Origin of the sequence: Bartonella doshiae NCTC 12862 = ATCC 700133 (assembly GCF_000278155.1) — a bacterium.
In the GTDB taxonomy this organism is placed as follows: domain Bacteria; phylum Pseudomonadota; class Alphaproteobacteria; order Rhizobiales; family Rhizobiaceae; genus Bartonella; species Bartonella doshiae.
Map to the genome: position 1 here is coordinate 230,687 of NZ_JH725095.1, position 115,343 is coordinate 346,029.

At 37.2% G+C, this 115,343-nt stretch carries 90 protein-coding genes, 4 tRNA genes and 8 pseudogenes (1 of these 102 cut by a window edge); 51 read left to right on the top strand and 51 right to left on the bottom strand.

Features of this window, described 5'->3' with window-relative positions:
• Both MCS_RS03945 and MCS_RS03950 read left to right on the top strand, forming a co-directional pair.
• A protein-coding gene (locus MCS_RS03945) for a helix-turn-helix domain-containing protein (protein WP_004855883.1) crosses the window boundary here: on the top strand, positions 1-216 show its final stretch. Its footprint begins 324 nt before the window's first position; 216 of the gene's 540 nt are visible here — the last part of the coding sequence; the start codon falls outside the window, past its left edge; the stop codon is at positions 214-216.
• Positions 217-635: 419 nt separating this feature from the next.
• Positions 636-815 (top strand): YegP family protein, encoded by a 180-nt coding sequence (locus MCS_RS03950; RefSeq protein WP_004855884.1) that lies wholly within the window; start codon positions 636-638, stop codon positions 813-815.
• Positions 816-2,236: 1,421 nt separating this feature from the next.
• On the opposite strand, the gene MCS_RS03955 is transcribed toward MCS_RS03950, so the two are convergent.
• Positions 2,237-2,557 carry a hypothetical protein gene (locus tag MCS_RS03955; RefSeq protein ID WP_004855886.1) on the bottom strand — a complete coding sequence of 107 codons (321 nt, stop codon included), beginning with the start codon at positions 2,555-2,557 and terminating at the stop codon, positions 2,237-2,239.
• Between the two features lie 61 nt (positions 2,558-2,618).
• Positions 2,619-2,852, bottom strand: a pseudogene (locus MCS_RS08940) (hypothetical protein); the annotation flags it as partial.
• 951 nt (positions 2,853-3,803) lie between these two features.
• Between MCS_RS08940 and MCS_RS03965 the strand changes: the two are divergent.
• On the top strand, positions 3,804-4,118 hold the full coding sequence (locus MCS_RS03965; protein WP_004855888.1) for a helix-turn-helix domain-containing protein: 315 nt from the start codon (positions 3,804-3,806) through the stop codon (positions 4,116-4,118).
• Here MCS_RS03965 and MCS_RS08660 read toward each other — a convergent pair.
• Positions 4,042-4,224, bottom strand: coding sequence for a hypothetical protein (locus MCS_RS08660; RefSeq protein ID WP_004855890.1), 183 nt, complete (start codon positions 4,222-4,224; stop codon positions 4,042-4,044). The two genes, MCS_RS03965 and MCS_RS08660, sit on opposite strands and share 77 nt — an antisense overlap.
• Before the next feature lie 1,154 nt (positions 4,225-5,378).
• Positions 5,379-5,455: transfer RNA gene (locus MCS_RS03970), tRNA-Ile, on the bottom strand.
• Between the two features lie 167 nt (positions 5,456-5,622).
• Here MCS_RS03970 and MCS_RS03975 point away from each other — a divergent pair.
• Positions 5,623-6,363: an SIMPL domain-containing protein gene (locus tag MCS_RS03975; protein ID WP_004855892.1), complete on the top strand. Its 741-nt coding sequence runs from the start codon at positions 5,623-5,625 to the stop codon at positions 6,361-6,363.
• A 39-nt stretch (positions 6,364-6,402) separates the two neighbouring features.
• Here MCS_RS03975 and MCS_RS03980 read toward each other — a convergent pair whose 3' ends face one another.
• From MCS_RS03980 to dnaG, 3 genes are all read right to left on the bottom strand, one after another.
• Positions 6,403-6,864 (bottom strand): YcgN family cysteine cluster protein, encoded by a 462-nt coding sequence (locus MCS_RS03980; protein ID WP_004855894.1) that lies wholly within the window; start codon positions 6,862-6,864, stop codon positions 6,403-6,405.
• 606 nt (positions 6,865-7,470) lie between these two features.
• On the bottom strand, positions 7,471-9,480 hold the full coding sequence (gene rpoD / locus MCS_RS03985) for an RNA polymerase sigma factor RpoD (protein ID WP_004855896.1): 2,010 nt from the start codon (positions 9,478-9,480) through the stop codon (positions 7,471-7,473).
• Between the two features lie 380 nt (positions 9,481-9,860).
• Complete coding sequence (gene dnaG, locus MCS_RS03990) at positions 9,861-11,765, bottom strand: DNA primase (protein WP_004855898.1); 1,905 nt, start codon at positions 11,763-11,765, stop codon at positions 9,861-9,863.
• A 134-nt stretch (positions 11,766-11,899) separates the two neighbouring features.
• Here dnaG and MCS_RS03995 point away from each other — a divergent pair, with 134 nt between their 5' ends.
• The 4 genes from MCS_RS03995 (at position 11,900) to ubiC (ending at position 16,897) form a co-directional block, all read left to right on the top strand.
• Positions 11,900-13,111: a mechanosensitive ion channel family protein gene (locus MCS_RS03995; RefSeq protein WP_004855900.1), complete on the top strand. Its 1,212-nt coding sequence runs from the start codon at positions 11,900-11,902 to the stop codon at positions 13,109-13,111.
• 70 nt (positions 13,112-13,181) lie between these two features.
• Positions 13,182-14,855, top strand: a complete 1,674-nt coding sequence (locus MCS_RS04000) for a Na/Pi cotransporter family protein (RefSeq protein WP_004855901.1) — start codon at positions 13,182-13,184, stop codon at positions 14,853-14,855.
• A gap of 614 nt (positions 14,856-15,469) precedes the next feature.
• Positions 15,470-15,721 (top strand): GlsB/YeaQ/YmgE family stress response membrane protein, encoded by a 252-nt coding sequence (locus MCS_RS04005; RefSeq protein WP_004855903.1) that lies wholly within the window; start codon positions 15,470-15,472, stop codon positions 15,719-15,721.
• 660 nt (positions 15,722-16,381) lie between these two features.
• Positions 16,382-16,897 carry a chorismate lyase gene (ubiC, locus tag MCS_RS04010; protein ID WP_004855905.1) on the top strand — a complete coding sequence of 172 codons (516 nt, stop codon included), beginning with the start codon at positions 16,382-16,384 and terminating at the stop codon, positions 16,895-16,897.
• A gap of 212 nt (positions 16,898-17,109) precedes the next feature.
• Here ubiC and MCS_RS04015 read toward each other — a convergent pair whose 3' ends face one another.
• A complete protein-coding gene (locus tag MCS_RS04015; protein WP_004855907.1) occupies positions 17,110-17,415 on the bottom strand; it encodes a GatB/YqeY domain-containing protein in 306 nt (101 codons plus the stop codon).
• 417 nt (positions 17,416-17,832) lie between these two features.
• Between MCS_RS04015 and carA the strand changes: the two genes are divergently transcribed.
• Positions 17,833-19,029 (top strand): glutamine-hydrolyzing carbamoyl-phosphate synthase small subunit, encoded by a 1,197-nt coding sequence (gene carA / locus MCS_RS04020; protein ID WP_004855909.1) that lies wholly within the window; start codon positions 17,833-17,835, stop codon positions 19,027-19,029.
• A gap of 183 nt (positions 19,030-19,212) precedes the next feature.
• Here the strand turns inward: carA and MCS_RS04025 are convergent, their stop codons facing one another.
• Positions 19,213-20,433 (bottom strand): tetracycline resistance MFS efflux pump, encoded by a 1,221-nt coding sequence (locus MCS_RS04025; RefSeq protein WP_035451988.1) that lies wholly within the window; start codon positions 20,431-20,433, stop codon positions 19,213-19,215.
• Between the two features lie 819 nt (positions 20,434-21,252).
• On the opposite strand from MCS_RS04025, the gene carB reads away from it, so the two are divergent.
• The 3 genes from carB (at position 21,253) to MCS_RS04040 (ending at position 26,706) form a co-directional block, all read left to right on the top strand.
• A complete protein-coding gene (carB, locus tag MCS_RS04030; protein WP_004855913.1) occupies positions 21,253-24,738 on the top strand; it encodes a carbamoyl-phosphate synthase large subunit in 3,486 nt (1,161 codons plus the stop codon).
• A gap of 252 nt (positions 24,739-24,990) precedes the next feature.
• A complete protein-coding gene (locus MCS_RS04035; RefSeq protein WP_004855916.1) occupies positions 24,991-25,200 on the top strand; it encodes a cold-shock protein in 210 nt (69 codons plus the stop codon).
• Positions 25,201-25,503: 303 nt separating this feature from the next.
• Complete coding sequence (locus MCS_RS04040) at positions 25,504-26,706, top strand: pyridoxal phosphate-dependent aminotransferase (protein ID WP_004855918.1); 1,203 nt, start codon at positions 25,504-25,506, stop codon at positions 26,704-26,706.
• 746 nt (positions 26,707-27,452) lie between these two features.
• On the opposite strand, the gene MCS_RS04045 is transcribed toward MCS_RS04040, so the two are convergent.
• Together MCS_RS04045 and trxB are read right to left on the bottom strand one after the other, a co-directional pair.
• Positions 27,453-28,358 (bottom strand): LysR family transcriptional regulator, encoded by a 906-nt coding sequence (locus tag MCS_RS04045; protein ID WP_004855919.1) that lies wholly within the window; start codon positions 28,356-28,358, stop codon positions 27,453-27,455.
• Between the two features lie 57 nt (positions 28,359-28,415).
• Positions 28,416-29,369 carry a thioredoxin-disulfide reductase gene (trxB, locus tag MCS_RS04050; RefSeq protein ID WP_004855921.1) on the bottom strand — a complete coding sequence of 318 codons (954 nt, stop codon included), beginning with the start codon at positions 29,367-29,369 and terminating at the stop codon, positions 28,416-28,418.
• Between the two features lie 304 nt (positions 29,370-29,673).
• Between trxB and MCS_RS04055 the strand changes: the two genes are divergently transcribed.
• Entirely contained in the window at positions 29,674-31,068 is a 1,395-nt protein-coding gene (locus MCS_RS04055) for a TrkH family potassium uptake protein (RefSeq protein ID WP_004855923.1), read from the top strand.
• Positions 31,069-31,615: 547 nt separating this feature from the next.
• On the opposite strand, the gene greA is transcribed toward MCS_RS04055, so the two are convergent.
• On the bottom strand, positions 31,616-32,089 hold the full coding sequence (gene greA, locus MCS_RS04060; RefSeq protein ID WP_004855925.1) for a transcription elongation factor GreA: 474 nt from the start codon (positions 32,087-32,089) through the stop codon (positions 31,616-31,618).
• Positions 32,090-32,496: 407 nt separating this feature from the next.
• On the opposite strand from greA, the gene MCS_RS04065 reads away from it, so the two are divergent.
• From MCS_RS04065 to MCS_RS04075, 3 genes are all read left to right on the top strand, one after another.
• Positions 32,497-32,811: an SH3 domain-containing protein gene (locus tag MCS_RS04065; protein WP_004855927.1), complete on the top strand. Its 315-nt coding sequence runs from the start codon at positions 32,497-32,499 to the stop codon at positions 32,809-32,811.
• A 253-nt stretch (positions 32,812-33,064) separates the two neighbouring features.
• A complete protein-coding gene (uvrB, locus tag MCS_RS04070) occupies positions 33,065-35,224 on the top strand; it encodes an excinuclease ABC subunit UvrB (RefSeq protein WP_004855929.1) in 2,160 nt (719 codons plus the stop codon).
• Positions 35,225-35,742: 518 nt separating this feature from the next.
• Positions 35,743-36,324, top strand: coding sequence for a BA14K family protein (locus MCS_RS04075; RefSeq protein WP_004855931.1), 582 nt, complete (start codon positions 35,743-35,745; stop codon positions 36,322-36,324).
• A 94-nt stretch (positions 36,325-36,418) separates the two neighbouring features.
• On the opposite strand, the pseudogene MCS_RS08665 reads toward MCS_RS04075, so the two are convergent.
• Positions 36,419-36,541: pseudogene (locus MCS_RS08665) on the bottom strand (MBL fold metallo-hydrolase); the annotation flags it as partial.
• Between MCS_RS08665 and MCS_RS08095 the strand changes: the two are divergent.
• Positions 36,536-36,834: pseudogene (locus MCS_RS08095) on the top strand (excinuclease ABC subunit UvrB); the annotation flags it as partial. The pseudogenes MCS_RS08665 and MCS_RS08095 sit on opposite strands and share 6 nt — an antisense overlap.
• A 428-nt stretch (positions 36,835-37,262) precedes the next feature.
• On the top strand, positions 37,263-37,997 hold the full coding sequence (locus tag MCS_RS04085; RefSeq protein WP_004855936.1) for a BA14K family protein: 735 nt from the start codon (positions 37,263-37,265) through the stop codon (positions 37,995-37,997).
• A 65-nt stretch (positions 37,998-38,062) separates the two neighbouring features.
• Here MCS_RS04085 and MCS_RS04090 read toward each other — a convergent pair whose 3' ends face one another.
• Entirely contained in the window at positions 38,063-38,713 is a 651-nt protein-coding gene (locus MCS_RS04090) for an MBL fold metallo-hydrolase (protein ID WP_004855937.1), read from the bottom strand.
• A 142-nt stretch (positions 38,714-38,855) separates the two neighbouring features.
• Here MCS_RS04090 and MCS_RS04095 point away from each other — a divergent pair, with 142 nt between their 5' ends.
• Together MCS_RS04095 and MCS_RS08320 are read left to right on the top strand one after the other, a co-directional pair.
• Positions 38,856-39,515 carry a response regulator gene (locus MCS_RS04095; RefSeq protein ID WP_004855939.1) on the top strand — a complete coding sequence of 220 codons (660 nt, stop codon included), beginning with the start codon at positions 38,856-38,858 and terminating at the stop codon, positions 39,513-39,515.
• A 98-nt stretch (positions 39,516-39,613) separates the two neighbouring features.
• Positions 39,614-40,913: pseudogene (locus MCS_RS08320) on the top strand (ATP-binding protein).
• 51 nt (positions 40,914-40,964) lie between these two features.
• Here MCS_RS08320 and MCS_RS04105 read toward each other — a convergent pair.
• Together MCS_RS04105 and MCS_RS04110 are read right to left on the bottom strand one after the other, a co-directional pair.
• Positions 40,965-41,465: a type III secretion system chaperone family protein gene (locus tag MCS_RS04105; protein WP_004855944.1), complete on the bottom strand. Its 501-nt coding sequence runs from the start codon at positions 41,463-41,465 to the stop codon at positions 40,965-40,967.
• A 370-nt stretch (positions 41,466-41,835) separates the two neighbouring features.
• Positions 41,836-42,093 (bottom strand): accessory factor UbiK family protein, encoded by a 258-nt coding sequence (locus MCS_RS04110; protein WP_004855945.1) that lies wholly within the window; start codon positions 42,091-42,093, stop codon positions 41,836-41,838.
• Between the two features lie 260 nt (positions 42,094-42,353).
• Between MCS_RS04110 and lgt the strand changes: the two are divergent.
• The 4 genes and pseudogenes from lgt to MCS_RS04135 all read left to right on the top strand — a co-directional run bounded on the left by lgt (position 42,354) and on the right by MCS_RS04135 (position 46,810).
• A pseudogene (gene lgt, locus MCS_RS04115) lies at positions 42,354-43,230 on the top strand (prolipoprotein diacylglyceryl transferase).
• Positions 43,205-44,284 carry a class I SAM-dependent methyltransferase gene (locus MCS_RS04120; RefSeq protein WP_004855949.1) on the top strand — a complete coding sequence of 360 codons (1,080 nt, stop codon included), beginning with the start codon at positions 43,205-43,207 and terminating at the stop codon, positions 44,282-44,284. The pseudogene lgt and the gene MCS_RS04120 overlap by 26 nt, the downstream one beginning before the upstream one ends.
• Positions 44,285-44,385: 101 nt before the next feature.
• Positions 44,386-45,171, top strand: coding sequence for a peptidoglycan editing factor PgeF (gene pgeF / locus MCS_RS04125; RefSeq protein WP_004855950.1), 786 nt, complete (start codon positions 44,386-44,388; stop codon positions 45,169-45,171).
• 706 nt (positions 45,172-45,877) lie between these two features.
• Positions 45,878-46,810, top strand: a complete 933-nt coding sequence (locus MCS_RS04135) for a ribose-phosphate pyrophosphokinase (RefSeq protein ID WP_004855952.1) — start codon at positions 45,878-45,880, stop codon at positions 46,808-46,810.
• Here the strand turns inward: MCS_RS04135 and MCS_RS04140 are convergent.
• Complete coding sequence (locus MCS_RS04140; protein WP_004855954.1) at positions 46,807-48,306, bottom strand: ATP-binding protein; 1,500 nt, start codon at positions 48,304-48,306, stop codon at positions 46,807-46,809. The genes MCS_RS04135 and MCS_RS04140 overlap by 4 nt on opposite strands.
• A gap of 283 nt (positions 48,307-48,589) precedes the next feature.
• On the opposite strand from MCS_RS04140, the gene MCS_RS04145 reads away from it, so the two are divergent.
• Entirely contained in the window at positions 48,590-49,210 is a 621-nt protein-coding gene (locus MCS_RS04145; RefSeq protein WP_004855955.1) for a 50S ribosomal protein L25/general stress protein Ctc, read from the top strand.
• Between the two features lie 83 nt (positions 49,211-49,293).
• Positions 49,294-49,863: an aminoacyl-tRNA hydrolase gene (gene pth / locus MCS_RS04150; RefSeq protein ID WP_024864184.1), complete on the top strand. Its 570-nt coding sequence runs from the start codon at positions 49,294-49,296 to the stop codon at positions 49,861-49,863.
• Between the two features lie 593 nt (positions 49,864-50,456).
• Here pth and MCS_RS04155 read toward each other — a convergent pair.
• On the bottom strand, positions 50,457-51,200 hold the full coding sequence (locus tag MCS_RS04155; protein WP_004855959.1) for a L,D-transpeptidase: 744 nt from the start codon (positions 51,198-51,200) through the stop codon (positions 50,457-50,459).
• Positions 51,201-51,446: 246 nt separating this feature from the next.
• Here MCS_RS04155 and ychF point away from each other — a divergent pair, with 246 nt between their 5' ends.
• Complete coding sequence (ychF, locus tag MCS_RS04160) at positions 51,447-52,550, top strand: redox-regulated ATPase YchF (RefSeq protein ID WP_004855961.1); 1,104 nt, start codon at positions 51,447-51,449, stop codon at positions 52,548-52,550.
• Between the two features lie 145 nt (positions 52,551-52,695).
• Here the strand turns inward: ychF and MCS_RS04165 are convergent, their stop codons facing one another.
• The 4 genes from MCS_RS04165 to petA all read right to left on the bottom strand — a co-directional run bounded on the left by MCS_RS04165 (position 52,696) and on the right by petA (position 55,917).
• A complete protein-coding gene (locus MCS_RS04165) occupies positions 52,696-53,136 on the bottom strand; it encodes a PRC-barrel domain-containing protein (protein ID WP_004855963.1) in 441 nt (146 codons plus the stop codon).
• A gap of 99 nt (positions 53,137-53,235) precedes the next feature.
• The gene (locus tag MCS_RS04170) at positions 53,236-54,114 is read right to left on the bottom strand and encodes a cytochrome c1 (protein WP_004855965.1); all 879 of its coding nucleotides are present in this window, start codon (positions 54,112-54,114) and stop codon (positions 53,236-53,238) included.
• A complete protein-coding gene (locus tag MCS_RS04175; protein ID WP_004855967.1) occupies positions 54,108-55,364 on the bottom strand; it encodes a cytochrome b in 1,257 nt (418 codons plus the stop codon). The genes MCS_RS04170 and MCS_RS04175 overlap by 7 nt, the downstream gene beginning before the upstream one ends.
• A gap of 4 nt (positions 55,365-55,368) precedes the next feature.
• Positions 55,369-55,917, bottom strand: coding sequence for a ubiquinol-cytochrome c reductase iron-sulfur subunit (gene petA / locus MCS_RS04180; RefSeq protein ID WP_004855969.1), 549 nt, complete (start codon positions 55,915-55,917; stop codon positions 55,369-55,371).
• Between the two features lie 898 nt (positions 55,918-56,815).
• Here petA and MCS_RS04185 point away from each other — a divergent pair.
• A complete protein-coding gene (locus tag MCS_RS04185; protein WP_004855971.1) occupies positions 56,816-57,280 on the top strand; it encodes a tRNA (cytidine(34)-2'-O)-methyltransferase in 465 nt (154 codons plus the stop codon).
• Positions 57,281-57,613: 333 nt separating this feature from the next.
• Here the strand turns inward: MCS_RS04185 and MCS_RS04190 are convergent, their stop codons facing one another.
• Entirely contained in the window at positions 57,614-58,867 is a 1,254-nt protein-coding gene (locus MCS_RS04190; protein ID WP_004855973.1) for a CCA tRNA nucleotidyltransferase, read from the bottom strand.
• Positions 58,868-59,104: 237 nt separating this feature from the next.
• Between MCS_RS04190 and MCS_RS04195 the strand changes: the two genes are divergently transcribed.
• The 5 genes from MCS_RS04195 (at position 59,105) to MCS_RS04215 (ending at position 67,077) form a co-directional block, all read left to right on the top strand.
• Positions 59,105-60,136, top strand: a complete 1,032-nt coding sequence (locus MCS_RS04195; RefSeq protein WP_004855975.1) for an AAA family ATPase — start codon at positions 59,105-59,107, stop codon at positions 60,134-60,136.
• Positions 60,136-61,047, top strand: coding sequence for a DUF58 domain-containing protein (locus tag MCS_RS04200; protein WP_004855976.1), 912 nt, complete (start codon positions 60,136-60,138; stop codon positions 61,045-61,047). The genes MCS_RS04195 and MCS_RS04200 overlap by 1 nt, the downstream gene beginning before the upstream one ends.
• Positions 61,044-63,845, top strand: coding sequence for a DUF4159 domain-containing protein (locus tag MCS_RS04205; protein WP_004855978.1), 2,802 nt, complete (start codon positions 61,044-61,046; stop codon positions 63,843-63,845). Before MCS_RS04200 ends, MCS_RS04205 begins: the two co-directional genes overlap by 4 nt.
• Positions 63,842-65,938: a glutamine amidotransferase gene (locus MCS_RS04210; protein WP_004855980.1), complete on the top strand. Its 2,097-nt coding sequence runs from the start codon at positions 63,842-63,844 to the stop codon at positions 65,936-65,938. The genes MCS_RS04205 and MCS_RS04210 overlap by 4 nt, the downstream gene beginning before the upstream one ends.
• Before the next feature lie 236 nt (positions 65,939-66,174).
• Positions 66,175-67,077 carry a metallophosphoesterase family protein gene (locus tag MCS_RS04215; RefSeq protein WP_004855982.1) on the top strand — a complete coding sequence of 301 codons (903 nt, stop codon included), beginning with the start codon at positions 66,175-66,177 and terminating at the stop codon, positions 67,075-67,077.
• A 153-nt stretch (positions 67,078-67,230) separates the two neighbouring features.
• Here the strand turns inward: MCS_RS04215 and MCS_RS04220 are convergent, their stop codons facing one another.
• Entirely contained in the window at positions 67,231-68,139 is a 909-nt protein-coding gene (locus MCS_RS04220; RefSeq protein ID WP_024864182.1) for a cation diffusion facilitator family transporter, read from the bottom strand.
• Between the two features lie 1,296 nt (positions 68,140-69,435).
• Positions 69,436-70,668 (bottom strand): tRNA 2-thiouridine(34) synthase MnmA, encoded by a 1,233-nt coding sequence (gene mnmA / locus MCS_RS04225; protein WP_004855986.1) that lies wholly within the window; start codon positions 70,666-70,668, stop codon positions 69,436-69,438.
• A 345-nt stretch (positions 70,669-71,013) separates the two neighbouring features.
• Between mnmA and sciP the strand changes: the two genes are divergently transcribed.
• On the top strand, positions 71,014-71,289 hold the full coding sequence (gene sciP / locus MCS_RS04230) for a CtrA inhibitor SciP (protein WP_004855987.1): 276 nt from the start codon (positions 71,014-71,016) through the stop codon (positions 71,287-71,289).
• Between the two features lie 115 nt (positions 71,290-71,404).
• Here the strand turns inward: sciP and MCS_RS04235 are convergent, their stop codons facing one another.
• Positions 71,405-71,791, bottom strand: a complete 387-nt coding sequence (locus MCS_RS04235) for a hypothetical protein (protein WP_004855990.1) — start codon at positions 71,789-71,791, stop codon at positions 71,405-71,407.
• A 553-nt stretch (positions 71,792-72,344) separates the two neighbouring features.
• Between MCS_RS04235 and ctrA the strand changes: the two genes are divergently transcribed.
• Positions 72,345-73,046 carry a response regulator transcription factor CtrA gene (gene ctrA, locus MCS_RS04245; protein WP_024864181.1) on the top strand — a complete coding sequence of 234 codons (702 nt, stop codon included), beginning with the start codon at positions 72,345-72,347 and terminating at the stop codon, positions 73,044-73,046.
• A gap of 241 nt (positions 73,047-73,287) precedes the next feature.
• Here the strand turns inward: ctrA and chpT are convergent, their stop codons facing one another.
• Positions 73,288-73,929: a histidine phosphotransferase ChpT gene (gene chpT / locus MCS_RS04250; RefSeq protein WP_004855995.1), complete on the bottom strand. Its 642-nt coding sequence runs from the start codon at positions 73,927-73,929 to the stop codon at positions 73,288-73,290.
• A 212-nt stretch (positions 73,930-74,141) separates the two neighbouring features.
• Here chpT and MCS_RS04255 point away from each other — a divergent pair, with 212 nt between their 5' ends.
• Entirely contained in the window at positions 74,142-74,738 is a 597-nt protein-coding gene (locus MCS_RS04255) for a DUF1134 domain-containing protein (RefSeq protein WP_004855996.1), read from the top strand.
• Positions 74,739-74,760: 22 nt separating this feature from the next.
• Positions 74,761-75,417: a hypothetical protein gene (locus MCS_RS04260; RefSeq protein WP_004855997.1), complete on the top strand. Its 657-nt coding sequence runs from the start codon at positions 74,761-74,763 to the stop codon at positions 75,415-75,417.
• 262 nt (positions 75,418-75,679) lie between these two features.
• Here the strand turns inward: MCS_RS04260 and MCS_RS04265 are convergent, their stop codons facing one another.
• Positions 75,680-76,798: a DegT/DnrJ/EryC1/StrS family aminotransferase gene (locus MCS_RS04265; RefSeq protein WP_004855998.1), complete on the bottom strand. Its 1,119-nt coding sequence runs from the start codon at positions 76,796-76,798 to the stop codon at positions 75,680-75,682.
• 51 nt (positions 76,799-76,849) lie between these two features.
• A complete protein-coding gene (locus MCS_RS04270; RefSeq protein WP_004856000.1) occupies positions 76,850-77,806 on the bottom strand; it encodes a Gfo/Idh/MocA family protein in 957 nt (318 codons plus the stop codon).
• Between the two features lie 174 nt (positions 77,807-77,980).
• Here MCS_RS04270 and MCS_RS04275 point away from each other — a divergent pair.
• Positions 77,981-78,057: transfer RNA gene (locus MCS_RS04275), tRNA-Met, on the top strand.
• 187 nt (positions 78,058-78,244) lie between these two features.
• Here MCS_RS04275 and MCS_RS04280 read toward each other — a convergent pair.
• The 11 genes and pseudogenes from MCS_RS04280 to MCS_RS04325 form a co-directional block, all read right to left on the bottom strand.
• Complete coding sequence (locus MCS_RS04280; protein WP_004856001.1) at positions 78,245-79,063, bottom strand: DNA adenine methylase; 819 nt, start codon at positions 79,061-79,063, stop codon at positions 78,245-78,247.
• Positions 79,064-79,204: 141 nt separating this feature from the next.
• Complete coding sequence (locus tag MCS_RS04285; protein ID WP_024864180.1) at positions 79,205-80,194, bottom strand: phage late control D family protein; 990 nt, start codon at positions 80,192-80,194, stop codon at positions 79,205-79,207.
• Positions 80,194-80,448, bottom strand: coding sequence for a tail protein X (locus MCS_RS04290; protein ID WP_004856004.1), 255 nt, complete (start codon positions 80,446-80,448; stop codon positions 80,194-80,196). The genes MCS_RS04285 and MCS_RS04290 overlap by 1 nt, the downstream gene beginning before the upstream one ends.
• Positions 80,445-80,645, bottom strand: a pseudogene (locus MCS_RS08670) (phage tail protein); the annotation flags it as partial. The gene MCS_RS04290 and the pseudogene MCS_RS08670, both read right to left, overlap by 4 nt.
• Before the next feature lies 1 nt (position 80,646).
• Positions 80,647-80,790, bottom strand: a pseudogene (locus tag MCS_RS08325) (phage tail tape measure protein); the annotation flags it as partial.
• 271 nt (positions 80,791-81,061) lie between these two features.
• Positions 81,062-81,835: an ABC transporter ATP-binding protein gene (locus MCS_RS04300; protein WP_004856008.1), complete on the bottom strand. Its 774-nt coding sequence runs from the start codon at positions 81,833-81,835 to the stop codon at positions 81,062-81,064.
• Positions 81,822-82,706, bottom strand: a complete 885-nt coding sequence (locus MCS_RS04305) for an ABC transporter ATP-binding protein (protein ID WP_004856009.1) — start codon at positions 82,704-82,706, stop codon at positions 81,822-81,824. Before MCS_RS04305 ends, MCS_RS04300 begins: the two co-directional genes overlap by 14 nt.
• Complete coding sequence (locus MCS_RS04310; RefSeq protein ID WP_004856010.1) at positions 82,699-83,628, bottom strand: ABC transporter permease; 930 nt, start codon at positions 83,626-83,628, stop codon at positions 82,699-82,701. The genes MCS_RS04305 and MCS_RS04310 overlap by 8 nt, the downstream gene beginning before the upstream one ends.
• 2 nt (positions 83,629-83,630) lie before the next feature.
• Positions 83,631-84,701 carry an ABC transporter permease gene (locus tag MCS_RS04315; RefSeq protein WP_004856012.1) on the bottom strand — a complete coding sequence of 357 codons (1,071 nt, stop codon included), beginning with the start codon at positions 84,699-84,701 and terminating at the stop codon, positions 83,631-83,633.
• A 108-nt stretch (positions 84,702-84,809) separates the two neighbouring features.
• Positions 84,810-86,420, bottom strand: coding sequence for an ABC transporter substrate-binding protein (locus tag MCS_RS04320; RefSeq protein WP_004856014.1), 1,611 nt, complete (start codon positions 86,418-86,420; stop codon positions 84,810-84,812).
• A 304-nt stretch (positions 86,421-86,724) separates the two neighbouring features.
• Positions 86,725-87,720: pseudogene (locus MCS_RS04325) on the bottom strand (ABC transporter substrate-binding protein); the annotation flags it as partial.
• Between the two features lie 1,047 nt (positions 87,721-88,767).
• Between MCS_RS04325 and MCS_RS04330 the strand changes: the two are divergent.
• Entirely contained in the window at positions 88,768-89,049 is a 282-nt protein-coding gene (locus tag MCS_RS04330) for a DUF6460 domain-containing protein (RefSeq protein WP_004856018.1), read from the top strand.
• 28 nt (positions 89,050-89,077) lie between these two features.
• Here the strand turns inward: MCS_RS04330 and MCS_RS04335 are convergent, their stop codons facing one another.
• From MCS_RS04335 to MCS_RS04345, 3 genes are all read right to left on the bottom strand, one after another.
• Positions 89,078-89,884 carry a TIGR02186 family protein gene (locus MCS_RS04335; protein WP_004856020.1) on the bottom strand — a complete coding sequence of 269 codons (807 nt, stop codon included), beginning with the start codon at positions 89,882-89,884 and terminating at the stop codon, positions 89,078-89,080.
• 2 nt (positions 89,885-89,886) lie between these two features.
• On the bottom strand, positions 89,887-90,807 hold the full coding sequence (locus tag MCS_RS04340) for a sulfite exporter TauE/SafE family protein (RefSeq protein ID WP_004856022.1): 921 nt from the start codon (positions 90,805-90,807) through the stop codon (positions 89,887-89,889).
• Between the two features lie 160 nt (positions 90,808-90,967).
• Positions 90,968-91,780: a hypothetical protein gene (locus MCS_RS04345; RefSeq protein ID WP_004856024.1), complete on the bottom strand. Its 813-nt coding sequence runs from the start codon at positions 91,778-91,780 to the stop codon at positions 90,968-90,970.
• A gap of 555 nt (positions 91,781-92,335) precedes the next feature.
• Here MCS_RS04345 and MCS_RS04350 point away from each other — a divergent pair.
• From MCS_RS04350 to MCS_RS04360, 3 genes are read left to right on the top strand one after another with little or no spacing between them, the layout of a single operon-like run.
• On the top strand, positions 92,336-93,082 hold the full coding sequence (locus tag MCS_RS04350; protein ID WP_004856025.1) for an electron transfer flavoprotein subunit beta/FixA family protein: 747 nt from the start codon (positions 92,336-92,338) through the stop codon (positions 93,080-93,082).
• Between the two features lie 52 nt (positions 93,083-93,134).
• On the top strand, positions 93,135-94,055 hold the full coding sequence (locus tag MCS_RS04355; RefSeq protein WP_004856027.1) for an electron transfer flavoprotein subunit alpha/FixB family protein: 921 nt from the start codon (positions 93,135-93,137) through the stop codon (positions 94,053-94,055).
• A gap of 3 nt (positions 94,056-94,058) precedes the next feature.
• Positions 94,059-95,720: an electron transfer flavoprotein-ubiquinone oxidoreductase gene (locus MCS_RS04360; RefSeq protein ID WP_004856029.1), complete on the top strand. Its 1,662-nt coding sequence runs from the start codon at positions 94,059-94,061 to the stop codon at positions 95,718-95,720.
• Between the two features lie 228 nt (positions 95,721-95,948).
• Here MCS_RS04360 and MCS_RS04365 read toward each other — a convergent pair whose 3' ends face one another.
• The 4 genes from MCS_RS04365 to MCS_RS04380 all read right to left on the bottom strand — a co-directional run bounded on the left by MCS_RS04365 (position 95,949) and on the right by MCS_RS04380 (position 100,484).
• Positions 95,949-96,740, bottom strand: a complete 792-nt coding sequence (locus MCS_RS04365; protein ID WP_004856031.1) for a pyrroline-5-carboxylate reductase — start codon at positions 96,738-96,740, stop codon at positions 95,949-95,951.
• A gap of 269 nt (positions 96,741-97,009) precedes the next feature.
• Positions 97,010-97,378 carry a YraN family protein gene (locus MCS_RS04370; protein ID WP_004856032.1) on the bottom strand — a complete coding sequence of 123 codons (369 nt, stop codon included), beginning with the start codon at positions 97,376-97,378 and terminating at the stop codon, positions 97,010-97,012.
• 4 nt (positions 97,379-97,382) lie between these two features.
• Positions 97,383-98,270 carry a 16S rRNA (cytidine(1402)-2'-O)-methyltransferase gene (gene rsmI, locus MCS_RS04375; RefSeq protein ID WP_004856033.1) on the bottom strand — a complete coding sequence of 296 codons (888 nt, stop codon included), beginning with the start codon at positions 98,268-98,270 and terminating at the stop codon, positions 97,383-97,385.
• 1,119 nt (positions 98,271-99,389) lie between these two features.
• Positions 99,390-100,484, bottom strand: a complete 1,095-nt coding sequence (locus MCS_RS04380) for an Mrp/NBP35 family ATP-binding protein (protein ID WP_004856035.1) — start codon at positions 100,482-100,484, stop codon at positions 99,390-99,392.
• A gap of 659 nt (positions 100,485-101,143) precedes the next feature.
• Between MCS_RS04380 and rpmH the strand changes: the two genes are divergently transcribed.
• The 8 genes from rpmH to MCS_RS04420 all read left to right on the top strand — a co-directional run bounded on the left by rpmH (position 101,144) and on the right by MCS_RS04420 (position 107,144).
• On the top strand, positions 101,144-101,278 hold the full coding sequence (rpmH, locus tag MCS_RS04385) for a 50S ribosomal protein L34 (RefSeq protein ID WP_024864273.1): 135 nt from the start codon (positions 101,144-101,146) through the stop codon (positions 101,276-101,278).
• Between the two features lie 118 nt (positions 101,279-101,396).
• A complete protein-coding gene (gene rnpA / locus MCS_RS04390) occupies positions 101,397-101,789 on the top strand; it encodes a ribonuclease P protein component (RefSeq protein ID WP_004856037.1) in 393 nt (130 codons plus the stop codon).
• Entirely contained in the window at positions 101,779-103,620 is a 1,842-nt protein-coding gene (gene yidC, locus MCS_RS04395) for a membrane protein insertase YidC (RefSeq protein ID WP_004856039.1), read from the top strand. The genes rnpA and yidC overlap by 11 nt, the downstream gene beginning before the upstream one ends.
• Positions 103,617-104,264: a ribosome biogenesis GTP-binding protein YihA/YsxC gene (gene yihA / locus MCS_RS04400; RefSeq protein WP_004856041.1), complete on the top strand. Its 648-nt coding sequence runs from the start codon at positions 103,617-103,619 to the stop codon at positions 104,262-104,264. Before yidC ends, yihA begins: the two co-directional genes overlap by 4 nt.
• 127 nt (positions 104,265-104,391) lie before the next feature.
• The gene (locus tag MCS_RS04405) at positions 104,392-105,084 is read left to right on the top strand and encodes a glutathione S-transferase family protein (protein ID WP_004856042.1); all 693 of its coding nucleotides are present in this window, start codon (positions 104,392-104,394) and stop codon (positions 105,082-105,084) included.
• Between the two features lie 182 nt (positions 105,085-105,266).
• Positions 105,267-106,079 carry a 4-hydroxy-tetrahydrodipicolinate reductase gene (gene dapB / locus MCS_RS04410; RefSeq protein WP_004856043.1) on the top strand — a complete coding sequence of 271 codons (813 nt, stop codon included), beginning with the start codon at positions 105,267-105,269 and terminating at the stop codon, positions 106,077-106,079.
• Positions 106,080-106,109: 30 nt separating this feature from the next.
• Positions 106,110-106,730 carry a 2,3-bisphosphoglycerate-dependent phosphoglycerate mutase gene (locus tag MCS_RS04415; RefSeq protein ID WP_004856044.1) on the top strand — a complete coding sequence of 207 codons (621 nt, stop codon included), beginning with the start codon at positions 106,110-106,112 and terminating at the stop codon, positions 106,728-106,730.
• A 329-nt stretch (positions 106,731-107,059) separates the two neighbouring features.
• Positions 107,060-107,144 (top strand) — tRNA-Leu (locus MCS_RS04420).
• A 925-nt stretch (positions 107,145-108,069) separates the two neighbouring features.
• Here the strand turns inward: MCS_RS04420 and MCS_RS04425 are convergent.
• Positions 108,070-108,160 (bottom strand) — tRNA-Ser (locus tag MCS_RS04425).
• Positions 108,161-108,469: 309 nt separating this feature from the next.
• Between MCS_RS04425 and MCS_RS04430 the strand changes: the two genes are divergently transcribed.
• Complete coding sequence (locus MCS_RS04430) at positions 108,470-109,672, top strand: porin (protein ID WP_004856045.1); 1,203 nt, start codon at positions 108,470-108,472, stop codon at positions 109,670-109,672.
• 793 nt (positions 109,673-110,465) lie between these two features.
• Here the strand turns inward: MCS_RS04430 and MCS_RS04435 are convergent.
• The 3 genes from MCS_RS04435 to MCS_RS04445 all read right to left on the bottom strand — a co-directional run bounded on the left by MCS_RS04435 (position 110,466) and on the right by MCS_RS04445 (position 115,095).
• On the bottom strand, positions 110,466-111,425 hold the full coding sequence (locus MCS_RS04435) for an N-acetylmuramoyl-L-alanine amidase (protein WP_004856048.1): 960 nt from the start codon (positions 111,423-111,425) through the stop codon (positions 110,466-110,468).
• Between the two features lie 767 nt (positions 111,426-112,192).
• The gene (locus tag MCS_RS04440; protein WP_004856050.1) at positions 112,193-114,367 is read right to left on the bottom strand and encodes an isocitrate/isopropylmalate dehydrogenase family protein; all 2,175 of its coding nucleotides are present in this window, start codon (positions 114,365-114,367) and stop codon (positions 112,193-112,195) included.
• Entirely contained in the window at positions 114,364-115,095 is a 732-nt protein-coding gene (locus tag MCS_RS04445; RefSeq protein ID WP_004856051.1) for an alpha/beta fold hydrolase, read from the bottom strand. Before MCS_RS04445 ends, MCS_RS04440 begins: the two co-directional genes overlap by 4 nt.
• Positions 115,096-115,343 lie beyond the last annotated feature (248 nt).

The window sequence follows — 115,343 nt, forward strand, 5'->3', positions numbered from 1 at the left end:
CGCGGTGAAAGACTCAATCAAGAAAAAATTGAAAGCTCTTACGAAAAGTTGCAACAATACTTATTAAAACAGGGATCATCCAGTACACTCAGTCCAAAAGCAGCAACGTCTCTAATTGATATGAAGGCGAAAATGGCTAATTCCTACGCTCTTAGCCTGTTTATTGATTTGCTTATTCGTAGCATATCGCAAAAAGAGGTTATTACCAATCAATAAACGTCTACGTAAATCCATAAAAAAAACGAAAAACAAACTGAAACTTTACCAGCATAGAAAGAAATACCAGTATTTTTCTATGCTGATGGATTTTGCACTTTCGCGTAGATTTTATTATTTATATAAAAATAATGGAACGTATTTTAAAAAATAATGAAAAAAAATTCCATTCTAAATAATAACACAGTATCTTAAAATTCAAAAAATCCATTTCATAGTATAAAATACCTATTTTCACTTTATTGACAAAAAATATTTTCTTGTTCAAAATGTGGCTTTCATAAAAGCTATCATTTAGGAGCAAAAAATTTAAAGACGGTATATTGACTGCTTATGAAAGAGACATACCTAATGACTCATAGTCAAATAGGCTAAATACTTATCCTGTAAATTATTGACTATTTTATGAGGTGGAAAACGTGTATTTTGAGGTGTTTCAAGGGGTTCACAATCAATGGTACTGGCGTCTAATCTCGGGAGACGAACAAAAAATTGCTTTTTCTAGTAAGGGTTATCCAACAAAGCAAGATATTCTTACAAATATTGAGCAGATAAAAGAGATTACGCATAAAGCCCTTATTAGAGAATTGCAACCCTAACATTTGTATTCTTAGAGTAAAGTGTTCTGTTTTGTATATTTTTAGGTCTTGTATAGAATCCTGATGATAAATAGAGAGATAATGGTTTTTTTCGTGCGAAAGCATGTTTAATGACAAACATACAAAACAAATGGCCCTCCAAAGCTTTTTTGGGATTCTGTATCTGTTCTTTAAACCGATAGTTTTACTGCGATTAAAGCGATTGGCAAGAAGCAGCTCGCTGCACTTTTAACTAAGTGTTATTGGTGGGACTAAATTTATAAGACTCTGATAAACGTTTACAGAATATATTGCAGCGTTTTAAATTGCAAACACAAAGTTCTAATAATCATTATAATGCAAATGTGCAAAACTATACGTATAAATAAAAATATCAGGCATGGTTAGCAGCTTATCCTTGCTTGCTACTGATATACCCACAGTAAATAGAATCTATCGTCAGTGTATATGTAAAATAGATCTCAAAAGGTTTAAAAAATTCAAACATTAGAAAAGTAAATTTAAACAGCAAAACAGCATACTTATATCTTATAGAAAAAAACAAAAACGATATCTAAGAGAAAGTTTGCAAATTATTATTCACAATAAAGATAGCTATATTCATTAATTACACTCTATCTGTAATAGCCCCTTCTTCCGAAACTGCTAGTTTAATTTTGTTGAATTATGAAAACGTTATTCATAAATCTCCACACCCAAGCCATAAAGCCACATGGACTTAGTATGTCATACCTTACCATACAACGCAGCGTATTAAATCTTCCAAATGAAATAATGGCATACGTATTCCTGTCACTTCTCTCATCCTGAAGAAAAGGTGCTCACAGCAAACCTACACTCTTATTGCCCATCTTTCAAAATTTGTATTTTTCGTAAAAATAACAAGCATTCTGAGAGCTAAATAAATGATAAATCATGAACAGAATTAGTTTTGCACATATCCGGTATCTTTGATTCCTCTTTTCTCTCTATTCCTTTTACATGGCCATCACAAATGATTTATTTTTTCCATTCCATCAGGATAAAAACCATTTTTTCTTACTACTATACAATATTATATATATCAGTTAAGGCTATTTTATCATCAGACACCCCATTCTTCCGAACTAAAGCCTTACCTCGAATACTATTTTTGCGACATATATCACTCCAAACAATCATATATTGATCATAAGCGTTGGTGATACTATATATTATAATAACACAGCAGCATATTCATAATCCTACATATCATCGTCATAACTTTTATATTGCTACCAATAATTCTCTTTTCATAAGCTTAAGCATATTTATCACCCATAATCTTATACCCTCCAAAGATACCTTCATAGAAAAAGTCTACCTCTCTTCGTCACCCCCTTGAATCACCCGTCTCACCATCGGTTTTATATTTCTCAAATTCACCAGTAAATTAATATTTCTTAATTGGATTTATCCTCAGGTTTTATTGCCTCCTGACATTGCTTAACAACGTCCTCACACTGCTTAACTTTTTTCCTCAGTTTTTCAATTGTTTGATCACGCTTTTGTATCACCATATTGTATTCTCTAACCATTCTATTTCGCTCTTCAGTCATCTTCATCGAATCCCTTAAAATATCGTGCCTCATCTTTCTCGCTTCTTCTTGAAGAATCTTAATCTGATTGCGGTAAAACAAAACAAACCGAAATATAATACCGCTGAAAAGCATAACCACCCCCACCATACTCACCGCTATCAATAAAATTTCGTTTACACTCATTTTTATCTCCTTAATTGCCGTTAGGTTAGCCATTTCAACCAATTTATTTTGTTTCCACCCTTCATAAAAAAGAATACAACGCTATATACCAAGTGTAATAAATTACTCTTGGCATTTTCTTTCTATTAAACCACGTTAATAAATGATAAAAAACAATGTCGCGATAGCAGTTCCAATCCATACCATTACGCCAACTTCTTGCACCATATTTGTTGACGTAAAATACAAAAATACAACCAATTTCAAACAATATTAACGATAAGATAAATACAATACGTGCCATACCTGTATCGTTTTTCCTACTTTTTGTGCGTTATGTGAAATATAATCACATATATAAACCTCTCCGTCATCGCAAAAGCTTTCACAAACATAAGTCACGGCATTATCAATCAATTTTGCTTTTTCATAAAACCTTGCAGAATATAAACTAAAGCATTGTCATCAACTTTAAAATTTCTTAAAATATCAGTATAATCATAAATTGCTTCTTGATTGGAAACACAGAAACCCTCATAGATTCAAATATTTTCTAAAGAGTAAGTGATCCTAGAACAGGTGATATAGCATGTATTTGCGCATGAATATAAAATTGGCATCACCACAAATATGGGCACATTTATAAACCATAGCATCAGTAAACATACTTTCTTTTCAAGAAAAAAGTACTTACAACTTATATCACGTTCTGTCCCCCCAATTACGTTCTTGCTTTATAAAACCATCCAAGACACCTTTTCAGTACTTTCAAAATCTCTTAACATATCAATCTTACATACTGTCTAGCCATGTGCTAATTTCAAAACAAGAGAAAAACCAGAGTTTTTTTCTGTGGATTCGTACTTTTTTCCACAGCTGTGATTTTTTCTCTTAAAGCCATAAAACTTCGCTATACTTGTAAACTGCATCATTAATGCAGAAACTTTTACAAATGCCGATGTCGGGGGTATATCTTGATTTATAATGCCGCTGCGTATACTATCGAGATAGTATTTCATGAACACAAAAATGCGTATTTCCGTTGTCGGTAATACGTATCTACCCTGTTACAATCGTGAAACTAGGCAACCATTTTTGTTGATTTGAATCCGAAGCTGTACGGGGACGTTTTGTTACTAATTAAAAACAACTTTGTATCCTTCATAAGCGAAGAGCTACGCATGGATATTTCACACTCCTTTATCATGTATTCTTGGTTTTGTAACGCGATATTAACGCTATAGCGTAAATGTGTAAAGGTCTAAAAATGACAAAGACTAAAAAAGATTGGTTCCAACGCTTAATTGAATTGATAAAAAGTGATGGACGAACAATGATTGAAATAAGCAGAGCCGCAGGCTGTGGACAAAATTATGTACAACAAATGATAAACGGAGGGAAAAGACCTTCTGTGGATAAGCTTATGGCTATTCTTAATACGCTCGGAAATGCTAGCGCCATATATGTTATCACTGGCTTTAACATCTCCGAGGAAGATTTAAAACTCATAGCTTTGATTTCGTCTGGAGATAAAAAGAAGATTGAAGCTTTAAGCATCCTTTTGACTGAGCAAAATTTGTAGAATTCTCTACTCTTTTCAAGATCTCCTGCTTTTGAGCTGTAGATAAAGCCTCCCATTTCACTATAACATCAGGCAAAATTGTCTCAAAGTTTTTGTCATTTTTCATAATTATACTCCATAATAATGACACTCTGTAGTCAAATATTTTAACGCTAAAGCGTTGATATGTCCCCATACCTTAGAAAAAATTATTTGCAATAGGCAGCATGGAAACAGTTATTGCACAAATCAGTTTTTATAAAATCAGATGAAACTCTATTGATTATGTACCATGGTGAGACAAAAAAATATCGTATGGTCTTAGATCTTTTTATAAAAATTAACATTATCATTTTTATCAACAATACTGATAATGCTATTCAGCATCTTGTAAATCGAATCAACAACTAACCAATGTGAAGATATTTCTGCAAATGATGCTACATTTTTTATATGAAAGAACAGAAACAAGGTGATTTTATAGGAAAAATAATAACGATGCGGTATGTACAAGCTATAAACAGGAAAGACTGCCTAAACCTCTGTGATATGCCTTAAAAAAGACCTGTAACCGTTGAATTTTAATGATATCCGCATATAAAATCACAAGCGAGAAAGCCTATAAGAAACGAATCAGAAGAGAATCAAAAAATCTTATAGATTGCTCTGCTACGACAATTCAAATCACAGAAGAATCAGAAACAGCTATTCCTTCCGCAAATATCACAACAAGAATCATCAGCGTATTTTCCTAATAACTCCAAAGAAAAAACACATTTAAAAGGCTTATAATGAAAAAAATTACAAATCTATAAGATAAACAATCAATTCATTATTATGAATAATAATGCCATACCCATACACTGAAAAACTTTGGGAAAGATTTTGGAAAAATAAATTTCAAACAAATGTTCTTATTCACATCTTCCCGCAATGAATAGCCATACTCAAAGTTTAGTCCTAGCAGAGCTAGTACATTTATATACAATACAGAAAACACTCCCGAAAAAAACCTTTAGTAATTTATGAGAAGTTTATCATGTCGCAGACATCAAGAAATGAGCACCAATACATTCCCCTATCTGATTCAAATGGCAACACTCTCACAACACGAAGGGCTTTTTAGCTGAACAAATAACGCTATAATATTAGTGTAAAAGGGTAATGATTACAATAGAATCACTGTATAGGCAATAAAAACACTAAAAAATGAGCATAAAACAATCCGCTGCAAATTTTCATTATATTTATTTTATAAAACGATTGCTTTTAGAAAAGCAGTGGTGGGCCCGGAGGGACTCGAACCCCCAACCAAGCGGTTATGAGCCGCTGGCTCTAACCAATTGAGCTACAGGCCCCACAGGTTGCTTTTCTCTAAACTAAAATGCCCTCTGATACAAGGGCTTGCTTAAATTATAATACATCTTTTTCTCTTTTCTATCGGTTTTTTTTTCTAGTGCCCTAATTTCTTTACAAGAACTTTAAAAAATGAGAAAATATTATACCAACAGACAAAGGAAGAGATATGACGAAAGCAATTTTCCAACCATTTAATCATTATAAAATGAAAGTGGCTATAGCAGCACTATCACTGTTTATCAATTCATTTATGGTACACGCTGAAGAAAGCAAAATAAAAAATGCAACTATTACGGTTACAGCAACCGGTGAAAGTCAAGCTATACCAGATATGGCGATTATTAATCTTGCCATCATTACACAAGATAAAACTGCCCAACAAGCATTAACAGCCAATAATAAATCTATGAATAATGTTGTAAATGCTTTTAAAAACAATGGCATTCAAGAAAATGATTTACAAACATCAGGCTTATCTATTTATCAATCTGACTCTGATAAAAATCACGAAAAAAAGAACAATGAAAAACTTTATCATGTTACGAATCGTTTAACAGTACGCATTCGTGATCTTGCCAATGCTGGTAAAATATTTGATCAAGCAATGGCACTGGGTGTTAATTCAGTTGATGGTATTACCTTTACAAACGCCGATGCAAAGCCCTTTTATCAAGAAGCGCGAAAAAAAGCGATTGCTGAAGCCATTGAGAAAGCAGAAACAATAGCACACGCAGCAAATTTAAAATTAGGAAAGATTATTGAAATCAATGAAAACGATGGCGGCTATCATCCAATCCCACGCCTCATGAGCAGAGCTGCAAATGCAAGCTATGCAGATACAAATTTTTCAGGAGGTGAATTAGACTATCACGTCAACATCACCGTAGTATTTGCTATCGACGACTAAACCACAAGACTACATACATCAGTGTGTGAGACAATTTTATCACCGGCCTTCACAAAGAATACCGGTGATATGCTGTAGGTAATCTTCTTCAGATGACAATTCATCTTCGTAAATTTCTATCTGTCCACGTGCAGAAAAATGTGCTTGATGCACCGTCTGACAATTTCTTGAAACTAGTGGATGCCACCACGCAAGATCTTTTCCTTCATTAACCAGCCTATAAGCACAGCTTTCCGGAAGCCACCGAGCTGTTTTAACAGTTGCAATATCTAACAATATACAATCCGGAACAATTGATTTACGATGGGCGTAATCCTGACATCGGCAAGTTTCCCCATCTAAAAGACGACAAGCAATACTCGTTGCATAGATATCACCAGTATCATCATCTTCTAATTTGTTTAAACAACAACGCCCACAGCCATCGCAAAGGCTCTCCCACTCAAAAACTGAAAATTCTTCTAATTTCTTAGCTTTCCAAAAGGGAATCTTTTTACGCATAAAATTGGCCATACCTTTTTAAAACAAGATAATCTATCAAAAAAAGAAATAAATAAATTGTATTATAATAATTTCTTATCTTTTTATCCCTAAAAAACAACTCTATTTACTATATTACTCCAAAACAATCTCTTCCTTTCATTGCCCCTTAATAGGAAAATGGAAAATATCTTAAAAAAATATTTCATACGAAGAAAATAACACACCAAAATATCCAATATGCACTAACGCAAACATAAACTAACATACTGAATCATAAAATATTTTGTGATTCAAAAAAAGAAGATTAGCCTTACTATAAAAATTGGTAAGCTTGAAAAATACTTCACTCTTGCTCTTTATCTATGTTAAAGAACCATTGTATATGCAGAATAACACCTTAGGATACTGTCTATTATTTTTAGAAACTATGCCATAATTATGTGAATCTATCACCCTCTATGATTTCTAGAACAAATATCGCAACCAAAGAAATTTTTTGATATTAAAAAATTTTGCATCAAACATTGACGCCCCTCCCCTACAACTTTTTCAAAAACCACACAATATGCTCTTCATCGGTTGCATCAGCACATAATGAGTCTTTGAAAATATGCAAAGACTGTATCAAGAATCGAGAAAACTACGCAATTTACGTGAACGGCTAGGATGCTTCAATTTACGAAGCGCCTTTGCTTCAATCTGCCGAATACGTTCCCGTGTAACTGAAAATTGTTGACCAACTTCTTCCAACGTGTGATCAGTATTCATCCCTATACCAAAACGCATTCGCAAAACGCGTTCTTCACGTGGTGTCAGAGAAGCAAGTACACGAGTTGTTGTATCCCGCAGATTTGCTTGAATAGCAGCATCAATTGGCAACAATGCATTCCTATCCTCGATAAAATCACCCAAATGGGAATCATCTTCATCACCAACGGGCGTTTCAAGTGAAATAGGCTCCTTTGCAATTTTAAGCACTTTTCGCACTTTTTCTAACGGCATAGAAAGCTTGCTAGACAACTCTTCTGGAGTAGGCTCACGTCCAATCTCATGCAAAATCTGGCGCGATGTACGAACAATTTTATTAATTGTTTCAATCATATGAACAGGGATACGAATAGTGCGTGCTTGATCAGCAATTGAGCGGGTAATCGCCTGACGAATCCACCATGTGGCATAAGTTGAAAACTTGTATCCGCGCCGATATTCAAACTTATCTACAGCCTTCATCAAACCGATATTGCCTTCTTGGATAAGATCAAGAAATTGCAAACCACGATTAGTATATTTTTTAGCAATTGAAATCACAAGACGCAAATTAGCTTCTACCATCTCTTTTTTAGCAATCGTTGATTCACGCTCACCTTTCTGCACCTGTGTAACAATCCGACGAAATTCCCCTATCGAAATAGCAGTTTCTTGCGCAAGATTCTGTATCTCACTCCGCAAATTTTGAATTTCTTTAGCCTCACGTACTGAAAATTCTTTCCAACCAGGTCCTGGTAAAGTTGCAATATAATGAACCCAATCCGCATCCAATTCACGACCTTGGTATTCTTTTAAAAAATCCTCATGACCAACGCCATAACTGTTAGCAATCCGCTTCAACTTGCCCTCATTATGGATCAATCTCTTATTGATATCATAAAGTTGCTCAACCAAAGACTCAATACGATTTTGATTCAAAGAAAGAGATTTTACGGCTTGCACCAATTCACTCTTTAATTGAATATATTTTTTCTTTTGAGAAGGTGAAAGAGCGCCCTCTTTACGCTCTGCCAAACTGCTCTCAACATGCTGATCTTGTAATTTTCGCAGTTTCACATAGGTCTGAGCAATGAAGTCCAATGTTTCCATGACCTGAGGACAAAGTTCATTTTCCATTGCGGCCAGAGACAAGTTAACCTCATCTTCATCTTCATCTTCATCTTCAATGCTACTATCTCCCGCAATATTCTCCATATTACGTACACTAGAAGACAGTTTTTCTTCTTTTGTTTGCTCAATTTCACTTTTCTCAACAACAGGAGCCTGTTTAGCTTCTGGACCAGCATAAGTCATTTCAAGATCAATAATTTCACGAAGAAGAATGCGCTGCTCTCTTAATTCTTCACGCCAAATAATGAGAGCTTGGAAAGTTAAAGGGCTTTCACAAAGTCCAGCAATCATTGTTTCACGTCCAGCTTCAATTCGCTTAGCAATAGCAATTTCACCTTCACGAGAAAGCAGCTCAACCGCTCCCATCTCACGCAAATACATGCGCACTGGATCATCGGTACGATCTGTTACTTCACGCTTAGTTGTTGTTACAATTGCGTGACTCGTAGCTTCTACTAAATCACCACCCTCTACAGCAACTTCCTCATCATAATGTCCAGGATCAATGTCATCTTCATCGTCCACGACATTAACCCCCATTTCGGAAAACATAGCCAAGATATCTTCAATTTGTTCAGAAGTTACCTCATCAGATGGAAGAACTGCATTCAGTTCATCCATCGTCACATAACCATTTTTTTTGGCAAGTTTAACCATTTTCTTGATGGCGTCATCAGAAAAATCAAGAAGAGGACTGTCCAAACTTGCTTGGCTTGTTACTTCTATATTGTCTTTCTGTTTAACCTTTGTTGCCATACCATAAACTCCACTTGATCACCTCTACAGATTCTACGTGATCAGTTTTTTGCTTCCTTAACTTAGTATATTAACAATTTCTCATATATACTTTTATACTTTCTCTGAGAAGAGAGCTATTGGAAAGATACATTTTGTACACGCCCTTCATTCACACAAAAACGCGGGAAAACTACAGAAGTTTCCCCGACAGCTCTCAGTCTTTCTGAGACAATCTCTGCACCATATAGTAAGAACCAATTTCCCGCTTTTTCTGAAATTCATCCGTCATTCTGTATAAAAATGTCGCTCTACATAAACTTCCTCATACTAAGCTTTAGGTGACTGATTCGCTCCAAAAAAGCGAATCATTTTATCTTATCTTGCTTATTCCCATTCATTTATTCATCCAACCAACTTCCAAATCCTTCAATTAAAGCTTCTGTCGCTTGCATCTGCTCCAATTCTATTTTTATCTCACGAAGCAGATCAAAAACCTCACTCGTAGGATTTTGCACAAGTTTTTCTTCAATATCTTGTAGTCTCTTATGTAGGTGGTATTCTTGAAGATGCAAGTAGAGAGCTTGTTTTAATACAGCACGCGCATCTTCTACAGGGGCTCCAGCAAAGATGCTACGCATACCAATATTTTCCACAAGATGTTTCATACGCTCTAACAGAGCTTTTTGCCCTCTTTCTTCTATAAGAGCAACCATTGTCTTTTTATCATGAAGCTGCTGGCTCCCAAGAATTTCCAACATAGATTGATGGAGCTGCATCAATTGTGTGTTTTGTAACTCCAGCTCAGCAAGAACTTCAAAGTTTTCATACCACAACTCAGGATAATAAGCTAAAATCAGTAAAATAACGGCCTCACGCAAAGGAACAGATTGCGATGAATTACGCACAATGTTAGAATTTACCAACGCAGAAAAAGAATGATCTTTAAAAGACGTGTTTTTGGAGTATTGGTTATACTGCCCTGTTGTTTTTCGCTTCACAAAAGAGGGACGAAAAAAATCAAAGAGCCGTTTCTTTATATCTTGAAAATAATAACGACGTATAGCTTCATCTTTGATAGTACAAATTTGCTGTTTCAGTTGTTTTTCCAATATTGCCCGTGTTTCTGGAGTTTCAAAATTCTTTCCATGGGTAGCGCGCCACCACAAAAGCTCAATCAATGGAATTGATTTCTGCAAAAAAGAAGCAAAAAGTTGTGCACCACCAGCGCAAATAATTTCGTCTGGATCTTTTCCTTGTGGCAATAAAACAAAACGCACAGAAACCCCTGCCTTTAAAAGAGGAAGAACACGATCAGCAACACGAAAAGCGGCTTTTAAACCAGCGTTATCTCCATCAAAACACAAAATAGGGTTATTTTCCATCTGCCATAAAAGCTCAATCTGCGCCTCCGTTAACGCTGTACCCAAAGGTGCTACTACCCGCTCAAAACCAGCTTTAGTTAATGTAATCACATCCATATAGCCTTCAACAACAAGGAGCGAGCGAACTTTTTCATCACCAACGAAGCGGCTATTTTTGCGAGCTGCTGCAGCATTATAAAGTATATTTCCTTTATGGAACAATACTGTTTCAGGGCTATTGAGATATTTAGCTCGCACATCTTTTTCTAACGCACGCCCTCCAAAGGCCACAACACGTCCACGTAAATCTTCAATAGGAAACATAAGACGATTTCTAAATCGATCATAAGAAGTCGTACCATCCTCACTGAATGCAAGAAGCCCACACTCTTCCATTTGTTTCATTGAAATCCCGCGTGCATACAAAACTTCCTTCAAAGCCGTACGCCTTGCTGGAGCAAAACCAATGCGAAAACGCTCTGCAAGCTTTGGGGTCACACCACGCTCATCAAGATAACGACGCGCCTGTACTCCTCCTTTTTCATTTAAGCTGTATTGAAAAAAATCCGTGGCTATTTTCATAACATCATATAAATTAGCCTTTTCCATTTGGCGTTCATAGCTTTTTGGATCTAAGAGAGGGACTTTTATTCCTGCAAAATCAGCCAAACGCTCTACACTTTCTGAAAAGTGCAATCCATCAAGCTCACAAAGAAAAGTAAAAATATCACCGTGCACACCACAGCCAAAACAATAGTAACGGCCTTTACGGTCATCGCAATGAAAACTTGGCGTTTTCTCACCATGAAATGGGCAACAACACCAAAAATCTCCTCGCGAAGGCTTGCTTTTTTGAGGATCAAAGATCACCCTTTGTCCAATAACTGTTGAAATTGGTAACCTAGTGCGAATCTCATCAAGGAAATCAGGCGGAAAACGCATTATCTCTCACAGAGTTTTAAATTTCTTTTTTGCATGTTTAACGACTTTAGAGCATAATTCCAATACTTCATCTTAAAAGATTGAAAGATTTTAAGAGATCTAGCATATTCGATTCAGAAATGGAGAAAGAAAAAGTGATCAAATTTTTTGTTCAATATCCGTTGTTAGAAACTATTTCTTGGCTCATTATTCTTATTATCCTTGCATTTTTAGTCAATTTTTTAGCACGAAGCCTGTTCGTTCATGGAATAAAAAGGCTTTCTTCCTTTCTCCCCAAAGACACAATGGCTGATATTAGAAATGCCATTCAGTATATGGCAAATATTGTTTCAGCTTTTATTCTCTCAACTGGTGTAAATTTTATACCAACATTGCCTAACACATTTAGCACGATTATCCGCAATGTTTCTAATGCTTTTATTATTTTTGTTGTTGTCCTGATAATTTCTTCTCTCCTTAACATTATTAATACACTTTATGAACAACAGCCAACAGCACGGCTCAAACCCATAAAAGGTTATATTCAAATCGCCAAAATTGCACTTTTTACTGTCGCTGCAGTTTTAATGGTAGCTACATTAATTGACCGCTCGCCACTTATTCTCCTATCGAGCCTTGGTGCAATGGCAGCTGTCCTCATGTTGATTTTTCAAGATACATTACTTTCCCTCGTTGCAGGTATTCAAATTTCATCCACCGATATGGTCCGTGTTGGCGATTGGATTGAAATCCCCAATCTTGGTGCAGATGGCGATGTCATTGAAATTGCTCTCCATACTGTCAAAGTCCAAAACTTCGATAAAACGATTACCACAGTCCCCATACGGAAACTAGTAACTGACCCTTTTAAGAATTGGCGTGGAATGGAAGAAGCAGGTGGACGACGTATCAAACGCTCCCTCTTCATTGACCAATCCAGTATCCATTTTCACACGGAAGAAGAACAAAAACTTCTTTCCAGATTTAATTTGTTAGAAAATTATTTCACAAAAAAAATACTCGAAATTAACGAATGGAATGCTCAATTAGATAAAAATCACGATGTGCTAGCCAATAAACGCCGTTTAACCAATATTGGAACATTCCGTGCTTATGTATTAGCTTATTTAAAAAATCATATCAACATTGAACAAAGCATGACAATTATGGCGCGGCAACTCCCTCCTACACCAAATGGTTTACCTTTGGAAGTCTATTGCTTTACCAACACAACCGTCTGGTCAGAATATGAAGAAATTCAAGCTGACATTTTTGACCACCTTTATTCCATTTTACCTAGTTTTGGTCTAAAGATTTTTCAAAATCCAAGTGGTTATGATTTTATTCATGTATTAAAAGCAAAGTAAAATAATAAACTTCTATTTTATTAATTTTTAGATTAACCATATTCATAATAACAGAGAAAGAACAAGTATCATGAATGGTTCATTGGTACTCCTTCATCTTGCAGGTGCTATTTCTTTACTTCTTTGGGCCACACGCATGGTGCGCACAGGAGTTGAACGTGCCTATGGTGACAGGCTTAAATACAAAATGCGCCATGTTATGTCTCATCCATTTTTTGCTGTAAATTTTGGACTTTTTACAGCAATGATTTTACAAAGTTCTACAGCAGTCACACTTCTTGTTGGTTCTTTTGTTGAATCTGGTTTTGTTTCTGGTTTAGCAGGACTAATGGCCGTACGTGGAGGAGAATTAGGATCGGCATTTGTTGTTAAAATTCTCTCCTATGATCTTACAATTTTTGTGCCCTTATGTCTTTTAGTAGGCACTTTTATCTTCATGGCGACTGAAAAACGCAACTGGCGTCAAATAGGGCGGATTATCATTGGTATTGGCCTTTTAGTTTTATCTTTACAAATGATAAGTACAGCCACAGAACCTTTACGTGACAGCGTCATTTTGCCTAGCATCATTAGTTATCTTTCAACGGATCCCGTTTCTACTTTTTTGTTGGCAGCTCTATTGACCTATCTCTTGCATTCATCCATCGCAGGGATCATTTTACTGGTTAATTTTGCTAATTATGATCTTATCCATGCACAATTATGTATTGTGATGGTCCTTGGCGTTAACTTTGGTTCTTCTCTCATAGCGCCACTTTTAACACGCAATTCTTCTCCTAATACACGACTCGTTCCATTAGGAAATCTACTCATGCGTGGAGCCGGATCAATTCTTATCCTTATCTTATTTCTCTCCTTTCAACCATCAATTACATGGCTTGGCAATGACGCTTCTACTCAAGTTATTAACGCCCATATTATTTTTAATGTCTTCATTCTCTTGGCTGGAATACCACTCTCGAAATGGATTCTAAAACTGACCACTAAAATTGTCTACGAAAGTACAAAAAAAACATCAACCGATAAAACTCTTAATTTATCTGATCAAACAGCTCTTGATGACAGCGTTCTTGAACGCCCAACCTTAGCACTTTCTAATGTCATGCGTGAGGTTATCCATATTTGTGATCTCGTAGATATTATGCTCGAAAAAATCATGGGGCTTTATGAGAAACCTGATTCTGATATTATCCATGAACTCAACCAACTCAATGTCATATTGGATAAAAAACATATTGCCATCAAACTTTATCTTGCACGATTAGCTGGGCAAAAACTATCTGATGAAGAAGCCCTTCAAACACAAGAGCTTTTGGGAACTTGTATAAAATTAGATCAAGCAGGTGATATCATTATCCATAATATGCTTATGCAAGTTAAAAAGAAACAACAAAAAAATTTACAATTCAGCAATGACGGATGGAACGATCTTCTTCGCTTCCACGCCATTGTCTTAGCCAATGCCCATATTGCATTTAATGTTCTTGTCTCGCGCGACACACACACCGCACATTTATTGGTGCAGAAAAAAGACCAACTTCGGAATTTAGAAAAAGAGATGAGTCTAAAACATTTTAAACGTCTTCGTGAAGGAGATCTCAAAAACATAGAGTCTTCTAGTCTTCATCTTGATACTGTACGCGATCTCAAACAAATCAACTCCCTTTTAACTTCAATGATCTATCCAATTTTAGAAGCACAGGGACTTCTTCAAAGTTCGCGCTTGCGCAATCCTGTTGAATAATAAACAGTAAAATCTTAACTTTGAAAAGAAAAGTGTTGAACGAAAAAACGGAAATTTTTATTCAAAGAAAAAAACTATCATAAAGATACACATACTGACTAGATTGCGATTATTCTCTCAATATTTTTATAGATCCACTCAACATAATATTTTGCAAAGCATTAAACAAAAACACGTTTAAAAAACATCTCGAGCATTCTTAATATCGTACTAGAAAACCTCTTTTCATACTTTTTGAGCATTAATCTTATTCGATGTCCTCATCGTGCTATTTTAGATCTTATCAAAAATTGTTTAAATAATTGGACAAAATCTGCTTATAAATATACTTACTCATTATTTCAAAATACTTTTGCAGATATTTCTTTTTATGTAAAACTATTGCTAATCTCAATATTTTTTGATATAATAAACGCGCTTGTATGTATTTATATTGGATATGATGCTGAATGCATTTGTGCAAAGTGAAATGTAAATTATAATAAATTTCTCAGCAGCACTATCCTTCCTCCCCCTACGGGCAAAAAGAAACAAGCCTTGACCTTTACAAAGCTTACCCTACTTAAAGTTAACAGTTTAGATTTAGGCAGAATTTAGGCAAAGGAGAGAGTATAATGGAAGACGCAAACATTGGCTGGATTGCAGCTATTATTATTGGTGGCCTAGCAGGTTGGGCTGCGCAGTACCTTATGAAAAGTCAGACAGGGGTATTTTTAAACATTATTTTGGGAATTATTGGAGCCACTTTAGCTAGCTTTCTTTTTGGTCTTTTGGGCGTGAATTTTGCTGGTTGGCTCGGTTATCTTGTTTCAGGTTTTATTGGAGCCTGTATTCTTATATGGATAGGACGAAAAATCCGATCATAAACCGTTTATTCATTTTTAAAAAATGCTTTTTGCAATTGGTGGGGTGTTTATAGCTTATGCTGTGGTAAATGGAAAAATGGTGGTTGGATGCTCAAGATATGATCTTTTGCATCACCATCATCATGTAATTAAGAAAACAGTACCAAAAGCTTTTGACACCGTTGCCGTTGTGTATGCTCTATTAAACAACAAAATATTTCTATATACAAAATTTCTACACTATATTTTAGAGTTCAGTTTTTTTTCATCAAGTTTAAATAACATCGTTTCAAAAACTTGATATCTACAGCACAATAAAGGTAAAAAATAGAATATACCAACGATGATCAAATCTTGCTTATCTCACAGTAATACCAACACAGACAATGAATAAGTATAATAAGAACTAATAACGATGAATAAAAGCTCTCTCGCAAATCTTAAGCCAATATAAACTTCACTAACTCTACGGTCTCACTGAAATTCTCAAATAACCTTTTAAAAGCGGTAGCCGGAAAGTACCTCTCTTAGTATAAAGAGAAGAAGCACGCTAAAAAATCATATCTCCCTTTTTACATATTCCTATTTAAAACCTTGCTGTCTTTACATTTCTACCTTACAATGAGAGATGTCTATTTTATCATCCAGTATGGAATATGATTTTAGATATGGAGTAAAAGGGTGTCTGATTCCAGAGATTCTATCTTACCACCCATAAAGTGGTTATCCGATCAAAATCCTTCAATACCAGAAAGTTTTCGCAATTGGCTAATGGAATCGGGATCAATGACTCTGCGATTGAAAAACTACTGCACTTGCATCCATGTTGAACCACAACGTGAATGCTTTATTACACGTGATCAATTGCAAGAAGAAGCAGAACATCTTCCCAATAGTGCGCGTTACTGGTTACGCGAAGTTATACTGAGAGGAGATGATCAACCTTGGCTCTTTGGACGTACTGTAATCCCACAAGAAACTCTCTTTGAACACAATCAAGAAATCATGAGTTTGGGGACCATACCACTGGGAAACTATTTATTTAACAGCGGTACATTAACCCGCGATTATATTCATATCGGCCAACAAGATGCATTATGGGCACGCCGTTCTCGTCTACGACTATCAGGGAAACCATTATTGTTAACTGAGCTTTTTTTAACAGCTTCACCACTGTACACAACAAACCCCACATAAATGGAAAAAGCAGATACTTAGAAACAGGTAGAATGTAAATAAACTATCTTATTTCCTTATGAGCGAATAGAAGCCTAACTCATTAAATTAAAAGTATTCTTTGCTATACTTTTAGACGATGACTATCAGCTTATAAACAAAATTCTCATTCTATCTCTACATTTTGATATAGCTGTTGATAATAAAAAATACTTCCAGATACCCTTTATTACTTAAAAAGATTTATTTAATTTTTCACACAGATTATTACACACCTCAGAAAAATTCATTTGCCCCGCATAACGTTCCTTGAGCCAAACCATAACCTTCCCCATATCGCGTAACCTTGCTGCCTTAGTTTGTACTAAAGCTTCATAAAGAACATGTTCAATTTCCATTTCATCAAGCTGACTGGAAAAAAACTCACGAATGATTGACATTTCCGTATATGTTTTCTCTGCTAATTTCGAACGACCAGTTTCTTTATAAATCTGTACTAATGCCTCACGCTGTTGAAACATTTTAACTAAAAGAGACATCTAAATCTGGTAATCATCTATCTCTAACTTTCCTTCTCCACGACAAAGTATAATGATCTCTAACCGCAACACCCATTAAACGAAGTGTAGCAAGACGTGTCTTATCCTGGATCTTCAAAGCAACTTTGAGCGCCACATCAATTTGGTCACACAACGTTGATTTACTCAATTCTGTTCAAGAAGAAAAACAGCTTCTAACCAATCTTTCTACATCTTGCAATGCATAATAAAATAATTAGTATTCTCAACTCTTAGAAAATCTAAAAAAGAGGACTTTACCTCTTCATGGAATAGACCTATACTCCCGGTCTCAAGCGAAACATTGCAAAAACACTATACACAACATCTGTTATAGTTGTGCTTTTTGTGTAACGTGGATTATTATACCTTTCAGAGAATGAATTGTGGGCGCACACTATGACACAAACTATACCTTCCTCTAATCCTTGGAGTGTAAAAAAACCGACAGCTCTCTTGGTGCTCGCAGATGGAACAGTTATTGAAGGAAAAGGAGCGGGTGCGACAGGTATTGCTGAAGCTGAAATTTGTTTCAATACTGCTATGACAGGTTATGAAGAAATCCTCACAGATCCTTCATATACACAGCAAATCATTAATTTTACTTTTCCTCATATAGGTAATGTTGGTGCAAATAGTGAAGATCTTGAAGATCTCACTCCCATAAACTGCCATGGTGCAGTCGGTGCGGTTTTCAAAGCGGACATTACGAATCCCTCTAATTACCGCGCAAATGAAAATCTTCATCAGTGGCTCAAAGCACGTAAAATTATTGCACTTTGCGGTATTGATACACGTGCATTAACTATTCTTATCCGTGAAAGAGGTGCACAAAATGCCATCATTGCACATAATCCCAATGGAAATTTTGATATCCCTTCTTTACAAGAGCGTGCACGAAAATGGTCTGGTCTCGTTAATCTAGATCTTACGAAGGAAGTGACATCACATCCTTTAAGACAATGGGATGAAAAGACGTGGCTATGGGATAAAGGATATAGTACAAATAGTGTGCACAATTTTCATATCGTTGCAATTGACTATGGCATTAAGCGCAATATTCTTCGCCTTATGGCCACACAAGGAGCACGCATTACTGTTGTGCCTGCACAAACAAATGCAGAAGAAATTCTGGCAATGAATCCTGACGGTATTTTTCTTTCCAACGGTCCTGGAGATCCAGCTGCTACAGCTGAATACGCTGTTCCAACTATAAAAACGCTCATCGATCGCAATTTACCACTTTTCGGAATATGCCTTGGTCATCAACTTCTTGCTCTTACGATTGGCGCAAAAACCACAAAAATGCACCAAGGACATCATGGTGCCAACCATCCTGTTAAAGATCTTAACACTGGAAAAGTTGAGATCGTATCAATGAATCATGGTTTTACTGTAGATGCAACATCTCTACCAAAACATGTCCAAGAAACACATATTTCCCTCTTTGATGGTTCAAATTGCGGTATTCGAATCATTGGAAAACCGGTTTTTTCTGTTCAACACCACCCGGAAGCCTCTCCTGGACCACAAGACAGTCACTATTTGTTTCAGCGTTTTTCTGATCTTATTATGGATTATAAAAAAATAGCTTAATCAAAGTAATTTATCTTTTAAACTTAAACTCCCTTTTTCAAATTATATCTCTTTGCTGCGCACACATCTGTTACTTTTGCATACACTCAAAGAGTGTAATCTGCTTATAAAATGATAAACTTTTCATTTTTGTATTGTCTCAGAATAATATCTTTTTTCGCTCGAATCCTAAGTCCTGAGAGATTAACGTACTCGTAAAACAAAAACTATCGTCGTAATGACAAGTACAAAAAAGCTTCCCACAAAAGGAGCACCAGAAAAATGCAACAATGTATCTTCATGTGTAAACTGTTCAAAGAGAAGCATATAAAAAATAGGACCAAATATTGAACTTAATGAAAGAACAGATGTCATTGCTCCCTGCAATTCTCCTTGAGCATTTGCTGGAACCTGTGCTGAAGCGATAGCGCGCATAGGTGCGTGAACAAGGTATTCAAGCATTGTACATGCAGACACCACATAAACCATCCACCCTTGTGTTGCACATGTATAGCCGAGCATAGCAGCCGATGCGAATATAAGTCCCACCATCGCAATAGACCAATTACTCCATCGTTTAGAAAAATAAGGCAAAACAAAAATGATCACAAGAAACTGCCCCATACCGAAAACAGTATAGGACAATCCAATAGACAAGGTGTCCCAATCATAACGTTCTTTAGCAACAAATGCCCAAATACTTGGCCATACAGATTCCGCAAACCAGTAAAGAAAAAAGACTAACAACACCCAAAGAACCGTTGGATATTGCTTCATTTGCAAAAATGCCCCTAAAGGATTTGCACGTTTAATATCAAAAGAACGCCTATTTTGCACAGAGAGAGTTTCTGGAAGCATAACCCATGCAAAAATAAAATTAATAAGTGAAAAAATAGCTGCAAAATAAAACGGTATACGCGGACTAAATTGACCTAAAAAACCACCAATAAACGAACCTAAAATAAACCCCAATGCAGACGCAATTCCTAACAAACCAAAATTGCGCGTACGTGTTTTGTCATCAGATATATCGGCAAGATAAGCTGTACAGATTGCAAAGCTCGCACCACTTACCCCAGATAGAAGACGCCCTATAAACAAGATAGAACAACTCCACGCTAAAGCACATATGAAGTTATCAAGAGCAAAACTAATAATAGAAATAAGCAAAATAGGACGACGACCATAACAATCAGAAAGATTACCAATAACAGGAGCAAACAAAAACTGCATCACTGAATAAGCCACAAGTAATCTCCCTCTTTCCAACGAGGAAGTACCAATATCCTTTCCTGTCAATTGAGCGAAATATTCAGGTAAAATAGGGCTAATGATTGCGATACCAATAATATCCAGTACCAAAGTAATGAAAACTAAAATGAGCCCACGTTGGACAAGTTTAGAATTGAGCTTTTGATCTTCCATAGCATACACACTGTTTTGTATACATACTATTTTCTCCGTTACCTTTAGATCCATCCTATTTTAGAAGCTATTACATAGCACAAATTCTTCTAGCATAAAACGATAACAAAAAATTCGAGAAAGGATGAGCTAATATAGAGCATTTCAACATTTTTTAAAGCATCACGATCCATTTTATTAATCAACTTTAGCACAGCTTGCAAAATAATTATTATCAAAAAGTTCAATGAAATCTTAGCTATAACGCATTATACATCATAATGAAAAAACTTTAAAACATTAAGATAGTTCTCTCTTCCATGCACATGCTCTAGGATCAAAAGAGCATCATGAAAATATATAATATCATCCTTAATACCCCATATGATGTTCGCAGAATATTGCACCCTAAAAACTCTTTACAGCCAATATTGTTAAGAAAAATCACCAGAATAATCTATTATTAAACATGCCATTTCTCCCTATACAAATGCACCATTCCACAATACGCTTACTAAAAGAGAAATATCACGAACAATACAAATGCATAAAGGGATATAGCAACGAACATAATAGTAAATAAGCATCGTATCATACTATGATATGCGCTTCATAACGTGCATACAAAACCTCTTTAAAACATTAAAGAATTTTCATTTTTCGTAAAGGATTACTTGTATTTTCTCACCCCATTATTTTTGTTTTCATGAAAAAAAACAGGGAAAAGGTATTTTAGTGCTTACTTTCTTTATTTATTAACCTATAAAACAGCGTTAGCCTCGAAATTTAAATATTCAGCTTACTGCAATAGCGCACGAATGTTTATCATAGGAAAAAACCATGCCAAAACGCACAGATATAAAATCTATTCTTATCATTGGAGCAGGACCTATTATCATTGGTCAAGCATGTGAATTTGACTATTCAGGTACTCAAGCATGTAAGGCGTTAAAAGAAGAAGGCTACCGAATTATTCTGGTTAATTCCAATCCAGCCACCATTATGACAGACCCAGATTTAGCCGATGCAACCTATATTGAACCCATTACTCCTGAAATAGTGGCTCAAATTATCGCTCGCGAACGCCCTGATGCCCTTTTACCAACAATGGGAGGACAAACAGCGCTCAATACTGCCTTATCATTAAAACGTATGGGAATTTTAGACCGTTATCATGTTGAAATGATAGGCGCAAATGCTGATGCTATTGATAAAGCTGAAGATCGTGCCTTATTTCGTCAAGCAATCGCAAAGATTGGTTTAGAAACACCGCGTTCTATGTTAGCCAATGCGACTGAACTTAAAGAAGAAAACCGCCGATTACACGCAAAAACGCGCGATGAACTTAAAGCAAAACTTTCCGGCGATGCGCTTAACCAAGCCCTAGAAGAACTTGATCACTATTGGCGTCAAACAGAAGCAGACCGGAAACAACATTATATAGCACATGCCACAGCAAAAGCAGTTCAAGCTCTTGATACTATTGGCCTTCCAGCCATTATCCGTCCTTCGTTCACGCTTGGAGGTACCGGTGGTGGCATTGCTTATAATCGCTCTGAATTTTATGAAATCATTGAACGCGGTCTTGAAGCTTCACCCACCACTGAAGTTTTGATTGAAGAAAGTGTTTTGGGATGGAAAGAATATGAGATGGAAGTTGTTCGCGATAAAAACGACAACTGTATCATCGTTTGTTCAATTGAAAACATCGATCCTATGGGTATTCATACCGGTGATTCCATCACCGTAGCCCCTGCCCTCACCTTAACTGATAAAGAATATCAGTGTATGCGCAACGCTTCAATTGCGATACTGCGTGAAATTGGAGTTGAAACCGGTGGATCTAACGTACAGTTTGCTGTTAATCCTGAAAATGGACGCCTCATTGTTATTGAAATGAATCCACGTGTTTCCCGTTCCTCAGCTCTTGCCTCAAAAGCAACAGGTTTTCCAATTGCTAAGATAGCAGCTAAACTAGCAGTCGGATATACGCTTGATGAATTAAAAAATGATATCACCGGTGGTGTAACACCAGCGTCATTTGAGCCTTCTATTGACTATATTGTTACCAAAATTCCTCGTTTTGCTTTCGAAAAGTTTCCTGGTTCATCTCCTGTCTTAACAACAGCAATGAAATCTGTAGGGGAAGTTATGGCAATCGGTCGTACTTTTCAAGAATCTCTACAAAAAGCTCTCCGTGGACTTGAAACAGGTCTTACCGGTCTTGACGAAATTGTAATTCCCGAACATGCTGAAGGTGATGAGAAAAATTCCATACGCTCCGCCATTGCAATCCCGAGTCCTGACCGTCTGCGTTACATAGCCCAAGCAATGCGTATGGGGTTACCCCTGAATGAAATTCATCAAATTAGCAAAATTGATCCATGGTTTTTGGAACAAATCTCCTCCATAATTGAAATGGAGCAGCGTATTCGTATCCATGGATTACCCAAAGACACAGATAATCTACGTATGTTAAAAGCTATGGGCTTTTCGGATGCACGATTAGCAACCCTGACAGGCCAAGAACCCGATAATATTGCTGCTTTGCGTAAATCGCTTAATGTTAAACATGTTTTTAAACGGATTGACACTTGTGCAGCTGAATTTTCTTCACCTACAGCATATATGTATTCAACATATGAGGTACCCTTTGCAGGCATCGGATACTCAGAAGCACGAATTTCTGAACGCAAAAAAATTGCCATTTTAGGTGGAGGGCCAAACCGTATCGGACAAGGCATTGAGTTTGATTATTGTTGCTGCCATGCTGCTTTTGCTCTGCGTGATGCAGGCTTTGAAGCAATTATGATTAACTGTAATCCTGAAACAGTTTCAACTGACTATGATACGTCGGATCGTCTTTATTTTGAATCTTTAACAACAGAAGATGTTCTTGCTATTTTAGAAACAGAACAGAAAAAAGGAGAATTGGTTGGAGTCATTGTTCAGTTTGGCGGACAAACTCCATTAAAACTAGCAAAAGTACTAGAAAAACATCACATTCCTATTTTAGGAACTTCACCCGACGCCATTGATTTAGCAGAAGACAGAGACCGCTTTCAAAAATTATTATTCAAGCTTCATTTAACACAACCTAAAAATGGTATTGCCTATTCAGTTGAACAAGCACACCTCATTGCCCATGAACTAGGATTTCCATTGGTTGTACGTCCCTCTTATGTTTTAGGGGGGCGTGCTATGCAAATTATCCGAGATGAGCGTAGTTTGCAAAATTACTTGCTTGAAAATGTACCTGATTTGGTATCAGAAGATATCAAAGCACGCTATCCTAACAATAAAACCAATCAGCTCAATACACTACTCAGTAAAAATCCACTTTTATTCGATACCTATCTGACAAAAGCAATTGAAGTTGATGTTGACTGTCTGTGTGATGGAAAAGAAACGTTAGTCGTTGGTATTATGGAACACATTGAAGAAGCAGGAATCCACTCTGGTGATTCAGCCTGTTCTTTACCCGTACGTACGCTCTCAAATGAATTGATCATTGAATTAGAACGTCAAACAAAAGCGTTAGCAGAAGCACTTCATGTTCGTGGTTTGATGAATGTGCAATATGCCATTAAAGATGATACAATCTATGTCTTAGAAGTTAATCCTCGTGCTTCACGTACTGTACCATTCGTAGCAAAGACGATCGGTCGTCCCATCGCTAAAATGGCCACACGCATTATGGCAGGAGAAACGCTCCATGATGCTCTTCAAGCTTATGGAGGATTACCCTCTTCACAACAAAAACAGCGTATTGCTGTCAAAGAATCCGTTTTTCCTTTTGCACGTTTTCCAGGTGTTGATACGCTTCTGGGACCGGAAATGCGCTCAACCGGTGAGGTAATGGGACTTGATTATGAATTTGCCCTTGCTTTTGCTAAAGCCCAACTTGGAGCTGGTGTTGAACTTCCAAAAGAGGGAACTTTATTTGTTTCTGTAAGAGATGAAGACAAAAAACGCATCTTAGAACCTGTAAAACGTTTAACTGAACTTGGCTTTTTGGTTTTAGCAACAAGTGGAACACAAAAATTTCTTACCGAACATCATGTTAAGGCAGAAAAAATCAATAAAGTACTAGAAGGGCATCCCCATATTGAAGATGCTATTCGTAATCGACAAATTCATTTGATTTTTAATACAACCAACACAGCCAGTGCTATCTCAGACTCAAAATCATTACGCCACGCAGCGCTCATGCAAAAAGTCCCCTATTATACAACAATGGCTGGAGCTGAATCTGCAGTACAAGCTATCGAAGCACTCAAGAAAAGTAACCTTGAAGTGCGCGCGTTGCAAAGCTATTTCACTTAGAGTTTTTCCACGTCACAAAAACTACTCTCTTTTATACCCTCTCAATCTTTTCTTTATATAAAAGTATAGATTAAGACTTGCTTTTTATCTTAAAAACCTTTATATGGAATCTATCGAATTTTCGGTTATGTGACTTTCTTTCCTGTGCGATCTGCACTTTCGACGAAACTTCTCCCACCTAATTTCGATCTAAAGGCGTATTGGAATATTTTGGTTTCAGTACATAACATTATATATTCTAAGGAGTTTCCTATGTCTACAGGAACAGTTAAGTGGTTTAATACAACAAAAGGTTTTGGATTTATTCAGCCTAGTGATGGAAGTGCAGATGTATTTGTGCACATTTCTGCTGTCGAACGTTCTGGCTTAAATAATCTTAATGAAGGGCAAAAGATTTCCTATGACGTTCTTCAAGATCGTCGTTCGGGGAAATTTGCTGCTGGTAATCTTACAGCCCTTTGATCTTTCGATCCTGTAATATTCTTTAAAAAATCTTCATCTTTACAGATGGAGATTTTTTTATAAAGTGAAGCACTCTTTCTCTCTCTTGCATAATTGTCACGTCTTCCTCGCCCTTCACCTAAAGCTTTCATAAAAACAAAAAACAGTTTCCTTAAGCTATCTAAGAAACAGTGCAACAAAATCTGTATCTGAAATAAAATTTCCTAAAAATTTTTTCACAATTTCTTATTGCATACAACGTAATCTCTTATAGAATACTTCTAACTTAACAATCGCTTGCTTGTACTATATAAGGATAGAATTATGGCTTTTATCGCCGATAAGCTTTCTCGTATCAAACCTTCTGCAACAATTGCAGTTTCCCAAAAAGCACGTAATTTAAAAGCATTAGGTCGTGATGTCATTGCTTTAAGCGCTGGTGAACCAGATTTTGATACACCAGACAATATCAAAAATGCTGCTATTGAAGCTATTCGACAAGGGAAAACAAAATACACACCCATATCAGGTATTCCAGAACTGCGCCAAGCAATTTCTACAAAATTTAAAAGAGAAAATAATCTTACTTATAAACCAGAGCAAATTATTGTTGGCACCGGTGGTAAACAAATCCTCTTTAATGCATTTATGGCGACTTTAAATAAAGGAGACGAAGTTATAATTCCCTCTCCTTATTGGGTTAGCTATCCAGAAATGGTATCTTTAAACGAAGGTATACCTATCTTTGTAGAAACAAAAGCAGAATTTTCTTATAAACTTCAACCGGAAGAACTAGAAGCTGCCATTACAAACAAAACCAAGTGGTTTCTTTTCAACTCTCCTTCTAATCCGTCAGGTGCCGCTTATACGCATGATGAATTAAAAAAGCTTACGGATGTTTTACTAAAATATCCTCATGTTTATATCCTTACTGATGATATCTATGAGCATCTAACATATGAAGATTTTACCTTTGTCACTCCAGCAGAGGTAGAACCAAAACTTTACGACCGTACACTCACAATGAATGGCGTTTCTAAAGCCTATGCCATGACGGGTTGGAGAATCGGCTATGCAGGAGGACCAGAAAAATTAATTAAAGCTATGGATATCATTCAAGGACAACAAACATCTGGTACAAGTTCCATTTCACAATGGGCAGCGGTCGAAGCACTCAATGGACCACAGGATTTTATTGCTCAAAATAAAAGAATTTTTCAAACACGCCGTGATCTCGTTGTTTCCATGCTAAACAAAACTCCTGGCATTCACTGTCCAACGCCTGAAGGCGCCTTCTATGTTTATCCTTCTTGTGCAAAACTCATTGGAAAAAAAACACCTGATGGTAAAGTGATCAATCATGATGAAGACTTTGTGGTAGAGCTTCTGGAAGCAGAATCCGTTGCTGTAGTCCAAGGCTCTGCCTTTGGACTGGGACCAGCATTTCGTATTTCCTATGCAACATCAGAAAAACTGCTTGAAGAGGCTTGCTTACGCATTCAACGTTTTTGCAATAATTTACTCTAGAATTCTAAGTATTATCTGTCATGCAAACTTTGTAGTTAAATGTTAGGATATCTAATTTTCTCGACCACTGGGTTATAATATACAGAAATAATTCTATAGAGAAATGTATTTTAACAAAATTGCACAGGAATATATGCTGCTACCAAAATCAAAGAAGTTTTTAGCTATTCTTTCCAAATGAATGAATACAAGGAATTTTAAAGAAGATATTCATAAAAAATACATCCTTATCTTCTTGCTCTAATGAAAGGTAAACCATTAACTGTTATAACTTTATGAATAAAGAATTCTTATCACATACTTATAAGATTTGCACGTACTTAGCCATTTATGACCTGTAACATTTTACATCCATCAATGTTATAACCTGATAAGTATAAAACTTTTCTACTTTACAAAAGCTATCATAATAGCAAATATTTTACAAAGCTTTGAAAGCAAATTTTAGGACGCATAAATATTTTTCACATTCATAATTTTTTACAACCTTGTCCTTATCATCCCCCTAATAGCTAATAGAGATCTTTATTTTTAGATACTTTTTCAGAATAAAAAAAGCCGGACAAAAAGTCCGGCAAATTGAGAAGATCCACAGAGATAAAATCAATCTTACAGATCCTCATAAGGGAACACTCAAGAAAATGCAATGGGAGGCAACATAATCAAGAGATGCTATTTTATGTCACTTTATAGAGCAAAGCACAATAAAGACTTAAGCGTACCTGCTATGCAATAAATACATAGCTTTAAAAAGACCATTCACGTGCTTTTAAGAAGATATAATCACGAAAAGCATTAAGCTTTGCCAAATTTTTAAGAGCCTCCGGATAACAAAAAAAGGTATCAAAGGAAGGAATATCAACCATATCAGGGAAAAGACGCACAAGTCGCTCATCATTATTCACGATATAATCAGGCAGTACAGCAATACCAAAATCACACATAAGCGCTGTCTTGATTGAAATAATATTATTGATTTGTAAAACTGGGACCCGTGAAGATCCATCACTTCTTCCAGCTTTTTCCAACCAGTTCAAACCAGATAAATAAGATGGGACAGGTTCACCGTATGAAATAATACGATGTGCATCGAGTTCAGATAATTTTTCTGGTTTACCGTAATTGACAAGATAATTTTTTGAAGCATAAACATGCATATGAATGGTAAATAATTTTCTTTGTATAAGATCTGGCTGTTGTGGTTGGTGTAAACGAACAGCACAATCTGCGTGGCGCATCGTCAAATCAAGCTCTTCATCAGCAAACAAAAGTTGAATCCGCATATCGGGATAAAGACTCAGGAATTCAGGCATACGCTCCACAAGCCACCCCGCCCCCATGCCAAAGGTTGATGTAACGCGCAACTGTCCTGTTGGTTTTTCGCAACTTTCACTCAATTTAGAGCGTACATTTTCAAGCTTCATCAAAACATCATGCGCCGTACGATAGAGAATTTCACCCTGCTCTGTAAGAATTAAGCCACGCGCATGGCGCTGAAACAGGGATACACCAACTTCCTGTTCTAAAGCTGAAACTTGTCGTGAAATTGCCGATTGTGATAAATGCAACTTTTGAGCAGCATGCGTAAAAGAACCCGCCTCTGCCGCAGCATGAAAAACTCTCAATTTATCCCAATCCAATGGTAATGTCACGATTACTTTTACCCCTAATTTCTTTCATTTTTCTGATAGATATCTCTTTTTGACATTCTATACAGACAAGCTCAAAAACTGTTCTGCCTCCAATGCTGCCATACATCCTCTCCCTGCTGCTGTAACAGCTTGGCGAAATATGTTATCTACAACATCTCCCGCAGCAAAAATACCAGAAACGCTTGTGGCTGTTGAATCTGGCGCAGTCCATAAGTATCCACCTGTTTTTTGTTTCAATTGCCCTTCAAACAAAGAGACAGCAGGATCATGTCCGATAGCAATAAATACCCCCTCTGTATCCAGGTTACTCTCTTGACCAGTTTTAATATTTTTAAGACGTACTCCTGTTACCACAGCTCCCATTGGAGCATGCGCCGGTAAACCAACAATTTCTTCTACCACATGATCCCAAAGAACGCGTACATTATCACGCGCAAACAATCTATTTTGTAAAATTTTCTCCGCCCGAAAATGATCCCTCCGATGAACCACGCTTACACTCTTGGCCAAATGCGATAAGTAAAGAGCTTCTTCAACAGCTGTATTCCCTCCTCCTACAACAATGACATCCTTACCACGATAAAAAAAGCCATCACACGTTGCACAAGCAGAAACACCCCTCCCCATAAATGCCTGTTCGCTTTCTAAACCAAGCCAGCGAGCCTGCGCACCCGTAGCGATAATGAGCGCATCACAACAATACTGCGTTCCTGAATCTGCGTATATGGTAAAAGGACGCTTTGATAAATCAGCCTTTGTGATAATATCATAGATAATTTTTGTACCCATGTTTTCGGCTTGTTTTGCCATTTGTTCCATCAACCATGGTCCTTGAATTGGATCAGAAAAACCTGGGTAATTTTCAACTTCCGTTGTAATTGTCAACTGTCCACCCTGCTGTAATCCAGTAATCAAAACCGGACTAAGCATTGCCCTTGCTGCATAGATAGCTGCTGTATAACCAGCGGGCCCAGAACCAATAATAAGCAGCCGAACATGCGATTGTACCATAGAATCTCTTTCGTTTTTTATTGCTTTGTTATTCTATAAATTATAAAGAAATTCAGCCTTAAAAAAAACGTTTTTCAACAGCTTAAATTATGGTGTATACATATTTCTTTTCAAGTTTCATGAGAAGGACTAAAAGTCAGTTTATTAAGATATACTTCGTATAAAAATAAATCTTCGTCCCATCAAAGAGAGGTGTAAATTCTCATGAGCACAAAATTGTAACAAAAGAAAAAGATAGGGAACAACCATTTTTCAATTTATTATCAATGTCTGTGCACGTTTTGCGTTAATTATGGGAGGAGCAATGCTTTTGCCTGCCTTTGTAGATTTGCACAACAATAACCGCGATTGGATGGCCTTTCTCTACTCTTGCATCATAACCACTATGTTAGCAACACTGATTCTCTTGGCAACAAGAGGCGCAACCTGTCGTTTTTCTGCACGGCTTGGTTTTATGCTTACTGTTTGCCTTTGGCTAACAGGAAGTGTTGTGGGTGCCTTACCTCTTTATCTTTCTTCTCTACCAATTTCTCTGGCAGGAGCGATTTTTGAATCCGTTTCTGGAATCACAACTACAGGCTCCACAGTAATCACTAATCTTGATAATTTATCGCGAAGTATTTTGTTGTGGCGTTCTATCATATGCTGGATTGGAGGTATTGGCTTTATTGGTTTAGCCTTATTACTTTTGCCTTCACTCCGTGTTGGCGGAGTACAGCTTTTTCATATGGAATCATCCGATAAATCTGAAAAGATATTACCGCGCATTAACCAGATTGCCAATGGAATTATCATAGCTTATGTTGGACTAACATTTGCTTGTATGCTCTCCTACTTCGCGTCTGGTATGAGCTTATTTGATGCCATTAACCATGCAATGAGCACAATAGCAACAGCTGGATTTTCAACTCACGATGCTTCTTTTGGATATTTTTCTGCTAAACCAGCCATTTTAATCGTGTCAACAATCTTTATGTTGCTCTCCGCTTTACCTTTTGTGCTTTATGTTAAATTAGTACTGCCTGGTCGCTCTAAACGCTTCATTGATACACAAGTAATCGTTTTTCTTAATATTGTATTCCTCTTCAGCTTTGCTCTAGCAGCATGGCTACGATTTCATGATCACCGCACTTTCCATTGGATTTTCCTTGATGTCATTTTTCACCTTTCATCTATCATAAGCACCACCGGCTATAGCGCTAAAGATTATCAACTTTGGGGACCTTTTGCTCTCGGAGTTTTTTTTATTGTTTCTTTTACAGGTGGTTGTGCTGGTTCTACTTCTGGGGGCATAAAAATTAATCGTTTAATTATCCTTTGGCGTATTGCTCAAACAAATATGGAAAAACTTCTTTTTCCTAACGTAGTGGTAAAGGCACGTTACGATCACACAAATATATCAAATGATGTAGCTAAAGCGGTTTTATTTTTTGTATGCCTTTATATGTTCTGTCTTCTTATCGGCACTGCACTTTTACTCACAACTGGTCTGGATTTTACATCTGCTTTTACCGGTGTCTTAACTGCTCTTTCCAATATTGGCCCAGGTTTTGGAAACATTATTGGCCCTGCTGGAAATTTCTCTACCATTAATGATAATGCCTTATGGATTTTGAGCTTTCTCATGCTCGCAGGACGTCTTGAAATTATCACTATATTCGTACTTTTTATCCCTGCTTTTTGGCGTGAGCAATTTTAATGCATGATATTCTATTTTTGTAATAATCAGAAATTGAAACGATAAATAAACCATTATGCATCATTGAATGCTAGAAAGTAAATAATGATGCCCAACTTACATCTTCATAAACGTAAAGATGGTGCTGCTCAGTAAATTTTACCTTATACTATTACAGGCAGCATCATGAAATAGACTTTGAAAACAATAAAAATCTCTCTTTCAAAACACTAAACCAATATTTTATATAATACTGCTGATTATTTAAAATGCATTTAAACTGTAATCGCATAATACCAATGCTAAAAGGTCTCTACAAAGCATCTCAATAATACAGGGTATATGCCAAAAACGAAATACCTCCCTCTCGGACTTTTTTAAAGTCCGAAAAGGTTCTTCAAAGCAAAAATGAAAAAAATCTTAATTCCCAAAACTCAAAAGAAGAAACACATACCCTCTGTTCTTACGGTAATGAAATGCACTGAATATTACGGACATTACTCTTGAAAACATATTTACAATTGAGGAATATGATCTCTGTTTTTTTGAGAGGCATATGCATAATATTTTAAATATACTGCACCTTAATAATTTCATAATTATGTGCACCACCTGGTGCGTTTACCTCAATCACATCTCCCTCTTGCTTACCAATGAGTGCGCGTGCAATAGGTGAGGAAATAGAAATTTTACCAGTTTTGACATCAGCTTCTTGATCCCCAACAATCTGGTAAACTTTTTTCTCTTCAGTATCCTCATCCAAGAGTTTAATAGTAGCTCCAAATTTAATTTTATTGCCTGAAAGACGAGAAACATTAATAACTTCCGCCCGCGCAATATAATCTTCAAGCTCATTTATACGCCCCTCATTATGGCTTTGCGCTTCTTTCGCAGCATGATATTCAGCATTTTCTGAAAGATCCCCATGCGCGCGCGCTTCAGAAATTGCTTCAATAATTCGTGGACGTTCTTGTTGTTGACGCCAACGCAGCTCTTCTTTAAGACTTTCAAAACCAGCTGTAGTCATCGGAACTTTTTCCATAATCCGTCCCTTTCTGTTACACGGAAGGTTTAATAAAAATATAAAAAACGGCTTCCAAAATCACTTTTGGAATCCGAAAACCACAATTTTACTTATTATATAGTACAGCATCCCTATTTTCCATATAAAAATAACAAGGAAGCCAAAGCATTTACTAATTACATTAGAAAAACGTTAGTATTGTAAAGTGTTAAACGTCTAACAAAACCTGCCTCATAAAAGGAATGAATGTTTATGAAATCGTGCGTAACAACAAACTTGTTTTATCAAAAAACTCAAAGCTTTTAGATGCCTATAGAAGAAACAATTGTATTTTTTGTATTTTATCATACTCTATCTAACATACAAAGAACCTTGTATGAAAAAATAAGAAAAGGAAATCTCTAAGGAAACTTAGTGCAAAAAAAATGAAAAATTTGATAATCTTTTTTGTATTTGGCTCTCTCTTTTTAACCACAACAGGATCAAAAGCTACTGATGCTTTTGCCATAAAAAATCTTAATTTTAGAGAGGGACCAAGTATGCGGTATGCACTTCGTGGTTTAATTCCTGCAGGTCAGTTAGTATTTGTCCAAACCTGTAGAGGAAACTGGTGTTACATAAAATATAACGCTCAAACAGGGTGGGCATCGTCTCGATATCTATCATTTAAGGATGGAAATGATCTTTATCGCGCATATACAACACCTTCAATTTACAGTACATATGGTCATTATCAATAACAACCGTACTGAACCTATAACAACTTCTCTATTGCTGTAAACAAAATGGTCAATACAAATAACAACCACAAATGCCATAACACTTAAAAAGTACAAAAATACTTTCCCTAAAATGAATCGAATATTTTATGACATCTCTCGTAGACTGGAACAAAACGGATATAAAAAATGCTTTTTCGTTCTCTTTATCACATTGTAGAATATGACATCTCCTTTTAAAATACGCACATGTCTCTCTTAAAGGATAACAAAAATGAAAAATGGTGTGACAGCAACAGTTGAAGCTCTTTCTGCTCTCATTGCTTCAGGTAATCCTCTTTTTAAGAATGGCGCATTATGGACACCCCACCGCCCTGCTCGTCCTGAAAAGTCTGAAGGTGGCATTCCATTTCAACTCGAAACACCCTTTGAACCTGCGGGAGATCAACCTAAAGCCATTAAAACTCTGGTTGAGGGAATTCAAAAAGATGAGCGTACGCAAGTGCTTTTGGGTGTTACCGGCTCAGGAAAAACCTATACAATGGCCAAAATCATTGAAAAAACACAGCGTCCAGCTCTGATTTTAGCTCCCAATAAAACTCTAGCGGCGCAGCTTTATGGGGAATTTAAAAGTTTTTTTCCCCATAATGCCGTCGAATATTTTGTTTCCTATTATGACTATTATCAGCCAGAAGCCTACGTTGCACGCTCTGATACCTATATTGAAAAAGAATCCTCAATTAATGAACAAATCGACCGTATGCGCCATGCTGCAACACGTGCTGTCCTTGAACGTGATGACGTCATTATTGTCGCATCTGTATCCTGTATCTACGGAATTGGTTCAGTAGAAACTTATACTGCTATGACCTTCAAAATAGAAAAAAGTGATAAACTCAATCAACGGAAATTAATGGCCGATTTAGTTTCTCAACACTATCATCGACAAGATATTAATTTCATTCGTGGTTCTTTTCGTGTTCGAGGGGATACAATTGAAATTTTCCCTGCCCACCTTGAAGATCGTGCTTGGCGTATTTCGCTCTTTGGCGATGAAGTAGAAACAATTACGGAATTTGATCCTCTAACGGGTCAAAAAACAGGTGACCTTCAATCGATTAAAATTTATGCCAACTCACACTACGTAACACCACGCCCAACACTCAATCAAGCGATGAAATCGATCAAAATGGAACTCGCTCAACGCCTTGATGAATTGAACGCAGCTGGACGTCTTTTAGAAGCACAACGTTTAGAACAACGTACAATTTTTGATTTGGAAATGTTAGAAACCACCGGCTCATGCTCTGGAATCGAAAATTATTCACGCTATTTAACAGGACGAAAACCCGGAGAACCACCACCGACCTTGTTCGAATACATTCCAAACAATGCTCTTGTTTTTATCGATGAAAGCCATGTAACCATTCCCCAAATTGGAGGCATGTATCGAGGTGACTTTCGAAGAAAAGCAACCCTAGCAGAATATGGGTTTCGCCTACCTTCCTGTATGGACAATCGCCCTTTACGCTTTGAAGAATGGGATGCGATGCGCCCACAAACTATTGCCGTCTCTGCAACACCAGGACGCTGGGAAATAGAACAATCTCACGGCACTTTTGCAGAACAAATTATTCGTCCAACAGGGCTCATTGATCCGCCAACAGAGGTTCGTCCAGCAAGCAAGCAAGTCGATGATGTTGTGAATGAAATTCGTAAAACAATTCAAAAAGGCTACCGTACATTGGTGACAGTTCTCACAAAGCGTATGGCCGAAGACTTAACTGAATATCTCCACGAACAAGATATTCGCGTACGCTATATGCACTCTGACATTGATACATTAGAACGCATTGAAATTCTACGCGATTTGCGGCTTGGCACCTTTGATGTCCTTATCGGTATCAACTTGCTCCGAGAAGGCTTAGATATTCCAGAATGTGGCTTTGTTGCCATTCTAGATGCCGATAAGGAGGGCTTTTTGCGCTCTGAAACTTCCCTCATACAAACAATCGGACGTGCTGCACGTAACGTAGATGGCCACGTTATCCTCTATGCAGATACAATCACAGGCTCCATAGAACGAGCCTTACAGGAGACACAAAGACGTCGACAAAAACAAATAGCCTATAATGAAGAACACCATATCACACCCAAAAGTATCAAAAAAAATATCGGAGATATTCTCAATTCAGGCTATGAAAACAACCATATTCGCACAAGTATCCCTGATGTCATCGAGAAAAAAAATATGGTTGGCAACAATTTAGCATCTCATATTAAACACCTTGAAAAATTAATGCATGAAGCAGCTGCTGATCTCAACTTTGAAGAAGCAGCGCGACTTCGTGATGAAATCAAACAATTACAAAAGATAGAACTAGAAATCGCTGAGAACCCCTTAACACATCATAGCGAACAATCCACACTCTAAAAAAGCAGACAAATTTAAAGAGAATGTTTTATATATATCAAAAAATTACTTACAATATATTATCTTTATACAATGATACTCTGATATCGAACTCAAAATATTATTTAGCATCACAAGAAAATATTCAAACAGGACACTGTTCTATAACACAAATAAAGTAAAACAATACTTTATCGTAGGACAATAAGCTTATGATAAAAAATGATAACCTTTATTCATATACCTATTATTCAATTTACATTGTATAAAGTGATACAAAAAGTATCCCTAAATAAATAGTTTATATTCCATAGTAAAAAATCGTGGACTCTCAATACAAACTTATTAATTAACCTCAAGCAGAGTACATTAATTGAGATCAAAATTCTGTCATGATTTTATTTTATTGTACCCACGATAGGTTTAACTAAATGAATTTTCATTTGTTTTGTCACAATAAAGTCCAAAATTATTCAGGCTCTATTCAGTTTGAAACGTGTAGGATGTGAAAAATACGAATTTACACAAGGAGCATCATTATGAAAAAGGTGATCAAGCTAGCGGTATTATCAGCAATGTCAACTGCAACCGTTTTCATGCCGCTAAATACAACGCTCGCGGATATAGCATGGTATCAAATGAGTGAAATGAAGAAGGAGTCTGGTTTACCGTCTCGCAATTTTAGCTCCCATTATTTTCATAGTAAACATCACTCTTTTGATGATCCCCACAAGCGTCATTATGTCAGCCATAGCTGGAGAGAACAACAACATCATCATGTTGAAAGCAAGACATATCATTATGTCGAACGTAAAAAGACAAAACACAGTAATATTCAAGGAGATGCTTTAGCATTGGGCATTCTTGCTCTTGCAGCAAGTGCAGTTCTTAATAAAATTTTTAAAAAACCAGAACAGCCACAAATTGTCTATCAAGCCGCACCACAAAATCAAGTGATTTATCAAGTGCAGCAAACGGTGGAATATGAGCCAGTACAACAATCATTAGAATCTGATTGGCTTAACTATTGCAAGAAAAAATACCGTTCCTTCAACCCTAAAACAGGGACTTTTCGAGGCAGTGATGGCTTAAATCATGTCTGCTATGCTCCAGTAAATTGAATTAACCAAATAAATTGAATTAACATTGAGAAAAGCCCGCTCTAAAGTGGGTTTTTGATAACCTTCCCCTTTAAATCTCTTGAAGAAAAGGATTCTATTGACGTTCATAGCCTATGCTACTTTTGAGACCATACCCACAGATAAAACAAATATCATCGCCTAAGGGCAAAACTTTTTCTCGAAGAGATTGCATCAATTTTTCATGGGAACAAAATGGGATGCGATGCGCCCACAAACTATTGCCGTCTCTGCAACACCAGGACGCTGGGAAATAGAACAATCTCACGGCACTTTTGCAGAACAAATTATTCGTCCAACAGAGCTCATTGATCCACCAACAGAGGTTCGTCCAGCAAGCAAGTCGATGATGTTGTGAATGAAATTCGTAAAACAATTCAAAAAGGCTACCGTACATTGGTGACAGTTCTCACAAAGCGTATAGCCGAAGACTTAACTGAATATCTCCACGAACAAGATATTCGCGTACGCTATATGCACTCTGATATCGAACTCAAATATTATTTAGCATCACAAGAGAATATTCAAACAGGACACTGTTCTATAACACAAATAAAGTAAAACAAGACTTTATCGTAGGACCATAAGCTTATGATAAAAAATGATAACCTTTATTCATATACCTATTATTCAATTTACATTGTATAAAAAGTGATACAAAAAGTATCCCTAAATAAGGAATTTATATTCCATAGTAAAAAATCGTGGACTCTCAATACAAACTTATTAATTAACCTCAAGCAGAGTACATTAATTGAAATCAAAATTCTGTCATGATTTTATTTTATTGTACCCACGATAGGTTTAACTAAATGAATTTTCATTTGTTTTATCACAATAAAGTCCAAAATTATTCAGGCTCTATTCAGTTTGAAACGTGTAGGATGTGAAAAATACGAATTTACACAAGGAGCATCATTATGAAAAAGGTGATCAAGCTAGCGGTATTATCAGCAATGTCAACTGCAACCGTTTTCATGCCGCTAAATACAACGCTTGCGGATATGGCATGGGACTTTACTCACTCTATCACGAGAGACATAGATGATATGATGAGGAAGATGCGTAAAGAAAGAGATGATGCGACAAGGGAAATTGATAAGAAAATTGATGATATCTGGCGTTCCCGTTTTTCTAACTCCCGTTGTTCTGATAGAAAACGTGGCTTTTTTCCTGATGATTTCCAAAAGTTTATGGATGATTTCGACGGCTGTTCTAATGACAACGACAAAAGCAAGAAACAACAACAACAACAACATCATCATCATCATCATCATCATCATCATCATCATCATGTTGAAAACAAAACATATCATCACATTGAGCGCAAAAAGACAAAACACAGTAATATTCATATAGACAACTCAGGAGATGCTTTAGCAGTGGGTATTCTTGGTACAATTTTAAAAAAACCAGAACAGCCACAAGTGGTTTATCAAATAGTACCACAAAATCAGGTAATTTATCAAAAAGTTCCGCAAAATCAAAGAGTTTATCAAGTTCAGCAAACGGTGGCATATGAGCCACTCCAGAAATCATTAGAATCTGATTGGCTTAACTATTGCAAGAAAAAATACCGTTCCTTCAACCCTAAAACAGGGACTTTTCGAGACCGTAATGGTTTGGAACACATTTGTTACGCCCCAATAAATTAACTTTTGTTCTACTAAAAAAGTCTTAAATGGCACAAAAAAACGCTTCAAAGCGTTTTTTTGTTTGCTCATATATTAAAATCTTGAAGAAAAGGATTATTATGGCGCTCATAGCCTATGCTACTTTTAGGACCATGCCCACAGATAAAACAAACATCATCGCCTAAGGGTAAAACTTTTTCTCGAAGAGAGTGCATCAATTTTTCATGAGAACAGAAGGGGAAATCAGTGCGTCCAATAGAACCACGAAAGAGCACATCACCCAAGAGAGCTAAGCGTTCTTTTTCATTGAAATAAATAACATGACCAGGAGAATGTCCTGGGGTGTGAAAAACTTTAAACACATGTCCAGCAAAATGAACGCACTCACCATCTTCTAACCATTGGTCAGGAATACAGATGCAAGCATCAGTGATGCCGTAATTTTTTGCGCTTTCACTCACGGCATCCATCACAGGCTTATCATCGCGATGTGAACCGATAATTTTTACATTAAGCGCTTCTTTCGCTTGCATTGCTGCTCCCACATGATCAAAATGACCATGTGTTATCCAAATAGCCTCAACGATAACACCATTCTTTTCGATTACGTCTTGAATCTGCGGCCAATCACCACCGGGATCAACGAGAACCCCCGTTTTACATTCACTATCAAAAAGCAAAGTGCAATTTTGTTGGAATGTCGTAACTGGAATAATATGTATATTAAGACTACCCATAATATCCTTTTCAAAAATAACTTTTTTAAATTTATAAATAAAACTTTCTCTCCTTTAAGGTAAAGGTGCTGCTCGACAGCTTTATACAACTTATGTAAACTTGCATTTTGTGTAAACTAAATTTTTGTCAAGGTTTTTAAGAATGTCCGATCATATTCAAGTTTTGTGTGATGACGCACCTCACCTTCTTGTGATTGATGACGACACTCGTATCCGCAATCTTTTATTTCAGTTTCTCATTAAAAATGGATTTCGTGTTTCAGTTTCAGCCAATGCTAATGAAGCAAGACGACTGTTGGCAAGTTTAGATTTTGATCTTCTTATTATTGATGTCATGATGCCTGGTGAAAACGGTATTGATCTTACTCATTCACTCCGCCAAACAAAAGATGTTCCTATCTTCATGCTAACAGCTTTATCAGAAATAGACAATCGTATCCATGGCTTAGAAGCGGGTGCAAATGATTATCTTGCTAAGCCTTTTGACCCTCGTGAGCTTCTCCTTCGTATCAATGCCATTTTACGGCGTGGTTTTCCCCCTCACCACCCCAAAATTGAGCAGATCGTTTTTGGACCTTACATATTTTCAATTTCACGGCGCGAACTCAAAAAAGGGGGAGAAATTATTAAATTAACAGATAAAGAACAAGAAATGATGGTCATTTTTGCCGAAAATGCAGGCGATACAATTCCGCGCCATAAATTTGCGACCGATGACAGCAATATAAGTGAACGTGCCATTGATGTACAGATCAACCGCCTTCGTCGTAAAATCGAAAAAAAACCAGCACTGCCTATATGAATCCAAACCGTGCGAGGAATAGAGTACAAACTCTCTATTGAATAGGCACAAGAATGATCAAACCTTTAAGATTTTTTCTTCGATGATTAACGAAAAAAATGCCTAAACGGTTTTATACTCGCTCTTTGATCATTATTATCGCTCTCATGGTACTTCTGCAAACAGTCATTGCTTATGTCTTTATGGAACGCCATTGGCAAATAGTAACCGAGCGTCTTTCAATGACTGTCGTGCATAACATTTCAGCCATTATTGATATTCTTGAAAACATATCCACAACAAGATAACTATGAAGATATCAAGCGTATTGCACAACAACGTATGGGATTAAACATTTCTATTCTATCTCATACCTCCTTACCCCCCTCCAGGACCTAAGCCATTTTTTGCAATTCTTGACTATTTTTTAAGTGAAGAAATCACCCGCCAAATTAACCGTCCCTTCTGGATCGATACCGTAGGAGATTCTGATCTTGTTGAAATCCGTATCCACCTTGGTCACAACATCTTACACGTCTTTGCTCCACGCAGCCAAGCCTATGCTTCCAATACTGCTATTTTTTTTAAGCTGGATGGTAGGAACAGCTCTTGTTTTATTGCTGATAGCAATTTACTTTTTGCGCAATCAAATCAAACCCATTCAACAATTGGCTGAAGCAGCAGAAAGCTTTGGACGTGGTTGTCCTTTACCAAAAGGATTATCAATCACAAGGAGCTGATGAAGTCCGTCGTGCTAGCATTGCTTTTTTACGTATGCGAGAACGTATTGAACGCCAAATCGAACAACGCACTATGATGCTCTCAGGAGTAAGTCATGATTTAAGAACCATTCTTACACGCTTTAAACTTCAACTAGCATTAGTAAATACAGACTTTGATATTAAACCGCTTGAGCAAGATGTAAGTGACATGCAAAACATGTTAGAAGATTATCTTGCTTTTGCTCGTGGTGAAGGAAGTGAAAGTGTCAAAACTTTTGATTTAAATGCTCTTATGCAAAAATTCTCTGCGGATGCTCATCTTCACAAACGTCAATTTTCCTACACTATCGAAGGTCCTACAAAGATACAAGCATGTCCCTATGCTTTCACCCGCCTAGTCAGCAATCTTGTATCAAACGCATTTCGCTATGTGAAGACTGTTAAATTAACAGCTGTATCAAAACAAGAATCTTTCATTATGACTATTGATGATGATGGACCCGGCATTCATAAAAATATGCGTATAGAAGTCTTCAAACCATTTTTTAGACTTGATAAAGCACGCAATCAAGATGCAAGTGGGACAGGACTTGGCCTTTCTATTGCTCAAGACATAGCACGCAGCCATGGTGGCAATATTCAATTAGACGACAGCCCATTAGGAGGATTGCGCGCTACTCTTGATATTCCCCTATAAGAAATATCATAATTTGTCTCTTCATAAAAAACATTTAACAGACTTTGTGATTTAAGCATTTCCTACAGTTTCAAACAAAGTATATTGCAGTGCTTTGTAAGCACTTTCTCCAGCCCAAGCAACCATTTGAAAAGCAACATAATAGCTTTCGCAAACTTTAAGCGCGTGTATCAACAATGTTTCAACCTGGACATGAGACGGATGCACTCCACCAGCCAAAAGCAAACCCTGCCGATAAATAACTGAATTATCCTCTTGCCAATAATCAAAATGCCCCAACAACAACTTTTCATTAATTGCAAGCAACAAGCGATGGACTTCTGCAGTTCTAGCATTTTCGATACAAAAATCAAAGGCACAAGCCAAATGAAGAGCTTCCTGCTCTTCCATCCATGAAAACGCAAGGTGGTAATCTGCCCGTTTCCCTTCAACGCAAACACTAATTTCATCTTGTGCATCCCGTTCAAAGGACCAATCATATTTACAGGCAATCTGTTCGATACAATCAACAGGATGTTCTTCTCTATCTGTGGCGCGAAATGCAAGCCTCATCATTAATCCTCAATAATTTAACAACTCGTCAACAGAATAAAAATGTCTAAACCGTAACAACATTGTGCTACAATCAAAGCCCTTACACCAAACAAACACACATTAAAAACATAGACTACACACATCGTACTGGGAATTAAATAAAACATTTCCCACAGCAACGAACTTGATCACAAAAACGAATCATCAAGTTTTTTCAGTGTATTGATACAATTTGATAGTGCTAGCCCCCTGATTTAAAAAAAAACACTTTTTTATAAGAGTCAAACCAAAAACAAATAAAAAATCTGCTCTAACAGACTCATGATTAAGCATTTTTCGGCTTTATACATCTTATTGAAAAATTGGGGATATTTTTACAGAAACTATCTTATTGTTTGCGTGTCCGCGTTTTTTCCAAATCATCAAGGCGCTTTTTCAAATCAGCGTTGTCGGCATGTGCCTTCAGAACACTTTCCTTAAACATTTCAAATTCTTCGCGTGGAACAAGATCAAGTTTATTGGCTATCTTTTCAGCCTGTAAACGAAAAGCTGTTCCAGCTTCACGCCGTATACCTTGTGCAACATCAAGTGCATCGGTTGCTAATTTTGCCAATTCATCAAGAATGCGATTTGATCCATTACGCATAACATTTTCCCTTAGTTCGAATTACTGATGCACGCATTATAGCGCATTTTCATAACATTTAGATACCGTATTTGTTCCTTTTATCATATCGATTTTACCATACTATACAAATTTACTTGCATCTTTTTACACTTCTTTTGCCATCATAAAATTTTGCCACTATAATACAGTGAAAATCTACCACATCCCTGACTTGACCATTATACATTGATCTGTCATTTCTGAGCGTCATGTAATCTCTAAATGTAAAGTGCCTACTCATGAATGATCCTTGTCCAACCATTGCTTTTCCAACTTTTCTCGATCCCGTGTTTGTTCATTTAGGCCCGATAGCTCTTCATTGGTACGGACTTGGTTATGTTGTAGGTATTCTTTTCGCGTGGTGGTATGCACAGAAATTATTAAAAAAACAATCTCTCTGGCTTGCAAACAGCCCTCCTATGAATAAAGAGAAGATAGGAGATTTTGTTATTTGGTCTGCTATCAGTGTTGTTGTTGGTGGACGTTTAGGACAAGTGCTTATGTGGGATCCTATCTATTACTTTAACCATCTAAATGCCATTATTGCAGTATGGGATGGAGGTATGTCTTTTCATGGAGGACTCATTGGTATTATCATTGCTATGATCTGGTTTTCTCGTAAAAACAACATTAAAATATCTGCAATGTTTGATATAATTGCTGCAGGTGCTCCTATAGGCATCGGTATTGTACGCATATGCAACTTCATTAACCAAGAATTATGGGGAAATATGACCACTGTACCTTGGGCCGTCTGCTTCCCTCAAGATCTTGACTATTTACCGCGTCACCCAAGTCAAATTTATGAAGCTTTCATGGAAGGTTTTCTTCTCTTCATTATCTTATTCATTCTTATTTTTGCTTTCAAAGCATTAAAACGCCCTGGTGCTGTAGCTGGAACATTTATTATAGGCTATGCAATCGCCCGAAGTATTGCAGAAATTTACCGTGCTCCCCAAGAAGATCCTGAATGGTTTTCTAGCCTTTTTCATTCCACTGGATTTACCTATGGTATGGCTTTATCCCTGCCCATGATTCTTGTGGGCATTTACCTTCTTTTCCACGCCTTCAGACACAAATCTATAACATAATGGTGACCCTCAAAGAAAAAATTAAAGAAATTATTGCACGCAATGGACCAATCACTATTAGCCAATATATGACGTTGGCACTTACCGATCCTCAATTTGGTTATTATCAAACACAAACACCCTTTGGACGAACTGGTGATTTTATTACCGCACCTGAAGTAAGCCAATTGTTTGGAGAGATGATTGGCATTTGGACTCTTGCAAACTGGAAAGCCCAAGGTTGTCCCAGCCCTTTTATTCTTGCTGAAATGGGCCCAGGACGTGGAACTCTTATGGATGATATTTTGCGTACCATTCAAAAATTATCCACTGTCGCCTTCAATGCTGCTGAAGTTTTTCTTATTGAAATAAGTAAAAACCTTGCAAAAGAACAAAAAAAACGTCTTTTATCTTATAAAAAACAAATCCATAGCGTTGAAAGTTTTGATCAAATTCCTTCAAAAACTCTCTTCTTAATAGCCAATGAGTTCTTCGATACACTCCCCATCAACCAGTATATTAAAGTCAAAGGAGAATGGAAAGAACGTCGCATTACAATCAACCAAGATGGAAATTTCATATTTATCGCTGACCCACGAAAACTTCCTTCTTTTTGCTTACAATCCTACTTTTTTGAAATACCTGATGGAACAATTTTTGAACATGCACCCTCACGGCATCAATTAATGCAACAAATCAGCAACCATTTGGTACAAATGAACGGTTCTGCTTTGCTTATCGATTATGGTGCTTCTGATCTTGCATTTGGTGATACACTGCAAGCAGTCTCAAAACATAAATTCCGTGATATTTTTGATGCTCCCGGTGAACATGATTTAACATCACATGTTGATTTTTCCTTTTTAAAAAAAATAGCCCTTGAGCAAGGCTGTTTTGCTGAAATCTTCGAGCAAGGAGATTTTCTTTTAAAAATGGGACTGTTAGAACGCGCAGCACAGCTTGGAGCCAATAAAAGTGTTACATTGCAAAACAAAATTCGCCAAGATATTGAACGATTAGCCGGCCCAAATCAAATGGGCAAATTGTTTAAAGTCTTGTATGTGAGTGATAAAAATATACCATTACCTCCTAAATTTTGATTACCAATAATAATGCTCCCAGCAATAATACGCATTGACAAATATAAACATCTCACACACCATTCTCACTTTAAAAATAACTATCCACATAAGGCGCTTTTATGAATCCTATGCTTCATCCCATCCTTGCAAAAGATCTTTCTGCTTTACACCCGCATGGGATAAGGCATGGTTTTTTTACACGGAAAGTTAGTATTTCAAAAAGCCTTTATCAAAGCCTTAATATTGGACAAAGCTCAAATAATCATCCTAAACATGTTGCAAAAAATCGCATTTTAATCGCCGATTATTTTGGTGTTGAGATGCAAAATTTAATCACTGTCAATCAAGTACACTCTTGTGAAATTGTCTTGGTTAATCAAGCTTTTATTGAAGAACCTCCTAAAGCAGATGCTCTTGTTACAACCACGCCAGAACTCATAATTGGCATTCTTACAGCAGATTGTGGACCAATTCTATTGGCCGATCCACAAGCAGGTGTCATCGCCGCTGCACACGCCGGTTGGCGAGGGAGCTTAAATGGCATTGTAGAAAAAACAATTTTTGTTATGGAAGAACAAGGAGCTAAAAGACAATCAATAACAGCAGTTCTTGGCCCTTGTATTGGTCCCTGCCACTATGAAGTGACGGATGAATTTTACAATCAATTTATTGATTGCCATAGCCAATACCAAAAATATTTTATAAAAACAGACAAAGTAAATCACTTTCGCTTTAACCTATGGGCATTCATTATAAATCAACTAAAAGAAGCAGGGGTTCATGCTTCTTGTGTAGAGCTTTGCACCTACCATGATGAACAGCGTTTTTTCTCTTATCGCCGTGCAATACATCGCAATGAACCTGATTACGGCCGACAAATTTCTGCTATTATGCTAAAAAAATAAAAGATGAATATTTTTTTGCCTCAAAAAATACCAAACCAGCAAAACAAAATGTATCCCCAAATGACAAAACAATAGTTTTTTGCGGTTTTTTCATAAAAGATACTATTAGCGTACATAGCACAAAGGCTTTGGCTATGAAAATTGCAGTGTTTTTTATTTTCAATTATTTAATGGTAAGAACTTGTTATAAGATAATTTCAAAAACAAACTCCTCACTATTTGCCTCAAACATAAAATATCACGCACATTAAAGCTGTTCTTTTATAAAGAAATCGCAAAAATCTTCATCAAGATTGGATTTGCAAAATAATTAAATAAAATGTCTTCACTAAAACAACACTTTTAAAATATATTTTTCATACACTTACAACAATAGAAGAGCTTTATTTCGCTGAATAGATAAAGAAAAATACTAATAAACAAAAAATATCACATACACCAAAATATTCAAAAACAAACTTGCAGAAATAAAAGCCTACCTCTGTTATCTACACTGTCTTTAAATAAATAAGATAAACGCATACTCAAATTGAGTTCTGAAACAAAATCAACATTTAAACCAACTCTATGATTCAGCAATAAAACATAACATGCCTCTTTAATAAAAAGAGATAAAATTGTAATTTTTGTAATTGTTTCCTTGCAATCTGATAACAAAAGGTTAAAAACCGTATCACATCCTACGGTGATTATTCAGAGGTTTATCATGAAACTTTTCTGCGGCAATTCTAATCCATGCCTTGCTGAAGATGTTGCGAATTATTTAAACATTCCTTTAGGTAAAGCAACTGTGAAACGCTTTGCTGATCAAGAAATTTTCGTGGAATTACATGAAAATGTACGCGGACAAGATGTGTTTGTTTTGCAATCCACATCCTATCCAGCCAATGATCACTTGATGGAATTACTCATCATGATTGATGCGCTTCGCCGTTCTTCGGCACGTCGTATCACAGCTGTTATCCCTTATTTTGGTTACGCCCGCCAAGACCGTAAACCTGGGCCGCGTACTCCCATTTCCGCAAAACTTGTTGCCAACCTGATTACTGAAGCAGGAGCTCATCGCGTTTTAACTTTGGATCTTCATGCAGGGCAAATCCAAGGTTTTTTTGATATTCCAACGGATAATCTTTATGCTGTTCCAGTCATTTCTCGCGATGTCAAGATCCACTACCCCCTTGAAAATGTAATCGTTGTCTCACCTGATGTCGGTGGAGTGGTACGCGCACGCTCCTTAGCCAAGCGCTTAAACAGTTTGCTGGCGATTGTTGATAAACGTCGCGAACGCCCAGGCGAATCAGAAGTTATGAATATTATTGGGGATGTATCCGGAAAAGATTGTCTTTTACTTGACGATATTGTTGATTCAGGTGGAACTTTATGCAATGCAGCAAGCGCTCTTCTCAAACATGGTGCAAATAGTGTGACAGCTTACATCACACACGGCGTTCTTTCTGGAAATGCTATTGAGCGCATTACGAGTTCAGAAATGAAAGAACTGGTCATTACGGATTCAATTATGCCAACAACAGCAATTGAGAATGCCAATAATATCCGTGTTTTACCAATTGCCGACCTGATTGGAGAAGCAATTGCAAGAACAGCAGCTGAACAATCTGTCTCAAGTTTATTTGGTTAAACAGATCCCTTAGGATCTCCCGGTGCTGTTTCTATACCAAGATCAGGAAAAGCTATAATGCGTTGACCGCTAAAATGCATACAAATGACAATCAATCCGCGCTCCTCGAAATAGGTTAAAAGCCTGCGTGCGCGACTTAAAGAATGAGTTCCATAAAGACGCGCCAAAAGAGCGTCAGATGGACATGGTTTACCAGTTAACGCTGCTTGTGCCACATTCAAAAAAACACCCTGAACATCATCTTCCAAACTTTCTGATATATGCAAAATGTGTTTCCAATTTTCACTCACAGCAGTTTCTTCGTCAATAGCAGCCTGTGCGATAGCTAATTTGCGCCGAAATTGCGAAAGATTCAAGGAAACTCCAGACATACCATGAATACGGCAACGAACCAAAAAGTCTTGATAAAGTACTGCCGTTGAACGATAAAAAGCCTCAGGATCCTCAATAATTTCCTGAATAACACGTTCTACCTGTTTCTCACGGTCAACAATAGAAAGTTCAGGAAATAAGCTTGATTCTTTTTCCAAAACCTCTTGTTTTTTATGTACAGCTTCTTCTAATATTTCATGGATTAATTTTTCTTTCACAGGTTCTCGTGACTGTTTAAATGAAATTAAAACTTCCTCCGGTGAAGCAGTAAAAACGAGTTCTTTTACATCGGCTCTTTCTGTTGGAAGCGGCATTAGTTTTGGGCTAGAAGAGCGCGCCAATGTTTCAACAGGACCAACAATAATTGGTAAAGAGCGCCTTGATAAGGCTGGCCCTAAAGCAATAAAATGACCACGTTCAAGATCTCTAAACATTTCAGCCTGACGGCGCTCCATTCCCAAAAGATCAGCAGCACGTACCATATCGATATCCAAAAAAGTCCGTCCTATTAAAAAATTTGACGCTTCAGCAGCCACATTTTTCGCAAGTTTAGCCAAACGTTGCGTAGCAATGACACCGGCAAGACCACGTTTGCGCCCTCGACACATAAGATTAGTCATAGCACCAAGAGAAATTTTTCGTGCCTCATCAGAAACCTCTCCTGCTACCGCTGGTGCAAATAATTGTGCTTCATCAACCACAACGAGTATGGGATACCAATAATCACGCTCCACATCAAACAATGCACCAAGAAAAGCACCAACAGCACGCATCTGTTGCTCAGTATCCAAACCTTCCAGATTAAACACCACAGAAACCCGATGTTGGCGAATCCTATGGGCAATACGTGTCAGTTCTTGTTCGCTCCGTTGAGCCTCAACAACCACATGGCCAAATTTATCTGCCAAAGTCACAAAATCACCCTCTGGATCAACCACACAATGTTGCACCCATGAAGAACTTTGTTCAAGAAGACGACGAAGAAGGTGCGATTTTCCTGACCCAGAATTGCCTTGCACAAGAAGACGTGTTGCCAACAATTCTTCAAGATCAACGAGTGCTGGCATAGATTCACACAAAGCATTAGATTCTGCCATTTCACCCAAGGCAATCTCAACCTTCATAACATCTCCAGTATTTCATTTTAAATCTATCACCTAATATTGGTTTCTTCCATCTATATGATACTTGTAACATTTCCTCATTCTTAACGGTAGGAATCATGGATTTTTCCCACAACTCTTGCATCTACCAAGAGTTTGAATTATAGAGAAAGTCTCTGCGTAGACACCCTTGGAGGCAACGCAGAATGGAGCAATCGCTATTTTACAGCGCATATCTTCATATCCATACAGAAACTGTTGTTAGTTTTTGATGGATCTCCAATCATATAAAAGGACTTAAATTATGAGCAAAAGCTATACTCTTAAGGCCGAAATACGCGAGCGGGTTGGTAAGGGGTCCTCCCGTGAACTTCGCCGCAACGGTCTTATTCCAGCTGTCATTTATGGTGACAAACAACCCCCTTTGGCAATAGCAATTCCTTACAAAGAAGTTTTCTACAAAATTCATGCCGGTGGTTTTCGTACCACTGTTGCAACTATTGCGGTTGGAAAACAGAAAATTTCTGTTCTACCAAAAGATTACCAACTGGATCCTGTCCGTGACTTTCCCATGCATGTGGACTTTTTGCGTATTTCAGCGAAATCCATTGTAGATGTAAACATTCCCGTACACTTTCTCAATGAAGAGATAGCTCCTGGAATTAAACAAGGGGGTGTTTTAAATATTGTTCGTCATGAAATTGAATGTACCGCTCTAGCAAATGCTATTCCTGAGGCAATTGAGATTGATCTCTCCAACTGCTCTATTGGTGATTCTATTCATATTTCAGCAGTGCAATTGCCACAAGGTGTTACACCAGTGATTCAAGATCGAGATTTTACTATTGCAACCATTGCAGCCCCTGCTGGCATGAGTGCAGACAGTGAAAACTCAGAACAAGAGAATAACGAAAACAACGAATAAATTTCCATAGGCGGGAATTGTTCCCGCCTTTCCTTTATATAGAAGAACATTTACTAACTCCCCATACTTCACTGAAAGCGCACATGTGGCTCATTGCTGGTCTTGGTAATCCTGGTTTACAATACCAAAATAACCGACATAATATCGGTTTCATGGCTATTGATGCCATTTACCAGCGCTTCTCTTTTTCTCCATGGTTAAAAAAATTTCATGCTGAAATCTCCAATGGACTGATAAATGGTGAAAAAATCTTTCTTATAAAACCTCAAACTTTTATGAATCTTTCTGGTCAAGCTATTTGTGAAGCCTTGCGATTTTATAAATTAGACTTAAAAAACTGTATTGTAATTTACGATGAGTTAGACTTACCACCCGGAAAAGTGCGCGTAAAAACTGGCGGAGGAAGTAACGGACATAACGGTATAAAATCTATAGATACCTACTGCGGCACTGACTACAACCGTATACGTTTAGGAATTGGACATCCTGGTTCTAAAGAACTTGTCCATCAGTATGTTTTAGGAAATTTTACAAAATCCGACCAAGAGTGGTTGTCCTCCATCTTAGATGCAGTCGCAAAAAACATTCCTTTCCTTATAAAAGGAAACAACAGTCTCTTTATGAATAAAATCTCACAAGAAATGAAAAATTAAAATCTGTGATAACTGTTCATTTCTTAAGTCTATAAAATAAATCAAGCCTAACTGCTACAATTTGCGTTTTTTTATAAGATATTAATTTACAAAAGGTGAATTTTCATTTTTTTCCGAACAAAAATACCAAATACAATAAGATTTTTCTATTTCAAATTCTTACATTCAGTATCAAAGCTTGCTTACAAGACACAAGAAAAATCTACATGTAGAAAGAAATCATTTAAGAATGAATTAAAATATCCTTTATAGAGAAACCATCTAAAAACAAGGCATTTACACTATTGAAGAGCTGGTAAAGAGAGTTATGATAGTAGCTCATGACTTGATAAGCGTAAATAGGATAAAAACACCTATTTCTCTAACGCAAACCTGTACATAAGTAAAATAAATAGCATACTATTTTTTAGAGCACATTATATCTTTGGAAAAGCATGATCTCATTAAAGGAAATGATATGATTTATTGATTTTATTTATCATATCTTTCCCTACATGTGCATAGCGCTCCTCTTAAGAAATAAAAGCGCTACACAACAAATCATACCTTACCCAAAAACCAAAAAGCCTAGTCAAACCTGTATATCTTTAGAATTAAAAGAAATCACTTGGGTTGATGGTTGACTGTAATGGATCATACATACCTCTTTGTTGACTTAAAATATGGTCTTCTTTTCTATTATTCTCCAGTACCACCACACGCGAACCAGCAGGGACACGATCATACAGGTCAATGATATCTTGATTGAGCAAACGAATACATCCACTTGACATAGCATGACCAATTGACCAAGATTCATGTGAACCATGAATGCGGAAGAGTGTATCCTGCCCATCCTTAAAAAGATAAAGGGCCCGTGCGCCTAATGGATTATCAGGTCCTGGTGGCATGCCCTTCCCTAAATGACCATAACGTTCTGGTTCTCGGGCCATCATTGCCGCTGTAGGTACCCAATATGGCCACCGACGCTTGCGCTGTATAACCCCCTCACCATCAAATGCCAATCCCTCTTTGCCAACACCAATGCCATAACGCAAAGCTTGCCCATTTTCACCAATAAGATAAAGGAAACATTCCTGAGTATCTATAACTAATGTCCCAGGAGGATAAGGTGTATGATAAATCACTTGCTGACGCCAAAATTTTGGATCAATTTCTGCGAGATCAACAGCAGGTAATAAATAGGGTTCATTCGTTACAGGTCCATACAAGGACTGTATTTCTTCTGGGATGTCCCGAACCTGTTGAGAGGCAACAAGCGACATATTTGACTGATGAGTAGCGCATCCAACCAAAGCGAGAAGGATTGCACATAAAAAAACACGACAAGACAACACTCTTATATTTTCTCCAATTAATTCCTATGAAATTTTGCATACTATAAAAAACTTAGTACAGTATTAACGTTAATTTGGAAATCTTTTAATAATAACAAGAGTAACTCTGATGAAAATATAACTCTTTTTGGCATAGTTTTTTTCTTCTTGACAACAACAGAAGACTATAACTCTTTTTAAAATATGCTATAGAAATGTGCAAGAAACGTTATCTTGACTATAAATCAACAGAGAAGAAGGGCACCTATGGGTTTTAACTGCGGTATTGTTGGACTCCCTAATGTTGGGAAATCAACCCTTTTTAATGCATTAACAAAAACAGCTACAGCACAAGCTGCTAATTATCCTTTTTGCACAATCGAACCCAATACCGGTGAAGTTGCTGTTCCAGATTTTCGAATGAAAAAAATTGCATCTATAGCCGGTTCAAAAGAAATCATCCCCACACGCATTAGTTTTGTTGATATTGCCGGACTTGTGCGAGGCGCATCAAAAGGTGAAGGTTTAGGAAACAAATTTTTAGCCAATATTCGTGAAGTTGACGCTATTATCCATGTTTTACGTTGTTTTAAAGATGAAGATATCACCCATGTAGAAGGACGAATTGATCCTGTTTCTGATGCTACAACAGTTGAAACAGAACTAATGCTCGCAGATCTTGAAAGTCTTGAGCGGCGAATTGTACAAATCCGCAAACGTGCAACTGGGAAAGATAAGGAAGCTGTGACAATTCTTCCTATGATGGAAGCAGCTCTAAACTTATTACAAAAAGGAAATCCTGTTCGGTTATTACTCAAAGATATCTCCTCAGACGAACGCCACGTTCTTGAAGGTTTGAATCTTTTAACTTCCAAACCAGTACTTTACGTTTGTAATGTCAGTGAAAATGACGCTGCTCATGGAAATAGCTTCACCCAAATGGTTGAAAAAATGGCAATAGAGCAACATGCGCAAAGTATTGTTATTTCTGCTTCTATCGAAGCTGAAATTTCCCAATTAAGTGACGCAGAAGCTACAGAATATCTTAGTGCTCTAGAACTCTGGGAACCGAGTCTGAATCGCCTCATTCGCTCTGGTTATCATTTGCTTGACCTCATTACTTATTTCACATGTGGACCTAAAGAAACGCGTGCATGGACCATTACGCGTGGTACTAAAGCTCCCCAAGCAGCTGGCGTAATTCACTCAGATTTTGAGCGTGGCTTTATTCGTGCTCAAACCATCAGCTACGAGGATTATATTGCTCTAGGTGGAGAAAACGGTGCAAAAGAAGCAGGAAAAGCACGTGATGAAGGTAAAGAATATATTGTACAAGATGGCGATATCATACTGTTTAAGCACAACACTTAAGATACATTCCACTTAACCCTCTTATATTTCTTTAAAAAACCAAAGCATATTTTATTGTAAATTTGTTCAAAATTTTCAAAAAACATTTTGAATCACAAACAGTGCTATCAACTTATAGATAGCACTGTTTCGATAGAAGGGAAAATTAGCGTGCCCAACGTCCTTCATATTTAAATGTAGGAGCTTCCTTTAAAGAATCCTTTGTCGCGTTGATAATAATTTTCCATTTACCATAATCATTTATCATCTGGGTTGTTTCTGGAGAAACGACCACATAACTCTCGCCTATACCAAGGAAACCTCCAACAGCAATAACAATCCCTGCCATGTTATTCTCACGCAGAATAATATCTCTTACTTCACCAATATTTTCATTTTCTATATTGTATACACTTGCACCAATAAGGCTTGAAGCAACAAAATCCGTTGCTAAAGGCGTAACATAACGCGCAAACATATCTTTCCCAACCTGTACAACACCTGTTGAAGAAATTTTTTCAGATTCAAAAGGTACTGCAAGAGACTGAGCATAAGTACTAGAAGCCATCAAAACTGATATAAGAGTAGTAAATGCAATTTTTCTCATTCTAACATCTCCGTTTTTACTTTACAAAGCCTCAATGCATCATAACCGGATTTGTTCCCTACATTCCTTTTAAGATTTATGCCTATCGCTTCTTTCTCTTCAATCTTTGACTTTTTCCTCAAATCTTTCTTCTAAACCACGCCAAATCCGATCTTTTACAATATAAACAAGCCCCCCCAAAAAAATTAAAAACAAGATTACACGAAAACCTGTTTTCTTACGAATCTCCATATGAGGATCAGCAGTCCACATCAAAAAAGCAGAAACATCACGCGCATAATGTTCAACCGTTTCTGGAGTTCCATCCTCATAGGAAATAAGACCATCATCCAAGGGAGGAGCCATAGCTAAAGCATTATTGGCAATAAAATACGGATTATACCAAAAACCATCAGCAATTTTTGTATTCTCTGGTGCCTTCTGGTATCCCATTAAAAGAGCTGTAATATAATCTGGTCCAGCAGTATTGTAATGAGTCAATATATCAGAAATCAAAGCAGGAAATGGCAAAGAAACGGCACGTGCACGCGCCATTAGTGACAAATCTGGAGGATAAGCCCCGTTATGAATGAATCTTGCTTCTTCTTCATTCGCAAAGGGAGAAGGAAAAGAGTCTGTTGCAATACCAGCGCGTTTAAAAAATTTCCCTTCTCTGTTAGGACCGTCACGTATTTCATACTGCTTAGCAAAGGTTTTAATTTGTTCTTGATCATATCCAAGCGCCTTCAAATTGCGAAAAGCCACATATTTTAACCCATGGCAACGAGAACAAACTTGTTTATAAACTTTCAACCCACGTTGTAATTGTGCCTTATCATACACACCAAATGGACCTGAAAAACTCCACTCCTGTTTTTTAGGAACGCGCAAGGGAAAAGAAACGAGCTCTTCTTTCTGATTGGAAGCAAAACAAGCGATACCCTGAAAAGAAAAGCTCATCACAGCTATAATAATCAATTGAATAAAAGCATTTACCATAATCTGTGTTTTTTCTGTCGCATATCTTCAGTAATCGAACTAGGAAGAGAACAACTCTTTTCAAAAATGGGAAGGATCGGCAAAATAATTAAAAAGAATATAAAATAATAAGCCGTAGCCAATTGCATCCATAAAAGAGTATCCTGATTAATTTCTCTAGAACCAAGCCAACCAAGAATAATGATATCAATAATCAACGCCCAAAAGAAAACTTTATAAACAGGCCGGTATCTTGCAGAGCATATTGTAGAACGATCTAACCATGGAACAAAGAACAAAACAAAAAACGAACCTGCCAATATTATAATGCCCACAAAAGTTGATGAAAAAACACCGATATTAAAAGTTATGGCATGAAGCATAGCATAAAAAGGCAAAAAATACCACGCTGGGACAACATGAAGAGGCGCTTTTAAAGGATCAGCAACGCTATAGTTTTCAGTGTGCCCCATATAATCTGGCATATAAAACAAAAACCAAGAAAAAAAGAGTAGAAAAATAGTAATAGCAAAAATATCTTTTATAAGTGCATAGGGTGAAAAAGGAACAGTTTCCTCTTCGGATTGTACCTCAAGGCCAGTGGGATTACTCTGCCCAACTTGATGGAGAGCCCAAATGTGAAGGATCACGAGAAAAATTAAAAGAAATGATAAAAAGTAATGGAAAACGTAAAAACGATTAAGTGTTGGTTGTCCCACGCCATAACCACCAAGAAGTGCATCATGCAACCACATCCCCACCAAAGGAATTGCTTTTACAAGACCAGCAACTACTGAAGCAGCAGAAGAAGACATCATCCCCCAAACCAATACAGAACCAAAAAATGCTGTTGCCATCATAACTATGTAAATAAAAATGCCTGTGATCCAAACCATTTCTCGCATATTTTTATAAGAACCATAATAAAGCCCGCGCGCCAAATGGATATAGAGAGCGATAAAAAAAAATGAAGAACCTACACAATGCCATGGACGAAAAAGCCAGCCAAACTGCCCCTCACGGCTAAAACGTTCAGCGGTTTCGAAAGCCAAATGAACATCTGGAACATAATGCAGTGCCAAGACAATACCAGTCAAAAGCTGTGACACAAGCATAATGGTCAAAATACCACCAAATGTATAAAAATAATTAAGATTACGTGGAACAGGAAAAATCACAAATGCATTGTAAAATAAGCGAGGAAGAGGCAAACGCTTATCCAACCAACGAGCAATAACACTTTTGGGAGAATAAGGAGGAAATTTTCTCATAACTTCATCCGATTTTCAATAAAGTATCAGAAAGAAACTGATAAGGTGGAATTGCTAAATTATAGTTCGCTGGTCCTGAACGTACTCTTCCAGCCGTATCATAAACAGATCCATGACACGGACACAACCACCCCCCAAACCTCCCTGATTGACCAAGCGTTACACAACCAAGATGTGTACAAAGGTTAATAAGAATAAGCCAATTCTCACGCCCTTCACCAGCAGAACGTGCAAAATCTGTCGCTTCTTTTTCACCTTCAAGATTAGGATTTCGTGCTTGAGGATCTTTCAAAAGACTTAATTCAACAGTACGCGCTTCAGCAATTTCTTTCGCAGTGCGGTTACGTATAACAACAGGCTGTCCACGCCACTGAACTGTTACAGACATACCTTCTTCAATACCAGAAATATCAACTTCAACAGAAGAAGATGCCAAAACACTTTCATCAGGGCATATCTGACGAATAAGAGGCCACGCAACAGCACCGATACCAACCGCCCCCGTAAGACCTGTTAGTAAAAACAGAAAATCCCGCCTCGTTTGTTCACTCATTATCTCAACTAAAGAGCCTATTCCTTAAAATATTTCTCTACCATATTCTCTTTTACTGTACAATGCCTGATCCTTCAATTTTCTAAATCACAATGAAGATCCTAAGAAAACTCCCTGACACATATATAATATGTTCTCTTACCATTGAAGTTACCATATTGCTTGTTGATCAATAAAGATTCTTAAACCTTTACTCAAGAAAATCGAGTTTACTCTCCCATTGTCTTATATTTTTCTTGTATTTTTAACACTTTTTCATATTTTGACTCTTTGACTTTTTAATATTCAAAATTATCTACTCTGTTTTTAGCTATACCTTCAACATATTCAAGACTTATAAGAGAATATCATTATATTATTACATGGATTATTGTGAATGAGCTGACACCCATATAACATCAACAACCTTCTCATGCTTCAATATCTTTCTTTTTCACTCAGCACATAAATCTTGAACATCAAACATAATTTACACAAAACTATTCTCTACAAATAAAGCTGAAATTTCTTATCCAATCTGCTTTAATACTTCATAGAAATTTAAAAAATTGATATTAAAAAGCGATAAATGCTTTTTTCATAATTGTCCTCTCCTAGCCACTATCCTTATTGCTAATAAAAATCTTGCGCATGTAACAGCACTTTGCAAAAATAGTCCTTTCTCCTTCTGAAAAAAATTGTCATCTTTAATCATAGGCATCTTTCACTAATGTCACTCTGCTCACCTCATAATAAACTTAAGAACGCAGCTTTTTTCCTGAAATCCAAGGTCAATAGCAACAAAATATAAAAATTCCTATACTCCTTTGTAAGATATTTCTGGAATCTGCCACAGAGCTCCTTTACAAACGATTAGGATCAAATCATGTTACAAAAAGCTAAATGAGAGTTGAGGCGTATGACACTTCACATTGCTCTTTTTCAACCTGACATCGCTGGGAACACAGGGACAATTTTACGCCTTAGTGCATGCTTTGGTTTACATGTACATATTATTGAACCCGCAGGTTTTAATCTATCAGATCGTAACCTTAAACGTGCGGGTATGGATTATCTTGAATATGCCTCGCTAGAAAAACACATTGATTGGCAACATTTTATAAATTCTGTAAAGCATTTTAACCGTCGTCTTTTACTTTTAAGCACAAAAGCAGCAACATGCTATACAGAAATAAACTACCAGAAAAACGATATCCTGCTTTTTGGCCGTGAATCGGCAGGAGTTCCTGATTACGTCCATAAAGCCAGTGATTATTCATTAACAATTCCCATGCAACCACACGCACGATCTTTAAATCTAGCAATAAGCGTAGCTATAACAACCGGAGAAGCTCTTCGCCAAATTGGTTATTATGAAAGATGAAAAACTTGATAAAAAATTTTATTAATGCCTTACATTTATTAATAAAAATACCAATACATTGCTCATAATAAACAATTGTCAAAATAAAGTCAGCGCATTTTTTGCATTCTAATCTATTAAGAGCATTAAAATCGTATACTCCTCAATGACACTTCCTAAATAAGCAATAGAGTAGCTTTGCAAATTATTAGGAGAAAATTATACTCTAGAAAACTCAATTCAGCTGAACCATATCGTACTTCATCAAATGATTTTGGCTATAACATGCAAATTTCTATAAAATAAGCAGCTGAAAAAATAATTATGAAGCCCTATAAAGAGAAAAAATTAATATTATAAATTAATATTTTCTAATAATGCATTACGATCTATGATAAATCCGCTTTCAACCCATATCATTTCTAACTCTTTGAGTTTTTGTCCTAAAAGTACACCTTTAGCCAAACCTTTTTCCAGTAAATCCTTACCACTAATAGGAAAAGTTGGAATCTTCCATTTTTGAGCAAAGTGATAAAGCCTGATATAATCTTCTGCTTTTTGCGAAGTGCCACCACCCTCAAGAGTATTAAAATATGCAGCTGCTACAGATAAAGATAATTGATCTAAAACCGGCTGCCTACCATGAAAATAAATCAATTTTTGCACAAAAACCTCTGAACAGTTTTTGCGAATTATCTTCAATTCTGCCCATTTTTTTAACCGCATTGCCTCATTGTTAGAGAAACGCAAACGCTGTGCCATCTCATGAAGACGAACAGGATCAGGAGGAAGAAGGCTTTCTAGCCGCAACAAAGGATCAACCTTCCAACCAAAAGTCTGTTCTGCTTTCACAAGAAAGTGGACCGCATCAATCCCCCATTTTTCTGTTTCAGGGAAAATCAGTGTTAAAATTCCGCTTTGGCGCATCCATAAAAGAGCACGTGTTGGATCTGGAGCAGCAAGAAGTTTTTTCATCTCATCCCAAATACGCTCTGATGAAAGCTTTTTCAGACCTTGTTTTAAAAAAACGCATGCTTTTAGACCTTGCGCATCAGGCCGCCCCGCTCCATACCAAGCAAAAAAGCGAAAAAACCGTAAAATACGCAAATAATCCTCGCGAATACGCTTTTCTGCAATGCCGATAAAGCGAACTGTCCGACTGGCAATATCGTTTAATCCTCCTACAGCGTCATAAAGGTGGCCATCTGCATCACAATAAAGGGCATTAATTGTAAAATCTCGCCGTTCAGCATCTTTTTGCCAATCACGACCGAAATCGACTTTTGCATAACGACCATCCGTTTCAATATCAGAGCGAAGAGTTGTAACCTCATAAGAACATGATTCAGTAACCACCGTCACCGTACCAAAAACAATACCAGTAGGAATGGCTTTAAACCCCATCTGTTCTGCACGTGCTATCACCTGTTGCGGCAAACAGGTTGTCGCAATATCAATATCACTAATAGGCTGCTCCAATAACTGATTGCGCACCGCTCCTCCCACAATACGCGCCTCTTCACCATCCAGAGATAAAACGCGAAGAAGCGTTTGGATATCACTATGCTGCAACCACTCAACCTGCTTGAAATTTTGCCTTATCTTCACCCTTTAACCCTTCAAAAATGTCCTTCTTCTCTGAATGGAGAATTCATATATTCCCAAGACAATCCTTAGACAACATACCCTGTTAATTCCCCCCAAAAAGCCTTTCTCTTCATACATGAATATAAAAAAACAGCGTATGACTCTTCTTTTCTCCTTATTTTCTGCTACAAATTATAAAATATCCATTATCATACAAAGAAATTATCGATTTTGCGACAAGCGCCTTAAGGAAAAAATATGAGTCAGAACGATACATTATCCAATTCTACGAAAAAGGCTAATATCAATCATGAAGCCGAAATGATTATTGGTGATATTGATGCAGCACACAAAGAATTGTATATTCTGCAACAAGAAATTGATAAAGTTATTTTTGGCCAAAATCATGTGATCGAATATGCTCTCATAACCATTTTAGCTGGCGGGCATGCTCTTCTTGTTGGCGTTCCAGGACTTGCAAAGACACGTCTTGTTGAAACAATAGGAACAGTGTTGGGACTTGATGAAAAACGCATCCAATTCACGCCTGACTTAATGCCATCAGATATTATTGGTTCTGAAATTATGGATTCTGACAAGAATGGCAAGCGCTCTTTTCGCTACATTAAAGGCCCTATTTTTACCCAGATTCTCATGGCCGATGAGATTAATCGCGCTTCTCCCCGTACACAATCAGCTCTTTTACAAGCTATGCAAGAATATCACGTTACTGTTGCTGGAACGCGTTATGATCTGCCACAACCTTTTCATGTGCTTGCCACACAAAATCCTCTCGAACAAGAAGGAACCTATCCCCTTCCCGAAGCACAACTGGATCGCTTTTTAATGCAAATCGATATTGATTACCCTGATCTAAATGCAGAACGACGTATCATTTTAGAAACAACGAAAGAAAAAAGCAAAAAGGCAAAACCAATTTTATCAACCCAAAAGCTACAAAAAGTTCAAAAAATCGTTCGAAAAATGCCAATCTCAGAAAATGTTATTGAAGCCATTTTGAAGATCGTCCGCTCGGCCCGTCCCCATAAAAACAATAACCTTGCAAATTCTTATGTCGCTTGGGGACCTGGTCCTCGAGCCTCACAAGCACTTTCACTTTGCGCTCGTGCCCGCGCTCTTTATTATGGACGTTTAGCACCCTCACTCGATGATATTGAAGCATTGGCTCACCCTGTATTACAGCACCGCATGGCACTCAATTTTTCTGCACATGCTGAAGGCATAACCATCAAAGATGTTATCAATAATCTTGTGAAAGACTCCCTCTAATGGCCATTGGCAAAAAAGTTTCAAACAAACCTCCACTATCACTCGCCACCAAGCTACACAGAGATGTTGCCAATATGCCGTATCTTCTTTTACAAGCGCACCGTATAGCCAATACGCTGTTAACCGGATGGCATAAACGGCGCAAACACGGGAATGGAGAAAATTTCTGGCAATTTCGCCCGTATGTTGAAGGAGAATCTATTACACGTATTGACTGGCGACGTTCAGCACGGGATGAACACACCTATTTACGTGAACACGAATGGGAAATGACACAGACAGTTTGGCTTTGGCCTGATCAGAGTAAATCGATGCATTATTGTTCACGCTTTTCCAAAAATTCTAAAGGCAATTATGCGATCACTCTTTCCTTAGCATTAGCAATACTTCTTACACGTAGCGGTGAACGTATTGCTATCCCCAATTTAATACCCCCCACGATGACATCCAATGCCATAGAACGCATGGCTCTGGCGTTGGGAAATCATCAAAATGAAAATCTATTTCCAGATTTTTCAACAATTACGCGATTTTCACATGCCGTTATAATGAGTGATTTTCTTGACCATCCTGAAAAGACCATCCAACATTTAACTGTTTTATCTACAAAGCAGGTCACTGCTCATTTAATTGAAGTTGCTGATCCCGCAGAAGAAATTTTTCCCTACAAAGGTCGTACAGAATTTTTTGATCCTGAAACGAAAGAAAAACGCGTTTTCGGAAAAGCAGAAGATCTTCGTGAACATTATTGCAAACTGTATCAAGCAAGACGACAAAAATTGATAAATTTTTGTGCACGCCAAGGATGGAGCTATCACGTAAGCACAACTGATCAACCTTTAACAGAAATCATTTTGCAGCTTGCAAAAAAAATGGGTGAATCTTCATCTTATACCAGGAGGTCACCTTGAGTTTTTCTGCTCCCCTGCTTTTATTAGGACTTTTATCCTTACCAGTTATTTGGTGGTTGTTGCGGAGTACCCCCCTCTCTCCACGTCAAGAGCTCTTTCCTCCTTTGCTCTTTCTGCCCAAAACAACTACTCAGCAAGAAACAACAAACCATATGCCTTGGTGGTTGTTGTTATTACGATTAACTATAGCAGCACTAATTATTATTGCTTTAGCGCGTCCCACATGGAATCAAAAACCAATTGTATTTTCTAAATCTCAACCACTCGCACTCATAATTGATAATGGATGGTCCTCTGCAGAAGAATGGAAAAAACGTATCACGGTCGCAGAAAACCTCCTCACACAAGCCGCCAAACAGAAAAAAAATATTTATCTTCTTGCAACAGCTGAGAATGATCCCTCCAATGTAGTCCCCCTACCCGCAGAAGTCATAAAAACACACTTAACGCATTTACAGCCACGCCCGTGGCCTGTTAACCGCATGCGCGCTCTGAAAAAACTAATGGAAATAAACAAAGGAGAGCCTCTTGATATTGCCTACTTAAGTGATGGATTACAAACAAATGAAGATGAGCAAACTTTTGCTCTCATTGAACAATTAAAACCCGAAACATTCTTATGGTATTTAGCTGATATTTCCGATCTCACTGGCATAACTGCCATAGAAAATAACAGTGGAAACATGATAGCATATGTTACCCGTGCAACCACATATAATGAAACTCCAATCACACTTAGCCTTTATGATTCAAACAGCCAACTTCTTGGCCATTTTTCAAAAAACTTCCTTAAGGGAGAAAAAACAGTTCTTGTTCCTTTTAACTTACCACTTGAATTACGCAACGATATTGCATGGATAAAAATTGATAACCACGCCCATGCTGCTGCTACTTTCTTAATGGATAGCCATAATCGTGTGAACCGTGTTGCTCTTCTTTCACCTGATATCAATGAAATAGTACAGCCTTTGCTTTCACCGTTCTATTACATCATCAAAGCATTACAAGGCCACACACAGCTTATAACAGCCGGTGGAAGAGAACTTTCAACTGATATTGATTATTTGCTCAAACAAAATCCATCTGTTTTTATTATGGGTGACATTGTAAACATGTCACAAGAAGCAGAAAAAAAGCTTTCTGAATTTGTTGCTAAAGGAGGAACACTCATCCGCTTTGCGGGAGAAAATCTAAGTACAGCAGAACATCCAGATAGTCTATTGCCAGTGCCACTGCGTCCTGGAAAACGCCTACTTGGAAATATTATGTCTTGGACGAAACCACAAAAACTTGCACCTTTTGCAAAAAATAGTATCTTCCTTGATCTTCCTTTTCCAGAAGAAGTCACTGTTTCACGCCAAATTCTTGCAGAACCAAGCTTTGATCTTTTTGAAAAAACATGGCTTAGTCTTGCTGATGGAACCCCCCTTATTACAGCAGCTGGTCATGGCAAAGGCACACTTATTTTTATTCATATTGCACCTGATCCTACATGGTCAAACCTCCCTCTTTCGGGATTTTTTACACAAATTCTGCAAAAACTCATCACATTGAGTTCCTATGAAGATAAGATACATATTAAAAAAAGCCCAACGATGCAAAATCCTTGGCGAACAATGACTGCAAATGGACAGCTACAAATACCTCCCCCTTATGTTGTTCCACTCGTCATTGATGGGCATAACCCAATTCTTCCTTCTTATCATACCCCACCTGGACTTTATGGTGTAAAAAACAATTTTTATGCACTCAATCTCTTAAACAATTCATCACGTTTTATAAAGCAATCCCCATTGCCTCCATCTTTAAGAGCAAAGCCTCAATCTTATAATACAAAAGAAAAACATCTTATTGGCCCACTTTTAGGATTAGCTATTTTATTATTCGCTTTTGACAATTTTCTCATGTTATGGATGGGAGGGACTTTTTTTCTCAATCGGAAAAATAACATGCTTCTTATTCTTCCTCTTACAATAGGTTTTACCGCATTATTTTTATATGTTCCAACTGTTCACGCACAAGACACAAAAAATGATGACGAAATCATAGCACAAGCCGCGGGCGCTACGCATCTTGCTTACGTCATAACCCATAATCATGAAATCGACACAACGAGTAAAAGTGGTCTAGAAGCCTTGAGTCAATTTATCGCAGAGCGGACAATGCTTACGCCAAGTTCGGTAATAGCACTTGATCTCGATAAAGATGAGCTCGCCTTTTATCCTCTCATTTATTGGCCAATTGATGCAAATAGTCCGATCCCAACACAAAAAAGTCTAGAAAAAATAAATAGCTTTATGAAATATGGAGGCACAATTTTATTTGATACACGCGATCAGATAAATACCAACTTCAGTCTTGAAGGAGCAGCTACTCCAGCTACACAAAAATTACGCACCATCTTAAAAGAATTAAATATTTCTACTATTGAGCCAGCATCAACTGATCATGTTATTTCACGTTCTTTTTATATTATGCCAGACTTTCCCGGCCTCTATCGTGGTTCACCTTTATGGGTTGAATCATCATCCATAAATAAAAAAAGCAAAAATTCTCTTGCCTCCGGTGATAATGTTAGTTCACTCCTTATCACCGCAAATAACTTTGCTGGTGCTTGGGCTTTAGATGAAAAAGGAACATGGAAATACCCGCTTGTCCCCAATGATCCGATGCAACGCCTATGGGCATTTCGTGCAGGATTGAATATCGTTATCTATGTACTCACAGGAAACTATAAAGCTGACCAAGTTCATGTTCCTGCACTTTTAGAACGCTTTAAAAAAGAAAGAAGGCAATGATACCATTCATCACTTTCCAGCCTTTTTTGCCATTCTTTTGGATTTTCCTCTTAAGTGGAATATCTCTTTTCTTTATCGTAATCAGCTTCATTACACAGCGGAAAGGATCTTTATTGCGTCTGCTGGCTTTCTGTACTTTGATCCTTGCTTTGCTAAATCCAATGATCATAAAAGAACAGCGTGAACCACTCAAAAGCATTGTAGGCATTGTAATTGACCGCAGCAAAAGCCAAACATTTGAAACACGAACAAATGACACTGATAAAGCACGTCTACAATTAAGCAATATGTTAGCGCGCTATCCACAATTTGAACCACGTTTTATTGATGCTGGAAAACTTGATGATACACAATATGCACCTTCAACGAATTTGTTTCATGCTTTAACACAAGCCATATCTGATATACCACAATCTCGTTATGCAGGAACAATTTTGATCACCGATGGACAAGTGCATGACATTCCACCACTCTCAAATCTCCACCATAAAGCGCCAATCAATGCTCTGATAACAGGGCGATCAAGTGAATTTGATCGCCAAATCAAATTTATTTCTCCTCCTCGTTTTGCCCTTATCAATAAACCACAAATGCTTTCCATTTTGGTGGAAGATAAAGGCCAGTTCCAAGAGTCTCTACCAACGCAAGCAAATATTACTGTAAGTGTTGATGGCCAAGAAGTTGGACATTATTCTGTTACACCCGGTATCATTTTTCAAACGGAAATCACACTTACTCATACTGAAAAAAATATCATCCAAGTTGCAACCGATATGTATAAAGGTGAATTAAGCTTTGAAAATAACCGAGCAATAACAACCATTGAAGGAATCAGAGAAAATTTACGCGTCCTTCTTATTTCAGGAGCACCTTACAATGGGGAACGTACATGGCGTGATCTTTTAAAAGGTGACTCCAATATTGATCTTGTTCATTTTACTATTTTGCGCCCTCCCCACAAAGCAGACAATACACCATTAAGCCAATTATCTCTTGTCGTATTTCCTACAACAAAGCTCTTTGTTGAAGAAATTGATAGCTTTGATCTCATCATTCTTGATGGCTACCAACACTCTGCTGCACTCCCCTTAATTTATTATGATTATATCGCCCAATATGTACAAAAAGGTGGTGCCTTACTAATGGTAACAGGTCCTGAATTTACCCAAAAATCTTCGCTTGCGAACACACCTTTAATCAGCATTCTACCCGCACTTCCCAGTGGTGTTATCATTCAAAAACCTTTTCGTCCTGCACTAACGAAAGAAGGTAAACGTCATCCTGTCACAAGAGGTCTTGCAACAACTGCTTATCCAGCTTCTCAGTGGGGGCAATGGTTACGGCAAATTGCTATCCAAAATGAAAACAAAGGCATAACCCTTATGAAAGGAGCTGATGAACAACCACTTTTACTTCTTTCTCATGTTGGTAAAGGACGTGTAGGCATGTTACTTTCCGATGAAAGTTGGCTTTGGGCACGAGGTTTCGATGGCGGAGGTCCATATGCTGCTCTTTATCGTCGAGTTGCCCATTGGCTTATGAAAGAACCAGAACTTGAAGAAGAGAGATTGTATGCTACCAGCAACCATCATCATTTAACGATTCGTCGCCAAACACTTAAAGATCATCCAGAATCAGCTGAAATAACTTTTCCTTCTGGAAAAAAAGAAAATATTCCTCTCACAAAAGAACAAGAAGGTGTCTTCACAGCAGCTGTTAAAACTGATGAAATAGGGATATTTACCATCCAAAATGGCGATCTAACAATACTTTCTTCAATAGGTGTGTTTGACAATCCAGAATTATCTGACTTAATTTCAACAAAAGAAAAATTAGCCTCTATCAGTAAACATACAGGAGGAAATATCACGCGATTACACAAAGAAGGAAAAGAAAGCATTAGTATTCCTCCTATTAAACTGCTTAGATCACAAGCAGAACACATATCTCCCCTTCCACATTCAATTGTTTTGAAGGAAGCAACGGAAAGTCGTTTAATCCGTACCTTCTCTTTTCCTATCTTTTCTGGTTTCTTTGCCCTCCTCTCTTGTCTTTTACTTTTTAGCAGCATGTGGTATCGTGAAAGCCGTTAAAAAATTTTGAGAATTTATTGCTATAATTTAAAAATGTAACGCATATAGCATATAGAAAAACAAGAACATGTAGTATTGTATCTTCTTTTTATCATTTAAAAACAATGAAGCATGAAGCTCCAAAAAGCTTTTTTATATCTTCTAAGACTGTTTTTTCATTTCATAATCTTCTCTTGTCTCAAAATACACAGGCTTGTCTTATATTCTTTTTTATTGCCTAAATTGTTTTCAACGCTATGCTAACATCTATGTTTTATCTTGCTCATATATCAGATGTGCATCTTTCACCTCTGCCCCAACCTTCCTTATTTGAACTTTGTGGGAAGCGCCTTACTGGCTATCTTAATTGGCAAAGAAAACGGAAGAAGCAATTGGCAACAAATGTCTTAGAAACTTTAATGAATAGTTTGAAAAAGACAAACCCTGACCATCTCGTAATCTCTGGTGATCTTGTCAATCTTGCTCTCGATCAAGAATTTGAACAAGCACGTTGCTGGTTGCTCAACCAAGGACAGCCTCAAAATATTTCTTTAACCTTTGGCAATCATGATGCTTATGTGCGTGGAGCCTTTCAAAAGGCATGCATTCTCTTCAAACCTTGGATCGAAGGTGACCTCCCTAAAAAAAATGCCCTTTCCTTTCCTTATATACGTATTCGTGATAATATAGCCATTATAGGTGCTTCTTCTGCTATTGCGACACCGCCTTTTCAAGCGTCTGGCTATTTTGACAAAATGCAATCACAAATCTTGTCAGAACTTTTAAGTGAAGCTGCATCGCACAATCTTTTTCGCGTTGTCATAATACATCATCCTCCTTTTCATCATGCAACCTCTTGGCATAAAAAATTATGGAATATAGAGCGTTTTCTAAACGTGATCAAACGCCATGGTTGTGAACTTGTTCTACATGGGCATACCCATTTACCCACATTGAATACCGTTGAAGGAAAACGGGGGAAAACTCCCATTGTTGGAGTTGCTTCGGCATCACAAGCCTTTGGTGATAAAAAACCACCTGCAGGCTTTAACTTATTCGCTATTGAGCGTGCACATCATCAATGGCATTGTCAATTACAACGTTATAATATCATTAATCAAAAAAATGAAATTGCATGCACTGAAACAATCAATCTTTAAATATTTTATAAAAACAGTCGTCCCCAAAATGCAAAAGAAAAGCAAAATCAATAATAAACAACCATTGTATTTTTGATATGCGTGAATAGGCGTGATATCACTATCTTGAAATACAATGCTTTTCGGTACTTAAAATAGTTGAAAAAAATCTTTTTATATAAAAGGAATCATAGTTGTACCTGGTGGCAACTTCGCCTCATCTTCAGGCTCAACATGAATAGAAACACGCACATTATTAAATTCTTTTTGAAGAACATCTTCAATTTTATCACAAATCTGATGTGCTTCTCCTACCGACATTATAGCAGGTACAACTAAATGAAACTCTATAAAAGTAACTCTACCAGCAACACGTGTAAGCAAGTCGTGTACTTCAATTGCACCATGTGCATTTGCAGAAATAAGTTCACGAATCCGCATAGTTTCATTCAATTCAACACCGACATCCATTAATCCCTGAACAGCACTGTTAATTACCTTCCAACCTTGCAAAAGAATATTGATAGCAACTATTATTGCTAAAATTGGATCCAAAATACCCCATCCCCCCATAAAACCAGCTATCAGACCAATTAAAATCGCAAGTGAAGTAAAAACATCTGTGATGAAATGCACTCCATCAGCCTTAAGAGCCGGTGAACGATAGATCTTTCCCTGCCGCATAAGAAGCCAACCCCACATAAAATTTATAACACTTGCGATAAGATGAATAACAAGCCATATTCCAGGTTTTGGCAATAATTTAACGGTCGAAAGAGCCGCCCATGCTTCTCTTAAAATGACAATTGCCGCAATAATTATCAATATCCCTTCAAGAATAGCGGAAAAATACTCCACCTTATGATGTCCAAAAGGGTGATCATGATCTGCTGGCTTCATACTGATTTTAACAGCCCACCATGCGACCAATGCAGCAAGTATATTTACGATTGATTCCAATGTATCAGAATAAAGTGCAACAGAACCAGTGATATGATATGCCCAATATTTCAAAGAAAAAACGATACAAGCTACAAAAATAGAAAAGAGGGTTAATCTTTGTATATTGATTTTTATATTCATAACCCCATACCCTTTTCTTTCCTCAAGCAAAAGAACATTTTCAATCATATCATTGATATTTCTGATATAGCACCACTCTCAAAAAAGCGACAAAAATAATAAACAGGCCTCAGCTTCCATTATCATTTCCAGCAATCGTTATGTACTATAAAACGCAATGAATATAATAACATGGATATCACTCAAACAAAAAATGTCTAAGAAAAACCACTTAATTTTTTTATGCTCAAATAGGATACAATTACATACCATCTCCCAATATTTCTACAGTCATCAAACCAGTCAATATATCGATACCATCCTTACACACAGCACCAAAGACCTATTAGTATTGCGTTGCGCCTTTACTCCTCTATTGTAAAAATATTATTCGCTACAATAAAACACTTTCAGAAAAGGGAAAATACAAACTATTGTTCCTAAAAAAAAGAATCTGGGCATTGGGGACCCAGATTCTTTTCCCTTAAAAATAAGGGCATACAGGAAGCTTAGGAAATAGCGGGGACCTAAACCCCTGTTCCCGAGAAAACAATATGTCATACCGCACTCGGTACCTTTAACATATATCAATAGTTGTATTATGTCAATACAAATTCTACCACTGGTTTTAAAAATAATATAATTTTTTATCTCTTTCTTGAAAACAAAGCAAAGATTTAACATTCAACTATTTAGAAAAAATAACGTAGAATCCACGTATGCATTCGAATATCATAACACTCTATAAAAAAGTAATTTATACTTGAAATCTTATCACACTAGCCGTAAAAGAATTTTCTACGCAAAAACATCAATTCATCACTGATAGCGAAAAATATATTATTGGCATTGTGACACTCAAAAGAATTTTTTGCCTTTTTGTTGCAGATAGTAACGAAATATCTTCTTAAAATTCTGCAAGTTCTATATATAATTGTGTAATTTATAGTAATAACTCATCTTTTTATATATTAAAAAACTTCAATACAGTAAGATTATTTTATTTCAAATACTTTAATCCAGAATCATAAAAATTTTTTTACACATCATAGATGGAATGAACGTGTAAACAAAAATCGTTTAAACAAAAAATGAACGCATCCCTTATAATTTATTTAATATAAGAAAAAGTAGCGATATAAAGAGCTAAAAATAATGATGTAGGTTTATTACTACATAAACATAAAAATCGAAAGCATAAGCAACTTAATCTTCATTCCTTCAAAAATCTTGCAGCGAATATTTTACCAATCTTGATCAGCTGGGCGAAAGATGAAAACATTCTAATCTGTAAAAACTCCCATAAGCGTAATTCTTTTATTTATAAGAAGAAGTAGCTGTTTCAAGTTCTGAGGAAACAGAAGTTTTTGTTTCTAGATTGCACAAAATGCGTTTCAACATAACCTCCGTACCAGCAGCCCGTTCGGAATGGGTAACAAAACCTCCCCCAAGAATACGTGCTCCATCACCATTTCCATCATAGAGAACACAGGCTTGTCCTGGTGCCACACCATTTTCGTGTTCCAATAAATCAACAGAAAAATTCCCTTCTTTATAATGCAAGCGAGCAAGATGAGGAGGACGTGTTGAACGAACTTTTACAGCTACCTCAACACCCTCAGAGGGAAAATTATCCAAGTGTTCATCACCAAGCCAATTCACATCCCGTAAAAAAAGCTTATGTGTTTCCAACATTTCACGCGGACCGACAATAACACGTGCGTTTTCCACATCGAGATAAACCACGTAAAGCGCTTCACCAGTTGCAACACCAATACCACGACGCTGTCCAACAGTATAATTAACAATTCCCGAATGTTTTCCTAAAACCTGTCCATCAATATGCACAATAACTCCAGGATTAGCAGCTTCTGGACGCAGTTTTGTGATCACATCAGAATATTTCCCTTGTGGAACAAAACAAATATCCTGACTGTCGTGTTTATTGGCAACAACAAAGCCCATTTCTGCTGCTATTTCACGAACACGTGCTTTTGAAAGATCCCCTAATGGAAAACGCAAATAATCAATCTGTTCTTGTGTCGTTGCAAAAAGGAAATAGCTCTGATCACGATCAGCATCAAGAGGACGAAAGAGTGCCCGATGAGCACCGTGAAAACGACTACGAATATAATGGCCTGTTGCCAAAGCATCCGCGCCTAATTCACGTGCAGTTGCTAATAGATCAGCAAACTTGACAGTCTGATTACAGGCCACACATGGCACAGGCGTTTCTCCATGCGCATAACTTTCTGCAAAAGGATCAATTACAGCTTCACGAAAACGTTTTTCATAATCAAGCACATAATGAGGTATCCCCAATGTTTCTGCTACACGACGTGCATCTTCAATATCTTGTCCAGCACAACATGCTCCTACACGATGAGTTGCAGCACCATGATCATACAGTTGCAATGTAATTCCAACAACATCATAGCCCTCTTTTTTCAGAAGACCCGCAACAACAGATGAATCAACACCCCCCGACATTGCAACAACAATACGAGAATTTTCAGGCCGTCCTGGCAAGTCAAGACTATTCAAAAACATATATTCATTCTCTATTTAATCTACACCCATTGATTTTGGCTAATATTCTTATGCACACTATTCATGACCACTTTATATTGTTTTTTTATACTTTGCACAACCAATCGTGGCATCACTTTCTACGAAGAAACTGCAAACGCAAAAAGAATGGTGAAAATAAGGCATAATGAAAATCCTTTTAATTTAACAAAGATAAAAGTAGTATGATAGATTATTTAACATATTTTATGCCATATTTTTATATATCAGCTTTACTTTATTAACCTTTTATTTAATGCATTTAGCTTTTTTTTAAATTTCATGTTTTACAAACGAATCACGTCCTTGCCTAAATTAGAGAATAGAATGACTGATTTAACAAAAACACAAATGAAATATGTTATTGGGCCAGATGGAAGTCCACTCACAATCGCCGACCTACCACCAAAAACAACAAGGCGTTGGGTAATTCGCCGCAAAGCAGAAGTTGTTGCGGCTGTCAGAGGCGGATTGTTAAGCCTTGATGAAGCATGTCAACGCTATACTTTGACCGTTGAAGAATTTCTTTCATGGCAAAGTTTAATTGATGAACACGGCTTAGCGGGATTACGGACAACAAGAATTCAACGCTACAGGCATTAATAGCCATTGCAAAATGCTCTTAGTAAAACAGCCAAATTTTTTATGTGATTTGGCTGCTTTTTTGCTTTCAGTACATAATTGACTTAAAGAATCATTCTTTAAACTTCGACTTTTATTATCCAGTCATTGAGCTAGAATGAATCATAATATGACCATCGTTTACTACAGTTTCATTTTCCCGTGCCTCAAGAATTTGTATACGTTGCAATTCGGCATCGACCTCACGTAAAGCAATTTCAGCATTTGTTTTTTGAAGCTGTAAATCACGAATTGAGTTTGCAAGATTATCGCGCCTTTGCCGCATTGCACGAGCAAAAGCGGAATAAGCAAAATGATGAATATCACTGTTTCCAGATTTACGTTCTTCATTAATAATTTGTGCTTCCAGCTCTAATACCATTCGCTCAAATTCTGTGATCATCATCTCAAGCTGTGCAATCTCACGACGCTTCCCCCGCACTTGGAACATCTTCAATCGCACCATATTTTTACGTTGCTTCATACTCACTACTCCTTGATTGCGCCAATAAAACATGCGCATTCGCACACTTATACATATCTTTAGCTACTATTTTTTGACAAAAATAAACCACTGAAATTATCTTTTTCCCTTTCTTAAAGCATTTGCGGACATAACCTGCTTTAAGAACAATAACCATTTCTTTGCTTTTCATTTCCACTATAAAATAAAGATATTTAAAGCTCGGTAAATAAATACTAAAATTGTAAAAAAGGAATTTGAAAAAGTCTGTTACAAGATTTTTTCTAAAGTGAAAAATGAGTAAAAAAGCATTGTATTTTTCATCAAGTGGAAAAACATGCGAGTTTTCTAAAATAATTTTGTTAACCTCTTTCAAAAATAAAAATATTTTGTTAACCACTATCATAGATAGTGGGGGATTCAGTGGTGATTGTTGCGCGTACTACTGAAATGTTCATAAGCACTTTTGCTATAAGTGTTTAGTTTCATGAATTGTTTTTTATCAGCAGTGGTTCGATCTGCTTATAAAAAGGAGCTCCATTTGATTCAAGAGGAGCAAAGTGAGGGATCTAAAATGCGCGTATTATTAATTGAAGATGATAAGGCAATGACTCAAAGCATTGAGTTAATGCTAAAGTCAGAGAATTTTAATGTTTATATCACTGATCTAGGTGAAGAAGGAGTCGATTTAGGGAAGCTTTATGATTATGATATCATTTTGCTGGATTTAAATCTTCCTGACATGTCAGGCTATGATGTCCTACGGACCCTAAGATTAGCAAAAATCAAAACTCCGGTCCTTATTCTTTCCGGAATGGGTGCCGTTGAAGACAAAGTACGTGGTTTTGGCTTTGGTGCTGATGATTATATGACAAAGCCTTTCCATAAGGATGAATTAATCGCACGTATTCACGCGGTTGTTCGTCGCTCTAAAGGCCATGCACAATCAATCATTGTTACCGGAGATCTCACCGTTAACCTTGATGCAAAAACAGTTGAAGTTGCTGGTCATCCTGTCCATTTGACTGGAAAAGAATATCAGATGCTAGAACTTCTATCTCTACGCAAAGGCACTACACTCACCAAGGAAATGTTTCTCAATCATCTCTACGGTGGTATGGATGAACCAGAACTAAAAATTATTGATGTTTTTATCTGTAAACTGCGGAAAAAATTAGAAGCAATATCTTCTAACGTAAACTACATTGACACAGTTTGGGGACGTGGTTACGTATTGCGTGATCCAGTTGAAGAGAACATACGTAAAACCGCTTAAGCAATAAAAATGCATATTATAAAATCAATGCACATTATAAAATCTCGGAATATAGCGGGCCGAGATTTTTTTTGTTACCATAAAAGGAGTTCCCCAAAAAATCTCTTTTATAGATAAGAGTGTTATAGTTTAAGAGGCCTCAATATTACTGTTTTGTGATATACTATCGCCACATGCGGGGAAAACTTACCTTACAAGCATAATCAAATTATCTTTTTTCGATATGGCTTAAACAGCTTTATTAAAGATTCTTTGTACTTTCTAAAATAATACGATTATCAGCTTCATTTATAATATTTATTTTCATATCTTCCATTTCAGCAAGTAACATTGTGTAATAAAATTGAATGACATGGGCATCAATAGGTTCTTCTTGAATTTCTCCATTATATAAAGCAATAAAATGAGGAGGAATACGCAGAGTTTTACCGCAAATCTCAAATTGAAAAGAACGTCTGCCCTCTTCTTGTGAAATCATAACAATGATTTCACCACCACGAGACACTGTTGCGTTTGCAATCAATAACAAATTAAGCAAAAGTTTCACTTCATTTTTTGGCAAAATAAAAGCAGGAGCTTGCCATTTTAAAGTTGCTTTTTCCTCTTTCATATATTGTTGAGCAACCTGCTCAGCATTAGACGTATCTATTTGCGCCCCACTGGCTCCTGCAAAGCCAAAAGCCAATCGGGCAAACTGTAGACGCGCAGAAGCACTTGCAACAGACCAGCGCACCAATTGCAGCGCATCTTCATCAGCCCCTCCCTCGTCATAAAGCTCCATTGCATTTTGAATAGCACCAATAGGAGAAATCAAATCATGGCAAATACGACTACAAAGTAAAGCAGCAAGATCAATAGACTTCAAAGAAACAGCTAATGTCATAATGACTGAAAACTCCTAAATTGAAAAACAAAATTCATTCTAAAGCAAAACTCTTAACATCCAATGCATACTTAACAAAAACATTATTTTTTTAGAAATAAATTAAAGAATTTCAATAACCTTTCAATAACCTTACGACTTATTTTTTATTTCAATCACATGAAAAACCTAATATGATCCTCTTTATGTGTAACTCTAAAAGGAAAAACTCCATGGCTCTCTCTCTTCTGGTGCGTTGGTACAAAAGTATCATAACTTTAATCTTCCTTTTATTTATAACAGTAAGCGCTGCTCATGCTCAGTATCAACCAATGGATCAACACGAACCTCATTATTCATTACAGGAAATCATTGATTCTGGTCATACTTTTTTCGGGAAAACTGCCAGCGGTGTAGCAATAGCAATTAAAAATATTTTTTCGCGATATGGTCATCCAAATGCCTATATTTTAGGGGAAGAAGCTTCTGGCGCCTTTTTTGCAGGATTAACCTATGGTGAAGGGCAAATTTTTACCAAAAGCTATGGTCAGCGTAAAGTTTTCTGGCAAGGTCCCTCTGTGGGATGGGATTTAGGTGGTCAAGGCTCCCGTTTAATGATCCTAGTTTATGATCTCAATAACGTAAATAATTTATGGGGACGCTATGGCGGTATTTCAGGATCGGCCTATTTAATTGCAGGTATTGGTTTTCACGTACTCAAACGCGATAATGTCTTGTTAATTCCAATACGAACAGGAATTGGAGCACGTCTTGGCATTAACATAGGATATTTAAAATTAACATCCAAACCAACATGGAACCCATTTTAAATAGTTACAGAAAAGGGGAATTATGCTTATCCAATCATTGCTTTTTTTTATTCTTGGAGTTGCCTCTACTTCTTGGTTGCTGGTACTTTTTTCTCCCCTTATTTGGCGCAGAGCCCTTCACCTTGCACAGAAGTTTGTTTCTGCACAAATTCCATTATCGCATATTGAAATACAAGCAAACTACGATTTTCTCTGTGCCCAACATGCAGTGGAATTAGTGCGCAACGAACAAAAATATAAATCTTTGCAAAAAAAATACGCCCAACAGAAAATGCAATTAGGCCAAGCAACGGAACAGCTTTATCGCTTACTTCTTCCCACACAATCAGCCTCTTCTTCCCATGAAAAAGAAACAATAGAAAAAAAACAAAATACTCTTACAAAAAATACTTTTATTATGGAAATCAAAACTATGCGTAAAAAAATTGCACACTATCAGCAACGTTTAAAAGAGATTCAAAGTAATGAGCTTGATAGCGCTGCTAATCAACAACTTATAGATAAGCTACGTGAAGAAACAAAAGAACTCGCAGCAACATTAGCTGCTCAAATAGCACTCCAAGAGGGTGAAACATCTCCCATCAATACATTGATCCAAAATTCTAAAGACGATAACGATCTTGCATCCTGTATTCGCCAAAAAATAGCTAACAGCAAAAAAACAACACCCTCTCGGTAGAGATCTTTACACTAACTCAGCATGAATATCTTAATCAACCGCATTTATGTTGACTGAATTTTACATAATACAACACTTTATTATCATATGGAGAAAAGAAAACTAAGATATGATCTCTTTATATAAACATTACTCTACAACAAACAACCTCGTACAATTTTTACTTTCTTTTTAAGAACAATCTCTCAAAATACCTTCAAAATCTTATTCCAACATTGTGCGCCATTATAGCTAAAAGCTTTCTCAAAATAAAAGCATTCTCTTAAGAATGATAAAAATCTCTTATTTTCTGGATAATCGTATTCTGATCACTTTGCGTCAAATAAGGATGCATTGGTAAACTTAAAACACTGTTTCCTAAAGACTCAGAGACAGAAAGAGAATCTTTAACATAAGAAAAGTGCTTATAAGCAGGCTGTTGATGTAATGGAGTTTTGTAATAAATCATCGTAGGAATAGAGTTTTTCTGTAAATAATCCTTTAATTTATCACGTTCTTCCACCTTAATGGTATATTGTGCATAGGAACAACGAATATTCTCTCTCATTTCTGGAACTATTATAATATCTTTCAGACCATCAAAATAACGTTGAGCAATCGCCACACGCTTTTCCATCTCCTCTTCAAAGATAACAAGTTTTTCTAACAAAATTGCAGCTTGAAGAGTATCGAGACGCGAATTCATACCGATCCGCACATTGTCATATTGTGTTTCACCTTTCCCATGAAACAGGATAGAACGCAAAAGCTTTGCCAAATCATCATCATTGGTCATCATGGCGCCACCATCGCCATAACACCCCAATGGTTTTGCGGGATAAAAACTTGTTGCAGCCACATTGCCAAAAGCTCCGCACATAGTATTACCGCTTCTTCCCCCCATCGATTGCGCAGCATCTTCGATAACGAAAAGATTTTCCTCTCGCGCTACTCGAGCAATTTGCGCATAATCAGCAGGAAGCCCAAATAAATCAACAGGAATAATTGCCTTTGCTTTAAGACGCCCCTCTTTTTTAATCATTTTGATTGCTTCACAAAGTTTTTCAACATCAATATTGAATGTATCGGGCAAAACATCAACAAAAACAGGTTCAGCCCCCACCAACGCAACAACCTCAGCAGTTGCAGAAAAAGTGAAGCTAGGACAAAAAACAGCATCACCTAGACCAATATTTTTAGCCATGAGGGGCATCTTCAAAGCATCAGTTCCATTGGCACACGCAACCACATGTTTCACGCCAAGATAATTTGCCAATCGCTCTTCAAACTCTGTTACTTCCGGCCCCAAAATATATTGACCACTCGCGACCACACGTGCAATTGCAGAATTAATTTTATCTTCAATACGTGCACGCTGCATTTTAAGGTCGATGAATTGCATATTAACTCCATTAATCATCACAATAATGCAAAAATACTACTTAAATCTATTTTATCCATGATAATTGATATGAGCAGCAGTTAAAATCCGTAGAACAGCAACCGCTTCCTTACCACCTGTACGGGGTAATCCACGTGTCTCAATACAATGAAGAAAATGCTGTAATTCATTAGTAAGTGGCAGCTCTTCACAGATATTTATATAATCTGGTTCGTCAGAATTAAAAGCCCATTCTTTATTTTCTTTCCAAACAGAAAAACGATGCAACGCTAATTTGCGGCTCCACGGTTCCATATCATCAAAAACAAGCATAGCATTTGTACCAACAACTGTTAAACGCCTTTCACGATAATGACTAAGACGTGAAGCAAAAAGATGACTCTTTACACCATTTGGAAATACCATATGAACATGTGCAAAATCAGAAAGTTTATCAACTACAGTGGCCCCCTCTCCGCGAACTTCAGAAGGTTCACAACCTGTCAAAGCCAAAATCATTGAGAGATCATGAGGAGCAAGATCCCACAAAGCATCGCTTTGTGTATGAAATTTTCCGAAGCCTAATCGATGAGAATAAATATAACGCACATCCCCCAATTCTCCCTTTGCTACCAATTCACACATTTTCTCAAAAGCAGGGTGAAATCGCAAAATATGTCCCACCATAAAAATACGTCCATGTTCACCAGCAGCCTGCACTTGACGTTCAGCATCAGAAATATTCAAGGCTATTGGTTTTTCAACTAAGACATCTTTACCATTTTTAACAGCACGCAGAACATTTTCTGTATGAAATTGCGGAGGCAATGCCAATACCAATGCATCAATATCTTTATGAGTAAAAAGATCGTCAGGCGCAATAACATTAACACCATACATGTTTGCAAAGCTTGCAGCACGATCAGCATCAACATCAGAAACTGCTGCTAAAACTCCAAAACTCTGGAGTGTTCGTATATGATTTTTACCCCAATAACCGCAGCCTAAAACCGCTACACGTAGCGTCATTTTTATGCCTTACCTTATTAATTATGTGAATAACTATACTTCTCTATATTCCATATCGAGGATAAAATAGAATGACAAGAGAAAAGCTTAAAAACGATGCTTGACATCTTACTATTCTACCTCTTATATCCGCAGAAGATGAGAGAGGATGAGTTGTAATCGTATTTTTATTTTGGCGGAGTAGCTCAGTAGGTTAGAGCAGAGGAATCATAATCCTTGTGTCGGGGGTTCGAATCCCTCCTCCGCTACCATTACTGTAGCTTGTCATCGGGTTTTGTTGTTGTAGCTTTGTAGCTTGCCAGCAGGTTTTGTATATTTTGACACTAGGTTTTGTACCAATTTATTTTTTTCAAAAGATTTTTAAGGGGTTCTCAAAGGGTCTTCAAAGGTCTTTCAAAGGTTATTTAAAGACCCTTTAATGCATCTTTTCTCTTCATCCTAAAAGTCGCAATTTGAGATGATGAGCTCTCGAGCCGCAGTCGGATTATTTGAACCACATGTATAGGATGTATTCACCTCTTTTATCTTAAATTGGCTAAAGGTTTTTCGGATCTCAGGCACATCATTGAGAGAGAGAAGAAACTTCCCCTTTAATTGTGCAAGCAGTGTGGACATCGTCTGATAATTCTCCCGCTTAAACAAATCCTTTCCGTAGTAATCCTCAACACCAAAATAAGGCGGATCAAGGTAAAACAAAGTGGTCGGCCGGTCATAGCGCCTGATAAACTCAGACCAGTCTAAATGTTCAATGGTCACACCCGCTAAGCGGCGGTATATAAGCTTTAATAAGCCTTCAAGTTTGAAACTGTTAAACCGTGCACCACGATTAGGATCAACGCCAAATGTTCGTTTAGCCACCTGCCCAGCAAAACTCAACCGCTGGAGATATAAAAACCGCAAAGCCCGCTCTAAATCTGTCAGGGTCTTTGGATCTTGTAGAGCGAAACGCTGAAACGTCTCACGGCTGCTTATCTGGAACTCCAACAGATCCATAAAAGGGTGATAATGGCGTTGCAACACCCGAAAAAAATTCACCACATCACCTGAGCGGTCATTGATGACTTCATATAAGGGAATCAATTTCCTCCTGAAGAATATTCCCCCCATTCCAACAAAAGGCTCAGCATAAGTGCGATGGGGAATGCCTTCAATGATTTTGATAATGGTTTTTGCCAACTTGATTTTGCCACCAACATAAGCAGCAGCTGGTTCCGTAGGATCAACAGATTTTAATGTTTCTTTACAAAGTGTATCCATAATTTTTTAACACTCTTTCATCTATATTAGCCATCTTCTCATTGCTTTAAGTGATAAGAAGTGGCTGCGATGTTGTGTTATCTTGCATCGGACGGGTTTGTCGCTAAACTATCCCCGTTGGCTGGGCAACCAGCCCAGCCTCTATTCTTTGTTGCTTTCTTTTCCCTTGTTTGGAGCTTCGAGGCTGATTTCTGTTGTGTAACCGCTTTGTTTTTCATAGCAGTGGGTGACAGTGGAAGCTTTCCATGGACCATTGATTTCGCTACGAAACCCTTGCAATAAAAGAGGCTGGTCGGCCATGATTTCTGGTCGCCCCGCAAGGGTCAAAGAACCACTGCCCACAGCACGACAAAGTCGGTCTGATTCTGAGACCGCCGCTGCTAGCGCCTCTTCCTTGCTGGTGTAACAAGTGCGCAGACGCCGCACGGGACCGCTAAAACCTGTCTGATGCTTGACTTGGCATTGCTGCCCTTTTGAGCGATCAAAATAAGAAACTTCAATGGTGCCATATTGCGTACGTGGCTCGAGGGTAAATTCCCAGCTGGAACAGTCATGTTTATGAATGTCGAGGGCTGGTAAATTCTCTCCGCTTAAAAATAAAAACTTATTGTCCTTGATCAAAAAACGCGCCCGCATGCGGTCGGCAAGGCGGGTTAAAAAATCAACAGCCGATTGATCTGTACGAATCACATAAGGCAAAGGTTGTTTGCTAAACTGTGGACTGACCTTTGCTTGATAACCATGGCGTTTGGCTAAGGTTTCAACAATCTCACCAACAGTTTTGTGATCAAAATGCTCACTCGCCTGTTCTTTGAGCTCTTGACGCATCGAGGCGCTTTTGCCACAAAGCCGCAAAATCTCTCCATCACGGCTACCTGAACTTACAACCGACTCCACAACAAAACGCCCCATAAAAGCACTGATGCTGTTCTCATAGCCAAAGAGAACCTGCAGCGCGCTGTTGCTCTGTGGAACTTCTAAATCATTGCCACTATCGTCAAATTCTGCTTCAAATGTATCGGCTTCATTACCGGCATGGTCCGTAATGGTTGCGGTTAAAAGACGCTGGTAAAAAACCTCATGAACAGGTTTGTCTCCCACCTTGACCACAATAAAGGGGTGTGTACGCATTAATCCCATAACCGCTTCACCATGCCTTTAGGATTAGACAACACAAATTCAGGCAAAATGATCTTCAAGCCCCGCGGCAAAAGTACACCATATTTGGCTATCTCTGGATTGGCTTTCAGTGTGGCTTCACAATAACCGTTCAGTGCCCCAACTTGAGAACGATTTCCTAAAACAGCCATGACATGGTGAAAGCAGATGAGGTCTAAGCTCATATCCTCTAACTCTACAATAACGTGCTTTTCTGGTATCTTCATTGCATATACCCTCGGGGTTTGCCCCCATCGAAAAAGGGTAAAAGACTGATGGAATAGCGGATGCACTGTGATTGACCAGAGCGGCTGATATAGTCGTGGTCTTTACTGATACTGGTGATCACCACGGGTCCATGGAGAATAACACTATAGGTCGTATCATTGACCCAACGAAGCATCTGGACCGGCTTTGCTCTTCGATTTGAACTTTTGCCAATGTTCAGACAAATCAAAAGCGGCAGTGATAATGTTTTTCCAATGCGTAATGGTGGTGGTATCGGCACCAAAAAAGCGCATGACGGCTTCAAAGGCACGACCAAAAGCGTGTGCTATTCCCCGTGCAAAATCAAAAGGGTAGCGCAATGTGCTATCCTTTTATGTGATAAAATCTGTTTTCTTACAAAGAATCGCTTTCTCTTTTAAGAATAAAAACAGTGCAACAATATCAAAAAAAAAATCATATACTTTATAAGGAACTTGTATGTTTATAATGGGTTACATCTAATAAGATTAAAATATTATAACTAAAAAATTCTCTCAGAAAACTTATAGTGACAAAATCCTACAATATAAGGATAAAAATACCTTTTCTCTTATATAAAACCTATCACGCTCTTTATTCCCTATGAACAATCGGCTCAATACTTGCTTCAAAAAACATCTTTGTATAATCATGCTGTGCACGTAAATTACGCAAATCATCATTGCTAAGTTCTTCTAAAATAATTCCTTTATGCATAATGCCAACACGTTCACAGATGTGTGCAACAACAGCAAGATCGTGGGATACCATCAAATAAGTGAGCTTTTTTTCCTCTCGTAACGACTTCAACAAATTTAAAATTTCAGCTTGTACCGACACATCCAATGCAGATGTAGGTTCATCAAGTAACAAAACCTCTGGCTCTATAATTAAGGCACGTGCAAGAGCAATACGCTGACGTTGTCCTCCAGATAACTCATGCGGATAACGATAAAGAAATGAAGAATCTAAACCAACGGAATTTAAAGCATCATGCACTCGCTCTTTTTGATTATCCATACCATGAATTTTGAGAGATTCAAAAAGGACAGTATGAACCATTTTTCTCGGATGAAGTGAAGCATAAGGATCTTGAAAAACCATTTGAATACGACGTAGAAAATTCTTATTTCTTGTTTGTGCCACTTCTTTTCCATCAAAAATGACCCGCCCACTATAATCTGAAATAAGCCCAACCAATGTATTCAAAATAGTTGATTTTCCACATCCTGATTCACCAATCAAACCATAAGCTTCACCACGTTTAATATGAAAGTTGACATTTTTAACAACTGTCACTGCCTTTTGCCTATCCCCAAAGGTGACAGATAAATTAGAAACATCAAGTATATTCTCATAATTGATCATGGGAAATTCCTTTAACACCATTCACAATCGTAGAATCATGTAACCAATCAGGATCACGCTCAGGAACAGCCAAAACATCAACAGAATTATCAAGCCGTGGCAAACTAGCCAGAAGAGCCTTAGTATAAGGATGACAAGCATGCGACAAATCAGATGCTGGCAATTCTTCTAATATACGACCAGCATACATAACCAAAACACGATCACAAAAATCAGAAATCATATTCAAATCATGACTAATAAAAATAAGCCCCGTTCCAGACTTAGTCACGAGCTCATCCAACACTGTTAAAACTTGGCGTCTTACTGTAATATCAAGCGCAGATGTTGGCTCATCGGCAATAATTAAATCAGGTTTAGGAATGAGCATCATCGCAATCATTACACGCTGCCCCATACCTCCTGAGATTTCATGAGGAAATAACCGCATCACATGCTCAGGATTACGAATATGTACAGATTCCAACATAGAAATTGTCTTTTCCCGCGCCTCCACCTTTGAAACACGATAATGAATACGGTAAGCTTCCATAACTTGATCACCAATCCGCACCAATGGATTAAGTGAATATTTCGGATCTTGCAAAATCATCGAAATACGTCTTCCTCGAATGGTGCGCATTTGAGATTCAGGTGCTGCCAACAAATCTATACCACTGAAGCGCATTTTCTGGGCTGTAACGATTGCTGATCTCGGATTCAATTTTAAAATCGCCCGCCCAGTCATTGATTTTCCAGACCCAGACTCTCCAACTATTCCGATTTTTTCTTTTCCTACAGAAAAACTAATACCACGCACAGCCTCTGAAATCCCACGCGGTGTAGGAAAAGAAACACATAAATCTTTTATCTCTAATAATTTTTTATCCATTACGCGGGTCCAATATATCACGAAGCCCATCACCTAAAAGGTTAAAACCAAGGCTTGTAAATAATATTGCACAACCTGGTATTGCTGCTAACCACCAACTTGTCATCATAAATTCACGACCGGTTGAAAGCATGACACCCCATTCAGGAGTTGGTGGTTGAGCACCTAGACCTAAAAAACCAAGACCAGCAGCTGTCAAAATAATTGCAGACATATTTAATGTTAACCAGACAATCACAGAAGGAATGCACATCGGCATGATATGTAATAAAATAATACGCCAAGCAGATGCTCCTTGTAAATAAACTGCTGAAACATAGTCAAAAGATCGTATTGTCAAAGTTTCAGCACGCGCTAAACGTGCTATCGGCGGCCACGCTGCAATTGAAATTGCAATTGCAGCATTTTCAATACCTGGTCCTAAAGCTGCTGAAAAAGTAAGTGCTAAAATTAAACTGGGAAACGCAAGGAAAATATCAACAATACGCATACAAACAGTATCAACCCATCCCCCAACATAACCAGAAACAGTCCCAACAATAAGCCCTATCGGCCCAACAATCACTGTAGTTAAAAAAACGATATAAAGAGTGATACGCGCTCCAAAAATTAAGCGACTAAAGATATCACGCCCTAATTCATCCGTTCCAAAGTAATGCATTATAGATGGTGGCTGCAATCGATGAGCAAGATCATTACTGACAACGTCATGCGTAGCAATCCAAGGGGCAAAAATTGCACATAAAACAACAATAAAAATAATAGCTATGCCCAATAAGGCAGAAAGATTACGAGAAAACCTGACCAATTTGTGATAAATTTTTTGTATATTTGCCTGCGTTACTGACTGTGGAACAGATCCACTTAACCAATGTCTCAAAAAAGACACCGAATGCGGTTTATTGTGATGAGTCGTTGTCATATTCAACGTGTCCTTGGGTCAAAAATGCGATAAAGTAAATCAGAAAATAGATTAATAGCAACAAAGAAGCATCCCACAAGCAGCGTACACCCTACAACCGCGTTCATATCTCCTGCCAAAAGCGCATTGGTCAAATAGCGACCAAAGCCTGGCCAAGCAAAAACTGTCTCCGTCAACACAGCACCTTCTAATAAAAAGGCATAAGAAAGTGCAACCACAGTAATAATCTGAACAAGCGCATTACGAAAAGCATGGCCCCAAACTGTTCTTGCCCACGACAATCCTTTAACGCGCGCAGTAATGATATATTCCTGATTCAACTGTTCAATCATAAACCCACGAGTCATACGACTAATATAAGCCATCGCACCGAAAGCAAGGATTAAAGCTGGCATGATGATATGGCTAAAAACATTACCAAATGCTTCCCATTGCCCTTGCGTAGCGGTATCCCAAAGAAAAAAGCCTGTTTTTGGTTCAAAGGAATATTCATATATAAAATCAATACGCCCTGGACCGCCAATCCAACTAAGCTTAGCGTAAAATACAAATAGTGCCATCAATCCAAGCCAAAAGGTTGGCGTTGAATAACTCAGCAGTGTAAAAATACGAACAAAATAATCAATAAATGAATTGCGATACATCGCTGCAAAAACACCAAATGGAATACCAAAACTCGTACCGATAAGAATAGCAACTGTCGCAAGCTCTAACGTCGCAGGAAATACACGTGCAATATCCTCTAAAACAGAGCGCCCAGAAGTCAAAGCATCACCAAAGTCAAGCATAAAAATATGTTTAACATAACTACCATATTGGACAATTAATGGCTGATCAAAGCCCAATTTATGGTACATTATATCATAAGCTTCCTGACTAACATTATCACCAAGAATGGCAAGAATGGGATCTAATGGAAGAATACGACCAATAAAAAAAGTAATCGTTACCAAACCAAGCAACGTCATAAAAACTGAAATAAGTAGCTTTAATCCATTGAAAAAAAAATCCCATAACAGATTTTTCTGCTTCTGTGATACTGCACTTTCAACTTCCGAAATTGGTGAAATCATTACCTCCCCTTCCATAGCGACAAAACATAAAGCTAACTCCTTGATTTATATAATCAGATATTCCCTTATCGGGCATTATATACAACCTTTATCGTAACAAGATTGCATCTATTTTTCCGTTTCATTGTAGTAAAGCCTAAAACTATTCCAAACCCATTTTTTCACCTCTGGTCTCATACCAACGGTGTAATATGTCTGAAATAAGTAAGCCATAGGACCATGATCAAGCATATAATACTGTAAATCCCGATACAATGCGAGACGCTTATTCTGATCTTTTTCAAACCAAGCATCCATCACCATTTTATTGACCTTTTTATCATAATAACCAGCTCGTAAAGCCAAATACATACCAGGCTTTTGAGTAAAGGTTGGATCAGGATTAAAAGCACTATGTAAGGAAGAAGGATGCCCATCAGGATCAGAAGATCCCCAACTCATAATAGCCATATCATAATGTCCACTACGAACACGACTTAACAATTGAGCCTGGGCCATTTTTTCAATTGTCAGTTCAATTCCAATTTTACGCGCATTTTCTTGAATAGATTGAGCAACAGAGGACATATAGGAAAGACTACCAATTAAAAGGTTAGCTTTAAAGCCACTCGAATAACCTGCCTCAGTTATCAGCTGTTTTGCCTTTTGCAAATTCAAACTAAACGGCATTCCTTCTTTCTCATCCAAAGCGCCGGGGATACCCAAAGGCATATAACTTGCACGAGGAACTGCGATACCCTTTAAAACCGTTTTTCCAAGAGTGTCATAATCAACGAGATAACGCAAAGCCAACCTAACTTTTTCATGGGATAAGGCTGTATTTCTATTATTTAACGACAAATAAACAGATTGCGGCCGCAAAATACGGACAATTTTTATAGGCCCCCCCTTTTTTTCAATATCTAAAATATCTTCGGAAGAGAGATCTCGCGCTATATCTACATCACCTTTTTCTAAAAGCAATCTCTGACTTGCAGATTCAGTCACATGAAGCACTACAATCTTTTCAGTTTTTGGAGTATCTCCCCAATAATGTTGGGTTGCTTGGAGTACAACCCGCTCTCCCGGTATCCAACGAGCTAATTTATAAGGACCAACACAAGCCGAATGCGACGTTAAATATTTATTCCCCATATCGCCATTAATACTATTTTTCTCAAGGAGTTGCCTATCAAGTATAGCGGATGCATACGATTGTGCGATCACAGTTAAAATCAAAGGGATAGGATAAGGTTTATCTAATTTCAATTGTAAAGTTGTATCATCAAGAGCTTGAATGCCAGTTTCAACATTATCTTTCGTAAAGCCATAATTTACCAAAGATTGAGCATAACTCAGCCCTAATTTAACAATCCGTTGCATTGACCATGCAAGATCTTGTGCTGTCGCCTTTCTTCCATCCTCAAATTTTAAATCATGACGAAGATGAAAAACAATTTTTTTTCCATCATCCAAAACATCCCAAGACTGAGCCATAGCAGGACGGACTTTTGTAGGATCATTCTGGTCATACTGTACCAACGCACTACAAATATTGGTCAATAATTCACTTGTCACTGTTTCAAGTGCTTGTGCTGGATCAAAACTGCTAATTGAATCAATATTCCATGCCAACACCAACGTATTTTGGGATGGGACAGCCAAAGCCAATGAAGCACTCAAATAACTAACCGCTCCCAACAAAATACAAAATTTCTTAAGTATTTTTTTTTCTTTCATCTTATCCTTTTCCTATAGCGAATCTGAAAAAATGCTTTTTCAAATTCAAAAATTATAAATTACTTAATAAATCTTAGCAAAAGACTTTGAAACATCACTCTAATACAACCCAACAACCTGTATACTGTCAAATTGATAAAATACAGAAAAAACTTTCTTCTGAACAAGCAATACGCTCACACGGGCAATATCTCAACTCAAAGCCCTCAATTCCACATTGCTGAAACCAATGATGGGTAGAGGAATTTCCTATCCTCTACCTCACAACCTTTTCTTTATTTACTTCACATTGTTCATTATATACTTATTTTTCAATAGCTTTATAAAAAATACGTGGAGAGCTATTCCAAACCCATTTTTTAATATCAGGTGTTAAGGCAACAACACTATATTTCTGAAAGATAAAAGCATAAGGTCCTTTTTGCATAAGTTCGCGCTGCAAATCAGCATACATTTGAGCCCGTTTCTGAGAATCTTTTTGAAACAATGCATCTTCAACCTTTTGATTCAAATTTAAATCTAAATATCCATAATGCCAACTAGGATAGGCTGTATTTTTAGCCTCAAACCGATTATCAGGATTGTACACAAGACGTGAAGCCATTGTATGAGGATCAGTAGAGTCATTATTCCATCCAACAAAAATAGTATCAAAAGCACGTGCATAAAGTTTTGAAAACAACTGTGTTCCTGCTAAACGCTCAATTTTAAGACGCACACCAACCTTGACTGCATTATCTTGGATAGATTGAGCAATTGGCAAAGCGTAAGGAGATGTTCCAACCAAAAAATTCGCCTCAAATCCATCGGGATAACCGGCCTCAGTTAAAAGCTGCTTTGCTTTTTGAAGATCAAGTTTAAAAGGTTGCCCTTCTTTTTCAGCTAAAGCACCAAAATTACCAAGAGGAATAAAGCTTGCACGTGGAATACCTATTTCTTTAAGCACTGTCTTTCCAAGACCTTCATAATCAATAAGATAGCGCATTGCCAAACGCACTTTTTCATTGGCAAATATAGAATTTGTCATATTGAAACCCCAAAACATCATGGATGGCTCCAACACTTTTTCAACCTTAATATCTGTTGTGGCTTGAAGATCTGCTAAGTCCTCAGGTTTTAAATCACGTGCAATATCAATATCGTGTTTTTGCAACAATAAACGTTGTGTTCCTGGTTCCGCGACATGGCGGATTAAAATCTTCTTAAGTTTAGGTGTTTCCCCCCAATAATGGGAACTTGCACGTAATAAAATGGATTCTCCAGAACGCCAACGACTTAACTGATAAGGACCAACACAAGCAGTCTGTTACTAACCATTTTTTTTTCTTTGATCCCATACTGAGCAGACCTCAATATCCACCCCAAAACAATCCCATATACAATGAAGAATGTCATGAATAACAGCGTCTCTTACTGATGTCACAACACCTATCATTTAAAATATATAAGACAAAGTCTTTCTTTGCTTCATCAAATAAGCCTCCATCCGCAGCTTTCTTTCTATTATTTCCCCAGACGAGTTATCAAAATCCCATTCTGGCTGTTAAAAAAACTCAATGACAATTTGATATTTTGATGATCCCAGATGAGTGGTGTATACTTACCAGAAGTAATTACTTTTATTCGTGACACTTCCATCCTTTCTCGAAGAAGAAATTTGAATTTTTAATTACATACTAAATAATAGCTCCTTATCACGCCTTATTATTTTTAAAATCAAAGGGAGCTATAACTATAAATACAATCACCACAGGTGCCTGACATCTCCCCATACAACCCGCACATAACTAAACTTTTCTTCAACAACACATTATCCCCCGATCTTTCAGAAAAAGAGCGCTTTACTATATTCGTCTTTCGTTGTTCCTGTTTTGTCAACAAAAATTACTATTTTTCAACGTATAGGAGTTGAAAATTTAAACCTCTATACCTATGCGGTTATACTTTCTTAAGAATGAACAATATCCCTCTAAAACTGTGTATCTTGAAATCACATTCTATACACAACATATTAGTTTGTTAGAGGACGAACTTCGATGTACTGCAAAATTCTTAAAAGATAAAAAACGCGGAACACGATAAATATCTCTTATTATCCATAAAAAATCTAAAAATATCTCATAAATTCATGAAAGGAATACAGAATACTATGAAAATACCACGAAAAATGCCAATAGAACACGAGCGCGTTTCAGAAACTAGCACAGATGTTACACCAGTATTACAAGGTGGCAAACTTGAAAGAGAAGTAAAGAAAAACAAAAGAAAACGCTAATCTCTGTTTTTTTATGATAGTATCACCATATAGTATACCGTTGTAGTATAACTTATTCTAAAGTGTATCAAAATGAACAAACGAAAAAAGATTTCCCATTCTTTACATGCATTTTTGGGAGAGACGTTAGGGCGCATTACATTAAAATTGCTTACTCTTTCACTTCTCGTGGGCATCGTGATGAATTTTCTTGGATGGACACCTCAGAGTCTTTTGCAAACAATAACGAATTCTTTAAAGTCTTTATGGGAAACAGGCTTCATAACTTTTTCAAACCTCTTCCATATGATCACAATGGGAGCAGTTATTGTTGTGCCTATTTTTCTCTTTTTACGCATTTTTCATAAAAGATAACTTCCCTAGAATTTTTCTTCTATAATTATTAATCTTTTCGAAAAATCAAACGGCATAAAAAACCTGTACTTACAGCCACAAACACAGCAAGAATACCATATAAAAAACTGTACTTATGCGCTACATGGAAAATTGTATAAGCAATATGTGCTTTAACAATTTCAAGCGTTGTGATCGCACTATCAATAAAATTCCCATCACGAAAAAGATAAGCACGAACCTTATAATGTCCAACAGGAATGTTTGCCGGTAACTGAAAATGTGCAGTAAAAAGTGTACCAGAACCAAAACGGACACCACCTACATCCTCATAATAAAGTTTTTTGGCTTTTTGTAATTTCACAAGCTCATTGCGAAAAGTTTGTATTTTTTTCTGATCTTGCTCATTCGTCTGCAACGGAAAATAGGATAGTCCTAAACCCAAACGCTTATAATTTTCAGCACTGGTAATATCTTCAATCTCACGCGTTGTTACCATTGAATAAAAAAGAGGAGCATTTTTGAAAATAAAGGAATCAGCGTTAACCCAAACTCCAGCATTGCGTTTTTTTTCCCGCATAACCATCGCACGCGTTTGCCCCTCCAAGGTCACAACAATATCATAACGATTCTGTTGAGAATACAATGGATTGATATTTTCTAAAACACCAGCAATATAAAGATCACGACCATCAAAATGTGCATCAACAGTAATTGTATTTGTTGTTACGATAATTTGAATGGTTTCATGATCAACTTGATCAATATGTACTGCTTTTGCACCAACAGGTGCCCATGTAAAAAAAGGAAGAACACAACAACCTGTAATAACGGATAAAGAAAACAATTTGCCCATTTTTATCTCATAAGAATATCCAGAGAGAAAAGATTATCAGGACGTACAAATAATTGAAAAGCAAGACGCATACAGATAATCAACACCAAAAATGCAAGCGCCATGCGCAATTGTTCAGCCTTTAATTTTCGTCCAGCCCGCGTTCCATATTGTGCACCAATACTTCCACCAAGCATCAGTAAAAAAGCCAAAACAATATCAACTGACTGGTTAGTTATACTTTGCAAAACTGTAGTAAAAGATGAAACAAATGTAATCTGAAAAAGAGACGTTCCAATCACCACACTGGTCGGAACACGTAGGAGGTAAATCATCGCTGGTATCATGAAGAATCCCCCACCAATACCCATAATAGAAGACAACAACCCAACAATTAAACCAATTCCTAAAACTGGAATAATGCTTACATATATCATCGATGTCCGAAAACGCATTTTTAATGGCAATTTATGGACCCAATTATGACGACCTGCGAGACGAATACTAACTTTTTTTCCTTTACGCTGGCGTAGCATATCACACCAACTTTCAATAATCATTAAGCTTCCTATACTTCCAAGAAGAACCACATAAAGCAGCGAAATCATGAGATCTAATTGACCCATTTTTTTTAGAAAAGAGAAAATCTGAATCCCAATTAAAGATCCAATTCCCCCTCCAATCGCTAAAAGAATACCAAGTTTGATATCAAGAGTACGCCTTCTAAAATGTGTAATCGCTCCCGTTACAGATGATGCAATCATCTGATTAGCCCCAGTTCCAACAGCGATAGCAGGAGGAATATTATAGAAAATTAACAAAGGTGTAATGAGAAAACCACCACCAATTCCAAAAAGACCCGAAAAAAAACCCGCAACCACCCCCATACCAACTAAGATCAGCATATTGAGTGATATTTCAGCAATTGGTAAATAAATACTCACTTACAGAACCTTCAATTATAATTTGAAGTTTTTTGAATAATTTCAAAGCCCTTTTCAAATAATCTCTACTGAAAGAATAATTTTAAACGCCGTACACACCTTCGTAAAACCACACATTAACATACATATCCCTCGCATCTTCTAACCTATCAGCATAAAATCAAAAAAACGGACTCCTTAAAAAGCTATAAAAACATAACGGTATCGCTACCATAAATGCAATGGTTAAAAGATAAGCAAGAATTTTTTTGACAGAATAACGTAAAAATAAGGAATCTCCTAAAGTCCCTGCCTTTAAAAAAGGACCAGAATAATTATTTTCAACACAACAATCAGATTTTTGAATATCAGAATGGCTCTCTTCTATTATAGAATGCCCAATCATCCTCTCCGTTTCCTCTACAGAAGGTCCCATCACACTATCTTTTTGTAAAGAACGCTCATTCCCTTGTTGCGATGTATTTACGGCATTTTCCTGGATTGGAGGAATATTATTTTGTCCCAAAGAATTTAACACCTTTTGAAATGAAAAGCTTTTTTGATTTTCCTCACATGTCATATTGGCAAGATGATGCACAACAGAATCAAGCGATTTTGAACGAGACATATGCCGTGTTATTGCTGCTTCTTCTAAACTTTTCTTTTCATTATGGAAGTTTTGAAGAAGCGTTTTTATCTGTTCTAAATATTCAAAAAGCATTTTTTCTTTTTTACGACGAATATAATGTTCCGCTAAAATTGCGCGACTAATATCATCCAAATAAGATTTAAAACTTTCTTCTACAGAACTCTGCCTAGTCAAATGACCTGGGGAACGCTTCATCTGCATTTGTGCGTAAACAGAACGTAATTTTTTAGCAATGTCCGTCATCGTCATTTCAGCAGGCATGCGCACAGCCTTCTTTTGCTTAGAAACAAAAGAAGAAGGCTCATCACAACTAACTTGCTTTATAGTATGACTCTTCGTATTCACGAACACTACCCCTCATTTATCTTTTCTTTTATAAAGAATCGCACGAATAAATGAGAGTATGTTTTATTTTGGTAAATAGAGCTTTAAGAGCTTTCAGAAACATTGAAAAATTTTCTATTGAATTTTTCTTTTTAAAATTTGAATTGAAAAACTGTTTTTGCTGTTTTGACTATTCTGCTATGACGTGAAACACTTACTGTATCCCTGTCTATTAGCAAAAAAGTGGAACGAAAAAAGGACAGCCTCATTTTGTTCTTCATAGACCTTACTATTTTGAATCCCTTTTCGTAAAATTATTTTACAAACTATAACAAATATATACATTGAAAATGCAACAGCTGTGATTTTTTTACTTTTTATTCAAGCAAAGCAGGCAATTATTAAAACGCAAAACAAAGCAAAAAAGAAACAAATAATAACGGTGAAAGAATACAAACAAACAGAGAAAGCTCCTATAATTCAAAACCCAATTATAGGTGAGATTCAGTTTTAAACGAGTTGGTTTCTTATGCTTATTACGATAAACTTGTGATCATATAAACAAAGAGGATCATCATGAAGATAATTGTCGCTGTCAAACGTGTTGTTGATTACAATATCAAAATACGTGTCAAACCCGATAACACAGGCGTTGATTTGTCCCATGTAAAAATGTCTATGAACCCTTTTGACGAAATTGCCATAGAAGAAGCAGTCCGCCAGAAAGAAGCCGGAAAAATTTCAGAGGTTGTTCTTGTTTCAATTGGAACAGAAGCAGCACGGGAGACTTTACAAACAGGGCTTGCAATGGGTGCTGATCGCGCTATCCTTATAACAACTGAAAAGACGCTTGAACCTTTAGCAATTGCTAAAATTCTTAAGGTTATTGTTCATGAAGAAAAACCCGATATGGTCTTTTTAGGCAAGCAAGCCATTGATGACGACAGCAACCAAACCGGACAAATGCTTGCAGCCCTTCTTGGTTGGGGACAAGCAACTTTTGCCTCACATCTAACGATAGAAGGGAAGCAGGCGATAGTTACCCGCGAAGTAGATAATGGCACCCAAACCATTTGTTTTCCTCTTCCCATAGTGATGACCACCGATCTGCGACTAAACGAACCACGTTATATTTCTCTTCCTAATATTATGAAAGCAAAAAAGAAAACTATTGAACAAAAAGCTCTTGCTGATCTTGGCTTAGAAACACGAGCACGTTTAACGGTCTTAAGTATTGAAGAGCCACAACCCCGAAAATTTGGTGTAAAAGTGGCAAATGTAGCAGAGCTTGTCAGTGCATTAAAACAAACAAGACACATTTAACATTCACTAACTAATAGATCCAAAGCAACAATATACAAAAGGGCAAAAACTTATGGCAATACTTTTATTGGCCGAACATAATATAGAAGAAACCGCAAAAGCACTTACCGCCGCTCGTGCAATTTGCAACATTATCGATATTTTGGTTTGTGGAACCAAGATTCAAGAAATTGCCGAAAACAGTGCCAAGCTCGCCGATGTGCGACAAGTACTTATTGCCGAAGCTGATTATTTAACACACCAATTGGCTGAACCTGTAGCAGATACGATTGTCAACTTAGCAAATGACTATAATGTAATCATGGCGGCTTCCAGCAGCACCGGAAAAAATGTGATGCCACGCGTAGCTGCACTTCTTGATTCGATGCAAATTTCAGACATTGTCGCTATCATTGCACCCGATACTTTCAAACGACCAATTTATGCCGGAAACGCAATTGAAACGGTACGTACCACAGACCGTCAAAAGGTCATAACAGTCCGTACAGCCTCTTTTACACCAACCCCAAAAAACAATGATGCTTCTCCCATAAAAACAATAACACCAGCGCCCAATCCAAATCTATCTTCTTTTTTAAAAGCGGAAATTAGCAAAAGCGATTGTCCTGACATTACCTCAGCACGTGTTATTGTATCAGGTGGGCGTGGTCTTGGTTCACAAGAGCAATTTATGGCGCTCCTTTTGCCTCTTGCAAACAAATTAAACGCTGCCTTGGGTGCCAGTCGAGCCGCAGTTGATGCGGGTTATGCCCCCAATGATTGGCAAATTGGACAAACAGGAAAAGTTGTTGCCCCTGAACTCTATATTGCCGTCGGTATTTCTGGTGCAATTCAACATTTAGCTGGTATAATGGACGCACAAGTGATTGTCGCCATTAATCAGGATGAAGAAGCCCCTATTATGCAAATTGCTGATTACGCTCTTGTAGGCGATCTTCACAAAATTATTCCTGAATTGGAGAAAGCTTTATAAACCATGAATGCACCTATGCATCACCAACGCGAAAGCATGGAATTTGATATAGTGATTGTGGGAGCGGGACCCGCAGGACTATCCGCAGCAATTCGTTTAAAACAAATTAATCCCGATCTTTCTGTCACAATTGTTGAAAAAGGTGCTGAAGTTGGTGCACATATTCTCTCTGGTGCCGTTATCGATCCCATTGGTATCGATACACTCTTACCAGAATGGAAAAATGACTACGATCATCCCTTCAAAACCCCTGTTACCGATGACCAGTTTTTTTTGCTAAAACCAAAGCATGCAACAATATTTCCCAATATTTTTCGCCCTAAAATTTTATCGAATGATGGTTGTTATATTGTTTCTCTTGGAGATGTTTGCCGCTGGTTGAGTAAAAAGGCCGAAGCACTCGGCGTTGAAATCTACCCTGGTTTTGCCATATCACATACCATTGAGAATAATAACGGGGCTATCATTGGTGTTCTAACAGGAGATATGGGACTTAAAAAAGATGGAACTCCTGGAAAGAATTATATGCCTGGTATGGCTTTACTGGCAAAATACACTCTCGTTGCAGAAGGAGCACGTGGCTCACTTACAAAACAACTAATACATAAATTCGATCTCAGTAAAAACCGTGAACCACAAAAATTTGGTCTTGGGCTTAAAGAGCTTTGGGAAGTTGAATCGCCAAAACACAAACTCGGTTTAGTTCAACATTTCATAGGCTGGCCATTAGATAATGAAACCGGCGGTGGTGGTTTTCTTTATCACCAAGAAAACAATTTAATTTCTGTCGGCTTTGTTGTGCACTTAGATTATAAAAATCCTTATCTCTCTCCTTTCGAAGAATTTCAACGTTTTAAAACACATCCAAAACTTTATGAAATCTTCAAAGATGCAAAATGCCTTTCCTATGGTGCACGTGCTATCAACGAAGGTGGTTGGCAATCTGTACCAAAACTGACCTTTCCAGGTGGAGCACTTATTGGTTGTTCTGCAGGCTTTGTTAATGTCCCTCGTATCAAAGGATCACATAATGCCATGTTATCTGGTATCTTAGCAGCCGATAAAATTGCTATAGCTCTTGCACAAGGACGCGCCCATGATGAAGTAAAAGAAATCGAAGAGCATTGGCGAAAAAGCCCCATTGGCAAAGATCTTTACAAAGTACGCAACGCCAAACCGCTCTGGGCACGATATGGTACAAAATATGGAATCAAGCTTGCCGGTTTTGACATGTGGTGGCAACAACTGTTCGGGTTTTCCTTATTTAGAACCCTCTCCCACGGAAAAGAAGATTACGCATGTCTTGAACCAGCAGGAAAATTTCAACCTATTGCTTATCCAAAACCAGATGGTATTGTCACCTTTGATCGTCTGTCCAGTGTTGCGCGTTCTAATACACACCATGAGGAAAACCAACCATGCCATTTGAAAATAATCTCACAAGAAAAACAAAAAAACTCAGAATATATAATCTATGGAGGACCTTCCACACGCTATTGCCCTGCTGCTGTGTATGAATGGTTAGACCATAATAATCACGAAACTTATGTAATAAACGCTTCTAATTGTATACATTGTAAAACATGTGACATTAAAGATCCCAATCAAAATATCAATTGGACATGTCCTCAAGGCAATGATGGACCTCTTTATCCCAATATGTAACTCCAGTTCCTTCCATAAAAACGACAGCCTATAAAATGTAATGATAAGAAATTTTTTTACAAAGAAAAATACACTTGATTTCGCAGTTCTCTAAAAAATATACACATCGTCGCTTCAAACCTGTTTGCATCAAAAAAATAATTCAAAAGAAAAAACGAGAATATCTCTAAAATAATATGTTACCATAACACCTCAAAAAGCAATCTTTGAAAATATTGACAAAGCTTTTTAATTTGTTGATGAAGCATTCATCTTTTGCAAAGTAGTCTCAAGGGCCGTAGTTAAAGCCTCCCTCCCCCCGTTATGAGTAAAGCAGTTTGATAAAAGTTCATTTGTTCCCCCTTTCGTTGAAAAATCTTTTTCAAGTGATGCAAAGTTAAGAGGTTCAGCGCCATTAATTGCTTTCATTTTGCGCATTTCATCAGTAAGATTTCCAAACATCATAGCAAGAAAATCTGCTGACTGCTGTTTTTGTAATCCCTGTGTCATAAACCATTGATGTGCTGTTTCTATAAAATTAAAATAAACCCCCATTAAAGAACCAGCTGTCATGAAAAGATTAAACTGTTCTTCCGTATCCAATACTACTGCACCTCCCAATGCATCAAATAAAGCGCGCAAAAATGAATTATCTGGATAAATTGGCGTCAAATGTTTGCATTCTGCAACAAAAGGAAGTGGAACAGCACGATAAACCTGATGATTGATCCACGCTTCAATTTCTGCTGTTTTTGCCATAGCAAGCACGGAAACAACAAGTTGTTCTGGACAAAAATGAAGAGAACGCAAAATCTCTTCTGCAATTTGGTTGGGAAGACAAAGAAAAACACAATCGCTCATATCTAATAATGCTTGATTATTTTCAGCAACCATAACTTTATCATACTTGTGTGAAAGCTTCTCAGCTATCTGCGCATTGCGTGGTGAAACAATAATTGAAGAAACATCAAAAGCACTCATCATTAAGCCATCCACCATGGAAGCACTAATTTTGCCTGTTCCTAAAAAGCCAAGTCTCATTTCTTCTCCTTACTTCATCATTTTAAGACACGAAAAAATACATAAAAAAAGCAACGCATAACATAGCAAGAACAATCAATTCAAATAGGTTTTAGGCCCATCAAAAAGATGTAAAAACCAACGAACTAACAGCCATTGCCAACAAACTGTGCCAAAATTTATTTCATAACTGTTTGATCTCACACTTTACAGGACTCGAACTATTGTGCATTTTCTCTCATCACTATGCGCATAAAAATGAAATATTGCTCATTTCCCTCGAAAAATCATTACGTATTAGACGTAAAAAATGCTGGAATATGATGTGGCAAACGCCATGGCAAAATAGCAATAAAATCAAAACGCACAGATAAAAGAGCATAATCTTTTTGTCGTGCTAACCAAATATCAGCCGCCGCCTCAATACGCCTTTCACTCATCCGAGAAACCGCAATCATTGCTTCAGCCAGTGTGGAGCGTGCTTTGACTTCAACGATTAAAACAAGATTTCCACGTCGCGCAATTAAATCAATTTCACCACATTTCGTTTTAAAACGAATTTCAGCAATGTGAAACCCTTTGAGTCGCAACCACCAAGCAGCCCATTTTTCAGCACGAACACCTCGATAAAAAGATTTTTGTCTGCGTTCTCTTTGCATCACCTTACACATTCTTCAAAAAAGTCAGCCGTTGAAAAAGTTCCTGCTTTTTTAAACCTGTTTTTTTTGCCGCCAAAGCAGCCGCTTTAGCAGCAGAGTATGTACCAGCTAATTCTAATAACATTTCATCAATCTCTTGACTGCTTATCACTTCTAAAGAAAAAACTGGTTCTCCAACAAGAACAACAATTTCTCCACGAATGCGCACTTGTTTACTGTAACTTTCGAATAAGTTTCTTAAAGTAGAAACATCCACTGTTTCAAACTTTTTCGTTAATTCACGACAAATTGCTGCAGGCCGATCAGCAGAAAAAACAGAGACCATATCCTGCAAAGTCTCAATAAGACGATGAGGCGATTCATAAAAAACCAAAGTAGCAGGAATAGCTTTTAATTGTTCCAATCGCTTTTGCCGCTGTATCTTACGTGCACTCAAAAAACCTGCAAAGAAAAAACTATCTGTAGGAAACCCCGTCGAAACAAGAGCAGCCAAAAGAGCAGATGCACCAGGAATTGCAATGACTTTATGGCCAGCTTTACGTGCCTCTTCTACCAATCTAAATCCAGGATCAGAAATAAGTGGTGTTCCAGCATCTGATACAAGAGCCACAGTTTTGTTGTCTGCCAAAGCCGCTAATAACCTTGGTCCTGCTTTTTGCACATTATGTTCATGATAAAGGAAAAGCTTTTTTTGAATTCCATAGCGTTCCAACAAAACACGCGTTACCCGCGTATCCTCACATGCCAACATATCAACGCCTGCAAGAATTTGCAAAGCACGAAGTGTTATATCTGCAAGATTTCCAATAGGTGTAGATACTAAATACAGTGCTGGCTCTATGACAGGTGCAGAATAAGCATGAGCACCTATAAAATATGCTTTCTCACGCATGCCATTCTTTCATAATAAAATAACCTCTCTACATCAGATCTCATAGCCTTAACCGTCATCATCCGCCATTTCTATTAAAATGTTCTTTGCACCCAAAAACAAAACTCACAATCATAAAATGTCTTTCTCTAACATCCAATATTTTTTAAGCATCATAACCCACTTTAATCAGCATAATTGCGTTCAGCAAAATACATTTTTATCTGACAAAGTCATATCAAACAACTTTACACAAAACCTTTTTTAAAGATTCAAAGTAAGAATGAGTGAAATTGTCGCCTCCAACTCCATCATTTTAAGAAGGCAATATTTTAGAAACTCCTATAATCCTCATTTTGAATCAGCCTCGTCCACACATTGTCAATAATATTCTCAACGCTAATATAAAATGCACTTTCTTACAGGAGTAACAAAGCAACACACTGATTTATAGTCATGATTCATCATTTTGCACATTGCAATTAATAAAAAGCATTTGCTTTTGCACCACGTCACAAACAAAACTGATATGTAGGTAAAACTATTAAAATAAGGAGTCAAAATGACTCTCACGAACCGTGTAAATACAAAAGGACTATCATAACATTGAAAACTAGAAAATATAATAATGGTATCAGATTACACCTTCATAAGCAAAAAATATTAGTAATCAATGGACTTGTTTTATATTATACTACTCACAAAAACGCTGTTGTGAAATAGGCTTGGTAGGTAATGAAAAATGTCTTTTCAAAACAAACACGTGAATAAACAATACGCCCCACATTGTTGTTAAAAAATATGAACCTTCAGCACTAAGAGAGCTTAATCTTATTATATTCCCAATTTTGTAATATTTTCTATCGTCTTTGCAAAGAAATGATTAATATTCCAAAAGTTCATACTGAAAAGTACTTTTTGTAAAGAAATGAAATCGTTTAAAATGCTATCTCTCTACAAACACAACAGAGAGATTATATAAAATAGGTATCATAGCCCAATTATATGACAAATTTTTATATCTTTAATTTCTGGAACAGTCTCACTTAAGAAAGTGCAGCGCATACACACTGAAATGATCATAAAACAAGTACTTTATATTCTTCAATTCTTGTTTATTCTTCTATATAAAATACAAATTTAAGAAAATTTGTATTTTATTTGATCAATAATTGCACGGTAAATCTTAGCATACTCTTTGCCACCATCAGCAACAAAAATAGGCATTCCCTCATCTGAAGAAGACCGTAAAATTGCATCAAGAGGCACTTCTGCTAAGAAAGGTACTCCTCGGCGTTCTGCTTCTGCATGCATACCACCGTGGCCAAAAATATCGTAACGTTTTTGCGTATCAGGAGCAATAAAATAACTCATATTCTCAATGAGTCCCAAAATAGGAACATCAACTTTCATAAACATTTCTATCGCTTTACGCGCATCAACCAAAGCAAGATCTTGCGGAGTAGAAACGATCAGTGCACCTGTTAACTGTACTTGTTGAGCAAGCGTTAATTGCGCATCTCCTGTCCCTGGTGGCATATCAACCACCAAAACATCAAGAGGATCCCATGAAACATCTCTGAGTAATTGAGTCACAGCTGCCATTACCATAGGACCACGCCATACTACCGGCTTTTCTTCTTCAACCAAAAATCCCATCGACATCAATTTAAGACCGAATTTTTCAAGAGGTTGAATTTTTTTTTCACTAATAAACTGCGGCTTTTGATGCACCAATCCTGTCAAACGCGGCAAAGATGGACCATAAATATCAGCATCCATCAAGCCCGTTTTAAAACCAGCATCCTTTAAAGCTAAAGCAATATTGATCGCCATTGTAGATTTACCAACCCCTCCTTTGCCAGAAGCAACTGCAATCACATGCCGCACACCTTTTATAGGCATTTTTACTGGCAAGAGATTTGCTCTACGTTTTTGTGCAGAAAAACCTGTATTTCTAGATATCTGAGAAGAAACTTTCGGTTTTTTTTCTGCCGTAAGTGTAACAACAACAGACTCAACGCCATCCAGATCACCCACCACTTCTTCAGCAGCTTTGCGCAATGATTCCCATTCTTGCACACACCCATCAGGAACTGTAATGGAAAAGAAAACCTTACCATTAACAATCAATATTTCTGAAAGAAGTCCTAGCGATACAATATCGCTTTCAAAATCCAATCCTTTGACTTTATGTAAAGCATTACGGACAACCTCACTTGTAATAGGATTCATATTTTTCCTCTCTATACAAATGCCAAAGAACATAGCAATAAAAACAAAAAGCACTTCAAATGAATCACCTAAAAGTTTCTCACTTTACAAGAAAGATAAAATATAAATATTTTGTGCCTTATTCTTTTTAACACTAAACTAATCCCAAATGAAAACACATAACAGGTAAAATTTATTATAAAATCCCACGAACATGTTTTTCCCAACCATCACTTTTTAAGAATCTTCCCCTAAGCGCTTTTATAGCCAAAATTTAAGCAAATCTTCATATTTAAAGGGAAAAGCAATTATCTCAAACGAGACTTTATCATAATCAGACAACAACAAGATATCACTTTTTACGCAATAGACCTGCTAAATCTAACCGCTTTTTTAATTTTCTGTGATATGTCTGTCTTTTGTGCAACAAAAATTCAAAAGAAATATTTGTAAAATTAATCACTATTTTCTTTTATTTTCAAAGTATGATAAACGAAATGAACATTCGTTCATGGAGCTTTTTTGTATTTTTTCAAGAGAGAGAAAAATAATCTAAGATTGACTTTTTTTGTGTTTTTCCCTATGAATAGGCAATTATTCTAAGAGGAATAAAATTGTTTATCTTGCACATAACTGCCCATAAAACTTAAGAAGGGCCGCACTCCGCGGTATTTAAATAAATGAAACGTACTTACCAACCCTCTAAACTTGTTCGTAAACGCCGTCATGGATTTCGTGCACGCATGGCAACAGCTGGTGGACGTAGAGTTATTGCTGCAAGGCGTGCTCGTGGACGTAAGCGGTTATCCGCTTGATCATTTAAATTTTCACAACAGTTGAATATTGTTTGTTCTTTCTGCGTTGTGAAACTTTCGTTGTAAACTTTTAATATCTGCTTTTGCAGGTGGTTAGTGGAATTGCAAAGCGCTTTTTATGAAGAAAAAACATCCCTGCCGCATTCGCAAGAGAGCGGATTTTTTGGCTGTACGCACAGGAGAAAAAAGACGTGGTCCCTTATTTCTTCTCGAGGTTAAGTCCCGTGAACAAACAACGGATATAGAGTCTGTTTCTGTTCCGCGTATAGGTTTTACTGTTACACGTAAAAATGGTAATGCTGTCAAACGTAATCGTATCAAAAGACGTTTGCGTGAAGCGGTAAGGGTTGGTTTAACAAATAATATGGAAGCAGGAACAGATTATGTCATTGTAGCACATCCCGATGCGCTCCATGCGTCTTTTACGTCTTTAATTAGTGAATTAAACCGGCGGATAAAGCCAAAAACAAAACACCAACAACGGCAACAAGGTAATACGAATGGAATATAACCGCAATTTCTTTATCGCCATTGGATTGTCTTTTGTAGTACTTACCGCATGGAATTTTTTGTACGTTGCTCCCAAACAGGCCGAGTTACAAAAAAAACAAATCATTGCACAACAATTGGCTAAGCAACAGTCAGAAGCGGCTTCCACAACCAATACAAATTTTTCTAATGTCACACCAATGCACGGATCTGTTCCTGTAATTGCTCATCCAATGTCTCCTGAAATGCGGAGTGCTGAATTAGCAAAAACAAACCGTATTGCAATCAAAACTAGTGAACTTGAAGGCTCCATTAATCTTATTGGTGCGCAATTTGATGATCTTCTGCTAAAAAAATATCGCCTAACAGTAGACAAGGGATCACCAGAAATTGCTTTGCTGAACCCTAAAGGCTTCTCAACAACTTATCTCGCTGAATTTGGTTTTACAAGTTCTTCCTTGCCAGCAGAAGCCTTACCGCAATCTGATACACAATGGCAAATAGAGGGAGACAATACGACACTTACCCCTTCAACACCTATAACTTTAATTTACAATAATGGAAAAGGACAAATTTTTCGTCGCACCCTTTCCGTTGATAATCACTATATGTTTACCATTGAGGATTCTATCAGCAATGAAAGTAATAACCCGATATATCTTTCATCCTATGCGCGTGTTGCACGAGCAGCTCCACCAGAACATACAAATGCAACCTACTTACTCCATGAAGGCATGATAGGTATTGCAGGTGATTCACTTAAAACTGAAAAATATAAAACCTTAGCAGAGCTTAGTCCTAATCCTGATAATGGTCAGAAAAGTATGACTTTCTCAAAAAATATGGGAGGCTGGATTGGTATTACCGATAAATATTGGGCTGTAGCAGTTATTCCTCCACAAGATAAAGAATACACAAGCCGTTTTATTTATTTTGATCGCCTCAATACGCACTATCAATCTGACCTATTAGGAACACTTTTAACGATTGCCCCTCATGAAACAAAAACTGTTACAAATCGTCTTTTCGCGGGTGCAAAACGAGTTGAAATCATTAATCACTATCAAAACGATCTGCAAATTAGGAAGTTTGGCCTTTTAATCGATTGGGGTTGGTTTGATTTCATTACTAAACCTATGTTTTCCCTTATTGATCTCCTTTACAAGCAAACAGGCAATTTTGGTATTGCTATTCTTCTTGTCACAGTGCTCTTGAAAACGCTTCTTTTCCCGTTGGCAAATAAGTCTTACAAATCAATGGCACGTATGAAGCTGATACAGCCAATGCTGCTGGAAATAAAAGAAAAATATTCAAATGACCGAGATAAACAACAACAAGCGATGATAGAGCTGTATAAAACCCAGAAAATTAATCCTCTTGCGGGTTGTTGGCCAATGTTGGTTCAATTTCCGATATTCTTTGCCCTTTATAAAGTTCTTTATATTACCATAGAAATGCGGCATGCACCTTTCTTCGGTTGGATTCGTGATTTAGCAGCACCTGATCCCACATCTATTTTTAACCTTTTTGGCCTTTTGCCTTATACAATTCCAGCGTTTCTTATGCTTGGTGCATGGCCTTTTATCATGGGGATCACGATGTTTTTACAAATGCGTATGAACCCAGCACCCCAAGATCAAACACAAGCTGTAATCTTCGCATGGATGCCTGTTGTATTTACTTTTATGCTTGCTTCCTTCCCTGTTGGTCTTGTCATCTATTGGGCATGGAACAATATCTTGTCAATAATTCAGCAAGCTATCATCATGAAACGTCACGGAGCAAAAATTGAGCTTTTTAACAATATAAAAACTATGTGGCAAAAATCACAAAAAAAAGAAGTGCGTGAATGACAAAATGTCCTTCCCTTACTGGAATTTTTTCTCGCAACTGGATTTTCATTCGTGGAGTACCAACGATAAGTTTTCTTCCTCCTGAAGGACCACCAGAAATCGCATTTGCTGGGCGTTCTAATGTTGGAAAGTCATCTTTGATCAATGCTCTTGTCCAACAGAAAGGTCTAGCGCGTACTTCAAATACACCGGGTAGAACGCAAGAGCTAAATTATTTTGTGCCCGATGGGTTTAGTGGACAACCAAAAAATCTTCCTCCTTTGGCACTTGTGGATATGCCAGGTTATGGTTTTGCTAAAGCCCCCAAAAATCTTGTTGATGCTTGGACACATCTGGTCTTTAGCTATTTGCGGGGGCGAACAACACTGAAACGTGTCTACATTTTAATTGATTCACGTCACGGTATCAAAAAGAATGATGCAGAAGTTCTGGATCTTCTTGATAAAGCTGCCGTCTCTTATCAGGTTGTTCTAACCAAAAGTGATAAAATCAAATCAAATGTGCTCGAAAAACTAATCATAAATACAAAAACAAAGCTTCTCAAACGCCCAGCAGCTTACCCTGAACTTCTTGTAACATCTTCAGAAAAAGCGTTAGGTTTAGAAGAATTGCGTACAGCTATTTTACAAACGATCATATTCTAGTTATTAAGAAATTATTAAACATAATTATGAGCAACCGCTAATAATCTTGTGATTCCAGTAAAGCATCTTTATAAAAATTTTTGTTATTTTAAAGAATTTTTATTAACTCTGTTTTATAGTGTAGACTATGTTGACACTTTTTCATTCACCCCTCTCTTCTGCTTCTCGCTTCATACGTCTTATTCTTGGAGAATATGGCGTAGCCACGCAACTGATTGAAGAACATGAATGGGCAAGAAGACACGAATTTCTTGCACTTAATCCAGCTGGAAATGTTCCTGTACTTCTCGCTGAATACGAATTTCCAGTATCAGGGGCTGCTGTTATCTGCGAATATTTAGATGAAACACGCGGAAATCTGCGACAAAACAATAAATTTTTTCCAGAAAATCCTTTAGACCGTGCTGAAGTCCGCCGTCTCAACGATTGGTTTTTAAATAAATTTGAAAACGAAGCTGTGCGCCATATTGTACGCGAACGAATCTATAAACGTGAAATGCCGCTCGCCATTGGAGGTGGTGCTCCCAATTCACAAATTTTACGCAACGCGCGTGCTAATATTCTACCGCATATGAACTATCTCAATTGGCTCTGTGCATCTCGCGATTGGTTAGTCGGCTCTACATTATCCTACGCAGATCTTGCAGCTGCATCTGCTATTTCTGTTCTTGATTTTCTAGGAGAAATCGATTGGGAGCAATCTCCAGCAGCTAAAGACTGGTATATGCGTATCAAATCGCGTCCTTCTTTTCGCCCTCTTTTAACAGACCGCGTCCGAGGAATTGTGGCAAGCCCTCATTATGCAGACCTTGATTTCTGAATATCTTTTTTTGACAAAAGTAAAGGCAATATTGAATATCACTGATAATATATTTTTACACTAACAAAATCTTATCTATTTATATACCCCATGCGTTATGCCCTAACACCTGTAAAAAAAGAACTGTTGGAAAGAAGAAGAGAATTTGCCTATAAAAAATAAAGTATCATAAGGAGGTAGATATGCGCCTTACAGTTGTTGGTGCGAATGGCAAAATGGGACGTGAGCTCATTACAGCTATCCAGAGTAGAACGGATGTAGAACTTTGTGGTGTACTTGTCCGCAAGGAATCACCTTTTGTAGATAAAGATGCCGGCACATTGATTGGTTCAAATCTTCTTGGCATTCGCATTACGGACGATCCTGAAAATGCCTTTTCTAACACAGAAGGTATTTTAGATTTTTCTCAGCCACAAGCCAGTATTCTCTATGCCAATTATGCTGCTCAAAAAGGCCTTGTTCATATTATTGGAACAACTGGATTCAGCAAAACAGAAGAAGCACAAATTGCAGACTTTGCGAAATATACAACTATTGTTAAATCCGGAAACATGAGCCTTGGAATTAATCTTTTGGCAAACCTAGTCAAGAGAGCAGCCAAAGCATTAAAATCGGATGATTTTGATATTGAAATTTATGAAATGCATCATTCCGGTAAAGTTGATGCTCCTTCTGGAACAGCTATTCTCCTTGGAAATGCAGCAGCCGAAGGCCGCAATGTTATACTCAAGGACGTGCATGTCAATGAACGCAATGGCTATACAGGCGTACGTAAAAAAGGCGAAATTGGTTTTTCTTGTTCACGAGGTGGAACCGTTATTGGCGATCATAGCGTAATTTTTGCTGGTTTAAATGAACGCATTATTCTTTCACATACAGCACAAGAACGCTCTATTTTTGCCAATGGTGCATTAAAAGCAGCTTTATGGGCAAAGAGCCATGAAAATGGACTTTATTCAATGTGCGATGTTTTGGGACTACGTGAAGAGTTTTAAATATTCAATGACAAACACAGGAAATTCATAATGGAACGCATCCTTGTATTAATCCGTCATGGACAAAGTGAATGGAATATCAAAAATCTTTTTACTGGTTGGAAAGACCCTGATCTATCAGAACAAGGTCATGCAGAAGCGATAACAGCAGGAAAGAATCTAAAAGCAGCTGGCTTAAAATTTGATATCGCTTATACATCTGCTTTACAACGTGCGCAAAAAACAGCTCGGCATATTTTAGAACAGATGGGGCAATCTGATTTGAAACTGATAAAAACTCCAGCATTAAATGAACGTGATTATGGTGCTCTCTCTGGTTTAAATAAAGATGAAGTTCGTCAACAATGGGGAGAAGAGCAAGTGCAAATATGGCGCCGCTCCTATGCTATTGCTCCCCCTAACGGAGAAAGCCTACGCGATACTGGTGCACGCGTTTGGCCTTATTATCTTTACCATATCCAACCGCATATTTTGCGTGCTCGAACTGTTTTGGTTGCAGCACACGGCAATTCTCTTCGTGCTCTTATTATGGCACTTGAAGGACTTAACCATGAGGAAATTATATCTCAAGAACTAGCAACTGGTATCCCTATTATTTACAGATTCAATCCTGACTCGACAATTACATCAAAGACAGTTATCAAGCCTTAAGTTCCCATAATTATGGTGGATATAAAAAATTTGATTCAATATTTTTCAGCTAAAAAATAAACTCTTTTTTCCCTCCTCACTCTGAAGGATAAAGCTTCTTATCCTCCACTAATTTGTAATCAGATTGCTTTCTCTCGGTGAATTTCTTTATTAACTACTAATGCGATTCATTTCATAGGATCTACAAATAAATTCTGCTCTGAATATTTCGTTCAACTTTACCTTTTCTTTGCCATTTCACACTCAATTATTGCAAAAGAAAACAATGTTTATTGCACAACAAATAATTTTATTGACAGAGCTACTTCATAAGCTTAGATGAATTTGAAGCCCAAATGGCGGAACTGGTAGACGTGCAGGTTTCAGGTACCTGTGCCGCAAGGCGTGGAGGTTCGAGTCCTCTTTTGGGCACCATGCTCTTTTTTATTCAAAATAATTTATTGATTTCCCATATATTTTTTAAAATGAGGGATGCGTGGATAAAAGTGAGGGAATAGGATTTTCAAAAGCATCTCTATAGTCTGTTAAAAATAAAGGCTTTTTCAAAGTTTTTGCTAGTTTTTCCAAATATCCAAAATATTTACACTTTCTAAAAAATTACTTAACTTTCTGGCAATCGTTATTTAATCAATAGATTTACGCCCTAATACAATAAAAAACTTTTACCCAAATTCGTCCCGCAAAAAAAGACGTGCTTAAATATGCTGTACTCGTTAATCCATGGATTTTATTTGCACCGTATAGATAGATGAAAAAAGCTCATTTTTCTCAGGGCTTAACCCAAAATAAAAGCAATATATTTCTGGCATCATCGGCGCTGTGTCTTTCAGCAGAAGAATATTTTCAAATTATTAAGCCTCCTCTCTTTATCTTCCTGTAAAATTTGCACTGTCTTATTATCTTGTTTTACAAACCGTAACTTTTTTCATGTGTATTTTGATCACTATGAGGTAGATACACATCCTCATAAATCTCTATGAGAAAAAAGTCATCCTACAATGATCAACAGCAAAATAAGATTTATACCTCCCTGTCTATTCACACATCTACATTATAAAATATGATTATTATATTGAGTAGTAGATAAAATGCATCTTGTTGTTACATAGTGAAAATAAAACCCATAAATTGAGAAAATGGATCACAATACACACGAATACAGCAAATACAAGAGTTGTACAAATGAAATATCCGGTATCACTTACACCAAAACTGCTCAAAAAATACACGAATCATAAAAAAGCAATCAAAAAAAACAATAAAATGTGAGGAGGCAAAAAGAAAATGAGTGAAAAAAAGACTTAAACCACATGCATAACACATAGATCCATTTGTTATATGGCGGAGAGGAAGAGATTCGAACTCTCGAGAGCCTTTTGAGCCCTACTCCCTTAGCAGGGGAGCGCCTTCGACCACTCGGCCACCTCTCCAAGAGCAGTGCATAAACGCTAGCAACAGAAAGTTCAAGACATTTTCGATTTTTTTCAAAAATATCTGTGCTTTTCCTTTTTAATAATCCAATAAGAAAAAATGAATAAACAAAGTGTGCTTTTTTTAACACATTCACTCAAATAGTACATGAATGCCTCCCAAAAAGGCAATTTCATATTTGTATATCTTAAAAAGAATAGATAAGTGTAGATGGAGTCGTTAAACAACGCACATCCTACTCCTCCTTTAATTAAGTGGAGCAAAAATATTCCCTAATGAGATTAATTATCTTTCACTGGAGATCCGCTATGAATATTAAGTCTTTATTTTTAAGCTCTACTGTAGCTTTTGTAGCAATTTCTGGAGCGCAAGCCGCTTCTCAAGCGATTGCAGAACCAAAGCCGATGGAGTATGTTCGCCTTTGTGATGCATATGGTAAAGGATATTTCTATATTCCTGGAACAGAAACTTGTATACGTATATCAGGAAATGTTCGTGCTGACTTTAGCGGTGGTGACAATATTGATGCAACAACCGATGAAGAACTAGAGAAAGCTAAAGGAACCTATGGTGCATCATCACGTCTAACTCTTGTTTTTCAATCTGCTTCTGAAACAGAACTAGGAACCCTTCGTTCCTATGCACGTTTTTCCTCAACTTGGAGTAATGGAGCAAACAAAAATGGTGGGCAACTCGCAGCCGCTTACATAGAGCTTGGCGGTTTTCGCATAGGTCTTGATGATACAATTTTTAACAGTTGGACCGGTGGCTATGGAAACGTTATAAATGACGACAGCATAGCACCTGCAGGCATAACAAGAACCAATTTTGTTTCTTACACCTTTAGTGGTGATACTGGTTTTTCAGCAATTATCGGAGCTGAATTAGGAAATAGTTCTGGTTCTGGAACAGAAACGTATTACTATATCAATAAAGATGATAACGTTGCTGTAATTACTAAAGAAGGTGACTATCCCAAACTAAGTAAAGGGGTAGATGATTATACGCCAAATTTAGTTTTCGGGATGAAATTTATCCAAAAATGGGGCGGTTTTTCAACAGTTGCTGCTTATGATTCTTACTACAAAAAATGGGCTGGTAAAGTACGTGCAGACTTCAATGTTAACGATCGTCTAAACCTCTGGATAATGGGTGGTTATAAAAACAATATTGATTATTACATAAGCAAGGAAAATGTACTATCGCGGGCCAATACAACGATCTATGCGAACTGGGGAGAAAAATGGGCTGCTTGGGGTGGTGCAACGTACAAACTTACTTCCAAAATAAATCTCAACGCACAAGTTTCTTACAGCGCTGTAAAAACTTTTGCAACTTCCGTAAATATTGCATACACGCCAATTCCAGGCTTCATAATTACTCCTGAAGTGACCTACGTTTCCTGGAACGATGACCGAAGATTTAAAAGTGCAAATGAGACAACATATACAAATGCTCTAAATGGAAAAAGTGCTTTGAAAGCTATGATCCGCTTCCAACGTTCATTTTAATTCTTTTAGAAACAACATTATAAAAACTGGCAACATTTGTTGCCAGTTTTTATTTGATAAAATAAACTATAATAAATAATCGTAAAAATATTTATTTCGTAAAAACATTCCAAGCAAATTAATAAGATAAATGCGCATAAGCATATTTAATAGCTTTACTTACCTTATTTAAATAAGATAGATTGTAATTATCAAGTATTCGTTATTAAAATTTATAGAAGTCTTCGGCAAAACCAAAAAAAATCTTGCTCTCTCTTTAAAGTAATAAACCATAAATCGTAAAAATGGCTACGCTCAAGATTTCCCTATAACTTTAGTATCTCTTTGAAAAGATCTCAAAAATATCCACCAAGAACAGTAATGTATATTTTTCGGAATGACATAAAAGCATGATACTTATATTCCTTAGCTATATACCTTACTAGCTTTCCTCTTTCTATTATTGTTAGAATCTATCCATAAGCACTGATAATATGTCTTTTTGACATGAGAGTGTGCCGGAATGAATATACATAATCCACACTGTCTTTTTAAAGACCATTTTAATGCGCTATGCTCTTTTAACGAGTAACTCTCCCTAACTTCAAATGTATTTCTTTAAAATGAAAAACGTACAAAAATAAAGAAATAGAACTTTACAGTATAGTTCTATAAACCATACTTTTTCTTCCATTTTTTCATTAATTTCTTTACATATAATTTTTTTCATGGTCCAATGATTTTTCTTCTTTCATGTAAACTACATCGCTCAAAAAATAGAAAATAAAGACTGTAAAAATGATACGTCTTTTAATTAAGATGCGTTAAACGCGTGTGACGGAAAATATTTATCGATCAATGCATAAATAATTGCTGCAGTTTCAATATCCAAAATTCCATCATACTTTTCTTGACGAAAATGCAACTGAAATGCCCTTATCAAATCTTTATATCCACCTTCAGTATACGCAGCAGAAATATCGTATCCATAACAATTTAGCTTAGCTAAAATATCCTCTTTAGTTGGAAAGCTCTTGCAAAACTGCTCTTGATAGTGAGCTTTTAATTCATCATCATACCATGCTCCTATGCCTGCCATATACAGTTCTTTCCACGGGAAAGCTGCTCCAGGATCACTCTTCCTTCCAAGCGCAATATCACTATGGCCTACTACATCCGTTGGCATAATATCCGGATACCGTTGAAGAATATTCAATGCAAGACTTTTAAGAGCATCAATTTGTGTTGGGTTATAAGGAGGAAATGCAAAACCTTTATTATTATCAGTAACGAAATTAGCGGTCTCAAGCTGAGGAGTCGTACCACAAGCACTCCTCTCCTCAGTCCATGAACCAATATCAGCCTGCACTACAGACTCATCTTTATTAACAGGATTTAAAACGGATACATCTTTTAAAGCCGCTTCAACATACGTCTGCTCAATACAATCAAAATGACCACTCGCTAAATTGACTATTTCAATCCCAATAGACGTATCATTTAGATTACTACGTCCTGCCCATGAACTAACACCAGCATGCCACGCACGTTCATTTTCATCAACCAAATTAAAGATACGCATATCCTTAAACCCCGCTTCAATATATGTCTGCTCTGAAGGATCAGGAACAAGATAGTGTGCACTAACCTTTTCTCCTGTAAGCGCCATAATCGAGGCTTTAAAATCAAGAGCCGTATAATGCATAACGAGAAAACGAACGCGACGATTAAAACTCTTGACAGAACGATAACTGTTGTAATCAATCTGATACATAAAAGCCCTTTCTTTTTTGCTTAAAAAGACCACTGCGCATCACAACAGATAGGACACGAACTGTTAAAAAATGCAATGAACTTCCTATCTAGATACTAAGAATTACGCCTAAAATTTGTTCATCAAAAACATTGACACTCTTATCAACAATTAAGACACATTTTATTTCTCTCCCACACACGCGTAAAATGTTTTTAACCGCATTCACAAACACACCGCATTAAATATTTTCCCCAAACAAATTCCTACAAATTACCAATCGAAAGGAAAACAAAGGCGTAAAATGATCACTCCTTAAATTTTCACGTCTTATAGAAAAAATAATTCTTCCTGTTATCACATTATTATCAGATAACTGAACGGCACATATTCGCAATAAACTCTTCACAGACATATTTTTCAATAAAATTTGCAAAGCTTTCCTGTAAATGACACGACTTCTTGTCTTTTCACAACATTGCTTTTTGATTTACAAAGAATCTTAATTATTTACAACGCTTGAGGCACATGAAATCTCTGGATCCCTTGTCATCAGCTCTATGAAATAGAACATATTGATTTATAATAATTAATCATTATAAATATTGAATGTAGCGAGCCTAATATCGTAAAGTTTTTCTTAATCTTGAATCAAGTCAAAGTCATTTAATTACACATTAAAAGAAAGTTTAACCTATAGATAAAAACCACTTAAGAAAAGGATCAAAATACTTCTTATAATAGAACGTTCAATAATTTGAGCAATATTTTTACGTCCCCATAGAGGTTCATTTGCTTTTCTCAGTTTGCAAAACTCTTTTTAAAACCAACCAAGCTGCATATTCTTGTAAGACGGCACCTAAAAGTGGTCGCGTATAGGGAAAAGTTACACGATCATCACCATAACCTTTCATCCGTATAGTCATCGTGGCATGTCCAAGGCTTTCTTCTTGATTTTCTAATGTCTCGATAGAAGGCTCTAGGCTCACTTCAACCTCAAGCAAAGGAATATCTTGTTTACCTTTTTCTATGGGCTGAAAATATTTTAAAAGGCATGGGTCATTGGCAGACCAATGAACCTCAACGTGCATTGCTAATTGTTTACAAGCAGTAGTAACTTCTGCACCAACCAAATAGGGGTGAAAATGATTTTCAAATTCTTCCACGAAATGTTGTCCCAAGGGCGCTTCTGATTGACCAACCAGTTGCACAAGAACATAGGGGCTTTTCCATAAAAAATGCCGTTCAAATGACCCATTTTCAAGATGATCATCAACCCACTGCGCAATGGTACTTTCATCAATTCCAATCAAAGTCCATGCATACCCCGCACGCGATACAAAAGAATATTTTTTCTTATTTTGTTCTAAATAATTCTCTAAAAGCGCAAGAGCCTGTGATGGTGGACCAGGCAAAACAACAAGCGTACTTCCATCGCAAGAGAGATAAAACCCTGGAGCTGTGCCCGTAGGATTATCAAGCACGGTTGCTGTCTCAGGAAACAATGCTTGACGCGCATTACTCTTATCCGCCGTAATCCCTAATCGTTGTAATTGACCTTTTATTGTTTGCCAAACATCTTCGTGATGTAACAAAGGCTGCTGCACGGCTTTTGCAACTGCATCACGTGTTATGTCATCTGATGTTGGTCCCAATCCCCCACTGATAATGATAAGATCTTCTTGTCCAAGACAAGCAACAACAGTTTCACTGATTTGTTGTAATTGATCAGCGCAAACAAAATGACGGGTGACTTGAATATTTCTCTTATTCAAGCTCTGACTCAAATCCTGCAAATTTGTATTCAAATATTGCCCTGAAAGGAGTTCATCACCAACAGTAATAATCGCCGCCCGACAAACAGAGACAGGATTCACAAGAGCATTGCGAACAGCTTCAGCCATTTGACGCGTAGAGGCGCCCCCTCCAAGATCATAAGGTACAGTTTTTCCAACACGAATAACCTGATCAACACTCTCAGATAATTGTTGTGCTGCATCTTTAAAGCCTAAATGTTCTAAGAGTAGAGCCGTGGTATAAAGCATCGCGGAAGGATTTGCTTTATTTTGTCCAGCAATACGTGGTGCACTGCCATGCACAGGTTCAAAATAAGCCATTTTGCTTCCCACATTTGCACTAGGAGCAAGCCCCAATCCCCCCATTACTCCAGATCCAAGATCAGAGAGAATATTGCCAAACATGTTTTCAGCAACAATCACACCAAACTGCTCTGGCTTCGTTGCAATCCATAAAGCAACCGCATCAACATTATGAATATCTGCTTCAATTTCCGGATAGTTTTGCGCAATTTTCTCAAAAATTTCTCGAGAAAATTGTCCACTTTCTCTCATAACATTGGGCTTATCAGCAAAAGTAACGCGCCTCAAACCATATTCCCGTGCATAAGAAAAAGCATATTCAAATAACCGCTCTAAACCAAAGCGTGTCTGCAAACGGACTGTCCACGCAGCTTCCTCAAGCCCATATTTTGCCAAATTGGGATGTCTTAACCAAGCGGCTGTTTCAGGAGTGATACCCCGAAAATCCAATCCAGCATAAAGACCTTCACTATTTTCTCTGATAACACAAAAATGAAAAGGTTTTTTCGGACCAAAGATGTATCTGACAGGGCGTATATTTGCAAACAACCCTAATTTTTGGCGAAGTTGAAGTACAGGAGAAACATAGGCAAGATTTTTCTCTTTTAAATGCGGTTCCAGTTCTTTTAAAGCCGCTTCTTTTCCTTTACTGGTCACAGCTCCAAGTAAAATCGCATCACTCTGAGTAATTTTTTGCCAAGTTGCTTGAGGAACAGGATCTCCTTCCTGTTTCCAACATTCAAAACCAATATCACCATAAGTAAACTCTATTGGCAATTGAAATTGCTCTAAGACCATCAGCGCAGCATCACAAACCTCTGGTCCTATCCCATCACCAGGTAATGCAAGAACTTTCTTTTTCATAATCCCCCTATCCATTCATCAATGACTGCATCCGTCATTGTAGGATTATCCTCCCACAAACGCGTACCAGCACCAGAGATAATCTTATATTCATGGTTCAGATTATGACTTTTCGTCTGATTATCTACCGTTGCAAGTTGTGACTTTTCTCCCACTAAAGATAAAAACTTCCCCTTATACTTAACGACTTCATCTCTAGCATCCATCGCCAATAAGAGTTTAAACCCTCTTGTCATGCGTTCAATTGCCACGCTTTTTTGTTGATCAGGAACCTCCAATAAGGCTCTTTTTTTCATAATGCCAGAAGGATGCATAAAACCATTGAGTATTTCCAAAGCTCCTGACAAATCATTATTTTCTAAGTAAACAAGAATATCTCCAAGGCGCCGTTTCAAAACCTTATCTGGATAGCCAGGTGCATTCACAGCAAGCACAGCTTGAACATTGGAAAGCCGTGCTGCCAATATTTGTACCAACATTCCAGCCATAGAAAATCCCACAAGCACTGCGGGTTCTTTAAAATAGTTTTTGAGTTTTTCTGCCATAAAAGATAAAATGTCTACAGCAGAATGATTGAGAACATGAGAACTCTTAGGAAAAAGAGAAAGCGTATCCAGCAGAGTGACAGGGAATCCTTTTGATAAGCATAGCTTTGTCAATGGAGAACAAAAAACACCACCATCCCAAATTGGCATTACAGGAGAAAGAATAATAATAGGAAGGCTCATTAATCAATTCCTCCCCTTATTTTAAAACATGCATTAGAGCCAAAACTTTTCCCACCCAATATAATGAAAATATGTTGAAACTCTAAGCTCATACTCTCCCCCCATCATAATCAATTTGTTAAACTCAAACTAAGCTTGTAATAAATTTTAACCCCATTCAATCCAACAGCTTAATAAAAAAATTCATCTAATGTAGAGATGCCCCATTTGTGTAAAACATCAAAAACATTTCCGCATAATGCTTTCTT

Bases quoted from the DNA above. Each gene is read 5' to 3' on its own strand.
- MCS_RS03955 (WP_004855886.1), bottom strand. From the start codon at position 2,557: ATGAGTGTAAACGAAATTTTATTGATAGCGGTGAGTATGGTGGGGGTG.
- MCS_RS03965 (WP_004855888.1), top strand. From the start codon at position 3,804: ATGACAAAGACTAAAAAAGATTGGTTCCAACGCTTAATTGAATTGATA.
- MCS_RS08660 (WP_004855890.1), bottom strand. From the start codon at position 4,224: ATGAAAAATGACAAAAACTTTGAGACAATTTTGCCTGATGTTATAGTG.
- MCS_RS03975 (WP_004855892.1), top strand. From the start codon at position 5,623: ATGACGAAAGCAATTTTCCAACCATTTAATCATTATAAAATGAAAGTG.
- MCS_RS03980 (WP_004855894.1), bottom strand. From the start codon at position 6,864: ATGCGTAAAAAGATTCCCTTTTGGAAAGCTAAGAAATTAGAAGAATTT.
- rpoD (WP_004855896.1), bottom strand. From the start codon at position 9,480: ATGGCAACAAAGGTTAAACAGAAAGACAATATAGAAGTAACAAGCCAA.
- dnaG (WP_004855898.1), bottom strand. From the start codon at position 11,765: ATGCGTTTTCCGCCTGATTTCCTTGATGAGATTCGCACTAGGTTACCA.
- MCS_RS04000 (WP_004855901.1), top strand. From the start codon at position 13,182: ATGAATGGTTCATTGGTACTCCTTCATCTTGCAGGTGCTATTTCTTTA.
- MCS_RS04005 (WP_004855903.1), top strand. From the start codon at position 15,470: ATGGAAGACGCAAACATTGGCTGGATTGCAGCTATTATTATTGGTGGC.
- MCS_RS04015 (WP_004855907.1), bottom strand. From the start codon at position 17,415: ATGTCTCTTTTAGTTAAAATGTTTCAACAGCGTGAGGCATTAGTACAG.
- carA (WP_004855909.1), top strand. From the start codon at position 17,833: ATGACACAAACTATACCTTCCTCTAATCCTTGGAGTGTAAAAAAACCG.
- MCS_RS04025 (WP_035451988.1), bottom strand. From the start codon at position 20,433: ATGGAAGATCAAAAGCTCAATTCTAAACTTGTCCAACGTGGGCTCATT.
- carB (WP_004855913.1), top strand. From the start codon at position 21,253: ATGCCAAAACGCACAGATATAAAATCTATTCTTATCATTGGAGCAGGA.
- MCS_RS04035 (WP_004855916.1), top strand. From the start codon at position 24,991: ATGTCTACAGGAACAGTTAAGTGGTTTAATACAACAAAAGGTTTTGGA.
- MCS_RS04040 (WP_004855918.1), top strand. From the start codon at position 25,504: ATGGCTTTTATCGCCGATAAGCTTTCTCGTATCAAACCTTCTGCAACA.
- trxB (WP_004855921.1), bottom strand. From the start codon at position 29,369: ATGGTACAATCGCATGTTCGGCTGCTTATTATTGGTTCTGGGCCCGCT.
- MCS_RS04055 (WP_004855923.1), top strand. From the start codon at position 29,674: ATGCTTTTGCCTGCCTTTGTAGATTTGCACAACAATAACCGCGATTGG.
- greA (WP_004855925.1), bottom strand. From the start codon at position 32,089: ATGGAAAAAGTTCCGATGACTACAGCTGGTTTTGAAAGTCTTAAAGAA.
- MCS_RS04065 (WP_004855927.1), top strand. From the start codon at position 32,497: ATGAAAAATTTGATAATCTTTTTTGTATTTGGCTCTCTCTTTTTAACC.
- uvrB (WP_004855929.1), top strand. From the start codon at position 33,065: ATGAAAAATGGTGTGACAGCAACAGTTGAAGCTCTTTCTGCTCTCATT.
- MCS_RS04075 (WP_004855931.1), top strand. From the start codon at position 35,743: ATGAAAAAGGTGATCAAGCTAGCGGTATTATCAGCAATGTCAACTGCA.
- MCS_RS04085 (WP_004855936.1), top strand. From the start codon at position 37,263: ATGAAAAAGGTGATCAAGCTAGCGGTATTATCAGCAATGTCAACTGCA.
- MCS_RS04090 (WP_004855937.1), bottom strand. From the start codon at position 38,713: ATGGGTAGTCTTAATATACATATTATTCCAGTTACGACATTCCAACAA.
- MCS_RS04095 (WP_004855939.1), top strand. From the start codon at position 38,856: ATGTCCGATCATATTCAAGTTTTGTGTGATGACGCACCTCACCTTCTT.
- MCS_RS04105 (WP_004855944.1), bottom strand. From the start codon at position 41,465: ATGAGGCTTGCATTTCGCGCCACAGATAGAGAAGAACATCCTGTTGAT.
- MCS_RS04110 (WP_004855945.1), bottom strand. From the start codon at position 42,093: ATGCGTAATGGATCAAATCGCATTCTTGATGAATTGGCAAAATTAGCA.
- MCS_RS04120 (WP_004855949.1), top strand. From the start codon at position 43,205: ATGGTGACCCTCAAAGAAAAAATTAAAGAAATTATTGCACGCAATGGA.
- pgeF (WP_004855950.1), top strand. From the start codon at position 44,386: ATGAATCCTATGCTTCATCCCATCCTTGCAAAAGATCTTTCTGCTTTA.
- MCS_RS04135 (WP_004855952.1), top strand. From the start codon at position 45,878: ATGAAACTTTTCTGCGGCAATTCTAATCCATGCCTTGCTGAAGATGTT.
- MCS_RS04140 (WP_004855954.1), bottom strand. From the start codon at position 48,306: ATGAAGGTTGAGATTGCCTTGGGTGAAATGGCAGAATCTAATGCTTTG.
- MCS_RS04145 (WP_004855955.1), top strand. From the start codon at position 48,590: ATGAGCAAAAGCTATACTCTTAAGGCCGAAATACGCGAGCGGGTTGGT.
- pth (WP_024864184.1), top strand. From the start codon at position 49,294: ATGTGGCTCATTGCTGGTCTTGGTAATCCTGGTTTACAATACCAAAAT.
- ychF (WP_004855961.1), top strand. From the start codon at position 51,447: ATGGGTTTTAACTGCGGTATTGTTGGACTCCCTAATGTTGGGAAATCA.
- MCS_RS04165 (WP_004855963.1), bottom strand. From the start codon at position 53,136: ATGAGAAAAATTGCATTTACTACTCTTATATCAGTTTTGATGGCTTCT.
- MCS_RS04170 (WP_004855965.1), bottom strand. From the start codon at position 54,114: ATGGTAAATGCTTTTATTCAATTGATTATTATAGCTGTGATGAGCTTT.
- MCS_RS04175 (WP_004855967.1), bottom strand. From the start codon at position 55,364: ATGAGAAAATTTCCTCCTTATTCTCCCAAAAGTGTTATTGCTCGTTGG.
- petA (WP_004855969.1), bottom strand. From the start codon at position 55,917: ATGAGTGAACAAACGAGGCGGGATTTTCTGTTTTTACTAACAGGTCTT.
- MCS_RS04185 (WP_004855971.1), top strand. From the start codon at position 56,816: ATGACACTTCACATTGCTCTTTTTCAACCTGACATCGCTGGGAACACA.
- MCS_RS04195 (WP_004855975.1), top strand. From the start codon at position 59,105: ATGAGTCAGAACGATACATTATCCAATTCTACGAAAAAGGCTAATATC.
- MCS_RS04200 (WP_004855976.1), top strand. From the start codon at position 60,136: ATGGCCATTGGCAAAAAAGTTTCAAACAAACCTCCACTATCACTCGCC.
- MCS_RS04210 (WP_004855980.1), top strand. From the start codon at position 63,842: ATGATACCATTCATCACTTTCCAGCCTTTTTTGCCATTCTTTTGGATT.
- MCS_RS04215 (WP_004855982.1), top strand. From the start codon at position 66,175: ATGCTAACATCTATGTTTTATCTTGCTCATATATCAGATGTGCATCTT.
- MCS_RS04220 (WP_024864182.1), bottom strand. From the start codon at position 68,139: ATGAATATAAAAATCAATATACAAAGATTAACCCTCTTTTCTATTTTT.
- mnmA (WP_004855986.1), bottom strand. From the start codon at position 70,668: ATGTTTTTGAATAGTCTTGACTTGCCAGGACGGCCTGAAAATTCTCGT.
- sciP (WP_004855987.1), top strand. From the start codon at position 71,014: ATGACTGATTTAACAAAAACACAAATGAAATATGTTATTGGGCCAGAT.
- MCS_RS04235 (WP_004855990.1), bottom strand. From the start codon at position 71,791: ATGAAGCAACGTAAAAATATGGTGCGATTGAAGATGTTCCAAGTGCGG.
- ctrA (WP_024864181.1), top strand. From the start codon at position 72,345: ATGCGCGTATTATTAATTGAAGATGATAAGGCAATGACTCAAAGCATT.
- chpT (WP_004855995.1), bottom strand. From the start codon at position 73,929: ATGACATTAGCTGTTTCTTTGAAGTCTATTGATCTTGCTGCTTTACTT.
- MCS_RS04255 (WP_004855996.1), top strand. From the start codon at position 74,142: ATGGCTCTCTCTCTTCTGGTGCGTTGGTACAAAAGTATCATAACTTTA.
- MCS_RS04260 (WP_004855997.1), top strand. From the start codon at position 74,761: ATGCTTATCCAATCATTGCTTTTTTTTATTCTTGGAGTTGCCTCTACT.
- MCS_RS04265 (WP_004855998.1), bottom strand. From the start codon at position 76,798: ATGCAATTCATCGACCTTAAAATGCAGCGTGCACGTATTGAAGATAAA.
- MCS_RS04270 (WP_004856000.1), bottom strand. From the start codon at position 77,806: ATGACGCTACGTGTAGCGGTTTTAGGCTGCGGTTATTGGGGTAAAAAT.
- MCS_RS04280 (WP_004856001.1), bottom strand. From the start codon at position 79,063: ATGGATACACTTTGTAAAGAAACATTAAAATCTGTTGATCCTACGGAA.
- MCS_RS04285 (WP_024864180.1), bottom strand. From the start codon at position 80,194: ATGCGTACACACCCCTTTATTGTGGTCAAGGTGGGAGACAAACCTGTT.
- MCS_RS04290 (WP_004856004.1), bottom strand. From the start codon at position 80,448: ATGAAGATACCAGAAAAGCACGTTATTGTAGAGTTAGAGGATATGAGC.
- MCS_RS04300 (WP_004856008.1), bottom strand. From the start codon at position 81,835: ATGATCAATTATGAGAATATACTTGATGTTTCTAATTTATCTGTCACC.
- MCS_RS04305 (WP_004856009.1), bottom strand. From the start codon at position 82,706: ATGGATAAAAAATTATTAGAGATAAAAGATTTATGTGTTTCTTTTCCT.
- MCS_RS04310 (WP_004856010.1), bottom strand. From the start codon at position 83,628: ATGACAACGACTCATCACAATAAACCGCATTCGGTGTCTTTTTTGAGA.
- MCS_RS04315 (WP_004856012.1), bottom strand. From the start codon at position 84,701: ATGATTTCACCAATTTCGGAAGTTGAAAGTGCAGTATCACAGAAGCAG.
- MCS_RS04320 (WP_004856014.1), bottom strand. From the start codon at position 86,420: ATGAAAGAAAAAAAAATACTTAAGAAATTTTGTATTTTGTTGGGAGCG.
- MCS_RS04330 (WP_004856018.1), top strand. From the start codon at position 88,768: ATGAACAAACGAAAAAAGATTTCCCATTCTTTACATGCATTTTTGGGA.
- MCS_RS04335 (WP_004856020.1), bottom strand. From the start codon at position 89,884: ATGGGCAAATTGTTTTCTTTATCCGTTATTACAGGTTGTTGTGTTCTT.
- MCS_RS04350 (WP_004856025.1), top strand. From the start codon at position 92,336: ATGAAGATAATTGTCGCTGTCAAACGTGTTGTTGATTACAATATCAAA.
- MCS_RS04355 (WP_004856027.1), top strand. From the start codon at position 93,135: ATGGCAATACTTTTATTGGCCGAACATAATATAGAAGAAACCGCAAAA.
- MCS_RS04360 (WP_004856029.1), top strand. From the start codon at position 94,059: ATGAATGCACCTATGCATCACCAACGCGAAAGCATGGAATTTGATATA.
- MCS_RS04365 (WP_004856031.1), bottom strand. From the start codon at position 96,740: ATGAGACTTGGCTTTTTAGGAACAGGCAAAATTAGTGCTTCCATGGTG.
- MCS_RS04370 (WP_004856032.1), bottom strand. From the start codon at position 97,378: ATGCAAAGAGAACGCAGACAAAAATCTTTTTATCGAGGTGTTCGTGCT.
- rsmI (WP_004856033.1), bottom strand. From the start codon at position 98,270: ATGCGTGAGAAAGCATATTTTATAGGTGCTCATGCTTATTCTGCACCT.
- MCS_RS04380 (WP_004856035.1), bottom strand. From the start codon at position 100,484: ATGAATCCTATTACAAGTGAGGTTGTCCGTAATGCTTTACATAAAGTC.
- rpmH (WP_024864273.1), top strand. From the start codon at position 101,144: ATGAAACGTACTTACCAACCCTCTAAACTTGTTCGTAAACGCCGTCAT.
- rnpA (WP_004856037.1), top strand. From the start codon at position 101,397: ATGAAGAAAAAACATCCCTGCCGCATTCGCAAGAGAGCGGATTTTTTG.
- yidC (WP_004856039.1), top strand. From the start codon at position 101,779: ATGGAATATAACCGCAATTTCTTTATCGCCATTGGATTGTCTTTTGTA.
- yihA (WP_004856041.1), top strand. From the start codon at position 103,617: ATGACAAAATGTCCTTCCCTTACTGGAATTTTTTCTCGCAACTGGATT.
- MCS_RS04405 (WP_004856042.1), top strand. From the start codon at position 104,392: ATGTTGACACTTTTTCATTCACCCCTCTCTTCTGCTTCTCGCTTCATA.
- dapB (WP_004856043.1), top strand. From the start codon at position 105,267: ATGCGCCTTACAGTTGTTGGTGCGAATGGCAAAATGGGACGTGAGCTC.
- MCS_RS04415 (WP_004856044.1), top strand. From the start codon at position 106,110: ATGGAACGCATCCTTGTATTAATCCGTCATGGACAAAGTGAATGGAAT.
- MCS_RS04430 (WP_004856045.1), top strand. From the start codon at position 108,470: ATGAATATTAAGTCTTTATTTTTAAGCTCTACTGTAGCTTTTGTAGCA.
- MCS_RS04435 (WP_004856048.1), bottom strand. From the start codon at position 111,425: ATGTATCAGATTGATTACAACAGTTATCGTTCTGTCAAGAGTTTTAAT.
- MCS_RS04440 (WP_004856050.1), bottom strand. From the start codon at position 114,367: ATGAAAAAGAAAGTTCTTGCATTACCTGGTGATGGGATAGGACCAGAG.
- MCS_RS04445 (WP_004856051.1), bottom strand. From the start codon at position 115,095: ATGAGCCTTCCTATTATTATTCTTTCTCCTGTAATGCCAATTTGGGAT.